Origin of the sequence: Paraburkholderia sp. J7 (assembly GCF_905220155.1) — a bacterium.
In the GTDB taxonomy this organism is placed as follows: Bacteria; Pseudomonadota; Gammaproteobacteria; order Burkholderiales; family Burkholderiaceae; genus Paraburkholderia.
Window position 1 is genome coordinate 1 of sequence record NZ_CAJMYZ010000004.1, and the last position, 115343, is coordinate 115343.

Sequence of the window (115343 nt, forward strand, 5' to 3'; positions counted from 1 at the left end):
ACCTCGGCGCATGACAAGGTGACGCTGGGCGGTGTAGGTTCGACTACGCCGGTGGCCCTGACGAACGTGGCGAATGGCGGGCTGACCGGTTCGAGCCTCGACGCGGTGAACGGCTCGCAGTTGTACGCACTGGGCGCAACGACGAACGCATCGGGCAACATCACGAACGCGTTTGTGGCGTACGACGACACGTCGAAGAACTCGGTCACGTTTGGTGGCTCGGATCATGCGGCGGTCCAGTTGCACAACGTTGCGGTTGGTGCGGTGAGCGCATCGAGCCTCGACGCGGTGAACGGCACGCAGCTTTACGGTCTGGCCAGTTCGACGGCCAAGGCATTGGGTGGCGAGACGCAAGTCAACGCGGATGGCTCGATCAGCTCGCCGGACTTTGTCCTTCAGGGTAACAACTACACGGACGTAGGCAGTGCGCTCAAGGCGGTCATGGCCGCAGCGGTGAGTGGTAACGTGGACGGCGTGATCTACGATTCCTCAGCGCACAATTCGGTGACACTGGGTGGTGCGGATCATGTGCCGGTGGCGCTGACGAACGTCGCCAATGGAGCGCTGACGGCATCGAGTTCCGACGCGGTGAACGGTTCGCAATTGTACGCACTGGGCGCGACGACCGACGCATCGGGCAACATCAACAACGCATTCGTGGCTTACGACGACAAGTCGAAGAGCAAGGTGACGCTGGGCGGCGCGGGATCGACCACGCCGGTGGCACTGACAAACGTGGCGAACGGCGCGCTGAGCGCGGCGAGCGTGGATGCGGTGAACGGTTCGCAACTGTATGCACTCGGCGCGAGAACGGACGCTTCGGGCAATCTGCTCAACGCGTTCGTCGCGTACGACGATACGTCGATGAACTCGGTGACGTTCGGCGGTTCGGGTCATGCGCCGGTCGTGCTGCACAACGTGGCGAACGGTGTCGCCTCGAACGACGCGGTGAACGTCGCGCAGCTCGAAGCGATGGGTGCGATCATCGATAACTCGGGCAATGTAACGAATGCGTTCGTTGCATACGACGACTCAACGAAGAGCTCAGTCACGCTTGGCGGTCTCGCTGCGAGCGCGCCGGTTCAACTGCACAACGTCGCGAACGGGGTTGTGTCTGCAAGCAGTCACGACGCCGTGAACGGCGGTCAGCTCTATGGCGTTGCTTCTAGCACGGCCAGCGCGCTGGGCGGCGGTTCGACGGTCAATGCGGATGGATCGATCTCGGCTCCGGCATACGTCCTCAATGGTGGGACCTTTAATGATGTGGGTAGCGCGATCTCGAACGTCGACGGCCGTGTGACGAACATCGAGAATACGGTGACCAACATCGCCGGCCAGGTGGCGAACGCTGTCCAGTATGACTCGTCGGCACATGACAAGATCACACTGGGCGGTACGAGCGCCACGACAGCCGTCGCGTTGACCAACGTAGCAAATGGCACGTTGAGCGCCGATAGCCTCGACGCGGTGAACGGTTCGCAGCTGTACGCGACGAACCAGGACGTCGCGAATCTGACCACGCAGATTCAGAACATCAACGTCAATGGTTCTGAGTATCTGTCGACCAACACGACGAACGGTGCAGCCTCGGCCACAGGCACGAACTCGATCGCGGCGGGCGGTGGTGCGATTGCTTCGGGTGCGAACTCGACGGCGATTGGCGACAAGGCTTCGGCCACGGGCAACAACTCGGTCGCGCTGGGTGCAAACTCGGTGGCGAGCGAGGACAACACCGTGTCCGTGGGCTCGGAAGGCAACGAGCGCCGTATCACCAACGTCGCGAACGGCGTCAACCCGACCGACGCTGCGAACATGGGTCAGCTCCAGAGCGGCTTGAACGCGCTCCAGAGCAACGTGAACTCCGTGGCGCGCACAGCCTACAGCGGTGTAGCGGCGGCAACCGCGCTGACCATGATTCCGGACGTCGATCAGGGCAAGACGATCGCAGTTGGTGTCGGTACGGCCAACTTCCAGGGCTATCAGGCCGTGGCGCTGGGTGCATCGGCGCGTATCACCCAGAACCTCAAGGTGAAGCTCGGCGGTGGTTACGGTTCGAGTGGCGGCGCCACCTTCGGCGGCGGTATGTCGTACCAGTGGTAAGCGTTTGAGGCTCAACCGGTTGCGGCGCAATATGGCCGCTTCCGGTAAGCCTCGCTTTTCGCGTTGGTTGGCCCCGTAGTTCGGGCCAAAACGCAAGGCGGACCCTTCGGGGTCCGCTTTTTTATTTTGCAGCGAGATCTGCTGCGAGCCGAGCCATGTGACGCGCGAATGCTCAGCCTTTCTCGTCCAGCCTTCTTCGCGCGATGATCTCTTTCGCGTCCGCGAGCTTTTCCGCAAGCTCTGGCCCGCGCTGCAGTGCCACGCCCACCGCGAGTATGTCGCCAATCGCAAGATGCGATGTCCGCGAAGTCATCGGCGAGAAGATGTCGGTGTCCTCGTCGACGTTTGCGTGCAGCCCCACGCTTGCGAGGCGCGCGAGCGGCGAAGTGCCGTGGGTGATGGCGATTACCTTCGCGCCGCGGTCGAGCGCCGTGCGTGCGGCGTCCACGATATCTCGCGTGCGCCCGGTGTTCGAGATCGTCACGACCACGTCGCCGGGACCGAGCAGCGCCGCCGACATGAGAAACGTGTGCGGATCGGAATACGCGACGCTCGGCATGCCAAGGCGAAAGAACTTATGCTGCATGTCCTGTGCGGCGATGCCCGAACCGCCCGCGCCATAGAACTCGATGCGCGACGCGCGCGCGAGCAGATTGATTGCGGCGGCAAGCGAGTCGCTCGAAAGGTTGTTGCGCACTTGCACGAGCGCGCCGATCGTGCGATCGAGCACCTTGGCCGCGACGCCCGGCACCGGCTCATCCGGACTCACGTCGCGATAGACGGCGGGATGCTCCGTCGGCAGATCCGCGGCAACGGCCTGTGCCAGCCGGATCTTGAACTCCCGGAATCCCGAAAATCCGAGTGCGTGACAGAACCGTGCGATGGTCGGCTGGCTCACGCCCGCGCGCTCGGCGACCTCGGTCATCGAAAGATCGAGCACTTCGCGCGGCGCCTCGACGACGTAATCGGCGAGCTTGCGCTCCGATGGGCGCAATTGCTCGCGCATGGCTTTCACCTGGGACAGCAGCATCAGAAAACTCGCACTATGCTGAAAGATCCGTGGACTATAGCGGATCGGAGGTTATGTACAAAAACTACAGGATCGCCGTTTGCTTCTTTCTGAACTGGGTGGTGTTGTTCAGGATGAGGCCCGTCCGTAATGAGATTAGGCGGTCGTTTAATGCTGCGCTCCCAGGGTCTTTCCGGGATTGTCGGCTTGTAGTTTTTCTACTAACATCGCGCCATCGCTGATCGGATCGTCGAAAACGCGTCTGATCCGGCCCCGAGCGTCCCCGCCGAGACAAGAAGGAAGGAGATTCGATGGTTTCCCCGCATTCTCAGTTGATGAAGGTCACGCAGCGCGTGATCGAACGCAGCAAGCCCACGCGCGAGGCCTATCTGGCGCGCATCGCGGCTGCTCAGGACCGGTTCCCGGCGCGTGGCGCGCTCTCGTGCGCGAATCTCGCGCACGGCTTCGCCGGCCTCGAAGGTCGCGACAAGATCGCGATCAAGTCGATTCGCGAACCGAACATCGGCATCGTCTCGGCGTATAACGAGATGCTCTCGGCACACGCGCCGTACAAGGATTTCCCCGACATCATCAAGAAGGCGGCGCGCGAAGGCGGCGGCGTCGCGCAGTTCGCGGGCGGCGTGCCGGCGATGTGCGACGGCGTCACGCAGGGCAACGCCGGCATGGAGCTCTCGCTCTTTTCGCGTGAAGTGATCGCGATGAGCACGGCCGTCGCGCTCACGCACAACATGTTCGATGCGGCGCTGTGTCTGGGCGTCTGCGACAAGATCGTGCCGGGCCTTCTGATCGGCGCGCTGCAATTCGGCCATTTGCCCACGATTTTCGTCCCCGCCGGTCCGATGACGAGCGGCATCACGAACGACGACAAGGCCAAGGTGCGCCAGCAGTTCGCCACGGGTCAGTGCGATCGCGCGGCGCTGCTCGAATCGGAGGCGGCCGCCTATCACGGCCACGGCACGTGCACGTTCTACGGCACGGCCAACAGCAACCAGATGCTCATGGAGATCATGGGCCTGCATCTGCCGGGCTCCGCCTTCATCCACCCGCACACGCCGCTGCGCGACGAACTCACCGCGGCCGCGGCGCGCCGCGTGCTCGAACTCACCGTCGAACGCGGCAACTACACGCCGATCGGCCATGTGGTCGACGAAAAGGCCGTGATCAACGGCATCGTTGCGCTCATGGCAACGGGCGGCTCGACCAATCACACGCTGCACCTCGTGGCGATGGCGCGCGCGGCGGGCATCATCATCGACTGGAACGACTTCGACGTGCTTTCGGACGCCGTGCCGCTGCTCGCGCGCGTGTATCCGAACGGCAAGGCCGACGTGAACCACTTCCACGCGGCGGGCGGCATTGCGTTCCTCGTGCGCGAACTGCTCGACGGCGGCCTGCTGCACGAGGACGTGAATACCGTCGCGGGCCGTGGCCTGCGTCACTACACCGAAGAGCCGAAGCTCATCGACGGCAAGCTCACGTGGGTGCCGGCTGTTGAGAAAAGCGCCGACGAGTCCGTTCTGCGTCCGCTTCCGGAGCCGTTCCAGCCGGACGGTGGCTTGCGCCTGATGCAGGGGCGTTTGGGTCGCGGCGTCATCAAGGTCTCCGCTGTTGCGCCCGAACGCCGCAAGGTGCGCGCCCCCGCCATCGTCTTCGATTCGCAGGAGGCCGTGCAGGAAGCGTTCGACCGTGGCGAACTCGAGCGCGATTTCGTGGCCGTCGTGCGCTTCCAGGGCGCGCGCGCCAACGGCATGCCGGAACTGCACCGCCTCACGCCGCTGCTCGGCGTGCTGCAGGACAAGGGCTTTCACGTGGCGCTCGTGACCGACGGGCGTATGTCGGGTGCGTCGGGCAAGGTGCCCGCCGTGATTCACGTTTCGCCGGAAACGCTGCTGCACGGCCCGATTGGCAAGGTGCGCGACGGCGATACGATCGTGATTGACGCGGTGGAAGGCGTGCTCGACATCGAAGTGGAGGATGCCGAGTGGGACGCGCGTCCGGTCGCGCAGCCCGCGCATCAGGAACTCAACGAAGTTGGCTTTGGCCGCGAGCTGTTCGGCGTGTTCCGCGCCACTGCCGCGCCGGCGGAACTGGGTGCAACGGTGTTCGGTCCGCTCGTGGGCGAGCAGGCCGCGCCTGCGTCCGCCGCAGCGGCCTCCCATGCGCCGGCACACGCCGCGAACTGAATTCATCATCAAGGAGCCTGAACATGGCAAATAACACCGTCGCCGATATCGTCCGCCTGGGTCCCGTCATCCCGGTGCTCGCATTCGACACGCCGGAGCAGGGCGAGCACGTTTCCCGCGCGCTTCACGCGGGCGGCGTGAAGGTGCTGGAAATCACGCTGCGCACGAAGGCCGGCCTCGAAGCCATCGAGCGCGCCGCGAAGATCGCGCCGGACATCGTCGTGGGCGTGGGCACGATCACGAAGCCGGAGCACTGCGCGCTTGCCAAGAAGGCCGGCGCACAGTTCGGCGTTTCGCCGGGCCTCACGCGCGAGATCCATCAGGCTTCGCTCGACGCGGGTCTGCCGCTGCTACCGGGCGTGATGACGCCGACCGACATCATCGTCGCGATGGAACTGGGCTACGAGATCGTCAAGTTCTTCCCGGCGGTTCCTGCCGGTGGCCTGAACATGCTGCAGGCCTTCCACGGCCCGTTCCCGACGCTCAAGTTCTGTCCGACGGGCGGCATCAGCGCCGAGTCGGCTCCGACTTTCCTCGCGCTGCCCAACGTGGTGTGCGTGGGCGGTTCGTGGCTCACGCCGAAGGCGGCGATCGCCGCGCAGAACTGGGACGAAGTCACGCGCCTTGCGCACGCCGCGAGCGAGCTTTCGCGCCCGGTGCGCTAAAAGCGCGCTTCTGCCTGACGCACGCGCCGTATGCTGCGGCGCAACGATGACTAGAACGCCGCGCCCCCCGCGTTTATGTGGGGTGCGCAACGAGCCGCGCAAACGGCGCCTTTCCGGCGCTCGCTTTGCGCGGCTCGCTCGTCTTTCAAGCACGCTGCACCAAAAGTCGTTATAAGCTCTACAATCCCCGGCCCGGCGACGGCCGGCCCTTTCGTACCCCATCAGTTCCACGTGTGCCGCAGCCGCTGCGCGCCACACGCGTCGCCGCTCAGGGCGAAAGGACATCGAACAACTACCTGGAGAAGAGCCTCATGGGAGTGGCCCACGGCAGTTCGCTGCTGATCTACGCGCTCGTCGCGATTGCCGCGCTGATCTTCATGATCACGCGGTTGAAGGTTTATCCGTTTCTCGTCCTGATCATCGTTTCGCTGCTGCTCGGTCTCGCCGTCGGCATGCCGATGGATCAAATCGTCAAGTCGTTCGAGACCGGCAACGGCAACACGCTTGGCCACATTGCCATCGTGGTGGGCCTTGGCACCATGCTGGGCAAGATGATGGCGGAATCGGGCGGCGCCGAGCGCATCGCCACGACGCTCATTCGCTGGTTTGGCGAGAAGAACATCCACTGGGCGATGATGTTCGTCGCGATCATCGTCGGCCTGCCGGTGTTCTTCGAAGTCGGCTTCGTGCTGCTCATTCCGATCGCGTTCAACGTCGCCAAGCGCACCGGCAAGTCGCTGCTGCTGATCGGCTTGCCGATGGTGGCGGGGCTCTCTGTCGTGCACGGCCTGATTCCGCCGCACCCGGCCGCGCTGCTGGCCGTGCAGGCGTATCACGCCGACATCGGCCGGACCATCGCTTACGGTCTGATCGTGGGCGTGCCCACGGCGATCATCGCCGGGCCGCTTTTCGCGCTCTTCATCCACCGCTTTATCAAGCTGCCGGAAAGCAATCCGCTCTCCGAGCAGTTCGTGAGCAAAGCCGACCCCAAGCCCGATAGCGAGCTGCCGGGCTTTGGCATCACGCTCTTCACGATCCTGCTGCCGGTGATCCTCATGCTGGTCGGCAGCTGGGCCGATCTCGTGTTCACGCCCAAGACGTTGCCGAACAATCTGTTGCACTTTGTCGGCACCTCGGACGTCGCGCTGCTGATCGCCGTGCTGGTAAGCTTCTGGACCTTCGGCGCGCAACGCGGCTTCACGCGCGAGCAGATCCAAAAGTTCTGCGGCGACTGCCTCGCCCCTATCGCGGGCATCACGCTGATCGTCGGCGCGGGCGGCGGCTTTGGCCGCGTGCTGATGGACAGCGGCGTGTCGAAGCAGATCGTCGAGCTGGCGCAGAACGAACATCTGTCGCCGCTTTTGCTCGGCTGGCTCGTCGCCGCGCTGATCCGTCTCGCAACGGGCTCGGCCACGGTCGCGATGACCACGGCCTGCGGCATCGTCGCGCCGATCGCATCGGCCAGCGCCATGACGGTGAAGCCGGAGCTGCTCGTGCTCGCCACGGGCTCGGGCTCGCTGATCTTCTCGCACGTGAACGACGGCGGATTCTGGCTGATCAAGGAATATTTCGGCATGACCGTGGGTCAGACGTTCAAGACCTGGTCGTTGCTCGAAACCATTATTTCGCTGCTGGGGCTTGGCCTCACGTTCGTCCTGGCGGCGGTGTTGTGAAACTGGAGCAGTAAATGATTCTGATAGCGATGGGCGTGTCGGGCGCGGGCAAGACACGCATCGGCGAAATGCTCGCCGAGCGCCTCAAGTGCACCTTCACGGATGGCGACGCCTTCCACAGCGAAGCCAACAAGAAGAAAATGCACGACGGCATTCCCCTCACCGACGAAGACCGCTGGCCGTGGCTGCGCACGATTCGCGCGGCGATCGAGGAGAAGCAGCGCGCCCACGAAACGGCCGTGTTCACGTGCTCGTCGCTCAAGCGCTCGTATCGCGACATCCTGCGCGGCAACGATCGCGACGTGTGCTTCGTCTACCTGAAGGGCTCGTTCGAAGTGCTGCACGAGCGCCTCGCCTCGCGCACCGGCCACTTTTTCGACCCGTCGCTGCTGCAAAGCCAGCTCGATACGCTCGAAGCGCCCAGCGCCGACGAGGCGATCGAGGTGAGCATCGAACTCACGCCGGAGCAGATCGTCGACGAAGTGATGAAGCAGATGGAAACGCGCCGCAATCAGGCCTCCTGAAATCGCGGCGGTAAACGAAAAAGCGCTCGATTCAATCGAGCGCTTTTTTTATGGCCTTGCGGGGTTGCGATTACGAAATCCGCTTCGCCAGTTCCACTGCCTTGCCGACGTACGACGCGGGCGTCATCTCCAGCAGGCGCTGCTTCGCGTCTTCAGGAATCGCGAGACCGCTGACGAACGTCTGCAGGGCTTCGCGCGTGATGCCCTTGCCACGCGTGAGTTCCTTCAGCTGCTCGTACGGATTCTCGATGCCGTAGCGGCGCATCACGGTTTGCACCGGCTCGGCCAGCACTTCCCACGTGGCGTCGAGGTCGTCGTTCAGGCGCTGCGGGTTCACTTCGAGCTTGTCGAGACCGCGGATCAGCGCGTCGTACGACAGCAGCGAGTAGCCGAACGCCACGCCGATATTGCGCAGCACCGTCGAGTCGGTGAGGTCGCGCTGCCAGCGCGAAACAGGCAGCTTGTCGGCGAGGTGGCGCAGCGTCGCGTTCGCGAGGCCGAGGTTGCCTTCCGAGTTTTCGAAGTCGATCGGGTTGACCTTGTGCGGCATGGTCGACGAGCCGATTTCGCCGGCTTTCGTCTTCTGCTTGAAGTAGCCGAGCGAGATGTAGCCCCACACGTCGCGGTCGAGGTCGAGCAGGATCGTGTTCGCGCGCGCGACGGCGTCGAACAGTTCCGCCATGTAGTCGTGCGGCTCGATCTGGATCGTGTACGGGTTGAACACGAGCTTGAGACGCTTTTCGACGACTTCCTTCGAGAACGCTTCCCAGTCGAATTCCGGATACGCCGAGAGGTGCGCGTTGAAGTTGCCGACCGCGCCGTTCATCTTGCCGAGCAGTTCGACCTTCTCGATGCGCTGGATCGCGCGAGCCAGACGTGCCGCGACGTTGGCGATTTCCTTGCCGAGCGTCGTGGGGCTGGCGGGCTGGCCGTGCGTGCGCGAGAGCATCGGCTGCTCGGCGTGCGTGTGCGCGAGCGCGACGAGCCGTTGATGCACCGAGCGCAGCGCCGGCAGGATCACGTGCTCGCGGGCGCCCGCGAGCATCAGGCCGTGCGACGTGTTGTTGATGTCTTCCGAGGTGCAGGCGAAGTGGATGAACTCGCTTGCGCGCTCCAGTTCCGGCTGGCCCTTCACCGACTCCTTGAGCCAGTACTCCACGGCCTTCACGTCGTGGTTCGTCACGCGCTCGATGTCCTTGATGCGCGCGGCGTCGTGCGCCGTGAAGTTCTCGGCGAGCTTGAGCAGGAACTGCTCCGACGCTTGCGAGAAGCGCGGCACTTCCGCGAAGCCGGCTTGCGACAGCGCGATCAGCCAGTGGATTTCCACCGTCACGCGGTTGCGCATGAACGCGGCTTCCGAGAGCCAGTCGCGCAGCGCTTCGGTTTTCGAGGCGTAGCGGCCGTCGAGCGGGGAGAGCGCGTTGAGCGCGAAGAGGGTATCGGGACGAGTGTCGGACATGATGGGGACGTAACGTGGCGCGTTACGCTCAGTTGGCAGTCGGTTGCAGTCAGATTCGAGACGGCGTGAACCCGAGATTTTATCACCTTGCCGACAGGGGCCGACGCCGGCGCTGTCAGCGGCGGCCAAGCGGTGGGTTGCGACGTTCCCCTGAGGCCTGATGTCGCGCCCGCCAGTTAACGGGATCTGGAGTTTTGAGACGGTTATAGAGTGCGATCACATCAAAAGTTTGCGCTTAATCAAATATTTGCCGCCATGACCACCGATGCCCCCACTCTCTCTTCCGACGAGGCCGCTGCGCTGATCGAAGCCGGTCTTGCTTGCCACCGCGCGGGCCGGATCGACGACGCCCACGCCCACTATCAGTCAGCGCTCGCGGCGCATCCCGAACACTCCGGTGCACTGCACTACCTGGGCGTGATTGCGCTCGGCCGCGATCAACTGAAGGAAGCCGTCGCCCTGATCGACCGCGCGCTCGCGAACGCGCCCGATAACGCCGAATATCTTGCCAACCGTGGCGTGGTCGCGGCCCGCCTCGGCGACCATGCGGGCGCCGCCGCCTGGCAGCGCAAGGCGCTCGCGCTCGCCCCCGAATTCGCGAACGCACACAACAATCTCGGCAATGCGTTGATGGAGCTCGGCGATATCGCGGGCGCCTCGCAGCACTATCGGCGCGCGCGTGCGCTGGCGCCGCAATCCGCACACTTCGCGTTCAATTTCGGCCGTGCACTGGAAGCCGACGGCGCAAAAGACGCCGCGCTAGCGGAGTTCCGCGCCGCTGCCGCGCTCGATCCCCGTGATCTGAAAGCGCCGATCCACATGGGCCGGCTGCTGCGCGCTAAAGAGAAGCACGCCGAAGCGGCCGCCTGCTTCGAAGCCGTGATCGCACGCGAGCCTGACAACGTGCTCGCGCTCTTCGAGCTCGGCTACGCCTACGACGCGATGCACCGGTATGAAGCGGCGATTCCGCTTTACCGGCGTGCTGCGCAGCTCAAGCCTGATGGCGCGGGCATCATCAACAATCTGGCATTCGCGCTGACCGCGCTCGCGCGCTACGACGAAGCGGAGATCGACTATCGGCGCGCACTCGAACTGAACCCGGACCTGCCCGAATCGGGTTTTCAGCTCGGCATGCTGATGCTGCGGCGCGAAGACTACGCCGGCGGCTGGCCGCTCTTCGAGAACCGCAAGCTCACTTCGACCGCCAAGGCCAACTACCGCAAGCTGCCGTGCCCCGAGTGGCAGGGCGAGCCGCTCGCCGGCAAGCGCTTGCTGATCTGCCGTGAGCAGGGTGTGGGCGATCAGATCCAGTTCGTGCGCTATGCGGGCCTGCTGGCGCAGATGGGAGCGCAGGTTCACGCGTGGGTCGCGCCGGAACTGGCGTCGCTCGCGGCGACGGTGCCGGGTGTCGCGCGCGTGCTCGACGCCGCGCCGAGCGACGAAGTCATCGCCTCGGAATACGACTTCTGGTGCGACGTGATGAGCCTGCCGCTGAAGTTTCCCGGCCGGCCGATTTACGCCGACACCCCCTATATGCACGCCGATGCCGTGCAGGCCGCCGCCTGGCGCGCACGCGTGAACGCGCTGGCCGGCGCCGCGCGTTGCCGCATCGGGCTCGTCTGGGCGGGCAACCCGCGCCACCATTTCGACGCATTCCGTTCTGTGCCGCTCAAGTCGCTTCTGCCGCTCTCCGCGCTCCCGGGCAACGCCTGGTTCGCAATCCAGAAGGGCCCGGGGGCCGCGCAGCTCGCACCGGTCGCGGGCCGCTGGCCGATGGACGCGCTCGGCGGCGAGCTGCACGACTTCGCGGCCACGGCGGCGCTCATCGAGGCGCTCGACCTCGTCATCACTGTCGATACGTCGGTTGCGCACCTCGCCGGCGCGCTTGGCAAGCCGGTGTGGGTGCTGCTCGCCGCGCAGCCCGACTGGCGCTGGGGCAAGGATCGCGCGGATTCGGTCTGGTATCCGTCGGCGCGCGTGTTTCGCCAGTCCACGCTCGGCGACTGGAGCGGCGTGGTCGCCGAACTGGAAACTGCGCTGTCCCAGGTGTCGCGCTAAGGGCATCCGCCCGGGGCGGCGCGATATTCGCCGCGCCGGCGCCCAGGCGAGCGCCCGCCGGCCTAGAATGCGGACTTCTCATCCGCTCGCTGGCCCCGCATGGAACTCAAATGGCTCGAAGACTTCGTTTCGCTCGCGGAGACGCATAGTTTCAGCCGCTCGGCCGAGCTGCGCCACGTGACACAGCCGGCTTTCTCGCGCCGTATCCAGGCGCTCGAAGCATGGCTGGGCACCGAGCTGATCGATCGTTCGGTTTACCCGACGCGCCTCACCGCAGCGGGCCAGGTCTTCTACGAGCAGGCGCTCGCGATGCTTTCCCAGTTTCACGAGGCGCGTACCCTGTTGCGCGGCCACACGGCCACGCCCGCCGCGACGATCGAGTTCGCGGTGCCGCATACGCTTTCGCTCACGTACTTTCCGCGCTGGCTGCAACGCATCGAAGCGAAGCTCGGCCGCATCCACACGCGGCTGCGTGCGCTGAACGTGCACGACGCCGTGCTGTCGCTCGTGGAGGGCGGCTGCGACCTCGTGATGGGCTATCACCACCCGAGCCATCCCGTGACGCTCGACCCCGCGCGGTACGACACGCTTACACTCGGCATCGAGTCGATCAGCCCGTACTCGGCGCCGCAACGCGCGGGGCGCGCGCGTTATACGCTGCCCGGCACGCCCGATGCGCCCGCACCGTATCTCTCCTACACGCCGAACGCGTATCTCGGCCGCATGACCGAGGTGATCGTTGCCAATGCCCCTGCGCGGCTGTATCTGGACCGCGTGTACGAAACCGACATGGCGGAAGGGCTCAAGGCGATGACGCTCGCGGGTCACGGCATCGCCTTTTTGCCGCACAGCGCGGTGGAAGACGCCGTAGCCCAGGGGGAACTGATCCGCCTCGACCGGGGCACGCGCGGCGTGCCGGAGGGCCAGTTCACGCTCGATATGGAGATCCGCCTCTATCGCGACAAGTTCGCGACGCAAGGCGACGATGCGCGCCAGGCGCTCGTGCGTGAATTGTGGGAGGCGGTGAGCGAGGAGCTAGCGCAGGGCAAGCGCTGACACAGCATCGGCCCGGCGCGCAAACAGTCAGGCTATTTCAACCTGTAAGGCTTGCAATACGAAGCCCGCGACACGTTTTTACGACTTCGGGGACGTTATGCACGAAAAGCATAACGGGATGATCAAACGGCATTGGATTTCACGTGGGCGTTTTCTGACAATGGCACCACTTGTTCGATCGGAGCGTTCATGTCATCCCAACTGCAGTCGGTTCCTTCCTATCTCCACGCCGATGATCTCGGCCCCTGGGGCAACTATCTTCGTCAGGTCGACCGCGTGGCGCCGTATCTCGGCTCGCTTTCGCGCTGGCTCGAAACGCTCAAGCGTCCGAAGCGTATCCTGATCGTCGATTGCCCGATCGAACTCGACAACGGCACCGTTGCGCACTTCGAAGGCTATCGTGTCCAGCACAACGTTTCGCGTGGTCCCGGCAAGGGCGGCGTGCGTTATCACCAGGACGTTACGCTCTCCGAAGTAATGGCGCTTTCCGCGTGGATGTCGGTGAAGAACGCTGCAGTGAACGTGCCGTACGGCGGCGCGAAGGGCGGTATTCGCGTCGACCCGCGCACGCTTTCGCGTGGTGAGCTCGAGCGCGTCACGCGCCGCTACACCAGCGAAATCGGCATCATCATCGGGCCGAACACCGATATTCCCGCGCCGGACGTCAACACGAACGAGCAGATCATGGCGTGGATGATGGACACCTACTCGATGAACCAGGGCCAGACGGCCACGGGCGTCGTGACGGGCAAGCCCATCTCGCTTGGCGGCTCGCTCGGCCGCCGCGAAGCCACGGGCCGCGGCGTGTTCGTCGTCGGTTGCGAGGCGGCGCGCCGCACGGGTCTGTCGATCGAAGGCGCACGCATTGCCGTGCAGGGCTTCGGCAACGTGGGCGGCATTGCTGCCCGCCTGTACCAGGAAGCCGGCGCGAAGATCGTCGCCGTGCAGGACCACACCGGGTCACTCTACAAGTCGAGCGGCATGAACGCGGAAGCCCTGCTCGAGCACGTCGCGAAGACGGGCGGCGTGGCGGGCTTCGCTGGCGCCGAAGTCATGCCGAACGACGAATTCTGGACCGTCGAAACCGACATCCTCATTCCGGCCGCGCTGGAAAACCAGATCACCGAGAAGAACGCCGGCAAAATCCGCACGAAGATCATCGTGGAAGGCGCGAACGGCCCGACCACGACGGCAGCCGACGACATCCTGCACGACAAGGGCGTGCTCGTGATCCCCGACGTGGTGGCGAACGCGGGCGGCGTGACCGTTTCGTACTTCGAGTGGGTGCAGGACTTCTCGAGCTTCTTCTGGACCGAGAACGAGATTAATGAACGTCTCGAACGCGTGATGCGCGAAGCATTCACGGCGGTCTGGCAGGTCTCGAGCGAGCAGAAGGTCTCGATGCGTACTGCGGCGTTCATCGTTGCATGTAAACGCATCCTGATGGCGCGCGAAATGCGCGGCCTGTATCCCTGATCGCACGCCCGGCGCGCTCGCGCCGCAAGGTGACGGAACCATGACGGCGCAGTGACCGGGCAGTGACACGTTTTTGCGCTGCACATCAAGGCGCATAGAAGGCGGATGTTCTCCACAAGGGAGCGTCCGCCTTCGCACATCCAGCGTTGCGCCAGGGTCACCCTTTATTCTTTCAGAATAATTACTTTGCTAAACTGACGGCGGTTCTTGTACCGGAGAAAACAATGCAAATCAAAAAGACCGCCTCTCTGCTCGCACTCCTTGGTTTCGTCGCCACCAGCGCTTTCGCGCAGGACGCGGGCACGCTCAAGAAGATCAAGGACACGGGCGTCATCTCGCTGGGGCACCGCGAATCGTCCATTCCTTTTTCGTACTACGATGACAAGCAGAATGTGATCGGCTACTCGCAAGACTACGCGATGAAAATCGTCGAGGCGGTCAAGCAGAAGCTGAACATGCCGAACCTGAAGGTCAAGATGGTGCCCATCACGTCGCAGAACCGTATTCCGCTCGTGCAGAACGGCACGGTGGACATCGAATGCGGCTCGACCACGAACAACGCCGAGCGTCAGCAGCAGGCCGCCTTCACGAACACGATCTTCGTGATCGGCACGCGCCTCATGACGAAGAAGGATTCGGGCATCAAGGATTTCGCCGACCTCAAGGGCAAGACCGTCGTGACGACGGCTGGCACGACGTCCGAGCGCCTTCTGCGCAAGATGAACCAGGACAAGAGCATGGGCATGAACATCATCAGCGCGAAGGACCACGGCGAGTCGTTCATGACGCTCTCCACGGGCCGCGCCGTGGCGTTCATGATGGACGATGCGCTGCTCGCGGGCGAGCGCGCCAAGTCGAACAATCCGGGCGACTTCGTGATCGTCGGTCAGCCGCAATCGCGTGAAGCGTACGGCTGCATGATGCGCAAGAACGATCCTGAGTTCAAGAAGGTCGCCGACGACGCCATCGCCAAGGTCCAGACTTCGGGCGAAGGCGACACGATCTACAAGAAGTGGTTCGAATCGCCGATTCCGCCGAAGGGTCTTAACCTGAACTTCCCGATGAGCGACGACATGAAAGCGCTGTTCAAGAATCCGAACGACAAGGCGATCGATTAATACGGCCTCGGCCGTTCGACCCGCATTTAGCGTTTAGCACGGAACGGAAGAAGCGCCGCTTCTTCCGTTCTTTTTCTTGGAGTCTCTTGATGTCCTATCACTGGAACTGGGGCATTCTGCTCAGCCCGGTCTCGACGGGCGAACCCACCACGTACCTTGGCTGGATCCTCTCCGGCTTCTGGGTGACGATTTCGGTGTCGCTGTGCGCGTGGGTGATCGCGCTCATCGTCGGATCGTTCTTCGGCGTGTTGCGCACGGTGCCGAACAAGTTTCTCGCGGGCGTCGGCACGGTGTACGTGGCGATCTTCCGCAATATTCCGCTCATCGCGCAGTTCTTCATCTGGTACTTCGTACTGCCGGAAATCGTGCCGCAATCGCTGGGCAATGCGTTCAAGCAGTCACCACCGGGCGTGCAGTTCTTCACGGCTTCGGTCGTGTGTCTCGGGCTCTTTACCGCGGCGCGCGTGTGCGAGCAGGTGCGCTCGGGCATCAACGCGCTGCCGCGCGGCCAGCGCGCGGCCGGCCTCGCGATGGGTTTCACGCAGTGGCAGACGTACCGCTATGTGCTGCTGCCGGTTGCGTACCGCATCATCGTGCCGCCGCTCACTTCCGAGTTCCTCAACATCTTCAAGAACTCTGCGGTCGCCTCGACGATCGGCCTGCTCGATCTGTCGGCCCAGGCGCGTCAGCTCGTCGATTACACGGCGCAGACCTATGAGTCGTTCATCGCAGTCACGCTCGCTTACGTGCTCATTAACCTCGTCGTCATGGCGCTCATGCGCTGGGTCGAGGCGAAGGCGCGTCTGCCCGGCTACATCGGAGGCAAGTAATGCATCACTTCGACTGGAGCGGCATTCCGGGCGCGCTGCCCACGCTGTGGACGGGCGCGATCATCACGTTCAAGATCACGCTGTGCGCGATCGTGGTCGGCATTCTGTGGGGCACGCTGCTCGCGCTCATGCGGCTTTCGAGCGTGAAGCCGCTCGAATGGTTCGCCAAGGGCTACGTCACGGTCTTCCGCTCGATCCCGCTCGTGATGGTCCTGCTGTGGTTCTTCCTGATCGTGCCGCAGGTGCTGCAAAATGTGCTGGGCCTCTCGCCCGACATCGACATTCGCCTTGCTTCCGCGATGATCGCGTTTTCGCTCTTCGAAGCCGCGTATTATTCGGAGATCATTCGCGCGGGCATTCAGGCGGTGCCGCGCGGGCAGGTGAACGCGTCGTTCGCGCTCGGCATGCGCTACGGCCAGGCCATGCAATACGTGGTGCTGCCGCAGGCGTTCCGCGCGATGGTGCCGCTGCTGCTCACGCAGGCCATCGTACTGTTTCAGGACACCTCGCTCGTGTACGTGATCAGCCTCGCCGACTTCTTCCGCACGGCCACCAATATCGGCGACCGTGACGGGACGATGGTCGAGATGGTACTGTTCGCGGGCGCGTGTTATTTCGTGATTTGCGTGATCGCGTCGAGCCTTGTGAAAGGTCTTCAGAAAAAGGTCGCAAGATGATTTCAATTAAGAACGTTTCGAAGTGGTACGGCCAGTTCCAGGTGCTGACCGACTGCACGACGGAAGTGAAGAAGGGTGAGGTGGTGGTGGTGTGCGGGCCCTCGGGCTCGGGCAAGTCCACGCTCATCAAGACCGTCAACGGGCTCGAACCGTTCCAGCAGGGCGAGATCCTCGTGAACGGCGAGTCGGTTGGCGACAAGCGCACCAATCTCTCGAAGCTGCGCTCGAAGGTGGGCATGGTGTTCCAGCACTTCGAGCTGTTCCCGCATCTGTCGATTACCGAGAATCTCACGCTCGCGCAGATCAAGGTGCTCGGCCGCGGCAAGGACGAGGCCACGCAAAAGGGCCTCAAACTGCTCGACCGTGTGGGCCTGCGCGCGCATGCCGACAAATTCCCGGGCCAGCTCTCGGGCGGTCAGCAGCAGCGTGTGGCGATTGCGCGTGCGTTGTCGATGGACCCCATCGCCATGCTGTTCGACGAGCCGACCTCGGCGCTCGACCCCGAGATGATCAACGAAGTGCTCGACGTGATGGTGGAGCTTGCCCAGGAAGGCATGACCATGATGTGCGTGACGCACGAAATGGGCTTCGCCAAGAAGGTCGCGCACCGCGTGATCTTCATGGACCAGGGCGCCATCGTCGAGGACGATCAGAAGGAAGCCTTCTTCGCGAGCCCGAAGTCGGACCGCGCGAAGGATTTTCTGGCCAAGATCCTGCACTGAGGCTGCGGGTTCGCCCGCTTTCCTCCCGCTTTGCAGAAAGCAAAAAGCCGCGCTCGATGCGCGGCTTTTTTCGTTTCGGGCGTCACCCGGCTTACTCGCCCCAGGTTTGCAGTGCGGCCACGGCTTCCGCGTCGATCTCGCCCGGCTGCGCGACGCACGGCGAACTGGCCGAGGCGTCGAGCGAAGGGTTGGCGAGCTTGTCGAGCACCCTCTGCGGCACCGGCACGCTCGTTTGGGCGATTACGTCGCCGTGCTGGAACATCAGCAGGTCGCCGGGGGCGAAGCGTGTCCAGACCTCGTTGTCGGTGAGCGGCGCGGTGGCGATCACGGCCACGCGGTCTTCTGGCGTCGTGTACTTGGCGAAGTCGATGGAGACGTCGGCATCGACGAGATGCGCGGTCGAAAACGGCCAGCGCCGCACGAGATAGTAGAGATGCGTCGAGCAATGCGCGAACAACGCCTGGCCGTTCGACATCAGAAAGTTGAAGACGCCGAACTGCGTAACCTCGCGCGTGAGCGACTCCAGCGCGGCGAACAGTTCGTCGAGCGGCGGCTGCGCGCCCGGGAACGCCTTGCGCAGGCCTTGTAGCAGCACGCAGAACGCGCGCTCGCTATCGGTCGTGCCCACTGGCTGATACACGCCCGACATCACCGGATTGAAGTCCTGCAGGTCGCCGTTGTGCGCGAAGATCCAGTGCCGGCCCCACAGCTCGCGCTGGAACGGATGACTGTTCTCGAGCGCGCAGCTGCCTTGTGTGGCCTTGCGGATATGGGCGATGGTGTTGCGCGACTTGATGGGGTAGTGCTTGACCATCTCGGCGATCGGTGAGCGCGCCGAAGCCTCGTTGTCGATGAAGAGGCGGCAGGCCTTGTCCTCGAAGAACGCGATACCCCAGCCGTCGGCGTGGTGATCGGTGGCGCCGCCGCGCGCCGCGAATCCTGTGAAGGAGAACGTGACGTCCGTCGGCGCGGCGCAATTCATTCCGAGAAGTTGGCACATGGTGCTGATGGTGCGTAATGCGGCTGAGACGGCCGAGACGACTTAGGCGGTGGCTGCAGTGCCAGGCGTGACCCGCCGTCGACCCGTTACAATATGATTTTCCAAGCATATCACCGGCCTGCGGGTCGCCAATACGAATTTTGTCGGATGCATTGCAGGCTTGCGTAGAAGGGCGCGTGCCGGTGTCGATGCAGCGCAATTTGTCGTGTGTACGCGACGGTGCGGGCCATGCGTGCGTTGGACTCGCATCGTTCGACGCCTCGCTTTTTTCCCCTGATATGCCCGGAATTTCCGGCAGCCTGAGCGCGTTCGAGCGAACGTGCCGGCGATTCCGCTTGACCTACTACAGCGCCTGACTCTAGCCATGAACGCCTCTTCCCTCACGACTCTCACGCTCGCCCGCCCCGACGACTGGCACCTGCACGTGCGCGACGGCGCGATGCTCGCGGCCGTGCTGCCGCACACGGCGCGCCAGTTCGGCCGCGCGATCATCATGCCGAATCTCAAGCCGCCGGTCACGACGACCGAGCAGGCCGCCGCCTACCGCGAGCGCATTCTCGCGGCCCTGCCGGCGGGCTCGACCTTCGAGCCGCTGATGACGCTCTATCTCACCGACAACACGCCGCCCGAGGAAATCCGCCGCGCGAAGGCGAGCGGCTTCGTGCACGGCGTGAAGCTGTATCCGGCGGGCGCGACGACGAACTCGGACGCCGGCGTGACGGACATCCTCAAATGCGCGAAGACGCTCGAAGCCATGCAGGAAGTGGGCATGCCACTGCTCGTGCACGGTGAAGTGACGAGCGCCGACATCGATCTGTTCGACCGCGAGAAGGTCTTCATCGACCGCGTGATGACGCCGCTGCGCCGCGATTTCCCGGCGCTCAAGGTGGTGTTCGAGCACATCACGACGAAGGACGCCGTCGACTACATCCGCGCCGATCACGCCGCGCCGGGTCTCCTCGGCGCGACGATCACCGCGCATCACCTGCTGTACAACCGCAACGCGATCTTCCAGGGCGGCATCCGTCCGCACTACTACTGCCTGCCGGTGCTCAAGCGCGAGACGCATCGCGTGGCGCTCGTGGAGGCGGCGACCTCGGGCGACCATCGCTTCTTCCTCGGCACCGACAGCGCCCCGCACCCGAAGGGCCTGAAGGAGCACGCGTGCGGCTGCGCGGGCTGCTACACGGCGCTGCACGCGCTCGAGCTGTACGCCGAAGCGTTCGACAATGCGGGCGCGCTCGACAAGCTCGAGGGCTTCGCGAGCTTTTATGGCGCGGACTTCTACGGCCTGCCGCGTGCGACCGAAACGGTCACGCTGCGCCGCGAGACCTGGACGCTGCCCGCCGAAGTCGAGGCCGGCGACACGCCCGTCGTGCCGCTGCGCGGCGGCGAGACAATCGGCTGGAAGCTCGCTTGAGCGAGGCGGGGCACGGTGTGGCTGCGGGCGCAACGATCGGGCTGAGTGGGGCAGTCGATGCGCATACACCGATGCCCGCGCGCGAACCGCGCCGGACCATGCCGTTGGGCAGTTTCACCGACATCGACTGGTCCCGTCCCTGGTTTGCGCAGCACAAAGCGCGGGGGCGGCGCTGGCAGCAGGCCGCGCTGGCGGGATACGCAGCGTACCTCGATGAACTGAACGTCGATGCGCTAGCCGCCGCCCAAAGCACGGGCCGCGGCCAGCCGCTGCGCTTTATCGCGCAGGACGACCTGCCCGAGGGCTCGGCCTACGAGGCGCATATCGCGGCGACGGGCTGCGTGCCGACGCGGCACAATCTCCACGACTTTTTCAACGCGCTGGCCTGGTTCGCGTTCCCGCGCATCAAGGCGACGCTCAACGCACGCCAGGCCGCGGCGATCGACGTGCTGGGCGTGGGCCCCACGCGCGGCGGCGTGCGTGACGCGCTCACGCTCTTCGACGAGAACGCGGTGCTTTACGCCTCATCGGACGCGGCGCTCGTCGCGGCGCTGCGCGGCTTCGACTGGCGCACGCTATTCGTGGCGCAGCGCTCGAGCTGGGAAGCCGCGTTCGAAGAGACGATTGGCCAGGCGCGCTGCGAAGTGCGCGTCTTCGGCCATGCGCTGCTCGAAAAGCTGATTTCGCCCTATGCGGCGTGCACGGCGCACGCATGGGTGGTCGAGGTGCCGCAAGCCTATTTCGCGTGGTCGCGCGCGCAACGCGACGCGTATCTGGACGAGACAGTGAGCGTCACGCTCGCCTCCGACACCGCACTCAACGGGCGCAGCTTCGCACCGCTGCCTGTACTCGGCATCCCGGGCTGGTGGGCGCATAACGAAAGCCCGTCGTTCTACGACGACGCCACCGTCTTTCGCGCCGGCCGCCGCGCTCGCTAAAAGGCCGGCGGGCAGCAATCGATCCGGCCCCCGGCGCGGCGCCTCTGGCCGTGCTAATATCGCGCCTCGCAAAGCAGGCCAGGCAGTCGCGGCCCCGAGATTTCGGTCGAGGGGGCGAGGAAAGTCCGGACTCCACAGGGCAGGGTGATGGCTAACGGCCATCCGTGGCGACACGCGGAACAGGGCAACAGAGAACAGACCGCCGATGGCCCGACTTCGGTCGGGATCAGGTAAGGGTGAAACGGTGCGGTAAGAGCGCACCGCGTCTGCGGTGACGTAGACGGCACGGTAACCTCCACCCGGAGCAATTCCAAGTAGGCAGGCGCGCATCTTCGGGATGCAGGATGGGGCCCCCATTCCGTCTGCGGGTAGGAAGCTTGAGCGCGTCAGCAATGGCGCGCCTAGAGGAATGGCTGCCACGCGCGGCGCGTCTTCGGACGCGGCGCGTGCACAGAATCCGGCTTATCGGCCTGCTTTGCAGCCCAAATCTGCCAATGCGCATGCAAAAAGCCGGCGCGGTTCTTCGATGAACCGCGCCGGCTTTTTCTTTGCCGCCAATCTTCTGCCGCAGATCTTAAGCCGCGACGATCTCGAACGTATGCGTGATCTCGGCGGTCTTGCCGATCATGATCGACGCCGAGCAGTACTTGTCGTGCGAGAGGTTGATTGCGCGCTCGACGGTGGCCGGGTTCAGATTCTTGCCGGTCACGGTGAAGTGGAAGTGGATCTTCGTGAAGACCTTCGGGTCCTCGCTCGCACGCTCGGCCTTGAGCGTCACGCTGCAGCCGCTCACTTCCTGGCGGCTCTTCTTGAGGATCAGCACCACGTCGTAGGCCGTGCAGCCGCCCGTGCCGAGCAGCACCATTTCCATCGGCCGCGGCGCGAGGTTGTGGCCGCCGCCTTCCGGCGCGCCGTCCATGTTGACGAGATGGCCGCTGCCCGTTTCGGCTGCGAACGCCATGCCGTCTTGTCCCATCCAGCTAACTTTGCATTCCATGTGCGTATGCCTCTGCGCGGTTTCTTGATTCAGACGGCATTGTAGCCCGCGTCTTACTGGTATGTCCGAGGGGACACGGCCGCGCGCGCCTTATGCCTTGTGCTTGAATGTTGCGGCGCGACATCCTGGCAACAAGGCGGATTTCCCCTAGGCAATTAGGGGTTTCGCTCTAGTGATCCTGCATGCTTTTCGCATGCTGGATTCCCAACAGACTGATTTTTATGAATTTTTCTCTCGGTGCGCTAGCGGCACGTAATTTCATATTGTGGTGTCGAATTTCGCAATGCAAATCCTCTTGCGTCGCACAAGGCCCATCCGTATAATTCGTCTCATTGGTTGTCGTGCTTCACGACACCTCAGCATGTCTCCTCCACCCTCCTCCAAAGAGTGGATTAAGCCCGAACAACGCGTTCGGGCTTTTTTTCGTTCATCGCCCTCGTTTCGCCCCGTCTCTGCCTCATTGCAAGTAATTTTTTGACTTGCAGCCAAATTTCCTTTTATAATCGTGGGTTTCCCGCATCCATGCCCGCGGGGAAAATGGGGAAACCCAGACAGGGAGAGCCTGCGCCGGCGCCAACGAGCGTCACCATACAAGCAGGACCAAAACAGGGCACAAGTTATTTTTTGGATCGATCATGAAGACTTTTTCCGCCAAGGCACATGAAGTGCAGCGCGAATGGTACGTGATTGACGCGACGGATAAGGTTCTCGGCCGTGTCGCCAGCGAAGTGGCACGCCGTCTTCGCGGCAAACACAAGCCTGAGTTCACCCCGCACGTCGACACTGGTGATTTCATCATCATCATCAACGCCGGCAAGCTGAAGGTCACGGGCAACAAGACCACCGACAAGAAGTACTACCGTCACTCGGGTTACCCGGGCGGTATCTACGAAACGACGTTCGGCAAGATGCAAGAACGCTTCCCGGGCCGCGCGCTCGAGAAGGCCGTGAAGGGCATGCTGCCGAAGGGCCCGCTCGGCTACGCGATGATCAAGAAGCTGAAGGTCTACGCTGACGCAACGCACCCGCACTCGGCACAACAGCCGAAGGCGCTCGAGATCTAAGGGGAGCCCACATGATCGGTAACTGGAATTACGGTACGGGCCGCCGCAAGAGCGCAGTCGCTCGTGTCTTCATCAAGTCGGGCAAGGGCGACATCATCGTCAACGGTAAGCCCATCGCTGACTACTTCTCGCGCGAAACGTCGCTGATGATCGTGCGTCAACCGCTGGAACTCACGAACCACGGCACGACGTTCGACATCAAGGTGAACGTGACGGGCGGCGGCGAAACCGGCCAGGCCGGCGCAGTTCGCCACGGCATCACGCGCGCGCTGATGGACTACGACGCAACGCTCAAGCCGGCACTGTCGCAAGCTGGCTTCGTCACCCGTGACGCACGTGAAGTGGAACGTAAGAAGGTCGGTTTCCACAAGGCACGTCGCCGCAAGCAGTTCTCGAAGCGTTAATTTCACATTGGCGCTTTGGCCTGTGCTCCTCGCGGAGCACAGCGCTGCTGCAAAAGCCGTCCGCGCTCACTGCGCCGGGCGGCTTTTTCGTTTTTTGTCGGCGCGTCGCACGCTCGGCGCGCAGGCTGCGAAAGTTTGGAGAAACCCTTGATTTTGTGGGCTTAAGCACGATCTCGGGAAGAGCCCTACAATAGCGGCTAGAAGCTTTTTTGGAGAGTTCGAATGAGCGCTGTCACCGAAACTACCGCGACCGAAATGCCCGGTCCCTTCGTATTCACCGAAGCAGCGGCTGACAAGGTCAAGCAACTGATCGACGAGGAAGGCAACCCGGAGCTGAAGCTGCGCGTATTCGTGCAAGGCGGCGGCTGCTCGGGCTTCCAGTACGGATTCACGTTCGACGAGACGGTCAACGAAGACGACACCGTGATGAACCGCAACGGCGTCCAGCTTCTGATCGACTCGATGAGCTATCAGTACCTCGTCGGCGCCGAGATCGACTACAAGGACGATCTCAATGGCGCGCAGTTCGTCATCAAGAACCCGAACGCGACCACCACGTGCGGTTGCGGCTCGTCGTTCTCGGTTTGATCGATCGACTGCAGTAAAAAAACGGGGCTTCGGCCCCGTTTTTTATTGGTGCGCGCCTGGTTCGCGCTCAGTCACCGTGTCTGGTCAGCGCGGATAAATCGCGCCGAGCACGCGCTCGCCGGCCGCGCCGGTGACGGCGGCAAGATTGCCGGGCTCCCGCGCTACGCAGCGCATGGCGAGCCACGCGAAGGCAAGCGGCTCCACCTGATGCGGCGGCACGCCTAGCGCCTCGGTGGTCATGACCGGCACGCCAGCCACACCGCCCGTTTCGAGCGCCTTCTGCAGCGCCGCCATCAACGCCGCGTTGCGCGCGCCGCCGCCGCAGACATATACGGCGCGGCAATCGCTCGCGTGACGCTCGATCTCGCGCGCCACGCTCACGGCGGTCAGTGCGACTAGCGTGGCTTGCACGTCGGCGGGCGTGAGCGACTCGAAGCCCTTGAGCTTGTCGTCGAGCCACTGGGCGTTGAAGAGATCGCGGCCTGTGCTCTTGGGCGGCTGCTGCTCGAAGAACGGTTCGTCCAGCAGGGCGTTCAAAAGCGGCTGATGCAGATGGCCGCTCGCGGCGAACTTGCCGTTCTCGTCGTAGGGCTTGCCCAGATGGCGTTCGGCCCAGAGGTCGAGCAGGGCGTTGGCCGGGCCACAATCGAACCCACGCACGGCACCCGTCGACGAAAGCACGGTGATGTTGCTGATGCCGCCCAGGTTGCAGACCACGCGCGTTTCTTCCTGCGAGCCGAACAGCGTCGCGTGGAACGCGGGCACGAGCGGCGCGCCCTGGCCGCCCGAGGCGACGTCGCGGCTGCGGAAGTCGGCGATCACGTCGATGTGGGTGAGTTCCGCAAGCAGCGCCGGGTTCTGTATCTGCACCGTGTAGCCCTTCTCCGGACGATGCCGCACGGTCTGCCCGTGAGCGCCGATTGCGCGCACATCGCCGGCGGAAACATTGCCCGCGCGCAGCAACTCGTGGCAGCACACCGCATAGCGGGCCGCAAGTGCGTTGCCGGCGAGCGCCTCGCGCTCGATCTCGTTCTCGCCTGGCTGTTGCAATGAAAAGAGCGCTTCGCGCAGCCCTTGTGCGAAGCCGACGAAGGCTTCGGCCAGCACCACTGGCCGCTGGCCAGCCTCGAAGCGCACGGCAATGCCGTCCACGCCATCCATGCTCGTGCCCGACATCAGGCCGAAATACACGCCGTCGGCGGCGTGTGCGCTCTCGTTTCGTGCGTCGCGTGGCGCCACGTTGTGCTCCTTGATTAAGGCAATTCAGTGTCCTGCGAAGGAATTATCGGCGCAATGCCGTTCGAGCGTAAGCCGAACGGCTGACTGTTGGCCGCCATCGCGACATGCGACGCTCATCTTCGCCGCTCTAACCCGGGCGGCACTGGAGCCCTGCGCGACATCAACTCCCACAAGTCGAAGTGTTGACTGCGCAATGTGTGATCCGTATAGTGAAACTATACGCTATACGGAAAATACGTACTGACCCGATCCTGGCTCCAGACCTATCCATGTTCGTTCTGCTGAGTCTGGAGAATCATGATCAAGTCGTGGAATCACAAAGGGCTGAAGGCGTTCTTCTTCACTGGCAGCAAAGCGGGCATCCGGCCCGATCACATCGCGTCAGTTGGCGCGGCTCGACGAGGCCGAGTCGCCGCGGGACATGAACGTGCCGGGCTGGCGCTGCCATGCGCTGGAAGGCCGTCTCGGGGGGCACCATGCGATTCTCGTCAATGGCAACTGGCGCCTGACCTTCGCGTTCGAAGGCCGTCACGCGGTCCTTGTCGACTATCACGACTACCACTGAGGCACGAGCAAGATGAACGACACGATACGCATGCATAACCCGCCGCACCCCGGTGAAACGCTGCGCGAGGACATTCTCCCCGAACTGGGGCTCACCGTGACCGAAGCGGCTGCGCAACTCGGTGTCACGCGAGCCGCGCTCTCGCGCGTGCTGAACGGCCGCGCCGGTATTTCGCCGGAAATGGCGCTGCGCCTCGAGGCGTGGCTTGGCGAGGAAAACGGGGGCCGCGCCGATCTGTGGCTCGCCATGCAGGTCGCCTACGACCTTTGGCAGGCGCGCGCGAAAGGCGTGCCGCGCGTCGAGCGCGCTGCCGCCCGTTCCTGAGCACGCGGCTTGGGGCGCGCTGCGAGTCGCCGCCGCGCAGGCGACCCGCTACGAGCCGCAAAGACCTGCGAAGACCTGCAACGCGCCGCAAACCTCAGCCTGGCGAGTCGAATCACGTAAAATTGCGGTCTAGACCCAGACCTAACGACAGAACCGATCGAAGCATGAGCACCGAGTCCACTCCCAATAGCGGCGCAAAAGACGCCTTTCCGGTCACCGACGAAGTCCGTCACGCGCTTGCCGTCACGAAGCGCGGCGTGGACGAACTGCTGATCGAAGAAGAATTCGAGCAGAAGCTCGCTCGCAGCGCGGCCACGGGCAAGCCGCTGCGCATCAAGCTCGGCCTCGACCCGACCGCCCCTGACATCCACATCGGCCATACGGTCGTGCTCAACAAGATGCGCCAGCTGCAGGATCTCGGCCACACCGTGATCTTCCTGATCGGCGACTTCACTTCGCTGATCGGCGACCCGTCGGGCCGCAATGCCACGCGCCCGCCGCTCACGCGCGAGCAGATCGAATCGAACGCGAAAACGTACTTCGAGCAGGCCGCGCTCGTTCTCAACCGCGAAAAGACCGAAATCCGCTACAACAGCGAATGGTCGATGCCGCTCGGCGCCGACGGCATGATCAAGCTCGCGTCGCGCTACACGGTCGCGCGCATTCTCGAGCGCGAGGACTTCACCAAGCGCTTCCAGGGCGGCGTGCCCATCTCGATCCACGAGTTCCTGTATCCGCTCATGCAGGGCTACGACTCGGTCGCGCTCAATGCGGACCTCGAGCTCGGCGGCACGGACCAGAAGTTCAACCTGCTCGTTGGCCGTGAACTGCAAAAGCAGTACGGCCAGGAACAGCAGTGCATTCTCACGATGCCGCTGCTCGAAGGCCTCGACGGCGTCGAGAAGATGTCGAAGTCGAAGAACAACTACGTTGGCATCAGCGAAAAGCCCAACGACATGTTCGGCAAGCTCATGTCCATTTCGGACACGATGATGTGGCGTTACTTCACGCTGCTCTCGTTCCGTCCCATGGACGAAATCGAGGGCTTCAAGCGCGAAATCGAAGCGGGCCGCAACCCACGCGACTTCAAGGTGCTGCTCGCGCAGGAAATCGTCGCACGCTTTCATTCGCAGGCCGACGCCGAGCGCGCGCTCGAAGACTTCAACCACCGCGCCAAGGGCGGCGTGCCCGACGACATTCCGTCGATCACGCTCGCGGGCGCGCCGCTTGCCATCGGCCAGTTGCTCAAGCAGGCGGGGCTCGTGCCCTCCACGAGCGAAGCGCTGCGCAACATCGAGCAGGGCGGCGTGAAGATCGACGGCGCGACCGTGTCCGACAAGGGCCTCAAGGTCGAGGCGGGCGAGTTCGTCGTGCAAGTGGGCAAGCGGCGCTTTGCGCGCGTGACGCTCACCGCATGATTGCCTTGATCCAGCGCGTGCGCCGAGCGGAAGTACGCGTGGCGCAAGGTGGCAGCGAACGCGTGACCGGTGCGATCGGCCAGGGGCTGCTCGCGCTGGTGTGTGCCGAGCGTGGCGACACCGAAGCCAACGCCGACAAGCTGCTCGCGAAGTTGCTCGGCTATCGCGTGTTCAGCGACGCGGCGGGCAAGATGAACCTGAGCGTGCAGAACATCGACGGCAATGGCGCTCCCGGCGGCTTGCTGCTCGTCTCGCAGTTCACGCTCGCCGCCGATACGAACAGTGGCTTGCGCCCGAGCTTCACGCCGGCCGCACCGCCCGAAGAGGGGCGGCGTCTGTTCGATTATTTCGTCGCCGCCGCGCGCGAGAAGCATCCGACCGTCGAGACCGGCGAGTTCGGCGCCGACATGCAGGTGTCGCTCGTCAACGACGGCCCCGTCACGTTCTGGCTGCAAGTGCGCAACTGAACCATGAACACGCAGATCCTCTTTATCCGCCACGGCGAAACGGACTGGAATCGCATCAAGCGCATCCAGGGGCATATCGACATTCCGCTCGCGCAAAGTGGGGTGGTGCAGGCGCAGCAGCTCGGCGCACGGCTCGCGAAGGAAGTGCAGTCGGGCGCGCGGATCGATGCAATCTGGTCGAGCGACCTGTTGCGCGCGCAACAGACGGCACAGCCCGTTGCGGAAGCCCTGGGTTTGCCGGTGCAGCTCACCGCAGGGCTGCGCGAACGCAACTATGGCGCGTTCCAGGGCCACGACAGCGACGAAATCTCCGAGCGCTTCCCGGACGAGTACGCGCACTGGCAAACGCGCGACCCCGGCTTCGCGCCGCCCGAAGGCGAGTCGCAGCGCGAGTTGTATCACCGCGTGCTGCACGCGCTCGAGCCGATCCTGGCCATGCATCCGGGCGGGCGCATTGCGTGTGTCGCGCACGGCGGCGTGCTCGACTGCGTCTACCGCTTCGCGAACGGCCTCTCGCTCGACGCGCCGCGCGCGTGGCCGCTCCTCAACACGAGCGTGAACGTCGTCGATTTCGAACGCGGCGACTACGTCACGCAGGCGCGCGTCGTCGCATGGGGCGACGTGGCGCATCTGGGCGGCGTTAGCGCCGACGATGGCTTCAAGCGTACGCCCGAGCCGGGCCGCTAATCTGTCTTCCTCACACAGCGCGGTGGGCCGCCGCGCTGTCCTGTTTCTCCAGCCTTTCCCATCCCCGCGTTGATCCCAGCCCCGTCTGACTCCAGGCTAAGGCACCAGCTATCTCCTTTCCGCTTGCTTGCGGATTCCTTCCAAAGCCCAACCACAAAGTTAAGCGTCCTGCTAACATTTGTCCGACCTTTGGGTGCGCTGGCCACCGGGCTCCTGGCCCGGCTCCGCGTTGTAGAGGGACGCGCGCGCATGACAGGCGTGAAGCCGCGTGCCCAAGGTTGTTATACGAACGGGTATTCCCAGAAAAAAACGCAGGAGAAAGTTCAATGACGTTCAAGCTTCACAAGCTGCTGCCGGTGAGCGCAGCGGTCATGGCGCTCGCAGCGCTGTCGGGCAACGCGGCGGCCGACCAGGTCGTCAAGATCGGCCACGTCGGGCCGCTCACGGGCGGTTCGGCCCACCTCGGCAAGGACAACGAGAACGGCGCGCGCCTCGCCATCGAGGAAATCAACGCCAAGGGTCTCACGATCGACGGCCAAAAAATTACGCTCTCGCTCGACGCCCAGGACGACGCCGCCGACCCGCGCCAGGCCACCCAGGTCGCGCAGAAACTCGTCGACGACAAGGTCGTTGCCGTGATTGGCCATCTGAATTCGGGCGCATCGATCCCGGCTTCGAAGATTTACAGCGACGCGGGCATCGTGCAGATCTCGCCGTCGTCGACCAATCCTTCGTACACGCAGCAGGGTTTCAAGACGACGTACCGCGTGGTCGCGACCGATGCCCAGCAAGGCCCCGCACTTGCCGACTACGCAGCGAAAAGCCTGAACGTGAAGACCGTGGCGGTGGTCGACGACTCGACCGCGTATGGCCAAGGCCTCGCCAACGAGTTCGAGAAGACGGCGAAGTCGCTTGGCATGAAGGTGCTTTCGCACGACGCGACCAACGACAAGGCCGTGGATTTCCGCGCGATCCTCACGAAGATCAAGGGCGAGAATCCCGACGCGATCATGTACGGCGGCATGGACGCCACCGGCGGTCCGTTTGCGAAGCAGGCGAAGCAACTGGGTCTGCGCGCGAAGGTGTTGTCGGGCGACGGCGTGTGCACGGAAAGCCTCGCGGAGCTGGCGGGCGCGGCGACCGACAATATCGTTTGCTCGCAGGCGGGCATGGCGGTCGAGCGCATGAATGGCGGTGCGGCGTTCGCGGCGAAGTACCAGAAGCGCTTCGGTCATCCGATCGAATTCGATGCGCCCTTCACGTATGACGCGGTGTACATCGTCGTCGATGCGATGAAGCGCGCGAACTCGACTGATCCCGCGAAGGTCCTCGCGCAGATCCCGGGCACGGACTACAAGGGCGTGATTGGCGAGACCACGTTTGACGCAAAGGGCGACCTCAAGCACGGCGTGATCTCGCTCTACAACTACAAGGCAGGCAAGAAAACGCTGCTCGACGTGGTGAAGATGTAAGCACGCAGGCGCCTGGATTCGGAGGCGCGCCTGCAAACGGAACGGCCAACCGGCGCGAGCGGGTTGGCCGTTTTGCTATTGCGCAGTGCTTATTGCGCGGGTTTTGCCGCAGCCCGCCGCCGCGCGCGTTTGGACACGCCATTGACGAGCGCCCAGCGCAATACCGGTGCGATCGCTCGCATGCCAGGCTGCACGAGCGCGCGGCGCGCAAAGGAGAAGGAATCGAAGCCGAGCATCTGCTGCGCGAAAGGCGGCAACAAGTCGATGCCCGCATTCCTGATCAGCGCGCCAGCAGGGCGCATTCCCGGTCGCGGCGCCGGTGCATCCATGAGCACGCGCACGACCTCGAAGGTGCGCTCGCTCGCGACGAGTTCGGGCTGCATCGACTGCAAATACGCATCGACTTCGGCGCGCGAACGCGGCACGTTCGCAGCGCCCAGCAGTTCGGCAATGCGCGCGACTTCGGCGTAGTACTGATCCTGCATCTCACCGGGCAGTGCGGGATTCACGAAGCGCAAATAGGCGCCGAGAAAGCTCGACACTTCGGCCACATGCACCCACGTGAGCAACGCGGGATCACTCGCGCGATAGGGGCGGCCATCGAGCGCGGTGCCCGTCACGGCGAGGTGGATCGTCTTGACGCGTTCGATCAAGGCCAGCGCGTCGGCGCGGCTGCCGTATGTCGTGCCCGCGATGAAAGTCGCGGTGCGCCGCAGCCGCCCGAGTATGTCGATGCGAAACGTCGAATGGTCCCACACGCCGGCGAGCGCATGCGGATGCAGCGCCTGGAGCAACAGCGCGCTCACGCCGCCCGCCATCATCGCGGCGAAATCGGCGTGGACTTTCCAGCAGACGGCGTCGGGGCCGAAGAGGCCGGGGTCGCCCGGCGGATTCGAGTAATCGAGTCTTGGGCCGCTGCCTGTGGTGAGGTGCGTGATGCTTTCGGCGAGCGTCATGCGCAGACGGCGCACGAGTTGACCGGCAAGGCCGGTCGGCTCGGGAGCGTTCGGAGGCAGGCCGGCGTGATCGGACATCGTGCTCTCGCTCGCGCTGCGTTGAAGTGTGTTGAAGGTGTGCCGCGCAAATGTACTGCGGCTTACGACGCGTCCGGTTCCCAGTCGCCACCCGCCGACGCGTCGTCCGGCACCGTGAGGCCAAAGTGGCGATAGCTCAGTTGCGTGGCCACGCGGCCGCGCGGCGTGCGCTGCAGATAGCCCTGCTGGATCAGATACGGTTCGAGCACGTCCTCGATCGTGTCGCGTTCCTCGCCGATTGCGGCGGCGAGATTGTCCACGCCCACCGGGCCGCCGTCGAACTTGTGCAGGATGGCTTCGAGCAGCTTGCGGTCCATCAGGTCGAAGCCCACGGGGTCGACGTCGAGCATGCGCAGCGCGGCGTCTGCGACCTTGGCGGTGATCGCGCCGTCGGCTTTCACCTCGGCGTAGTCGCGCACGCGGCGCAGCAGGCGGTTCGCAATACGCGGCGTGCCGCGCGAGCGGCGCGCGATTTCGAGCGCGCCGTCAGGGTGAATCTGCGCGCCGAGCAGCGAAGCGGAGCGTTGCACGATGCGCGAGAGTTCACTCGCGTTGTAGAACTCGAGGCGCGAGACGATGCCGAAGCGGTCGCGCAGCGGATTCGTGAGCATGCCCGCGCGCGTGGTCGCGCCCACGAGCGTGAACGGCTGGAGGTCGAGCTTCACGCTGCGCGCGGCCGGCCCTTCGCCAATCATGATGTCGATCTGGTAGTCCTCGAGCGCCGGATACAGGATTTCCTCGACGACCGGCGAGAGCCGGTGAATTTCGTCGATGAAGAGTACGTCGTTGGCTTCGAGATTGGTGAGCAGCGCTGCGAGATCGCCCGCGCGCTCGAGCACGGGGCCCGACGTCTGCCGCAAATTGACCCCCATTTCGCGCGCGATGATGTGCGCAAGCGTGGTCTTGCCCAGGCCCGGCGGCCCGAACAGCAGCACGTGGTCGAGCGGTTCGGAACGGCGCTTCGCGGCCTCGATGAAAATCTCGAGCTGGCCGCGCACCTTTTCCTGGCCGACATATTCGTCGAGCTGGCGGGGGCGTAACGCGCGTTCGAACGCTTCCTCGTGGGTCGAGGCGGGCGTGGCGGCGATCACGCGGTCGGCGCCGGCGTGGTTGGCGGCGAGTTTGTCGGTTTCGATCATCCAGCGATTGTACCGCGCAGACTATGCGGCGGCGGCCCGTCCCGAGCCCCGAGATCGTGCCGCAACTAACAGCCCGGCACGAGCCTGCACGACGGCGATCAGGCCTTCGAAAGCGCCTTGAGCGCGAGCTTGATGCCTTCGGAAACGCCAGTGCCGGCGGGCACGTTCTTGATCGCGGCGAGCGCTTCCTTTTCCGAATAGCCGAGCGCGAGCAGCGCGTTGAGGATGTCGTTTGCGTGGTCGGAGGGCGAAGCGGCGGCGGCCATCGCGCCGAGGTCCGCGCCGAGCTTGCCCTTGAGTTCGAGCAGCAGACGCTCGGCCGTTTTCTTGCCGATGCCGGGCACGCGCGTGAGGCGCGCCGCATCTTGCTGTGTGACCGCTTGCGAGAGGTCGTGCACGCTCATGCCCGAGAGCACGGCGAGCGCCATGCGCGCGCCGATGCCGCTGATCTTGAGCAGTTCGCGAAACGTCGAGCGTTCCTCTTGCGTGCCGAAGCCGAAGAGCAGATGCGCGTCTTCGCGCACGATCATCTGCGTGAGCAACACGATTTTTTCGCCGTTGCCGGGCAGGTTGTAGAACGTGCTCATCGGCACGTCGACTTCGTAGCCGACGCCGTTGCAGTCGATGAGCAGGTGCGGCGGGTTCTTTTCCAGCAATACGCCGGCAATGCGACCGATCATGGCGGTTTCTGTGATGAGGGAAAGCTCAAGAGTGTAGCGGAGGGCAGGGCAGTACGGAGCGCGCGGCTCGAACGTTGGCCGTTCGGGCGAGGCGCATTAGTCGCGCATTCAACCGCGCATTTAGCCTATCAACCGTCCACGCCGCACCCGCATGCCCTTCTTCGCGAGCGCAGGCGCAAGCCCGCCGAGCGTGGCAAGCGCATCCCCGCCGTGCGCGTGACAGATCGCCATGCCAAGCGCGTCGGCGGCGTCGGTGCCGGGCGTGCCCGTGAGGGCGAGCAGGCGCACGACCATCTGCTGCATCTGCTCCTTGGTCGCGCGTCCGTAGCCCACCACGGCTTGCTTGAGTTGCAGCGCGGTGTATTCGGCCACCGGCACGCCGCCTGAAACCAGCCCGCAAATGGCCGCGCCGCGCGCCTGCCCGAGCAGGAGCGTCGACTGCGGATTGACGTTGACGAACACTTTTTCGATCGCCGCCTGGTCGGGCGCGTGCTGGCGGATCAGCGTGGAGACGCCCTCGAAGATCGTGCCGAGGCGCGTGGGCAGATCGGCATCGGCGGTGCGGATGACGCCGCTTGCGACATACGTGAGCTGATGGCCGTGTCGCTCGATCACGCCGAAGCCGGTGACGCGCAAGCCGGGGTCGATGCCGAGAATTCTCATGAAATGCGGGAAAAACGGATGTGCTGCGATGGTACAACGAACGGCCTACCTGCCGCGAGCCTTGAGGGCGCGAGCGAAGGCGGCGCGCCATGCAAAGAAAAAGCCCGCGGGACGCAAGTCCGGCGGGCTTTGCTCAAGCGGCGCGTCACGTGCAGGTCACGCGCCGCACGCAAGGATCAGTGACGGAAGTGGCGAATGCCCGTCATCACCATGGCGATGTTGTGCTCGTCGGCGGCGGCGATCACTTCGTCGTCGCGCATCGAGCCGCCCGGCTGGATCACGCAGGTCGCGCCCGCGTTGACCACCACGTCGAGACCGTCACGGAACGGGAAGAACGCGTCCGACGCGACTGCCGTGCCCGCGAGCTTGAGGCCCGCGTTCTCGGCCTTGATGCTGGCGATGCGCGCCGAGTCCACGCGGCTCATCTGGCCTGCGCCCACGCCCATCGTCATGCCGTTCGCGCAGAACACGATGGCGTTCGACTTCACGAACTTCGCGACTCGCCATGCGAACAGCAGATCGTCCATTTCCTTCGGCGTCGGGTGGCGCTTCGTCACGACGCGCAGTTCGTGCGGCTGCACGTTCTTCGCATCGAGCGATTGCACGAGCAGACCGCCGCCCACGCGCTTCAGATCGAACGCGTTGTGGCCATCGCCCAGCGCGATTTCCAGCAGACGCACGTTCTGCTTCGCGGCGAACACGGCCTTCGCGGCTGCCGAGAACGACGGCGCGATCAGCACTTCGACGAACTGCTTCGCCACGGCTTGGGCAGCCGCTTCGTCGACTTCGCGATTGAACGCGATGATGCCGCCGAACGCCGAGGTCGGGTCGGTCTGGAACGCCTTCGAGTACGCTTCGAGCGCGTTCGCGCCGATTGCCACGCCGCACGGATTCGCGTGCTTGATGATCACGCAGGCCGGGGCGTCGAAGGTCTTCACGCATTCCCACGCCGCGTCCGAGTCGGCGATGTTGTTGTACGAGAGTTCCTTGCCCTGGAGCTGCGTGTAGTTCGCGAGCGCGCCGGCGGGCGTCGTGAGGTCGCGGTAGAACGCGGCGCTCTGGTGCGGGTTTTCGCCGTAGCGCAGGTCCTGGACCTTGTCGAACGCGAGGTTCAGCACGGCCGGGTAGGTGTTGCGCGACTTGTGCTCGAGTGCTTCGGTCAGGCTCGTGAGGTAGTTCGTGATCGCGCCGTCGTACTGCGCCGTGTGCGAAAACACCTTCGTTGCGAGGCGGAAGTTCGTGGCGTAGCTCACGGTGTTGCCGTTCGCGCGCATTTCCTCCAGCACCTTCGCGTAGTCGGCCGGGTCGACCACCACGGTCACGTCGCGATGGTTCTTCGCCGCCGAGCGCAGCATGGTCGGGCCGCCGATATCGATGTTCTCGATCGCGTCTTCGAGCGTGCACTCTTCCTTCGACACCGTCTGGACGAACGGGTAGAGGTTCACGACGAGCAGGTCGATCGTCGGGATATCGTGCTTTTCGAGCGCGGCCATGTGCTCGGGCAGGTCGCGGCGCGCGAGAATGCCGCCGTGCACCTTCGGGTGCAGCGTTTTCACGCGCCCATCGAGCATTTCCGGAAAGCCGGTGTAGTCGGCCACTTCGGTGACGGGAAGGCCCGCGTCCGCGAGCAGTTTCGCGGTGCCGCCGGTCGACAGGATCTTGACGCCGAGATCCGACAGGGATTTCGCGAAGTCGACAATGCCTGCCTTGTCGGAAACGGAGATGAGCGCTTGCTTGATCATGATGTGGGAGAGTTGCCGATAGATCGAGGAGTCCGCGCCGAAGGTCCAGTAAAACGCAGCGGCGTTACAGCAGGCCGTGCTGCTGGAGCTTCTTGCGCAGCGTGTTGCGGTTGATGCCGAGATACTCGGCGGCCAGCGACTGATTGCCGCCTGCCTGCTCGAGCACCACCTCGAGCATCGGTTTTTCGACGCACGCCATTACCATTTCGTAGACGTCGTGCGGATTGCTGCCGTCGAGGTCCTGGAAGTAGATGCCAAGGCTCTCGCGGACGGATTGTTCGATGTTGTGCTTGCTCATGCTGCCAGTCGATCGGTTGATTCGTCGCTGCCGTCGCTGTCGTTGTTCTCGTCGTCGACGTAGACGAGGCGCTCGGAGCGCGCCTTCTGTTCGTCGAAGAACTGGTTGACGGCGACAAGCTGCTCGCGCGTGGTGTCCAGCGTATTCATGCGATGCCGGAACGTATTGGCGCCGCAAAGGCCGCGAGTGTACCAGCCGATATGCTTGCGCGCAGTACGCACGCCCGTAAATTCGCCATAAAACGCGTAGTGGTCCTCCAGATGCTCATTCATGATCGACTGGATTTCGTCCACGCGCGGCGGCGGCAACAGTTCGCCCGTCGCGAGGAAATGCTCGATTTCGCGGAACAGCCACGGGCGCCCCTGCGCCGCGCGGCCGATCATGATGGCGTCGGCGCCCGTGAGCGCGAGGACCTCGCGCGCCTTTTGCGGCGACGTAATGTCGCCGTTCGCGACCACCGGAATCCGTGCCGCGGCTTTCACCGCGGCGATCGTTTCGTACTCCGCTTCACCGTGGTAGAGGTCGGCGCGCGTGCGGCCGTGCACGGTGAGCATGGAAATGCCGCTTTCCTCGGCAATGCGCGCGATGGTGAGCGCGTTGCGGTTGTCGCGGTCCCAGCCCGTGCGGATCTTCAGCGTGACGGGCACGGCGTCGGGGCCCACGCCCACGGCGTCGACCACGGCCTTGACGATGCGCGCGACGAGCGGCTCGTTTTGCAGCAGCGCCGAGCCGGCCGCGACGTTGCAGACCTTCTTGGCCGGGCAGCCCATGTTGATGTCGATGATCTGCGCGCCGTTCGCCACGTTGTAGCGCGCGGCTTCGGCCATCATTTCGGGATCGGCGCCGGCAATCTGCACGGAGATGGGTTCCACTTCGCCCGCGTGATTGGCGCGGCGCATGGTCTTTTCGCTCTTCCAGAGCTGCGCGTTGGACGCGACCATTTCGGACACCGCATAGCCCGCGCCGAGGCGCTTGCACAGCTGGCGGAACGGCCGGTCCGTGACACCCGCCATGGGGGCGACGAACAGGTTATTACGCAAGGTGTGACGGCCGATAGTGAACATGACGCGCGGGCGAGGCCGGTGCCGCGACCCGGATGGCATTCCGGCTGGCGCGGCGAACGGCGTGTATTTGCAAAAGGGGAAACGTCTATTTTAGCGTTAACAGGATGCGAGGTCGCGGTGCGCGGACCCTGGTCCTGATGCTGGGCAGCACTTCAACACGCAAACCAGCATGCAAAAAAAGCGATGCGACCCTTAGCTAATCACATCAACTCCGCTGCCCGAACATCATTTGCCGCGCGAGCGCCGTCTTCACGGGCGGGGCGAATTCGAGGGCCGTGAGCGCGAGCCCGCGCAGCGTGGCGAGCGGACCGAAATCGACGGTGAACAGGCGTGCGAGCGTATCGGTTGCGCCGATCGTCATGCGCCGGTCGAACGCGCGGCGGCCTGCGAACTCGGCGAGCGCGCGCGGCGTGGCGCCGTGCTGCGCGAGGGAGTCGGCAAGCGCGTGGGCGTCGCGCAGGCCGAGATTGAGGCCCTGGCCCGCCACGGGATGCAGCGTCTGCGCCGCGTTGCCGACCGCCGCGATACGGCCGTTACCGGAAACGAGGGCGTCGAGGGCGTTCAGGCCGAGCGGGAACGCCGCGCGACCGTGGATCTGCGTGAAGCGGCCCATGCGCGCGCCGAACGCCACGCCGAGCTCGGCGAGGAAATCGGCGTCGGAAAGCTGCGCGCGGCGCTCGGCTTGCGCGGGCGAGCAGCACCACACGAGCGCGTAGTCCGCGCCGCGCACGCCGCCCATCGGCAGGAGCGCGATTGGGCCTTCGCTCGTGAAACGCTCCCACGCCACGTGTGGCTGCGGGGCCGCGAGCGTCACCACGCCGACCAGCGCCGTTTGGCCGTAGTCGCGCGAGCGTTTGGTTTCGGCGGCCGGCACGACGGCTTTTGCGTCGGCTTCGTCGGAATCGTTTTGCGTATCGCGCTGGGGCAGCGGGCGATACAGGCCGCCTTCGGCGTTCACGAGGATGCGCGTGCGCAACTGCCGCTCAACGCCCGCGCTCACGACCGGCAGCGTCACGCCGTCGTGCTCCACGACGGGATCGTGCGCCTGCGTGTGATGCAGCCAGTGCACCGGCGTGCCGCGCACGGCACGCGCGAGCGCCTGAACGATCGCGCCGTAGCGCGCCACGTAGCCAAGCGCGGGCAAGTCGTAGTCGTGCCGGTCGATCAGCGTGCGCCCGAAATGGCCGCGCTGCGAGACATGAATACGCTCGATAGACGTCGCGTCGTGCGGCCACGCGAGCGCCTCGAGCAGCGTGCGGCTACCCTGCGAAACGGCAATGGCGCGCGGGTCGCCGGCGCTGTCCTCGGGTTCGCGCGCGTCGATTAGCGCGATCGAGAGCCCTTGCGTGGCGCTGCGCCGCGTGAGCCACCCCGCGAGCGCGAGACCCACCGGCCCGGCGCCGACGATCGCCACGTCGTGATCGAAATGAGCGGGCGTGTTCGCGCCGGTGGAAGTGTCGTTCGCGCTGCCGGAAACTGCGTTCATGTCGTTTGCTTCGTTTCGTGTGGGATCTTCGCGTGGTTGTGTCTGCGCTTGCGTCAGGCGCCGCGCTGCGCGTCCTGCATCAGCGCTTCGATTTCATCGGCCGCAACGGGCACGCCGCGCGTGATCAGCTCGCAGCCCGTTTCGGTGACGATCGCGTCGTCCTCGATACGAATGCCGATGTCCCAGTAGCGCTCGGGCACGTCCTCGGCCGCGCGGATGTAGAGGCCAGGCTCGATCGTGAGCGTCATGCCGGGGCGCAGCGTGCGCCAGGGCGGCGGGGCGGCGGGTTTTCCGGCGCTCGGCGCAATATCGCGCTCACGATAATCGCCCGCGTCGTGCACATCCATGCCGAGCCAGTGCCCGGTGCGATGCATATAGAAGCGCGCATAGGCGCGCTCGGCGATCACGTCGTCGACGCTTGCAAAGCGCTGGCGGTCGATGATGCCGGTATCGAGCAGCCCCTGCGCGAGCACGCGCACCGCGGCGTCGTGCGGCGCCTCGAAGTTCACGCCGGCGCGCGTGGCGTCGACGGCGGCCTGCTGCGCGGCGAGCACGATGTCGTAGAGCTCGCGTTGCGCGCTGGTGAAGCGGCCGCTCGCGGGGAACGTGCGCGTGATGTCCGAGGCGTAGCCGTTCAACTCGCACGCGGCGTCGATAAGCACGAGGTCGCCCGCGCGCGCCACCGCGTTGCCCGCGGGGTAGTGCAGCACGCATGCATTCGCGCCTGCCGCGACGATCGAACCGTAGGCAGGGGCCTGCGCGCCGTGCTTGCGAAACGTGTAAAGCAGCTCCGCCTCGATCTCGTATTCGCGCATGCCGGGCCGGCATGTCTGCATCGCGCGCACGTGCGCGAGCGCCGAGATTTTCGCGGCGCGGCGCATCGTGTCGAGCTCGTGCGCGTCCTTGATCACGCGCATGTCGTCGAGCAGCGGCAGCAGGTCGTATGCGGCGGCGGGCGCGGTGATGCCGCTGCGCCCCTGTGCGCGCACCGCATCGATCCAGCGCTTCACCTGAGCGTCGAAGCGCTCGGAAGCCGCGAGCGCGTAGTGCAGCGCGGGACGGTTCGCAATGAGCTGCGGGATGCGTGCGTCGAGTTCGTCGAAGGGGAATGCGGCGTCGAAGCCGAACGCCTCGCGCGCGGCGTCGGGACCGAAGCGAAAGCCTTCCCACGTTTCGCGCTCGACGTTCTTCGCGCGGCAGAACAGGATGGCGGCGGGCTGGTTTTCCCCCGCGTTCGCGTCGAGCACGAGCAGTGCCTCGGGCTCCGTGAAGCCGGTGAGGTAGTAGAAGTAGCTGTCGTGCCGGTACGGATAGTCGGCGTCGCGATTGCGCAGTGCCTCGGGCGCTGTCGGTACGAGCGCGACACCGCCGCCCTGCGCACGCAGTGCCGCAAGCACGCGCTCGCGGCGCGCGCGATAGAGCGCCGCGCTGCCGTCGGGGCCGCGCTGCATGTCGGCTGCGTCGGCCACGTTGGCGGCTGGGTGGGCTTCGCTCGAGGCGGCCGGGGCGCTGTGCTTGAGGGTCGAGTCCATCGTGAGATTGTAGCGCTGGCTACAAACGGACGCGCGTGGTCGCGGTCACCCGCCGGGAGCGCCGATGGCGCCGAGGTTGTCTCCTACCTACATCATTTGTAGGAAAAATCCTGCACTGCAACAGACGGCACGTCAGAAAAATGCGAATCCAACGTATACTTCGGCCGGATTCCAGAAAAGGCAGGTGGTATGAAACTTATCGGTTCGCTCGGCAGCCCGTATGTCCGCAAGGCGCGGATCACGCTCGCTGAAAAGAAAATCGACTACAAGCTGGTGCTCGAGAACGTGTGGGGCGAGGAAACGGAGATTCACGATTTCAACCCGCTCGGCAAGGTGCCGTGTCTCGTGATGGACGACGGCGAGGCCGTATTCGACTCGCGCGTGATCTGCGAGTACGTCGACATGCTTTCGCCCGTGGCCAAGCTCATTCCGCCCGCAGGCCGCGAGCGTATTGAAGTGCGTTGCTGGGAAGCGCTCGCCGACGGCATGCTCGACGCGACCGTGCTGATCCGCCTCGAAGGCACGCAACGCACGCCGGAGCAGCGCAACGAGGCGTGGGTCAAGCGCCAGGAGCGCAAGATCCACGAAGGTCTCGCCGCGATGGCCAAGGGACTCGACGGCAACCCGTGGTGCGCGGGCAACCGCTACACGATTGCGGATATTTCCGTGGGCTGCGCGCTCGGCTATCTCGACTTCCGCATGCCGGAGCTGAACTGGCGCGAAGCGCATCCGAATCTCGCGCGTCACTACGAAAAGCTCTCGCAGCGCCAGTCGTTCATCGACACGGTGCCGCAAGGCTAATTGGCAGTTCTCAGGCAATCGATGTGAAAACGCCCGACGGCATTGCGTGCCGCCGGGCGTTTTCGCGTCAGTCGTACCTCGCCTTCCTCAGGCGATCTTTTCCTCCGCCGGCGCGAACGAATCGCTGCGCGCGACCGGCCACCACTTCTCATACAGCTGATAGCGATAGCGGCCTTCGAGCAGATCGCCGGGCTTCAGGTACTTGAGCAGTTCCGACATCAGCTTCACCTCGTACGACGACACGCGCCGCACGATGTGATGCGCACGCAGATCCGACGGGCTCGAAAGGCCCGCGGCCTGAATCAGCTCTTGCAGCGCGTGCAGCGTGTTGTGATGGAAGTTGAAGACGCGCTCGCCCTTGTCCGGCACGTTCAGCGCGCGCTGGCGCACAGGATCTTGCGTGGCGACGCCCGTGGGGCAGCGGTCCGAGTGGCACTTCTGCGCCTGGATGCAGCCCACCGCGAACATGAAGCCGCGCGCCGAGTTCACCCAGTCCGCGCCGATCGCGAGCGTGCGTGCGATATCGAACGCGGTGATGATCTTGCCGCTCGCGCCGATCCTGATCTTGTTGCGCAGGCCAATGCCCACGAGCGTGTTGTGCACGAGGAGCAGCCCTTCCTGCAGCGGCGTGCCGATATGGTCGGTGAATTCAAGCGGCGCCGCGCCCGTGCCGCCTTCCGCGCCGTCCACGACGATGAAGTCGGGCAGGATGCCGGTTTCGAGCATCGCCTTGGCGATGCCGAAAAACTCCCACGGATGCCCAATGCACAGCTTGAAGCCCGTGGGCTTGCCGCCCGAGAGCTTGCGCAGACGCTCGACGAATTCGAGCAGCCCGCGCGGCGTGGAGAATTCCGAGTGGCGCGCGGGCGAGACACAATCCTTGCCAATAGGAATGCCGCGCGTTTCGGCGATCTCGGGCGTGACCTTCGCGGCGAGCAGCATGCCGCCATGGCCGGGCTTCGCGCCTTGCGAAAGCTTCACCTCGATCATCTTCACCTGCGGTTCGTTCGCGAGGCGCTGGAACTTGTCGGCGCTGAAGGTGCCGTCGTCGTTGCGGCAGCCGAAGTAGCCCGAGGCGATCTCCCAGATGATATCGCCGCCATTCTCGCGGTGATACTTCGACATCGAGCCTTCGCCCGTGTCGTGCGCGAACCCGCCTTTCTTCGCGCCCATGTTGAGCGCGCGGATCGCGTTGGCCGAGAGCGCGCCGAAGCTCATCGCCGAAATGTTGAAGATCGACATCGAGTACGGTTGCGCGCGGTTCGCGCCTACGAGCACGCGAAAGTCGCTGCCAGCGAGCTTCGTGGGCGCGAGCGAGTGGCTGATCCATTCGTGGCCCACGGCCTTCACGTCGAGTTCGGTGCCGTACGGGCGGCTGTCCACCGCGTTCTTCGCGCGCTGGTAGACGAGGCTGCGCTGAGCGAGCGAGAACGGTTTTTCGTCGGTGTCGTCCTCGACGAAGTACTGGCGGATCTCGGGCCGCACGAACTCGAACAGAAAGCGCAGATGGCCCCAGATCGGGTAGTTGCGCAGGATCGCGTGGCGCTCCTGGAACATGTCGTAGACGCCGAGCGCGACGAGCAGCACCGGCACGATCACGCAGTACCACGACAGGTGATGGAGGGCAGCCGCGGCGACGCAGGCTGCAAGCAGCAGCACCGCGCCCCACATGGCGAGATAACGTCGGGAAAACATTGGGGGGACTCCTCGAACTTGATGTAATGCGCGCCCTTGTGCGCTCCTCTCGTGAAGGTGCGGTGCGCGTGAGCCGCGCGGTTGCCGGGCGCGGCTTGCGGGAATGATGCCGCAAGTTCGTGAATCTGGCTGGGAGGCGGGCAAGAAACGGGCAAGAAGCGGGCAAGAAGCGGGCACGCCGTTTGAGCAGTGTCTGGCAGGCGTCGAAAGACGCCAAAAAAAACGCGGCGCCCAAGGCGCCGCGCGGTGTTCTCTTACGTTTTGCTTGACGGTGCTTGCGTCACGCCGTCGTGGCTGCAGCGGGCTTCTTGCGCGCTACACGCTTCTTTTTCTTCGGTGCTTCGGGCGGCAGTACCGCGGGCACGTGTGGCGCGAGCGTCGTCACCGCTTCGATGATGCCACCGCCCAGGCACACGTCGCCGTCATAGAGCACCGCCGACTGGCCGGGCGTCACGGCCCATTGCGCATCGGGAAAACGCAGCGTGAACTGGCCCGCGCCGAATTCGTCTGCGGTGTGGAACGAGCAGGGCGCATCGGCCTGGCGATAGCGCGTTTTCGCGCCGCACGCGTGGTCCTGCGCAGGCGGCTCGCCCGCCACCCAGCTCACATTGCCCGCACGCAGTTCGTGCGCGAGCAGCCACGGATGATCGTGGCCTTGCACGACGTAGAGCGTATTCGAGGCCATGTCCTTGCCCGCCACGAACCACGGGTCGCCGCTGCCGTCCTTGCTGCCGCCAAGACCAATGCCCTTGCGCTGCCCGAACGTGTAGAACGCCAGGCCAATGTGCTCGCCCACGACCTTGCCATCGGGCGTCATCATCGGGCCGGGTTTCGTCGGCAGATAGCGGTTGAGGAAGTCGCGGAATGGCCGCTCGCCGATGAAGCAGATTCCTGTGGAATCCTTCTTTTTCGCGTTCGGCAGGCCGATTTTCTCGGCGATCTCGCGCACCTTCGTCTTCGGAATCTCGCCGAGCGGGAACATCGTCTTCGAAAGCTGCGCCTGGTTCAGGCGATGCAGGAAGTACGACTGATCTTTCGTATGGTCGAGCGCCTTCAGCAGTTCGAAACGACCGTCACGCTCATTGTTCTGACGTACGCGCGCATAGTGGCCCGTGGCGATCGTTTCCGCGCCGAGCGACATGGCGTGGTCCAGAAAGGCCTTGAACTTGATCTCGGCGTTGCAGAGCACGTCCGGGTTTGGCGTGCGGCCCGCGGAATATTCGCGCAGGAATTCCGCGAACACGCGGTCCTTGTATTCGGCGGCGAAGTTCACGGCTTCCACGTCGATGCCGATCAGGTCCGCGACCGACACTACATCGATCCAGTCCTGGCGCGTCGAGCAGTATTCGCCGTCGTCGTCGTCTTCCCAGTTCTTCATGAAGAGACCGACGACGTCGAACCCCTGCTCCTTGAGCAGCCATGCGGTCACCGACGAATCGACGCCGCCCGACATGCCTACCACGACCTTACGTTTGCTCATTTCGTTGCTGCCTTAACTCAACTTGGGTGCGACCTGGGGTGCCGCTTTCGGTGCTGTCGCGTGCGTCTGGATGAAATCCAGCGGCACGCGCTTGCCTGCGAGGTAATCGTCGACACAGCGCATGACGAGCGGCGTGCGATGGCGCTCGCTCGCCGCGCGCAACTCGTCGGCGCTCATCCACACCGTGCGCACGATGTCAGGATCGAGCGCGCGGTTTTCCGGCTCGACTGCAACACTGCCGCAGTACGTGAAGCGTACATACGTCGCGCCGCTTTCGCCCGGCTTGCCGAAGTGCGTCATATACACGCCGACCAGCGCCTCAGGCGTGAACGCATGCGCGGTTTCCTCGAGCGTTTCGCGCACCACAGCCTCGTGCAGCGTCTCGCCCGCTTCCAGATGGCCGGCGGGCTGGTTCAGGCGCAGGCCGGCTGGCGTGTGCTCTTCGACGAGCAGAAAACGCCCGTCGCGCTCGACGATCGCGGCCACGGTGACGTGGGGTGCCCAGGTTTCCTCATTCATGGGCCGGTATTTTACCGGGACGCCGCAAACGCTGCCCGGGGCCGGATCGGGCCCCCGGGCAGCGCAACGGGGGCGTATGCCCGGCTCGCCTGGCACTGCCGACCGTCCGGTCGGACGACAGAGCATATTGTGTGCATCGCACAAAAGCGGGCAATTCCCGCTACAAAGCCGCCGCCGCTTTCGGTTAAAGTGGTGCCGTCGTTTGCCGTTGCAATGGATGCCGGCGCCTGAACGCCGTCGGTCTCCCTTCGCTCGATTCGAGCCAGAACAGCTAGAACAAGAAGGTCGAGGAGGAAACAACGATGCATATCGGAGTGCCTGCAGAGACGCGGGCGAACGAAACCCGCGTGGCCGCGACGCCGGAGACAGTCAAGAAGTACGTCGCCCAGGGCCACACGGTCACGATCCAGGCCGGCGCGGGCGCCGGCGCGAGCTATCTCGACGAGGCGTACACGGCGGTAGGCGCACAGGTCGCCGACGCGGCCACGGCCTTCGGCGCGGACCTCGTGCTCAAGGTCCAGTCACCCACTGTCAGCGAATTGCCGTTCATGAAGCGCGGCGCGGTGCTGGTGGGCATGCTCGATCCCTTTAATGCGGAAAACGCCGCGAAACTCGCCGAGGCAGGCGTGACGGCCTTCGCGCTCGAAGCCGCGCCGCGCACCACGCGCGCGCAAAGCCTCGACGTGCTGTCGTCGCAGGCCAACATCGCCGGGTACAAGGCGGTGCTCGTGGCCTCGAACCTTTATCCGCGCTTCATGCCGATGCTCATGACGGCCGCCGGGACGGTGAAAGCCGCGCGCGTGCTGATTCTCGGCGCGGGCGTGGCGGGCCTGCAGGCCATTGCCACGGCGCGGCGTTTGGGCGCGGTGATCGAAGCTTCGGACGTGCGCCCGGCGGTGAAGGAGCAGATCGAGTCGCTCGGCGGGAAATTCCTCGACGTGCCCTACGAAACCGATGAGGAGCGGGAAGCCGCCGTCGGCGTGGGCGGCTACGCGCGGCCCATGCCGCCATCGTGGCTCGCGCGCCAGTCGGCGCTGGTGCACGAGCGCGCCAGGCAGGCCGACATCGTCATTTCGACCGCGCTGATCCCGGGCCGCGACGCGCCCACGCTGCTGCCTTCGGAAACCGTGCAGGCAATGAAGCCGGGCTCGGTGGTGATCGACCTTGCGGCCGGACGCGGCCCCGTCGCCGATCAGGCGACGGGCAGGCGTGGCGGGAACTGCCCGCTGACCGAGGCCGACAAGGTGGTGACACACCACGGCGTGCAGATCTGCGGCTACACGAACCTCGCTTCGATGGTCGCCGCCGACGCCTCCGCGCTCTACGCGCGCAACCTGCTCGACTTCCTGAAGCTGATCGTCACGAAGGAAGGCACGCTCAACATCGATCTCGCGGACGACATCGTCGCGGCCACGCTTTTGGCTCGCGACGGCCAGGTCACGCGCAAGACATAAGGGGAGAACAGGAATGGAAGTTATCAACCATACCGTCATCAACCTGATCATCTTCGTGCTGGCCGTGTACGTGGGCTATCACGTGGTCTGGAACGTCACGCCCGCGCTGCATACGCCGCTCATGGCCGTGACCAATGCGATCTCGGCGATCGTGATCGTGGGCGCGATGCTCGCCACCGGGCTCACTGTCGGCGGCCCAGGCAAGTTTTTCGGCACGTTTGCCGTGCTGCTCGCGGCCGTGAATGTGTTCGGCGGGTTCCTCGTCACGAGGCGAATGCTGGAGATGTTCCGCAAGAAGGAACCGAAAAAGCTATCCTCTCCTGCCAGCAAGGAGGGCGCGTAAATGAGCATGAACGTCGTTACGCTGCTTTACCTGGTGGCGTCGGTCTGCTTCATCCAGGCGCTCAAGGGGCTGTCCAACCCGAAGAGCGCACGCGCCGGCAACGTGTTCGGCATGGTCGGCATGGCCATCGCCATTCTTACTACCCTTGCGCTGATCGTGAAGGAGTCCGCACAGTTCGGCTCGAATCTCGGGCTCGGCCTCATGCTGCTGTTCGCGGCGCTCGTGGTGGGCGGCGGCCTTGGGGCTTATGTCGCCGCACGCGTCGAGATGACGAAGATGCCCGAACTCGTCGCGGCCATGCACTCGCTGATCGGTCTCGCGGCGGTGTGCATCGCGTATGCGGTCGTTTCTGAGCCGGCCGCGTTCGGCCTGGTCGCAGAAGACGCGCCGTATCCGGGCTTCCTGCCGTACGGCAACCGCATCGAGCTGTTCATCGGCACGTTCGTGGGCGCGATTACCTTCAGCGGTTCGGTCATCGCGTTCGGCAAGCTCTCGGGCAAGTACAAGTTCCGGCTGTTTCAGGGCGCGCCGGTGGTCTATCCGGGCCAGCATCTGATCAACCTGATGCTCGCGATCGGCATGATCGGCTTCGGCATTCTGTTCTTCCTCACGCAGTCGTGGCTGCCGTTCATCATCATGACGCTGATCGCGTTCGCGCTGGGCGTGCTCATCATCATCCCGATCGGCGGCGCGGACATGCCGGTGGTCGTCTCGATGCTGAACTCGTACTCGGGCTGGGCGGCGGCGGGCATTGGCTTCTCGCTGAACAACGCCATGCTGATCATTGCGGGGTCGCTCGTGGGTTCTTCAGGCGCGATCCTCTCGTACATCATGTGCCACGCGATGAACCGCTCGTTCTTCAACGTGCTGCTGGGCGGCTTCGGCGGCGAGGCAGGCGCGGCGGCGGCGGGCGGGGCGCAGGAGCAGCGGCCGGTGAAGTCGGGTTCGGCCGATGATGCCGCGTTCATGCTCGGCAATGCGGAAAGCGTCGTCATCGTGCCGGGCTACGGCCTCGCGGTGGCGCGCGCGCAGCATGCGTTGAAGGAACTCACCGACAAGCTCGTCGAAAAGGGTGTGGACGTGCGTTATGCGATCCACCCGGTGGCGGGCCGCATGCCGGGCCACATGAACGTGCTGCTCGCGGAAGCCGAAGTGCCCTACGACCTCGTGTTCGAGATGGAGGACATCAACAACGAGTTCGGCCAGACCGACGTCGTGCTCGTGCTCGGTGCGAACGACGTGGTGAATCCGGCGGCGAAGAACGATCCGAAGTCGCCGATCGCAGGCATGCCGATCATCGAGGCGTACAAGGCGCGCACGATCATCGTGAACAAGCGTTCGATGGCCGCCGGTTATGCGGGCCTCGACAACGAACTGTTCTACATGGACAAGACGATGATGGTGTTCGGCGACGCGAAGAAGGTGATCGAGGAGATGGTGAAAGCGGTGGAATAAGCGCCGCTTGCTTCAAACCCACCCGAAAGGCGCGCAGCGATGCGCGCCTTTTTCATAAGCGGCCGCATTCTGGCGACCGCTCACAGCGAAGGCGCATTCACGCGGCGCAAATAGTCGGCGAGCCGCCGCCCGCTCACGTCGGGAAATTGTTCGAGCACTTCCACGTTTTCCATGCGCGCGATGTTGAAGTTGCGAAAGTCCTCGCGCATTTCGCACCACGCGCCCACGGTCCACTGCGCGCCCCAGTACACGAGCCCAAGCGGCCAGATGCGCCGCTCAGTATGCGCGCCAATGCGGTCGCAGTACGCGAAGCGCACGACGAGCCGCGTGTCGACGGCGCGATGCAGCGCGTCGAGCTTGTCGGAGAACGCGTGATCCATGTGATAGGCCGGCGCGAACACGGCAAGCCGTTCCAGCACGGCGCGCTTTTCCGCGGGCATGGCTGCGGCAATCTTCGCGAGCGCGCCGCGTGCGCCGCTCGCGAGCGCCGCGCCGCCCCACGACTCGGCCATGCGTGCGCCCACGGCGAGCGCGGTGAGTTCGTCGGCGGTGAAGGTGAGCGGCGGCAGGCTCGCCGTGCGCGCGAGCCGGTAGCCAATGCCCGCCTCGCCTTCGATCGGCACGCCCGAGAGCTGCAGGTCGCGCACGTCGCGATAGACCGTGCGCGGCGACACTTCGAGCCAGTCGGCCAGCTGCTGGGCGGTAGTGAGACGCCGGCCGCGCAGCAGTTCGGCGATGCGAAAAAGGCGGTCGGCGCGGCGGGTCATGGCTGGGCGGTTGCGAAGGCGGGCGCGGTGATCGGCGCGGTGTTCTGGATAACTACAGATGATAGCGCCGGGCGCGCGCGCGGCGCCCGGCAGCGATCAACCGAGCTTCGGCGCGTGCAGGCCGACGCGGTTGCCTTCGGTATCGATGAAGAAGCCGATATAGCCGTAGTTGTTCGGCAACTCGACAGCGGGCCCCTGCTGCTTGCCACCGGCTTTTTCCACTCGGTCGAGCACGGCCGTGACCGAAGGCTGGGCGTTCAGATACACGAGTACGCCCTTCGGATCGGGCTTCGCGTCGTGCGGATTGAACACGATGCACCCGCCCGTTTCAGTATCGGTGTGAGCGAACAGCGCCATCGGGACGCCGCCGACCACTTCGCGCTGCAGCGCAGTGTCGAAGGCGGTTTCGTAAAAGCGGGCGGCACGCTCCAGGTCGTGCGCGGGAATTTCGAACCACGAGATCACACGGGACAGATCGGTAGACACGGTGCACTCCTCGAAGGCAACGGCGGACGGTGAATGGCGGCAGCCGGGCGGCGGCAGCCTCGCCGGATGGCGTAAAAGCAGTGTGCCAGGGGGCTGCTGACAGCGTGTTGTCAGTAGGTTTGTCGTGCTGCGCCGGTCGAGTCTCCGGGGCTGTTTCGAATGTTTTCGAGAGAGACTTCGGCGCGGCTCTGCTGTAATCGAAGGGTTCGATATCCCCGCACCCGCATGTCTCCCACCGTCTCGATCATTACGCCCACGGGCAACCGCGAAGCTTTTCTGCCGGCCATCTGGCGCTGCATCCAGCGACAGCGCGTGGCGTGGGAATGGCTCATCCTCGACGACAGCCCGCAACCCAGCGCCTTCCTGAGCGCGCTCTCGAAGCGTGACGCGCGTGTGCGCTACTACTGGTCGAAAACGCGCATGTCGATCGGCGGCAAACGCAACTTTCTTGTGAACGAGGCGCGCGGCGCGCTGATTGCCCACTTCGACGACGACGACCACTATGCCTCGCACTATCTCGCGGGCATGGTGCGCATGCTGGAGGAGAACGGTGCGGACCTCATGAAGCTCGCGACGTTCTGGATGTTCGCGCCGCATACGCGGTTCTTTGGCTACATGGACCTGAACGCACGCGTGGGGCTGCACTATGTGCTGACTGGCAATAGCGTCGCGACGGTCGAGTTCCACGACAAGATGAAGATCGGCGCGGACTTCATCCTTTTCTACGGGTTCTCGTACGTGTATCGCAAGGCGCTTTTCGAACAGGCGCGCTTCGACGATATCGACCTGAGCGAAGACGAGAGCTTTATCCGCCGCATTGTCGAAGCGGGCCGCAAGGTGCTCGCGGCGGACGACACGCAGGCGAGCTGCCTGCACCTGATCCATCCGGCTTCGACCTCGCGCTGCTTTTCGCGCTATTCAATGCCGGCGTTCACGGTGCAGAAGATGTTTCCGGAGTACGAAGGGTATCCGTTGGCGCTGAACGCGCAGGACGCGCCTGCGGTGGCGCAGGGCTGAGCCACGCGCGGCGCGGCGGCGGGTGAAATCCTCACCCGCCGTGCGCGCCGTGCGCCAGTGTCAGCTGGCGTTGTCGTTGCCGGCAGCGGAGTTCGTGCCGCCGCTGGCCGGACGTTGACGCACGCTGCCCGCGATCAGGTCGAAGCGGAACAGGCGGCATTCGAGCGCGCCATTGAAGAGCGGCGTCTTGGCGGCTTCGCGCAGGCGCAACAGGCCCGGCAGCTTGCGGTCCGAGGTGAGGACGAAGGCGCGCCAGCCCGTGAAGCGCTGTTTGAGCGCGTCGCCGAGCGCCTGGAAGAACTCGGCGTCGGGCGCGTCGTCCTTGGCGCGGCGGAATCCCTCGTCTTCGTCACCGCGCAGTTCGCGCGCCGTCGGGCGCGCCTCGCCGCGCGCATTGCGGCCCCGCACTTCGATACGCTCGCCGTACGGCGGATTGGCCACGAGAATGCCGGGCGCAGCCGCGGGCGGCGTCATATTGCGCGCATCGAGCTGCTTGAGCGCCACGTTGCCGAAGCCCGCGCGCTTGAAGTTCGCGCGCGCCTTTTCCAGCATGACGTCGGAAATGTCGCTGCCATAGATCAGCAGATCGCTGGTCTTGCTTTGCGCGAGATTGCGCGCGGTGTTCGCCTCGCTCTTGAGGTGCCGCCACGCGGCCATGTCGGCCTGCTTGAGCGACTCGAAGCCGAAGCGGCGATCGAGTCCAGGCGCGATGTCGAGCGCGACTTGCGCCGCTTCCGCGAGGAAGGTGCCGCTGCCGCACATCGGGTCGTAGAGCGGCGTGCCGGGCGTCCAGCCCGTGAGGCGCAGGATGCCCGCAGCGAGGTTCTCGCGCAGCGGGGCAGCGCCCTTGTCCAGACGCCAGCCGCGCTTGAAGAGCGGCTCGCCCGACGTGTCGAGATAGAGCGTGCACTCGTTCGCGGTGAGGAAGGCGAAGATGCGCACATCAGGGTAGGCGGTATCGACGCTCGGACGCGCACCGGCCTTTTCGCGCATGCGGTCGCAGATCGCGTCTTTCACGCGCAGCGTGGCGAATTCGAGGCTGCGCAGCGGCGACTTGATCGCGGTGATGTCGATGCGGATCGTCTCGTTCGCCGAGAACCACTTCTCCCACTGCTGCTCGCGCGCGAGCGCGTAGATGTCCTGTTCGCTGCGGTAGGGGCGCTGGGCGATCTTCAGCAGCACGCGGCTCGCAATGCGCGAATGCAGGTTGGCGGCGATGCCGCCGGCCCAGTTGCCGCGGAAATGCACGCCGCCGGGCACCTCGGCGCCGACCTGGAGTGCGCCGGGCGGCAGGCGCCGTTGTGCGGTTTCGGCCAGTTCGGCGGCGAGCGCGGCTTCGAGGCCGCGCGGGCAGGGGGCAAAGAAATCGAAAGACATGAACGAGGATGGGACGCTGCGGGGAAGGCGCTATTGTACGCGGGTTGCGGGGCCGGCCAGGCCTGCATGCCGCCTCCGCTGCGGGAGATCGCTCAATGCCCGCATGTGGCCGCCATTTGCCTCGTCACTTGCCCTGCGCCGGACGCAATGCGTGCGGCCTCTTTTTATTGGCTCCCGATCACTATCGGAGCCTACGGATCAGGCACGCCCTAGGTCCCCGTCAGCAAGCCGCCAACTCAGCCAACGACGGCCGCCATCTGCGGGCAGGCGACGCTCGGCGCCGGTTTCGCGCGCGCGCCGGCCTTCGCGCCATTCGCTGGCGTGCTCACGCGCGGTGCGGCCGCGAGTGCGCGCACGCCACTCGCGATCGACTGCGAGAGCGCCTCGACCGCCTGCCGGTGTCCGATTACAAGCGCGTCGTAGCCGTCGCCCACCTTCTCGTTGAGCACGCTTCGGCAGGTCAGGACCGTTTCCGTGTTGAGTGCGCGCACGCTCCACACGGCGTCGATCAGCGCATGCGAGCCCGGCCACGATTCGAAGCGCTGCACATTCACGCTTACGCGGTACACGGGCACGCCCTCGGGATGCGGCGAGCCGTACACGTCGATGGTGCCGAGCTGCTGCGTGAGGTCGCCCGAGAGTGCGCGGCGGATCTCGTCGCCGGGCATCGAAGCCCAGCGCTCCTGCTCGAGTACGCGCACCTGGTTGGCGTCGGTTTGCACGACCATCTGCGCTTTGGCGACCTGCGGCGGAACATCCACGGGCGCCAGCTCGATCAGCCACTGCGCGTTGCCCGCGGTTGGTGCGGCAGCGGTGCGGGCGGTGTCGTCGGTCGGGCTGAGTGTATAGAACCGGCTGGCGGGCGAGCTGCAGCCTGCCAGCGCGGCTGCGATGACCAGCGCGCCGAGCGCGGCAAGAGAGGGGACGCGTCGGAACGTCATGGCTTGTCTCCAGATTTGCCGCGCAGCAGCGATTCGGGATGGCGCTCCAGGTAATCGGCGAGCGCGTTGAGCGATTGCAGCGTACGCGTGAGTTCCTGCATCGCCTGGTGCACGTCGGACTGCAGCGGCGAATCCTGCTGCAGTGTGGACTGCGCGGCGTTGAAGGTCTTCTGCGCTTCGTCGAGCGTGCCTTGCAGCTGCGGCAGGATCTGCTCGTTCACCTTGCCGAACAGCTGGTTGGCGTTCTTGAGCGACTCGTTCAGGTTGTTGCCGATCTTGTCGAACGGAATCTGGTTGAGCTTCTTCGTGATGTCCGCCACCTGCTGCTGCAGCTCTTCGAGCGAATTCGGCACCGTCGGCAGTTCGAGCGGATCGTGGTTGAAGTCGATCGTCGCCGGTCCCGCCTTCGGGAAGATGTCGAGCGCAATGTAAAGCTGCCCCGTGATCAGGTTGCCGGTGCGCAACTGGCCGCGCAGGCCGCGCGCGACGAGCCGCTTGATCAGCTCCTGGCTTTGCGGCGTATGCGGCGCTGGCGCTTCGCCGCGGATGCGGCGCGACAGGCGCAGCGGGTAGAGGTCGATCGTCACGGGCATCGTGAAGTTGTGCTGTTTCGGGTCGTACTCGATGCCGATGTCGGTCACCTGGCCGAGCACGATGCCGCGGAAATCGACCGTCGCGCCAACCGAAAGGCCGCGCAACGACTGGTTGAAGTACATGACCACGCGTTGTGGCGCGCCGTCCGGCTCGCGCATTGCCTCGGTTTCGTCGGAGGCAAGCGCGAAGGTGGCGTTGTCGGGCGCCTGCGGGCCCATGGACTGGCCGGCCGGCGCCTGGAACGCGAGGCCGCCCACCACGATCGTGGCAAGCGACTGCGTGTTGACCTTGATGCCGTTCGAATCGAGCTGCACGTTCACGCCGCTCGCGTGCCACCAGCGCGTGTTGGTGCCCACGTACTGATCGAAGGGCGCGCTCACGAACACCTGCACCGTGACGCCGGTGCCGTCCTTGTCGAGCGAATAGCCTGTGACCTGACCAACCTGAATGCGCCGGAAGAAGATCGGCGTGCCGATGTCGAGCGAGCCGAGTGTCCCGCTGTGCAACGTATAGCGATGGCCTTTTTCGTCGATGGTCACCGCTGGCGGCGCTTCGAGCCCGACGAAATCGCTTTGCGAATCCTGCGAGCGGCCGGCGTCCGCGCCGATATACGAGCCCGAGAGCAGCGTGGTGAGGCCCGAAACGCCGCTTGCGCCCACGCGCGGGCGCACGACCCAGAAGCGGCTGTCCTTCACGGCGAATCGTTCGGCGTCCTTGGTCAGCTCGACCGTGACGATCACATGCGAAAGGTTGGGCGAGAGCTTGATCGCGCGCACCGAGCCAATGTCCACGTCCTTGTACTTGACCTTGGTCTTGCCGGGCTCGAGCCCTTCGGCGCTCACGAAGCTGATCGTGATGGTCGGCCCGCGCGTGGCGACCGACTTCACGACGAGCGCCACGCCGATCAGCGCCGCGACGATCGGCACGATCCAGACGAGCGAGGGGAGCCAGCGCCGCGGCTTGACGATCTCCGGCTCCGGCAGATTGGGCGGGGTCGGTCCTTTCGGACTATTCATGGGGTTGATCCTGAGAGTGTTGCGCAGGTTTGTGTTTGTCTTCGTCCACCGGATCCCAGATCAGGCGCGGATCGAACTGCATGGAGGCGATCATCGTCAGGATCACGACCGAGCCGAACGCGATCGCGCCGGGGCCCGCCGTGATGACCGCAAGCGACTGGAAGCGTACCAGCGCGACGGTTAGCGTGACAACGAACACGTCGAGCATCGACCAGCGCCCGATGAATTCGACGAGCCGGTAGAGCTTCGTGCGTTCGACCGGCCGCCATTTCGAGCCCCGCTGCGAGGTGAACGCGAGCAGCGCCAGCACCGAGAGCTTGAGCATGGGAACGAGAATGCTCGCGATGAAAACGATCACGGCGAGCGGCCAGTCCCCGGAGGTCCAGAAGTAGACCACGCCGCTCATAATGGTGTCGTCCTCGTCGCCGACGAGCGAGGACGTATGCATCACGGGCAGCAGGTTCGCGGGAATGTAGAGCAGCGCCGCGGCAATGAGGAGCGCCCACGTGCGCATGATGCTGTCCGGGTTGCGCTCGTGCACGGGCGAGCCGCAGCGTGCGCAGCGAACGTGCTGGCGCGCGCGCTCGTGTGGCTGCACGTGCCCGCAGGCGTGGCAGGCGATGTAGCCGGCGTCGGTGGCGGTCTGGTATTTCATCGGGGCCCCTTGGGGAGCGGGCCGCCGCGCGGCGGCGCCGGGTCTTGCGCGCCTGCGCCTGGCGCGCGGATCTCGGGCTCGGCGAGCGGGTGGGGCGCGGCCGGCGACGGCGTTTGCGGCGATTGTGGCGATTGCGGACCGTCGGCGCCGCCCGCCTGCGCGCCCGGACCCGCGCCGCCCTCGCGCGCCGCGCGTGCGGCGTCGCGCAGGCTGTCGGCGATGTCCCAGAGCGTGCGCGCGTCGAACGTGACGACCACGGTGAACATCAGCGTGAGCGTGCCGAAGGCGAAGAGCGCGGTTTCGGGAATGACCCGCGCGAGGCTCACCATTTTCACGATGGTGATGAGCACGCCCAGCATGAACACCTCGAGCATGCCCCAGGGCCGCACGAACTGGATGGCGCGCAGCACGAGGTTGAAGCCTGGCGGAATGAAGCCGCGCCGTATCGGCAGCAGGACGTAGAGCAGCGCCACCATCTCCGTGAGCGGAAAGAGGATGGTTGCGCAGAACACGATTACCGCGATGATCTCCATGTCCTCGTGCCAGAGCACCACGAGGGCGCCGAACAGGCTCGACTCCGTAGTGATACCGTTCGCATCGAGCTCGATGATCGGGAACGACTGGGCGATGATGAAGGTGACGAGCGCCGCGATCGTCATGGCGCAGATGCGGTCGATCTGGGACGCGGCGCTGCTGTAGAGCGTGGCGCCGCAGCGCGAGCAGCGCGCTGTCTGGCGGCCGAGCAGCCGCGGTTTGCGGTAGAGCGCGTCGCAATCGTGACACGCGATCAGTTTGTCCTGGGCCATGCGGGCAGGTGACGCAAAACGACGTGAACGAAAGACGCGCGACGGCGGCGCGCATGCCGGAAGGTGCTGACAGCGCCTCGCGCCATGTTACCAAACGCGCCCGGCGGCGTGCCGCAACGAGCCGCGGGCCCGGACAGGTCCGCCGCGCAGCAGGCGGCCGGGTGCGACAGCCGGGCGGCGCTCGCCCGCGCGACGAGCGGGCTGCGAGTGTGCCACGTTTGCGCCGTTCTCGCGTGCGAGGATCGCAGTGACCGGGCGCTTATCTGCAGATGTTTGCTGTCACTCAATCTGGACTATCTTTCGGGCATGGGACAGGATGGCTGCGGAACGTGGCCGAAGCCAGTTCACGAAGCGAACGACTACGCAATCAAGGCGAGACGATCATGGACGCATTGTCGAGGTGGATTCGTTCTTATCGATGGCAGCCGGCCGTCCGGGCCGCGACGCTGTGTGCCGGGGCCGCTGCGGCGCTGCTCGCCGGCGGGGCCGCCCACGCGCAGCTCGACGCGGCGAAGAGCACGATCGTTGCCGTGTCGCGCCAGATGAACGTGCCTGTGCAGGGCAGCTTCACGAAGTTCGACGCGCAGATCGACTTCGACCCGGGCAAGCCCGCCGGCGGCACCGCGAAGATCACGGTCGACACGGCGAGCTATGATCTGGGCGATCAGACCTACAACGATTCGGTGCGCGGGCCCGAATGGTTCGACGCGAAGACGTTCCCGCAGGCAACCTTCGTCTCGACCGCCGTCACGTCGACCGGAACGAACCAGTACAGCGTGAGCGGCAAACTCACGATCAAGGGGCATACGCAGAACGTGGCCGTGCCCGTCGTGCTCACGCAGCAGGGCGGGACGCAGACGTTCGACGGCACGCTGCCTGTCCATCGGCTCGCCTTCGAAATCGGCACCGGCGAGTGGAAAGACACCTCGATCGTCGCCGACGCAGTGCTGATCAAATTTCATATCGTCGTCGCGCACAAGTAGAACGACGGCTTCAAGGAGATGCCTTTGAACAAGGTCGTCATGATGGCCGCTGGGGCCGCCGTGGTATCGCTGGCCGCCTTGGTGACGCAAGCCGCACGCGCCGCCGACACTTACCAGCTTGACCCGAACCACACGTTTCCGAGCTTCGAGGCCGACCACTTCGGCGGCCTTTCCACGTGGCGCGGCAAGTTCACGAAGACCACAGGCACGGTCACGCTGGACCGAGCGGCGAAAACGGGCACCGTGGACGTGGCAATCGATCCGGCATCGATCCAGACCGGCAATCCGCAGCTCGACCAGCATCTGGTGGGCGACGACTTTTTCGATGTCGCGAAGTACCCCACGGCCACCTACAAGGGCACGCGCATCGTCTTCAACGGCGATACGCCCAAAGAGGTGATCGGGGAGTTGACGCTGCACGGCGTGACGCGGCCGCTCAAGCTCGAGATCGCGTCGTTCAAATGCATGCCGCACCCGGTGCTCAAACGCGAGGTGTGCGGCGTGGAGGCCGAAGCCGCATTCAACCGCGACGACTTCGGCATGGACTCGGGCAAGAAGTACGGCTTCAAGATGAAGACCACGCTCCATATCCAGGCCGAAGGCATCAAGCAGTAGGCGGAAACGACGGAGCGGCGAAGGCCGTTGCGTATGCACGAAAAAAAAGCCGGTTCGTGAGAACCGGCTTTTTTGCTGGTGCGCCGCTTAAACCTGCGCGCCCGCGTTCGGATCGTTCGGATCGAACTTTTCCTTCTTGTCCTTCACGAGGTCTTCGCGCTTCACGCCGAGCCACATCGCGAGCGCCGCCGCGACGAACACCGACGAGTAAATGCCGAAGAGAATACCCACCGTCAGGGCCAGCGCGAAGTAGTGCAGCGTCGGGCCGCCGAAGAAGAACATCGAGAGCACCATCATTTCCGTACAGCCGTGGGTGATGATGGTTCGCGACATCGTGCTCGTGATCGCGTGGTTGATGACTTCGGTGACGCTCATCTTGCGCTCGCGCCGGAAGGTCTCGCGAATCCGGTCGAAGATAACGACCGATTCGTTCACCGAGTAGCCGAGCACGGCGAGCACCGCCGCGAGCACCGAGAGCGAGAACTCCCACTGGAAGAACGCGAAGAAGCCCAGAATGATCACGACGTCGTGCAAGTTCGCGATCACGCCGGCCACGGCGTACTTCCATTCGAAGCGGAACGACAGGTAGATGATGATGCCCGCCACCACGCAGGCGAGCGCGAGCAGGCCGTCGGTGGCGAGTTCCTTGCCGACCTGCGGCCCGACGAACTCCACGCGCTGCAACTGCACTTGCGGGTCCGCCGCCTTGAGCGTGGCCATCACCTGGTCGCTTTGTTGCGCCGAGCTCAGGCCCGTCTTGAGCGGCAGGCGGATCAGCACGTCGCGCGAGGTGCCGAAGTTCTGCACCTGGGCGTCGCCGTAGCCGATCTTCGTGAGCGAGTCGCGCAGCGGCTCGAGCTGCACGGCCTGCGGGTACTGCACTTCGATGACCGTGCCGCCCGTGAACTCGATCGACAGATGCAGGCCACGGTGGAAGAGGAAGAACACCGCCGCAATGAAGGTAATCAGCGAGATCGCGTTGAAGATCAACGCGTGCTTCATGAACGGGATGTCTTTGCGGATGCGGAAAAATTCCATGTTCTTGACTCCGTATCAGCGGGACGAGCCGGTGTTGTTGCCCGAACCGCCGGTGCCGCCCTGGGCGTCGCGGCGGCGCACAACCGGCTTGGCGCGCGTGGCGCCCTTCACACCGGCCTTGGCCGGTTCGCGCTTCGCGGCGTTTGCAGCGACCGCGCGGCCCGTGTCCGTGCCGGCGTCGGCGCCTGCGAGCGCGGGCGTGCCTTCATCGGGTTCCGGACGCCACACCTGACCTACCGCGAGCGACTTGAGCTTCTTCTTGCCGCCGTACCAGAGGTTCACGAGACCGCGCGAGAAGAACACGGCCGAGAACATCGACGTGAGAATGCCGATACAGTGCACGATCGCGAAGCCGCGCACCGGGCCCGAACCGAACGCGAGCAGCGCGAGACCGGCGATGAGCGTGGTCACGTTCGAGTCGAGAATCGTCGCCCAGGCGTGCGCGTAGCCGTTCTGGATGGCCAGTTGCGGCGGCGCGCCGTGACGCAGTTCTTCACGCACGCGCTCGTTGATGAGCACGTTCGCGTCGATGGCCATACCGAGCGCGAGCGCGATAGCCGCGATACCCGGCAGCGTGAGCGTGGCCTGCAGCATGGAGAGCACCGCCACGAGCAGCAGCAGGTTCACCGAAAGGCCGATCATCGAGATCGCGCCGAACAGCATGTAGTACGCGATCATGAACACGGCGATGGCGGCGAAGCCGTAGATCACCGAGTCGAAACCCTTGCGAATGTTGTCCGCGCCAAGGCTCGGGCCAACCGTGCGTTCCTCGATGATGTCCATCGGCGCGGCAAGCGAGCCTGCGCGCAGCAGCAGCGCGAGGTCGGCGGCGGCCTGCGGCGTGGGCTGGCCCGTGATCTGGAAGCGGTCGCCCAGTTCCGACTGGATGGTCGCCACCGTCAGCACTTCGCCCTTGCCCTTTTCGAACAGCACCATCGCCATCGGCTTGCCGATGTTGTCGCGCGAGACGGCGCGCACCGCGCGGCCGCCCGCCGAGTCGAGGCGGATGTTGACCGACGGACGCTGATGCTCGTCAAAGCCCGCCGAAGCGTCGATGATGCGGTCGCCGGTGAAGATCACCTGCTTGCGCAGCAGCACCGGTGCGGCGTTGCCTTGCGTGAAGAGCTCGTCGCCCGGCGGCACCGGCGCGTTCACGTCCGGATGCAGGCCCATCGGGTCGGCGAGGCGCGCTTCGAGCGTCGCCGTGCGGCCGATGATGTCCTTCGCCTTCGCGGTGTCCTGCACGCCCGGCAGCTCGACCACAATACGGTCGTCGCCTTGCTGCTGGATCACGGGCTCGGCCACGCCAAGCTCGTTCACGCGGTTATGGAGCGTCTGGATGTTCTGCTTGAGCGCGGCCTGCTGAACCGCCGTCTTCACGGCCGGCGTGAACGTGCCGACGAGCTGCACGCCGCCTTCAGGGTTGTTCTGCGTGGCCCACTGCAGCTCGGTAATGCCGCCCGAGCCCGCGAGGACCTTGCGCGCCTGCTCGGCCACGTCGGCGTCGGCGAAATTGACGACCACCGACTGGTTCACGCGGTTCACGCCGCCGTCGCGGATGTTCTTGTCACGCAGGAGCGTGCGCACGTCGGAAGCGTCGGAGTCGAGCTTCTTGTTGAGCGCGCCGTTCATGTCGACCTGGAGCAGGAAGTGCACGCCGCCGCGCAGGTCGAGGCCGAGATACATCGGCAACGCGTGCAGCGAGCTGAGCCAGCGCGGCGAGGCGCTCTGCAGGTTCAGCGCGACGATGTACTGCGGGTCGCTCGGGTCGGCGTTCAGCGCGTGGTTGAGCGCGTCTTTCAGGCGCAGCTGCGTGTCCGTGTCGGCGACGCGCACGCGGATGTTCGCGTTCATCGACGAGTTGTCGAACGTGAGGTCGGTCGCCTTGATATTGTTCGCGGCGAGTGCGGCTTCGACCTGGGCAAGCGTGCCCGAGTCGAGCTTGACCGTGGCCTTGCCGCTCGACACCTGGACCGCGGGCGCTTCGCCGAAGAAATTGGGCAATGTGTACACGAAGCCGATGACGAGCGCCACCAGCATCACGACATATTTCCAGAGGGGATAACGGTTCATTGGTTGACCCAACGGGGGAGGGGAATGGCCTTAAGCGCTGCGTGCGCGTCCGGCGTTGCCTTCGGGGCGTTCCTGCATTGACGTTTTCTGGTCAGTGGCTGCGAGGGCGGGCCGGGCGCGCGAGGCCGTTCTTTCGGAGGCAACGGCCTCGATGATGCAATGAAGCTTTACAGCGACTTGATCGTGCCCTTCGGCAGGATGGTCGAGACCGACGACTTTTGCACGGTGATTTCCGTGCCATCAGCGATTTCGACGCCCACGTAAGCTTCGCTGACCTTGGTCACCTTGCCGACGATGCCGCCGCTCGTGATCACTTCGTCGCCCTTGGCCATGGCCGAGAGCATGTTGCGATGTTCCTTCTGACGCTTCATCTGCGGACGGATCATGATGAAGTACAGCACGGCGAACATCAGAATGAGCGGCAGGAAGCTCATGAGGCTCGATTCGGCACCACCTGCTGCACTGCCTTGCGCGAAGGCATTGGAAATGAACGACACGTTGGTCTCTCCGTTTTTTACGATCAAAAAGCGAGCCGGTTATTCTACCACCGGCATTCATCGCGACGATGACGCAAAATAGGCTTTGCGATCAAGTGCTTATCTCGAATCCCGCCCCGGCGCGGCATGCTTGTGCGTGAAACCGGGGTGGGTCGAGCGCAGCGATTGCCTTCTCTGCGCCAATGTTGCGAAAGGTTATTGTAATGTCTGGCGACTGGCCTCAGTCCACGCCGCGTGCGCGCTGCTCGGCGAAACGCTGGCGGAACGCCGCGAACGTCTTCGTTTCGATGGCCGCGCGCATCTCGCTCATCAGTTCCAGGTAGTAATGCAGATTGTGGATCGTGTTGAGCTGCGCGCCGAGGATCTCGCCCACGCGGTGCAGATGGTGCAGGTAGCCGCGCGTGAAGTTGCGGCAGGTGTAGCAGCCGCATTGCTCGTCGAGCGGGCGCAGCGAGTTGCGGTGCACGGCGTTGCGGATCTTGATGTCGCCAAAGCGCGTGAAGATCCAGCCGTTGCGGGCATTGCGCGTGGGCATCACGCAGTCGAACATGTCGACGCCCGCGGCCACGCCCGCCACCAGGTCTTCCGGCGTGCCCACGCCCATCAGGTAGTGCGGTTTGTCGGCGGGCAGCTTCGGCGCGATGTGTTCGAGCACGCGCATCATGTCTTCCTTCGGCTCGCCCACCGAAAGACCGCCGATCGCGTAGCCGTGGAACGGCATCTGCGCGAGGCCGGCAAGCGATTCGTCGCGCAGGTCCTCGAACATGCCGCCTTGCACGATGCCAAACAAGGCATTCGGGTTGCCGAGACGGTTGAATTCGTCGATCGAGCGCTGCGCCCAGCGCATCGACATGCGCATGGAGTCGGCGGCTTCCTTGTGCGTGGTCGGCACGCCGTTGGTCGCGTAGGGCGTGCACTCGTCGAACTGCATGACGATGTCCGAGTTCAGCACCTTCTGGATCTGCATCGACACTTCGGGCGAGAGGAACAGCTTGTCGCCGTTCACGGGCGACGCGAAGCGCACGCCGTCTTCCGAGATCTTGCGCAGGTCGCCGAGCGAGAACACCTGGAAACCGCCCGAATCGGTGAGGATGGGCCGGTTCCAGCCCATGAAGCGGTGCAGGCCGCCGTGCGCCTCGATCGTTTCCAGGCCCGGGCGCAGCCACAGGTGGAAAGTGTTGCCGAGGATGATCTGCGCCTTCATTTCCTCGAGCTCGCGCGGCTGCGTGGCCTTCACGGTGCCGTAGGTGCCCACGGGCATGAAGATCGGCGTTTCGACCACGCCGTGATTGAGCGTCACGCGGCCGCGGCGCGCGAGGCCGTCGGTGCCGAGCAGCTCGAATTTCAGGCCGTTTTGCGGGCGTTCGCCCAGATATGCGCCGTGTTCGGCGCGTGCGTTGTTTTGATGACCGTCGGTCATGCGTGGACTCCTGTGCAACCGGCGCTCTGCGTGGGACTGGCGTAAGCGCTAAAGCGCTAACGCCAGTCGACAAGTCCGGCGCAGATGATGAAACGCCGCCGCGCATTTGTCTGTCGCGTGACGGCCTGGAAAGCGTGGGCGTTACTTGTTCAGCGCGTCGTCTGTTCTGGTGAGCAGCATCGCGTCGCCGTAACTAAAGAACCGATACCGCTCGGCAATCGCATGACGATACGCCGCGCGGATCGTTTCGATGCCCGCGAATGCCGATACGAGCATCAGGAGCGTCGATTTCGGCAGGTGGAAGTTCGTGACGAGCCGGTCGACCACGCGGAACTGATACCCGGGCGTGATGAAGATATCGGTTTCCGCCTGCGTGGCCGCGAGTGCGCGGCCTTCGCGGTCGGCGTCGCGCGCGGCGGCTTCGAGCGCGCGCATCGAGGTCGTGCCCACCGCGATCACGCGGCCGCCGCGTGCGCGCGTGGCGGCGATCTTGTCGACGAGCGACTGCGGCAGCTCATACCACTCGCTATGCATCTTGTGCTCGGCGATGTTCTCCACGCGCACCGGCTGGAATGTGCCCGCGCCCACGTGCAGCGTGAGCGTGGCGCGCTCCACGCCTTGCGCGTCGAGTTGCGCGAGCAGGGCGTCGTCGAAGTGCAGGCCCGCCGTGGGCGCGGCCACCGCGCCCGGATTTTGCGCGAACACCGTTTGATAGCGCGTTTCATCGCTCGCGTCGGCGTCGTGCGTGATATAGGGCGGCAGCGGCAGACGGCCGTGTTGCTCGATCAGCGTGAGGCAGTCGTCGGGAAAGTGCAGCGTGTAGAACTGATCGACGCGCTCGCCAACCGTCACTTCGAACGCATCGGCGAGGCGCAGCACCGTGCCGGGGCCCGGGCTCTTGCTCGCGCGGATTTGCGCGAGTGCCGAGCGCGCGCCGGTCAGGCGCTCCACGAGGACCTCGATCTTGCCGCCGCTGGCCTTCTGGCCGAAGAAACGCGCCTTCAGCACCTTGGTATCGTTGAAGACAAGCAGGTCGCCCGGCGCGATGCACGCGGGCAGCTCGGAGAAGCGGCGGTCGGTAAATCGCGCAGGTTGGGTGGTGTTGTCGACCTCCAGCAGACGGCTTGCGCTGCGCTCGGGCAGGGCGGTCTGCGCGATCAGTTCCTCGGGGAGGTCGAAATCGAAATCGGAAAGCTTGAACATGCGGCCTGAAGTAACGGAAATGCGCCGGAGGCCCGGCGCGCGGCGGCTTTACTGGGCCGAACCGTCAAACGGTTGCGCCCCCAAAAGCGGCTGCAATGGCCGCCCACGTTCACTGGGCAACCAGGTTGCATGGGACCGGAGTAAGGGCTAAAGCCCTAACTCCGGATCGACACAGCTATGATTGCGGGGCATGCGCTTGTGCGACATGCGCCCGATGGCAAAGGCCGTCGCGCTGCACGCGCCGCGCCATGCCGGAAAGCCGATATTGTACTTGCAAGCTGCCCATGCCCTCATCCGTTAGCCGATTGATGTCCGAACCCGATGCCGCGAGCGACGCGCCCGACGACGCGCGTACGCCCGAGAGCGGCGCGCGGGCGCGGCAACCGGAGGCGGCGCAAGGGGCCGCATCGCCCGCGCGCAAACGCGCTGCAAAGAAGTCCGCGGAAAAGGGCGCAGATGCGGCCGCAGAAAAAGCCGCAGCCAAAGACAAGCCCAAGCTCACCAAAACCGCCGACCGCCTCGCCAAGCTCGGCCTGCGCAGCGACATCGACCTCGTGCTGCATCTGCCGATGCGCTACGAGGACGAGACCACGCTCACGCCTATTGGCGAACTGCTGCCGGGCGGCGTCGCGCAAACCGAAGGCGTGGTGTTCGATAACGAGATCGCCTACCGTCCGCGCCGCCAACTGCTCGTGAAACTGCAGGACCACAACGGCGACGAGTTGCATCTGCGCTTCCTGAACTTCTACGGTTCGCAGGTCGCGCAGATGGCGATCGGCAAGCGTCTGCGCGTGCGCGGCGACGTGCGCGGCGGTTTCTTCGGCATGGAGATGGTGCATCCGGCGGTGAAGGTCGTGGAAGGCGACGCGCCGCTGCCGCAAGCGCTCACACCGGTGTATCCGTCCACGGCGGGCGTGAGTCAGGCGTATCTGCGCAAGGCGATCGACAACGCGCTGTCGCGCGCACATTTGCCCGAACTCCTGCCCGAAACCGTGGCGCACGAGTTCATGGCGCCGCTGGACGTGCCGCCGCTCATGGACGCGGTCAAGACCCTGCACCACCCGCCCGTGAACGCCGACGAGCACGCGCTCATCGAAGGCACGCATCCCGCGTGGACCCGCATCAAGTTCGAGGAACTGCTCGCGCAGCAACTGTCGCTCAAGCGCGCGCACGAAGAGCGCCGCACGCGCGCTGCGCCCGCGATGGCGCGGCATGTCGCGGGGCGCAAGAGCGAGGAAACGCTGCTCGCGCGTCTGCGCGGCGCGCTGCCGTTCACGCTCACCGGCGCGCAGGAGCGCGTGGTGGCCGAAATCGCTCACGATCTCGAGCAGCCGCACCCGATGCAGCGCCTGCTGCAAGGCGACGTCGGCAGCGGCAAGACCGTGGTCGCGGCGCTCGCGGCCGCGCAGGCCATCGACGCGGGCTATCAGGCCGCGCTCATGGCGCCGACCGAAATTCTCGCGGAACAGCACGCGCGCAAGCTGCGCGGCTGGCTCGAGCCGCTCGGCGTGCAGGTGGCGTGGCTCGCGGGCAGCCTGAAGGCGAAGGAAAAGCGCGCGGCGCTCGAAGCCGCGGCGCTCGGCACGGCGCAGCTCGTGATCGGCACGCACGCGATCATTCAGGAGGCCGTGGAATTCGCGCGCCTCGGCCTCGTGATCGTCGACGAGCAGCATCGCTTCGGCGTCGAGCAGCGGCTCGCGTTGCGCGCCAAGGCACAGAACGCGAAGTCTCCGGATCAGGCGCATCGCGAGTTCCAGCCGCATCAGCTGATGATGTCGGCCACGCCCATTCCGCGCACGCTCGCCATGACTTACTACGCGGACCTCGACGTCTCGACCATCGACGAGCTGCCGCCCGGCCGCACGCCGATCCTCACGAAGCTCATCTCCGACGCGCGCCGCGAGGAAGTGATCGCGCGCGTGCGCGCGGCGGCGCTCACGGGTCGTCAGGTGTACTGGGTATGTCCACTGATCGAGGAAAGCGAGACGTTGCAGCTGCAAACGGCCGTCGAGACTTACGAAACACTCGTGGCCGCGCTGCCGGAACTCACCGTGGGCCTCGTGCACGGGCGCCTCGCTTCCACGGATAAGGCCGCCGTCATGGATGCGTTTTCACGCAACGAAGTGCAACTGCTCGTGGCGACGACGGTGATCGAGGTGGGCGTGGACGTGCCCAACGCCTCGCTGATGGTGATCGAGCACGCCGAGCGCTTCGGCCTCGCGCAGCTTCACCAGTTGCGCGGGCGCGTGGGGCGGGGCAGCGCCGCTTCGGTGTGCGTGCTGCTCTACACGGGGCCGTTGTCGCTCACGGGCCGCGCACGTCTGCAAACCATGCGCGAAACGACCGACGGCTTCGAGATCGCGCGCAAGGACCTCGAGATCCGCGGCCCCGGCGAATTCCTCGGCGCGCGTCAATCCGGCGCGGCGATGCTGCGCTTTGCGAACCTCGAAAACGACGCATGGCTCATCGAGCCCGCGCGCGGCGCCGCCGATCGCCTGCTGCACGAGTTTCCGCACGTCGTCACGCAGCATCTGAACCGCTGGCTCGGCGCGCGCGAGCAATATCTGAAAGCGTAAATAGTCCATTTAGCGCATTGCGCGGAACCTGCGCGCGACAACGCCGTCTGACCCTTTTGCTTTGATCACGCCCCGCATAGGGGTGTTGATTATTGGCGAATCGCCGCCATAGGTGTATAAGTACAAGCTATTGAATCACCCTTTTTGATTGGTCCCCGAATGACGCTCACTGAATTGAAATACATTGTCGCGGTAGCTCGAGAGCGCCACTTCGGACGGGCCGCGGAAGCCTGCTTCGTGAGCCAGCCGACCCTTTCGGTCGCCATCAAGAAGCTCGAAGACGAACTGAATGTGCAGATCTTCGAGCGCGGCACGAGCGAAGTGAGCGTGACGCCCATCGGCGAGCAGATCGTGACGCAAGCGCAGCGTGTGCTCGAGCAGACGCTCGCGATCAAGGAAATCGCCAAGCAGGGCAAGGACCCGCTCGTGGGGCCGCTGCGCCTCGGCGTGATCTACACGATCGGGCCGTACCTGCTGCCCACGCTCGTCAAGCAGATGATCAAGCGCGTGCCGCAAATGCCGCTCATGCTGCAGGAGAACTACACGCTCAAGCTCATCGAACTGCTCAAGCAGGGCGAGATCGACGTGGCGATCATGGCGCTGCCGTTCCCCGAAACCGGCCTCACGCTGCGGCCGCTCTACGACGAGCCGTTCGTTGTGGCGCTGCCTTCGGGCCATGCTTGGGAACAGCGTCCGAAGATCGACCCGGACGACCTCAAGCAGGAAACGATGCTGCTGCTCGGCAGCGGCCATTGCTTCCGCGACCACGTGCTGGGCGTGTGCCCGGAACTGATGCGCTTTTCGCAAAACGCCGACGGCATCCAGAAGACCTTCGAAGGCTCGTCGCTGGAAACCATCCGGCATATGGTCGCGAGTGGTGTCGGCATTACCGTGCTGCCGCGCATGTCGGTGACCGAGGTGAAGCCGCACGCGGGCGGCGTCGATTCCGGGCTGCTGTCGTACGTGCCGTTCGACGAGCCGGTGCCGGACCGCCGCGTGGTGCTCGCATGGCGCAAGAGCTTTACGCGCATGCCGGCGATCGAGGCGATCGTCGACGCCATTCACGCCTGCGAGTTGCCCGGCGTGAAGAAGATCGAGGCGCCCGCCGAGGCGGCCTGACTGTCATCGCGCCCTGCGCTTTCGGGCTGCGCGGCGCGTTTTCCTCTCTGGCGCGGCATTCGCCCGCGCCACAGTTCCCTCTCCTTACGTTTCTTGCGACCCCAATAATCAACGTCTATTCGATAGATTAAATAAATCAAATTATCGATATCGATAGTATTTGATACAGTTTCCTCCAACCGACACCAACCGGCAACCCAACTGGAGGAAGCGATGCAAACCACCCACTCGAACACGCCCGCACCCAGCACCTCGGCACGCGCCGATTCCGGCCTTCGCACCGTGTGGTTCTCGCTGCTTGTTGACCGCGCGTTGTCCGCCTGACGCTCTCGCGCCAGCGCGCCGCAGCATTCACCGCATTCCAGAACACACCCGCAAGCAAGAAAGGAATCCAGCATGACCGACCGTACTCTCACCTCGGCAGCCGGCGCACCCGTCGTCGATAACCAGAACTCCCTCACCGCGGGCCCGCGTGGCCCCGTGATGCTGCAAGACGTGTGGCTGCTCGAAAAGCTCGCACACTTCGATCGCGAAGTAATTCCCGAGCGCCGCGTGCACGCGAAGGGCTCGGGCGCGTTCGGCACGCTCAAGGTCACGCACGACATCTCGCGCTATACGAAGGCCAAGGTGTTCGGCGAAGTCGGCAAGGAAACGCCGCTCTTCATCCGTTTCTCGACCGTGGCGGGTGAGCGCGGCGCGGCCGATGCGGAGCGCGACGTGCGCGGCTTCTCGATCAAGTTCTATACGGAAGAGGGCAACTGGGACATCGTCGGCAACAACACGCCGGTGTTTTTCATTCGCGATCCGCTCAAGTTTCCGGACTTCATCCACACGCAAAAGCGCGATCCGCGCACCAACATGCGCAGCAACGTGGCCGCGTGGGACTTCTGGTCGCGTCACCCGGAGTCGTTGCATCAGGTGACGATCCTCATGAGCGATCGCGGCATTCCGAAGAACTATCGCCAGCAGCACGGTTTCGGCTCGCACACGTTCTCGTTCATCAACGCGAATAACGAGCGCTTTTACGTGAAGTTCCACTTCAAGTCGGCGCAGGGCGTCGAGAACTACAGCGATGCCGAAGCGGCGCAGGTGGTTGCTCATGACCGCGAATCGGCGCAGCGCGATCTGTTCAACGAGATCGAGAAGGGTAATTTCCCGAAGTGGCACTTCCGTATTCAGGTGATGCCCGAGGCCGATGCGGCGAACGTGCCGTACAACCCGTTCGACATCACGAAGGTCTGGCCGCACAAGGACTATCCGTTGATCGACGTCGGCACGATCGAGTTGAACCGCAATCCGCAGAACTATTTCGCCGATGTCGAGCAGGCCGCTTTCACGCCGGCGAACGTGGTGCCGGGCATCGGCTTCTCGCCGGATCGCTTGTTGCAGGGGCGGTTGTTCTCGTATGGCGACACGCAGCGCTATCGGCTTGGTGTGAACCATCACCAGATTCCGGTGAATGCGCCGCGTTGCCCGTTCCTCTCGTTCCACCGCGACGGCGCCATGCGCACCGACGGCAACCTGGGCGGCAACGTGAACTATGAGCCGAGCCGATTCGGCGACTTCGCCCAGCGTCCGCAGGCCGGTGAGCCGCCGCTCGCCGCGGGTGCGGTCGATCACTACGATCACCGCGAAGACGACGACTACTACAGCCAGCCGGGCGCGCTGTTCCGGCTCTTCGACGCGGGACAGCGCGAACGGCTTTTCGCGAACATCGCGCGACACATCAGCGGTGTGCCCGCGGAGATCGTGGCGCGCCAGATCGAGCACTTCCGCCGCGCCGATCTGGCGTATGCGCAAGGCGTGACCGACGCGATCGCGAAGCTGGCTAAATAAGGTGGAAGGCGCGGTTTGTTGTCACAACGCCGGGACAACGAGCCGCGCCCGAAGCAGGACTTCCAGGAAGCACCGAAGCACCAAAGGAGCACGATCATGACCCGAACGATGACGATGACCCTCAGGACCGTGGGACGAGGCGAGGCCGCCACGATGGCGCGCACGCGCGCGGAAGGCACGCAGATCGTGCGCCGCGTGGTGGGTTTCGCGATTGTGGCGAGCGGCTTCGTGGCGATCGCCATGCAAGCCCTTGCGCACTTCACGGGGCACTAAACGTGCTGCGCACGTTGCTCGGCAGTAGGGCCGGATGAACCGGGTTTCCGATATTTCCAGGCTACACTGACGGCCGATCGAGCGTTCGCGCGCCATTATCGAGAGGCGCCAGGCGACGCAACCGGATCGCAACACGCACGCGTAGTCTCACTGCTACACAAGGAGTCGTCATGGCCAAAAAAGCAACCGTACAGCACGTGAACATCGGCATCAGCGACAAGGATCGCAAGAAGATTGCGGATGGTCTCTCGCGCCTGCTCGCAGACACCTACACGCTGTATCTGAAGACGCACAACTTCCACTGGAACGTGACGGGGCCGATGTTCAACACGCTCCATCTGATGTTCGAGGGGCAGTACAACGAACTCGCACTGGCCGTGGACGCAATCGCCGAACGCATTCGTGCGCTGGGCGTGCATGCGCCGGGCAGCTACAAGGAATTCGCGAAGCTCTCGTCGATTCCCGAGGCGGACGGCGTGCCGAACGCGGAAGACATGATCCGCCAACTGGTGGAAGGCCAGGAAGCCGTGGTGCGCACCGCGCGCGCGATCTTCCCGTCGACGGAAGCGGCCAACGACGAACCGACCGCCGACCTGCTCACGCAACGCATGCAGACGCACGAAAAGACCGCGTGGATGCTGCGCTCGCTGCTGGCTTGATGCGCAGCGGCGCAGCGGCATAGCGGCGCCGCACGGGAAGGGCAGTGAAAGGCCCGCCGGACGTCCGGCGGGCCTTTGTATTTTGCGCGGGTGAGGCACGCGGCAAGGGCGCGGGCGGCAAGGCGGCGCCCTGGCCTACAATAGCGGCATCGCTTTTCCCGCCCCGATCATGTTCGCCCGACTCCCGCTCTATTTGCGGCTCGTCCGCATGGACAAGCCGATCGGCAGCCTGCTGCTGCTGTGGCCGACGCTCAACGCGCTCTGGATCGCCTCCGACGGCCGTCCGCCGCTTTCGCTGCTGATCATCTTCACGATCGGCACGGTGCTCATGCGCTCGGCGGGCTGCGCGATCAACGACTACGCCGACCGCGACTTCGACCGCCACGTGAAGCGCACCGCCGAGCGCCCCATCACGTCGGGCCGCATTCGCGCCTGGGAGGCGGTAGCGATTGCCGCGGGTCTCGCGCTCGTGTCGTTCCTGTTGATCCTGCCGCTCAATGCGCTCACGAAGCAGCTTTCGGTCGTGGCGCTGTTCGTGGCGGCGTCGTATCCGTTCACCAAGCGCTTCTTTGCGATTCCGCAGGCGTACCTGGGTATCGCGTTCGGCTTCGGCATTCCGATGGCGTTCGCCGCCGTACAAGATCACGTGCCTGCGCTCGCATGGATCATGCTGATCGCGAACGTGTTCTGGTCCGTCGCCTACGACACCGAGTACGCCATGGTCGATCGCGACGACGACATCAAGATCGGCATTCGCACCTCGGCGCTCACGTTCGGCCGGTTCGACGTGCTCGCGATCATGCTCTGCTACGCGGTGACGCTTGGCATTTACGTGTGGGTGGGTTTGACGCTGGGCTTCGGCTGGCTTTACTGGCTCGGCTGGGCGGCAGCGGCGGGTTGCGCGATTTACCACTACACGCTGATCAAGGGCCGCGAGCGCATGCCGTGCTTCGCCGCCTTCCGCCACAACAACTGGTTGGGCGGCGTGCTGTTCGTGGGGATCGCGGCCCATTACGCCATCGCGGGACTCTAGGGCCCGATCGGCTCCAGACAAAAAGCGCCGGGTGCACGACACACCCGGCGCTTTTTTTTAGGACGCTGCGGCAAGCTTACTGCTTGCCGAATTCCTCGCCCATTTCCTTCGCGCGCGCATCGGCCGCGAGCGCGCCCTTGACGATGGCGGCCTTCACGCCCGATGCGTCGAACGACGCGAGCGCGGCGGCCGTCGTGCCGCCCTTGGAGGTCACGCGCTCGCGCAGCACGGCGGGCGGCTCGTCCGATTGCAGCGCGAGCTGCGCCGCGCCCGCGAACGTGGCGATGGCGAGCGCGCGGCCTTGCTGCTCGTCCATGCCGAGCTGACGCGCCGCTTCTTCGAGCGCTTCGATGAAATAGAACACGTAGGCCGGGCCGCTGCCCGAGATGCCCGTGACCGCGTCGATCTTCGCTTCGTCGTCGAACCAGACCGTTTGGCCCACGGCGCCGAGCACGTCGGACGCGAGCTGGCGGCCCGCCGCGTCCACGCCGCTGCTCGCGACGAGACCGGTTGCGCCCATGCCGATCAGCGCGGGCGTGTTCGGCATCGTGCGCACGACGCGCGCATGGCCGTTCAGCCAGCGCGACAGGTCGTCGATGCGAATGCCGGCCATGATGCTGATGACGACCTGATGCGCGCCGAGGTGCGGGGCGATGCCTTCGGCCACGGCTTTGGCGATTTGCGGCTTCACAGCGATCAGCACCGCGTCATACGACGCGAGCGCGGCGTCCGCTGCGGCGCCGGTGCGCACGCCGAACTGCTCGGCGCTGCGCTTGCGGGCGTCCTCGTTCGGATCGATCGCGTACAGATTGTCGGCGGGAACGCCCTTGCGGATCAGACCGCCGATGAGCGCGGCGGCCATGTTGCCGCCGCCGATGAAGGCAATTTTCATGGTGATGGAATCGTTCAATGAATCAGTGAGAGTAGTCGCGCGCGCCGAAGATCGCGGTGCCGACGCGCACGATCGTCGCGCCTTCGAGCACCGCGGCTTCGAGGTCGGCCGACATGCCCATGGAGAGCGTGTCGAGCGCGAGGCCTTCTGCGCATAGCGCTTCGAACAGCTCGCGCAGTTGGCGGTGCGGCGCGCGTTGCGCCTCGAGCGAGGTTTCCGGCTCGGGAATCGACATGAGCCCGCGCAGGCGCAGGTTGGGCAGGGCGGCGATTTGCTTGGCGACCTGCTGCGCTTCTTGCGGGGTGACGCCGCTCTTGCTGGCCTCGCCGCTCACGTTGACCTGGAGGCAGACGTTGAGCGGCGCCATGCCGGCGGGACGTTGCGCCGAAAGGCGTTCGGCAATCTTCAGACGATCGACCGAATGGACCCAGTCGAAACGCTCGGCCACGGGGCGTGTCTTGTTCGATTGGAGCGGCCCGATGAAATGCCATTCGATGCTCGCGCGCAGGTCGGCGAGCGCCTCGATCTTGTCCACGGATTCCTGCACGTAGTTCTCGCCGAACGCGCGCTGGCCGGCAGCGTGAGCGGCACGTACGTCCTGCGCGGGAAACGTTTTCGAAACCGCGAGCAACTCCACGCTTTGCGGGTCGCGGCCGGCGTTGCGGGCGGCGGCGGCGATGCGCTCGCGGACAGCTTCGAGATTGTGGGAAAGATCGGTCATCGGGCTTGAAGGCTGGCGCGTAACGTGGCTCACGCCGCTTTTGGATCCAAAACGAACAGAACGACGGCCATTATACGGACTGCGCACGGCGCGAAACACTGGCCAGAAAGGCTATACCGAATGGCCGACTGTTGGCGTGCCGTGCGCTTCGTTACGCTGGTTCCGTTCCCGATAGCTCAATTCGTCGCCAGCATATGTTCGACCAGTTCAATCCAGTGCGTGACCGGAATCGCCGTGCCGCTTTGCAGGTGCGTGATGCAGCCTATGTTGGCGGAAACGATCAGTTGCGGCTCCAGCGCCTGCAGCCGGTCCACTTTCTGGTTGCGCAGCGTATAGGAAAGGCGCGGCTGCATGATCGAATAGGTGCCTGCGGAGCCGCAGCAAAGATGGCTGTCGGCGGGCAGCCGCACGTCGAGTCCGAGCGCGGTGAGCAGTTTTTCCACCCCGCCGCGCAACTGCTGGCCATGCTGCAGCGTGCAGGGAGGATGCCAGGCCACCGTTTTGATGCCGCGCCGTCTCGTCGCGGCCACGAGTTGTTCCTCGAACGCGGGCAGCAGCTCCGAAAGATCGCGCGTGAGTTCGACCACGCGGCGCGCTTTCTCCGCATAGGCCGGGTCGTCGCGCAACAGGTGCGCGTATTCCTTCACCGTCGCGCCGCAGCCCGAGGCGTTCATCACGATCGCCTCCACGCCTTGCTCGATGTACGGCCACCAGGCGTCGATGTTCGCGCGCACGTCGTCGAGCGCATCGTCGGCGTAGCCCATATGCAGGCGGATCGCGCCGCAGCAGCCCGATTGCGGCGAGACGATCGTCTCGATATCCAGCGCATCCAGCACGCGTGCGGTGGCGATATTGATGTTCGGCATCATCGAGGGCTGCACGCAGCCTTGCAGCATCAGCATCTTGCGCGCGTGTTTTGCCGTGGGCCACGCAAGCGAGCGCTGGCGCACGGGCACCTTGTCGCGCAGGCGCTTGGGCAGAAGCGGGCGCACCTGCTGGCCAAGGCGCATGGCCGGCGTGAAAAGCGCGCGGCGCGGCAGCAGGCCCGCGAGCAGGCGGCGCATGAGGCGCTGGCGCAACGGCCTTTGCACCATCTGTTCGGCGTGCTTGCGGCCCACTTCCACGAGGCGCCCGTACTGCACGCCCGAAGGGCAGGTCGTCTCGCAACTGCGGCACGTGAGGCAGCGGTCGAGGTGCGTGAGCGTGCTCTTCGTTACGGGCGCGCCTTCCACCATCTGCTTCATCAGATAGATGCGCCCGCGCGGGCCGTCCAGTTCGTCGCCGAGCAACTGATAGGTCGGGCAGGTCGCGGTGCAGAAGCCGCAATGCACGCACTTGCGCAGGATCGCGTCGGCTTCGTCGCCGTCGGGGGTGTTGCGTATGAAGTCCGCGAGGTTCGTCTGCATCGCCGCGTGTGGTTGTCGTCAGAAGTCGGAATACAGCCGGCCGCGATTGAAGATGCGGGCCGGGTCGAAGGCGGCCTTCAGACCGCGATGGATCTTCATGAGCGGCGCGGGCAAGGGCGTGAAGACGCCCGCACTGCGGTCGTAGTCGCGCCCCGTGCGGAACATCGTGGCATGACCGCCGGCTTGCTTCGCGCTGATGCGTACTGTTTGCGCGTCGGTTTCCGTGATCCACCAGCGCTGCGCGCCGCCCCACTCCATGAGTTGCGCGCCGGGCAGTTGCAAGGGCTCCGCAATCGAGGGCAGCGCGAGCCGCCACAACGCCGCATTCGGTGCGATCGAGGCAAAGAACGGATCGGTCTGCTCGCGCAGGCCCGCCCAGAAGCGCTCGGCCTCCACGGCGTCCACCACCTCACCGCCCAGGCTCGCGCGCGCGGTTTTCACGGCCGCTTCCGCGCCGGCGAGGCGTACCGCGAGCGTTCCGTTGCGCCAGGCGCTCGCCGTCATCGGCAGCGGGCGGCCGCCCCATTCGTTGAGCTTGCGCACGGCGTCGGTGCCGTTCATGTCGAACTTGAGCGTGGTTTCCGCTTGCGCAACCGGCAGCACCTTCACCGAAAGCTCCAGCAGCAGGCCGAGCGTGCCGAGCGACCCCGCCATGAGCCGCGAGACGTCGTAGCCCGCCACGTTTTTCACTACCTGGCCGCCGAAATGCAGCACCTCGCCGTGGCCGTTCATGAGCACCGCGCCCAGCACGAAGTCGCGCGGTGCGCCCGCGCTCGCCCGCCGGGGCCCGGCAATGCCTGCGGCGATGCAGCCGCCGAGGGTGGCCTGGGCGCCGAAGTGCGGCGGCTCGAACGCGAGCATCTGGCCGTGGGCCGCAAGCGCCGTTTCGATTTCGACAAGCGGTGTGCCGGCGCGGGCCGTGATCACCAGTTCGGCCGGGTCGTACGCGATGATGCCGCGGTGTGCGCGCGTGTCGAGAATCTCGCCCTCGAGCGACTGGCCGTACCAGTCCTTGGTGCCCCCTCCGCGAATGCGCAACGCCCGCCCATCGGCGCTCGCTGCCCGGATGCGTTCGGACCAGTCCGAGACGATGTCGTCCTCTTCCATGTCGTGATGGTCGCGCTCGTTCGTTATATGGTTCGCTCGATTGTACTGAGCGAACCTCGCCTGACAACCCGGAGCGGACCCTCATGCGGGTCACGCGAAACGCATAAATGGCGCGATGCTTTGCGCGTGTTTGTGGGTCTATCTGTGCGTCTGTCAGAAGCGCGGCAATTCAGGGTGCGGCAGCAGATTCCCTCGCACGTGCATGCGCCCGTATTCGGCGCAGCGCGCTCGCGTGGGGATCCCCTTGTCGGGGTTCAGCAGTCTGGCCGGGTCGAACGCGTGTTTCACCGCGTGAAACGCATCGCGCTCCTGCGGCGAGAATTGCACGCACATCGAATTGATCTTTTCGATGCCCACACCGTGCTCGCCCGTCACCGTGCCGCCCAGTTCTACGCAGGTTTCGAGAATGTCCGAGCCAAAGGCCTCTGCGCGGTGCCATTCGTCGAGGTCATTACCGTTGAAGAGAATGAGCGGGTGCATGTTGCCGTCGCCCGCATGGAATACGTTGATGCAGCGCAGCCCATACTGCTTTTCCATCTCGTGGATGCGCGCGAGCAGCGGCCCGATCGCGCGGCGCGGTACCGTGCCGTCCATGCAGTAATAGTCGGGCGAAATGCGGCCCGCCGCCGGAAACGCGTTCTTGCGGCCCGACCAGAAGCGCAGGCGTTCTTCCTCGGTGCGCGAGATCTGGATGCGCGTGGCGCCATGCTCGCGCAGCACCGTGGTCGTGCGCGCGATTTCGTCGGCGACTTCCTCGGGCGTGCCGTCGGCTTCGCACAGCAGGATCGCGGCGGCGTCGAGGTCGTAGCCGGCGTTCACGAACTCCTCCACGGCGCGCGTGGCTGGCTTGTCCATCATCTCCAGGCCCGCCGGAATGATGCCCGAGGCAATGATGCCCGCTACGGCGTCGCCACCCTTCACGACATCGTCAAAGCTCGCCATGATGACCTGCGCCGTTTGCGGGCGCGGAATCAGCTTGACGGTCACTTCGGTAACGATCGCGAACATGCCTTCGCTGCCGATCATCACCGCGAGCAGATCGAGGCCCGGCGCATCGGGCGCAAGCGAGCCGAATTCGACGATCTCGCCATCCATCGTCACGGCGCGCACGCGCAGCACGTTGTGCACGGTGAGACCGTACTTGAGGCAGTGCACGCCGCCCGAATTCTCCGAAACGTTGCCGCCTATCGTGCAGGCGATCTGCGAGGAGGGATCCGGCGCGTAGTAGAGGCCGAAAGGCGCCGCCGCTTCGGAAACGGCCAGATTGCGCACGCCAGGCTGTACGGTAGCCGTGCGCGCGTAGGGATCGACTTCGAGAATGCGCTTGAAGCGCGCGAGCGAGAGCACGATGCCGTGCCGGATCGGCATGGCGCCGCCCGACAGGCCGGTGCCCGCGCCGCGCGGCACGACCGGCACGTCGAGCCGCCGGCAGATCTGCACGATGCGCTGCACCTGCGACTCGGTTTCCGGCAGCGCCACTGCGAGCGGCAGCCGCCGGTAGGCGGCAAGGCCGTCGCACTCGTAGGCAACGGTGTCCTCCTCGCGATGCAGCAGGCAATGTGCCGGCAGCACGGCCATCAACGCCTGGACCACCTCGCGCTGACGCTGCGCGAGCGCCTCCGGGCTCAGCTCGGGCAAGTTCGCGTCTGGTGCGTTCATGTCTCCTCCCGTCTGTTGCGGTTGTTTGCGCTCGCTAAGCGCTTTTGCGCGCGTGTCGCGCTTGCTCGTCGGTTACGCCGCCCAGCTGAAGATCTTGCCCGGATTCATCAGGTTGTGCGGATCGAGTGCGTGCTTGATCGCGCGCATCGTGTCGATCGTGTCCGCGCCGTGCTCCTCTACGAGAAAGCCCATCTTGTGCAGACCCACGCCGTGCTCGCCCGTGCAGGTGCCGTCCATTGCGATCGCGCGCTGCACGATGCGGTGGTTCAGGCGCTCGGCCTCGTCGATCTCCTCGGGCTTGTCAGGATCGATCAGGATCGCCACGTGAAAGTTGCCGTCGCCCACGTGGCCGACGATCGGGCAGGGCAGCGGCGAGGCTTTGAGGTCGGTCTCGGTCTCGATCACGCATTCGGCGAGGCGCGAGATCGGCACGCACACGTCGGTCGTCACGGCGCGGCAGCCGGGCTTGAGCTGAAGCATCGCGAAGTAGGCGTTGTGGCGTGCGTTCCACAGGCGGCTGCGGTCCTCGGGGCGCGTGGCCCATTCGAAGCCTTCGCCGCCATGCTGTGCGGCAAGCTCCTGCACGAGCTGTGCTTGCTCCGCGACGCCCGCTTCGGTGCCGTGAAATTCGAAGAAGAGCGTGTGCTTCTCGCGCAGCGTGAGATTCGAATGCTTGTTGATCGCGCGCACCGCGAGCGAGTCGATGAATTCCACGCGCGCGATCGGCACGCCGATCTGAATCGTTTCGATCACCGTGCGCACGGCCTCGGCCATCGAAGGGAACGCGCACACCGCTGCCGAGACCGCCTCGGGCTGCGGGTAGAGCCGCACCGTAATTTCGGTGATCACGCCGAGCGTGCCTTCCGAACCCACGAAAAGGCGCGTGAGGTCGTAGCCTGCCGAGGACTTGCGTGCGCGCGTGCCGGTTTTGACCACGCGGCCGTCGGCGAGCACGGCGGTCAGGCCGAGCACGTTCTCGCGCATCGTGCCGTAGCGCACGGCATTGGTGCCCGAGGCGCGCGTGGCCGTCATGCCGCCGATGCTCGCATCGGCGCCCGGGTCGATCGGGAAGAAAAGACCCGTGTCGCGCAGCGCTTCATTGAGCTGCTTGCGCGAGATGCCGGGCTCGACCGTCACGGTGAGGTCTTCGGCGTTGATCGAGAGCACGCGGTTCATCTGCGAGAGGTCGATCGACACGCCGCCCTGCACGGCCAGCAAGTGACCTTCCAGCGACGAACCGTTGCCGTAGGGAATGATCGGCACGCCATGACGGGCGCACAGCTTGACGACGGTCTGAATGTCCTCGGTGCTCTGCGCGAACACCACGGCGTCGGGCAGTTGCGGATCGAAGGGAGACTCGTCGCGGCCGTGGTGGGCGCGCACGGCTTCCGAGGTGGAGACGCGTTCGCCGAACGCGCTACGCAGTTGATCGAGGAGTTCGGCGGGGAACGGGCGGCGTGCGAGGGCCGGCGGCGCGGGGTGATTCACGCGGGTGTCTCCTTCGTATGGGTATGACTTCTGGCGTGGACCATTTTACGCTGAACGTCCGGGGCGCAAAGCCGCGCTCCCTTTGCTGCGACGCATCAAACCTATAATGGCCGCCGGATGTGCGCGCTTTCTGTGGCGCTGGGCGCGCGTCATGCGCGAACTGCGCGAATTTTTCGCCTCGGAGGGCACAACATGGGCAATCGCCTGAGCAAGATCGCAACGCGCACCGGTGACGACGGCTCAACGGGTCTCGGCGACGGCAGCCGCGTGCGCAAGGACGACGCGCGCATCGCCGCGATCGGCGACGTCGACGAACTGAACTCGCAGATCGGCGTGTTGCTATGCGAGACGCTTCCCGACGACGTACGCGAGGCGCTCGTCGCCATCCAGCACGACTTGTTCGATCTGGGCGGCGAACTGTGCATTCCGGGTCACACGCTCGTGACTGACGAACACCTCGCGCGGCTCGACGCCTGGCTCGCGCATTACAACGGCACGCTGCCGCCGCTCAAGGAATTCATTCTCCCTGGCGGCTCACGCGCTGCCGCGCTCGCCCATGTGTGCCGCACGGTGTGCCGGCGCGCCGAGCGCGCTGTCGTCGCACTGGGCGCGGCGCCGAACTCAGGCCCGCCGCTCGCCGATACGCCGCGCCGCTACGTCAACCGGCTCTCCGATCTGCTGTTCGTGCTCGCGCGCGTGCTTAACCGGGCTGGGGGAGGCAGCGACGTGCTTTGGCGGCACGACCGCGGCGCAGGCAAGGGCGAGTAGGGAATAAAAGGGCGCAAGCAGCGCGTCATCGCCGAAAGGGACTGTCTCACGCACCGCAAAAGCCCTGCCGAATTCCGCCCCCACGGCCATCCGCCGCGAATTCACACCTCGCGCAATCCGCAGATTGCCGGGGTGCGACAAAATGCCCGGATCTGGCTGCCTCGTTAAAGATGTATCTTATGTGCATCTTTAACGAGGAGAAGCTGCAAATGACTGCGCTCACCGCCGACCAGATGGCCCGCGTGAAGGCCACTGCACCCGTTTTCGCCGAACACGGCGCCACGATCACCAAGCATTTCTACAAGCGGATGTTCGCCGCGCACCCCGAGCTCAAGAACATCTTCAACCAGACGCACCAGCAAAGCGGCAGTCAGCCCGAAACGCTCGCACGCGCGGTCTATGCCTACGCGGCGAACATCGACAATCTGGGCGCGCTCGGTGGCGCGGTCACGCATATCGCGCACAAGCACGCGAGCCTGAACATCCGTCCGGAGCACTATCCGATCGTCGGCCGCCATCTGCTCGGCGCGGTCGTGGACGTGCTCGGCGACGCCGTGGACCAGCCCACGCTCGACGCCTGGGCCGTGGCCTACGAGCAACTCGCGAACATCATGATCGGCACCGAGGCGAAGCTGTACGAGGGCGCCTCGTGGAGCGGCTTCCGACCGTTCAAGGTGATGCGCAAGCAAGTCGAAAGCGACGAAATCACCTCGTTCTATCTCGCGCCGGCCGACGGCGCATCCGCAGGCGGCTTCGAGCCGGGGCAGTATGTGAGCGTGACGCGTTTCGTCGACAAGCTTGGCGTGGACCAGCCGCGTCAGTACAGCCTTTCGGACGCGCCTCACGGCAAGTGGCTGCGCATTTCGGTGAAGCGCGAAGCCGGCCGAGGCGAGGCACAGCCGGGCCACGTGTCGAACCTCATGCATGACGGCGTGGAAGAGGGCGCGGTGGTGCACGTGAGCGCGCCGATGGGCGAGTTCACGCTCGATCGCAAGAAGACGACGCCGGTCGTGCTGATGAGCGGCGGCGTGGGCATCACGCCGATGAAGTCGATGCTCTCCACGTTGATCGCGGAGCGCAGCGAGCGCAAGGTGACCTTCGTGCACGCATGCCGCAACGCAAAGGTGCACGCATTCCGCGACTTCCTGCGTCACGCTGTTTCCGAGTACCCGAACGTCAAGCGCGCGGTGTTCTACGAAGAAGTCGGCGCAAACGACCGCCGCGGCGTGGACTACGACTTCGAAGGGCGCATCGATATCGGCCGCATCGAAGCCGACGTGCTGCTGCCCGACGCCGACTACTACCTGTGCGGCCCCGTGGCGTTCATGCGCGAGCAGCGCGAGGCGCTCGTTGCCCGCGGCGTCGACGCCTCGCGCATTCACACGGAGATTTTCGGCTCCGGCATGCTGTAACGGCGCGCACTGGTGTTAACCATTAGTAGACCGAATGAAAAGACGCCGCGTGAAAACGCAGCGTCTTGCGTGTGAAGCAGTCAATCGTGTATCGATTTGCAACGGAATTCATTCGGTCGAAGCCCGCCTGTTGACCGCGCGATACCCCGATGGCGAAATCGAGAGCCTGCGCCGGAAGATGCGCGCAAGGCGCTCGCCGCGCGGCACGCCGCAGCGTTGCGCGATCTCGTCGATCGGAAGATTGGTTTGCGCGAGCAACAGGCAACTCGCATCGAGCCGGGTACGCAGCAGGTATTCGGACGGCGTGAGTCCCGTTTGCGTCTTGAAGTGGCGCAGGAAGTTGCGCATGCTCATCTGCGCGACACGCGCCGCATCGGCGACCGAGATCGGCTGATGGTAGTTCTCGCGCAGCCAGTGAGCAGCCGAGTTGATCTTGCCGTTTGCGCTGTCCGCTTCGCCATCGTCGAGCATAGGGCCGAGCCGCTCCCACGAGCCCGGCATCGAGTCCTCGGAAACGCGCTGCGCAAGCGCCACGCCGTGATTGCGCTTGACCACCTTCAGCGCCGCGACGAGTGCTTCGGAAGGCGTCACGACCGAAGCGCCGGCGTTGCGCGCTTCCAGCGCGCGGCGCAGCCGCTGCGCCGAGTTCGCCGTATTGCCGCCCGTGCGCAGGAAGGGCACGTCGGCGGCGGCGAGCACGGCGCGTCCCTCGCCGAGTGCGCGGATGATGCGCACTTTCGGTGCGAGCATCTGAAGCCGTGTGATGAGCCGCGGATTGTCGCGCGCCATCATCGCACCGGGGCCGCCGGCGATGAACAGTGTGTCGAAGCCGCTGCGCAGCGGGCCATGCAGGCTCTCGGACCAGATCCGCAGACCGCAGCCGCTGGCCACGTTGCCACCAGGCTCGGACAGCATCACGACCGAATAAGCAGGAAGCGTGTCGGCGCAGGCATCGTTCGCGAGACGAAACACGTCGGCGAGCAAGGTCACATCCCCGAGCGGGAAGCCCTCGAAAACCAGGATGCCTATGCGTTTGGCCACGTGTCCGAACTTCAAGTGAGCGCCGCGCGGCTGGAAAGCGGCTTGCCGGCAGACCACCCTGTCGATGTACATGGCCGGTTCCTCGCGCAGAAAGGATTCGCAGGAGTACGTTGCGCTTTTGCGCCGCGCGCCCTGATCCGGCTGTGTGGGGCTGTTACATGCGGTCACATCACGCTCTCGGGATTCATGATAGGCCGGTGCGCCCCTGACGCACGGCGCAGTCTGAAAATGCCGAGAAGTTGGCAGAATGGCTCGATATGCGCTGGGAGGCGGGGCCCGGCCCTGGACGGGCGTTGCGCCTGGGCGCCGCCAGTACTTACAAGGGAGCACAAGGGCGAACGCACCCCACGCGTGAGGTATTCGAAAGCCGCGAGGGGAACGCAGAGGGTGGGTGCGTGGCGCTTGCGGGTCCTCAGCAAAAATACTGTTTCGTATTCTTGTGCACGTCGTCGCGCTTGAGTAGCTCCTCGGGCCAGAGCCACGCGTACTGGCTATGCTGGTCGAAGCGCCCGACGGGCACCGTGCTGTCCAGCATGAATGCATAGGCGAGCACCACATAGTGCGTGCCGATACCGTTCTCCGCCGCGAAGTTGTCGGGATAGTGATGTTCGTATACGCCGACGAAGCGCGCCGATGAGCGCTGCATGCTCGCAATGCCCAGTTCTGTTTCGACGATGCGCGTGAACGCAGCGTCCAGCCGTTCGTCCTTGCGAATGCGTCCGCCCGGAACGAACCAGGTGCCGCGTGCGGGGCGATTGCGCCGCTGGCCCACGAGCACACGGCCTTCGGCGTCGGCGACGATCAGGTCGATCGCCACGAGCGGTGCGAGCCGCACCACCTCCAGGAATTCTGTCGGTGAGAGCATGGACGAGCGTATCCGCCGGGTGTCGGTCGTGTCGATTAGATAATCCGAAGCGCACTCGCTGCGCACACGGCGCGTGCGAGGCACACGGCACGTTCAAGACCAGTCTAGGCGGGCCAATATCGCGTTGCACTGTCCGCAACCGCCGAAGTCTCGCTATCGTGGGCCAAGATGCGAGTAGCCGACCAGGCGCTCAAGGCTTCGGCGCGACGTAGCCCGCGGGTGTGACAGCGTTCGATCTGGCGATATCGGCGTTGTCCGACACCACATAAACGGGCGATTCGGTCAGGCGCAGCGGGAGCATGCCGTCGTTGTAAGTCATCGTGGTCGGATTGCCCATCATGTCGAAGACGCTCACCTGGCCCGAGCGCCCGCGCGCGTCCACCTGAAGCGTGTAGTTCGTTGCACGCGTGGCATCGAAGCCCGTCTTCGCGCTCCAGCGCGCGTTGTCGTGGCTCCACAGCGCGGTGATCACCTTGCCGCCGCCTTTGCTGTCTTTACTGCCGCCACCGCCCGGACGCGCGAACGCGTACGCATAGACGCCCGCCGGCGTGCCGCGCAGCGGCCCGAGCGTATACGTACCGTCGATCAGCCGCGTCATGGTCGCGACCGCGAGCGCGGCCGGCTTCGGACTGATGTTCGACGCGCCGTACATGCCCTTCGGATGCTCGAGTTCAAAGAACACGCCATAGCCGGGCGTCGTTTCCGGCATGTCCGCGCCATAGAAAATGAACGTGGTGTCCGCGCCTTCGCCAAGCAGGATCAGATGCGCGCGCGCGACCACCGCACCTTGTGCGTAGAGCGTTTGCGCGTCGGGATAGTTGGCCGCGTAGTTCGTACCAATATCGTAACTAATACCTGTTTCGGTGACAAAGAGCGGCGCGCCGGGCTTGAGCATGTCGCGCATTGTCGCGCGCAGCTCGCGCATGGCCTCGGGCAGCGAAAGCGTGCCCTTTTCGGGCGCGCCGTACAAACGCTCCGGTGGATGCGAAGGGCTCGTGCCGAAATCGTAGTAGCCGTGGATCGTCACGCCGTCGATATATTTAGCAATGCCAAACGGTGCGAACTTCTTGAGCCACTCGGTGTTGCCCTGCACGCCTGCATAGGTTGGGCCCATCACGATCGCCGACGTGTCGGTGGAGTGTAAGCCCTCGTAGACGGTCTTGTAGAGATCGACGAAATGCGCGTCAGTGTCTTTCCACGGCAGCCCGCCGTCCTTGTCGGGCTCCCATGTGACCTGATAGTAATTGTGCGCCTGGCGCGGGAAGACGCGCGCGCGGATGCGTGCGGACTCGGTGCCTACGCGCGCCATGTAATCGCGCAACTGGGCCAGCGAAGCAGGCAGGTAGCTGTGGGTCTCCTGGCCGTTCGGGCTCGCCCACGCGGGAAAGCCGTCGACCGTGATCAAGCGCATGATGTCGCCGGGCTTGAACTGCAGATCGAGTTCTGAGGCGGCAGGATCGAATGTATTGGGACCTTTCGGTTCCATGACGTACCAGCCGCGCTTGTCGTTGGCCCATGCAAGGCCGAGGTTCGTGTAGAGCGGACGCAAGCCGTCGCCGCCGCAGCAGTGCTGGCCGGGCGCGATATATGCTGAGCCTTGGCCGCCGAAGCGGTGCAGGTCCTGGCGTGTAAAGGCGGGTGCGGGAAGTGCTGCGCTCACGTCGGGCAGCACACCGAACGTCGTGATGCCGGCCGGCCGCGTGCCGCGTTGGGGCAAACCGGTCGAGGGCTGCGAAGCCAGCGACGCCGAAAACGCGAAGTAGCCCGCCTGCGGCAGCGTGCAGGTGAGCGACGTGACGCGCGGGCCGGCTGCCACCGTGAAGTTGCCGCTCGCCTGCGGGCGGCTCCACGTATCCGCGATCTGCCATTGCACCTTGTCGTCGCGCGTCGCGCGCGTGGTCACGTCGATACGCACGCTCTTGCCGCGCGGAAAAAGCCGCGTGCCGTCGCTGCCGGGCGTGTCGGCCGAGATGGGATCGTCGCTTGCGTCTGTCGCCGCGCGGCTGTCGGCGCTCCTGCAAACGGGCGCGTCGGCGGCGCGGCAATTCATGGCCGGCAGAAGGATGCCGAGCGCGAGCGCTGCAGTCGGCAACCATGAACAGGCGGGCGAGCGGCGCGCGAAACGAGGCGTCACGAGTGCGGATGCAAGGGCTAGGCGCGATGTCATGGGCAGGTTCCTCACTGCATGAAAGGGTAAGCCTAGTTGTTCGAGCCAGTCATCTGACGCCAGCGTCCAGGCTTTTCGCGCAATTTTCCCTCGAAGCTCCGCGTGCAAGTTGTGCAGTGCTCTCGGAGTCCAATCATATAAGGCGGGATTTTGTGAATTTTTTTATTGTGCGGCGCAAACAGGATTTAACAGGTTTAAAATTCGCATCGCATGCTCGAAATCCGGGCGCAAAGCTTCTTAAACATCATTTAATCAGACGAATAGAGGCGCAGTCTTTTATTGCTCGTTTCTCTTCCATCCCATGCGCACGCATCGATCGGAAGGCATCGAACGATTTTGTCGTAACAAAGGCGAAAATACCGGCCTGTAACGGTTATCCGGCACTTTTGCCCAAACCGATGTAATCGAACAAATTGCCTTTCACGCAGTTTGCGTTTTGTCATTTGACTTGGCGACCAAGCTTCTAAACGGTCCTCGACCGGACTAAATGCGCCAATGTCTCGCCAGTTTCGGTCAGTCGTCGTTGCAGGAATTTTTCTCTGCATATGATGCACTGCACATGGAATGCTATCGAAATGCTATTACCGGGACTTTTCGCTTGATACGGGGGATTGTTTAGGGGAAAAGCATGGCGTACGCAAGTCTGGATTTACCGTCGTTCAGTCGCCCGCATCTAGTGACCGCGGGCATCAGTCGAGAGGTGCGTCATATCGCAATTCTGCTGTTCGATGGTTGTTCGCTCCTCGGCGCCGGCATTGTGGCTGAAGTGTTTCATGTGGCGAACGAACTCTCGACAGACACCGCTCGCAGCTCACCATACGATGTCAGCATCCTTTCGGCCGATGGCGGCAACGTGACGTGCTCGTCGTCGGTACGGGTCTGGACAGACGGACTCGATGCTCGCCACTACGTCGGTTTCGACGCGCTGTTCGTGGCGGGTGGCAAGGGCGCCTTCGCGGCCGCCAACGACGAGCGTCTCGTCGCATGGCTGCGTCGCGTGCATGCGAATACCGGCACCATTCGTCCGATTGGTGAAGGTCGTTCACTGCTCGAGGCGGCGAGTCTGTGCGGCCAGCGCACCCAGCACGAGTTCGGCTCGTATGCGGTGCAAACAGGCCGCGAGGAAGCAAGCGGCGACGCCGGCGACCGGCTCGAGTCGATGAAGAGCGCACTCACGCTCGTCAAGCGCGATCTCGGTGTGGATGTGGCGCGTGCCGTGACTGAGCGGCTCATGCCCGATTCGGGCGGCAACCTGTTGCCGTTTCTCGGCGATGCGCTCGGCAGCGCACCGGCTGACAAAGTCCGTGCAGCCGCGCGTTGGCTGCAGGAAAACTGTCAGCGCGCCATTTCGATAGCCGACGCGGCACAGGTCGCAGCGATGAGCGAGCGAAACTTCCTGCGCCGCTTCAAGCTGGAGATGGGCATCACGCCATCCGATTACCTCTTGCATGCGCGCCTTGCAATCACCTGCAGCCTGCTCACCGATTCGGAATTGCCGGTCGACAAGATCGCGCGCCGCACGGGCATGGGCAATGGCGACCGCCTCGCCAAGATCTTTCGCAAGCGCATGATGATTTCGCCCACCGAATACCGCGAGCAAAGCCGCCGCGAGGCCGGCGTAGCCGTCTCGTAACGCCGCGGTAACAACGGTCGCACTTCGTTACAAACGGGGTCGCTTTTCGCGAGCCGAGGTGATCCTGCCCGATATGAAGGAGTCCGAAGATGAATGAGAGGTCATCGATTCAGGAGGGCCAGAGTCAGGCTCGCGTCGAAGCCGCGGCGTGCACGCGTATCGTGCCTGTCGTGCTGGCGGGAGGTTCCGGTACGCGTTTGTGGCCGATGTCGCGCGAACATTTCCCTAAGCAGCTAATTGGCGTGGTGGGCAGCGATACGTTACTGCAGGCAACCGTGCATCGGTTAGACGGCTTTTCATCGGAGTGGCAGGTCGCGAGCGCGCCAATCGTCGTATGTGGTGAAGAACACCGCTTCGTGATCGTCGAGCAGTTGCATGCGTGCGGTATCGACGCGCGGCTCGTGGTCGAGCCCGCGCGGCGCGACACGGCGCCGGCGCTCACGCTCGGTGCAGCGCTTGCGTGCGCGAACGGTGACGACGCGATTCTCATCGTCATGCCTTCTGACCATGCGATTGCCGATACGGATGCACTGCAGAGCGCGCTCGAATGCGCCGCGCGCCACGCGCAGCGCGGCGCGATCGTGACGCTCGGCGTGCCACCGCGCTCGCCCGAAACGGGGTTTGGTTACATCCGTGTGGGCGAGGCGATTGCCGACGGCGCGCACCATATCGACGGCTTCGTCGAAAAGCCCGCGCCGGAACTCGCCACGCAATACATCGCACAGGGCGGCTACTGGTGGAACAGCGGCATCTTCGTGATGCGCGCGAGCGTCTGGCTCGACTCGCTGCGCGCACTGCAGCCCGACATGCATGCAGCGTGCCTTGCTGCATTCGTCGATGGAAAGCAGGACGGCGCCGTATTCCGTCCGGCCACGGAGGCCTTCAAGGGCGCGCCCGCTGACTCGATCGACTACGCGGTCATGGAGCGGCTATCGGGCAGCAACGGCTGGACGCCCGAGGGCGTGGTGGTCGCGCTCGATGCGGGCTGGTCCGACCTCGGCTCGTGGGACGCTGTGTGGGCCGCGATGGAAAAAGACGAGGACGGCAACGTGGGGCGCGGGCGCGTGGTGTTCGAGGGGGCAGTTGCGACCTACGCGCATTCCGACGGCAGGCTCGTGGCTTGCGTGGGGACGTCGAACCTCGTGGTGGTCGAGACCGCCGATGCGGTTCTCGTCGCGGACCGCTCGAAGGTGCAGGACGTAAAGGGGCTCGTTGCGCGTATCAAGGCCGAGCGCGCGCCTGAGGCGGCTTCGCATCGGAAGGTGCAACGTCCGTGGGGCTTCTACGATTCCATCGATTCCGGCGAGCGCTTTCAGGTCAAGCGCATCGTCGTCACGCCGGGCGCGCGGCTCTCGTTGCAACTGCATCACCATCGCGCCGAGCACTGGACGGTCGTACGCGGCACCGCGCTCGTCACGCGTGGTGAGGAATCCTTTCTTATGACGGAAAACGAGTCCACGTACATTCCGCTCGGCGTGCGTCACCGGCTGGAGAATCCGGGCAAGGTGCCGCTCGAGATCATCGAGGTGCAGTCGGGTGCGTATCTGGGAGAGGACGACATCGTCCGTTTCGACGATACGTATGGCCGCTGCGGTTGAGCGCAGCAGCACGGCCTGCAGGGAGAAAAAAGGAGAAAGCATGCGCGAGCTGCAAAATCTGATGGCGAGAGTGCTCGACGTATCTGCCGTGATGATCGGCGCGAGCGTGGCTTCGGAGATCCGCTTCGACGATGTCGTGCCGCGCGGCGTGAACGAAGCCTTCGTGCTGCTCGCCGCCGCATTCGCGCTCGTCATCTTTCCGGCGTTCGAGCTTTACCAGTCGTGGCGCGGCCGCTCCAAAGCGCTGCTCGCGGGCCAGGTGTCGCTTGCGTGGCTCGTCGTGCAGGGCTGCGCGCTGATCTCGATGTACTCCACGATGCATCATGTCGACGTCGTTTCGCGCCTGTGGTTCGCTTACTGGACCGCGCTTGCGGGCGGCTTGCTCATTGCGTGGCGCTTCCTCGCGCACGGCGTGCTTGCGCACATGCGGCGCGCGGGCATGAATCTCCATCAGGTCGCCATTGCAGGTTCCGCTTCGCAGTGCGACGAGATCGTGCGGCGCATCGGTGCGGAGCCAGGCTCAGGCTTTCGCGCGAGCGCTCTCTACAACACGATGCCGCAATCTGCGCGACCCGCCAGCGAGAAAGACACGCCGGTGTGCGACACGATCGAGGCGTTCGCGCAGTACATCCGCGAGCATGACGTGCACGAGTTGTGGCTCGCCCTTTCGCTTGCCGAGGAGCGCACGGTGGTGCGGCTCGTGAGCGAATTTCGCAACGACCTCGTGAACATCCGTTTCATTCCGGACGTGCGCTCACTGGCGCTGTTCGACACCAGTACGGTGATCGAGCTGCTCGGTGTGCCCGCGATCAACCTTGTCGCTTCGCCGCTGCCCGCGAGCGCGCAGTTCAAGAAGGCGGTGTTCGATCGCGTGTTCGCGGCGCTTGCGCTCGTGAGCCTCATGCCGCTGCTCATCGGTATCGCCATTGCGGTGAAGTTTTCCTCGCCGGGGCCAGTGCTGTTCAGGCAGCGCCGCAAGGGCGCCGACGGCCGCGTGTTCACGATCTACAAGTTCCGCACGATGCGCGAGCATAAGGAAGCGCCCGGCACCGTGAGCCAGGCGACGCGCCACGATCCGCGGGTGACGCGTATCGGCGCGTTCCTGCGCCGCACGAGTCTCGATGAATTGCCGCAGTTCTACAACGTGCTGCGCGGCGACATGTCGGTGGTCGGTCCGCGCCCGCATGCGCTCGAGCACGACGATCTTTATCAGAGCGTGGTGAAAGGCTATATCCACCGCTATCGCATCAAGCCCGGCATTACCGGCTGGGCGCAGGTCAACGGATTTCGCGGCGAAACCGATCGCCTCGAAAAGATGGAAATGCGCGTAGCGCACGATCTGTATTACCTCGGGCATTGGTCGTTCTGGCTCGACATGCGCATCATCGCGGCCACCGTCGTTCACGGGCTGGTCGGCCGCAACGCGTACTGAGCGCGGCGGCGCATTCGGGCAAGCATCACCAGCAAGCATCACGAGCAAGCAACACCAGGTTTCGGGAGAAGCAAGATGGCGATGAATTACGACGGCGCTTACTATGGCGCAGCAGCCGCCGACGAGCGATACCTTGGCGACTATCTGCAAACGATGGTGGCGAACTGGCGCGCTATCGCGATCGTGACGCTCGCCGTCACGTTGCTGGGCACGGCCTATGCCTTCCTCGCCACGCCGACCTATCGTGCCGACGTGCTGTTCCACCTCGTCGACAAGGGCGACGCCAGCAAGAAGGACAGCAGCCTGCCGCCGCTCACGGGCATGTTCGACGAGAAGTCGACCGCGAACGGCGTGATCGAAATGCTGAAGTCGCGCAACGTGACCGAGGAAACGGTGCGCAAGCTGCACCTCGACATTTCTGCGCGGCCGCGCGAAATGCCCGTGATTGGCGGCATGCTCTCCGGCATCATGGGCTCGCCCTGGGCGCAGAAGCTGCCCGGCTTCATGCGCCCGGCCGGCTATGCATGGGGGGGCGGCGCGATCACGGTGTCGCGCTTCGATACGCCCGAAGCGATGTATGAGCGCGATTTCACGCTCGTCGCGGGCGATGAGCCCGGCACGTTCACGCTGCGCGACCCCGACGGCATTCCGCTCCTGGAGGGGCGAGTGGGCGAGGACGTGAGCGCCAACACGTCGGTCGGCCCGATCGCGCTGCATGTGGACAGCCTGAGCGGGGCGCCCGGCACGCCGTTCCTGCTCATGCGCGCCTCGACGCTCACCACCGTCGATCGGCTCGAGCGCGCACTCGAAATCCAGGAAGTCGGGCTGCAGTCCGGCGTGATCCGCGCGAGTCTCGAAGGCCACAACAGCAAGATGACGGCCGCGATTCTCAACAACGTGGCGCATGAGTTCATCAAGCAGGACATCGCGAGCCGTTCGGCCGAAGCGGAACACATGCTCGCGTTCCTCGACGACCAGTTGCCGCAACTGCGCGCGCAGGTCGATTCGGCCGAGCAGAAGTACAACAAGTTCCGCAACGAGCACGGCACCGTCGATCTCGGCGAAGAAAGCCGGCTGCTGCTTCAGCAGGTGAGCGACAACAAGATTCGTCTCGAAGACCTGCGCCAGCAACGCGCGGAACTCGCGCAGCGTTTCACCGAGCATCACCCGGCCGTTCAGTCGCTCGACGCGCAGATCGGCACGTTGCAGGCCGCGCAGTCGCAGCTCACGCGGAGTGTGGCGCAACTGCCCGATACGGAGCAGTCCGCTGTGCGCCTGCTGCGCGACGTGCATGTGAGCACGGAGCTTTATACGAGCCTCTTGAACAGCGCGCAGCAATTGCGTGTGGCGCGCGCGGGGCAGGTGGGCGACGTGCGCGTAGTCGACTTCGCCGAAGCGCCCGACGATCCCGTGCGTCCGAAGAAGCTGCTCGTGATCGCGCTCGCGATCGGCGCCGGTCTCGTGCTGGGCGTGCTCGTCGCGTTCGTGCGCAAGTCGCTGTACGGCGGCGTGGAGCGCCCGGACGAACTCGAAGCTGCGCTCGGCGTGCCGGTTTTCGCCGTGGTGCCACGCAGCCCGCAGCAACTGCGGCTGCAGCATCACGTGGCGTCGCGCCGGCGCGGGTTGCACGTGCTCGCGCAGCAGAACCCGCAGGACGTGGCGGTGGAAGGCGTGCGCAGCCTGCGCACCTCGCTGCAGCTCACGCTCAACGACGCGCGCAACAACATCGTCATGCTCACGGGCTCGCGGCCCGACATCGGCAAATCGTTCCTCTCGGTCAATCTCGCCGCGCTGGTCGCCTCGGTGAACAAGCGCGTGCTGATCGTCGACGGCGACATGCGGCGCGGCGACGTGCACTCGCACTTCGGCATTGCGCACCAGCCGGGGCTCTCCGACGTGCTGCTCGGCGCGGAGCTGGAGCGCGCGATCCAGCGCGAGGTGCTGCCGGGCCTCGACGTGCTCGCCAAGGGCTCGCTGCACTCGCATCCGTCTGAGCTCCTGATGAGTCCGCGTTTCGAGTCGCTGCTGCAGGAGCTGGGCGCGAAGTACGACCTCGTGATCGTCGATACGCCGCCGGTGCTCGCGGTGACCGACTCGACGGTGATCGGCCGCTACGCGGGTACGACGCTTCTCGCGATCCGCCATGGCCGCCACCCGATTTCGGAGCTCGAGGAAACGGTCAAGCGCCTGCGCATAGGCGGCGTGAATCTGCGCGGCGTGCTGCTCACCGACGTGCCGAAGACCGGCGCATTCATCGGCGGCGGGTATCGCGGCGGTTACTACGGTTATGAAAGCGTTTCAGGGTAGCAGGCAGGCAGCAGGTGCGCGGCCGGCCGGGGGGCCGCCGCGGATAGTGGAACCACCGAATCCCATTTCGCTCACGCGAGGAGAGAACGATGGCGATGGCTCGCAAGGTTGCGTTGATCACCGGTATCACCGGTCAGGACGGTTCGTATCTGGCAGAACTGCTGTTGAACAAGGGCTACGAAGTGCACGGCATCAAGCGGCGCTCGTCACTCTTCAACACGGACCGCATCGATCACCTGTATCGCGACGTGCACGACCCGGAACCCGGCATCCAGCTGCATCACGGCGAGCTGACCGATTCCACGGCTCTGCTGCGCGTGATCCAGCGCGTGGCACCCGACGAAATCTACAACCTCGCCGCGCAAAGCCATGTGGCGGTGTCGTTCGAGGAACCCGAGTACACGGCGAACGCGGACGGCCTCGGCACGCTGCGCATTCTGGAGGCGATCCGCATTCTCGGCCTTACGCAGAAAACGCGCTTTTATCAGGCGTCGACTTCCGAACTGTACGGGCTCGTGCAGGAAGTGCCCCAGCGCGAAACCACGCCGTTCTATCCGCGCAGTCCCTATGCGGTGGCGAAGCTGTTCGCCTACTGGACCACTGTCAATTACCGCGAAGCGCATGGCATCTACGCGTGCAACGGTATTCTCTTCAACCACGAGTCGCCGCAGCGCGGCGAGACGTTCGTCACGCGCAAGATCACGCGCGCGCTGGCACGCATCGCGGTCGGCCTGCAGAAAATGCTCTATCTCGGCAACCTCTCCGCCTTGCGCGACTGGGGCCATGCGCGCGATTACGTCGACATGCAGTGGCGCATGCTCCAGCAAGAGAAGCCCGAAGACTTCGTGATCGCAACTGGCGTGCAGTACAGCGTGCGCGATTTCGTGCGCGCGGCCGCTGAGGAACTGGGCATCACCGTGCGGTTCGAAGGCAGCGGCGTGGACGAAATCGGCATTGTCGATCATGTGCAGGCGCGCGATATGCGCATTGAACCGGGCGACGTGATCGTGCGCGTGGACCCGCGGTACTTCCGCCCGACCGAGGTCGAGACGTTGCTCGGCGACGCCTCGAAGGCCCAGGAGAAGCTGGGCTGGAAACCGGTGACGACGTTCCAGGCGCTCGTCAAGGAAATGGTGCGTGCCGACTATCAGGCTGCCCGGCGCGACGCGCTCGTCAAGCTGGCCGGATTCAGGGCTCTCGAACATCACGAGTGAACGCATGGACAAGAACTCCCGAATCTTCGTGGCCGGCCACCGGGGCATGGTGGGCTCGGCGCTCGTGCGCGCGTTGCAGGCGAATGGCTACTGGAACCTCGTCATGCGCACCCATGCGGAACTGGACCTCACCGACCAGGCCGCGGTCGATCGCTTTTTCGAAGGTGAGAGCATCGATGCGGTGCTGCTCGCGGCCGCCCGCGTGGGTGGCATCCTCGCGAATTCGACACAGCCTGCACAATTCGCCTGGGATAACCTGGCCATTGAGACCAACGTGATCCGGGCGTCGTATAACGCGGGCGTGCAGCGCCTCGTGTTCTTCGGCTCGTCGTGCATCTATCCGCGCGAATGCCCGCAGCCGATTCGCGAAACCTATTTGCTCACCTCGCCGCTCGAGCCGACCAACGAGGCCTACGCGATTGCGAAGATCGCCGGCCTGAAGCTCTGCGAAGCGTACAACCGCCAGTACGGCACGCATTTCGTCTCGCTCATGCCGACCAACCTGTACGGCCCCAACGACAACTACGACCTCGGCAGCAGTCACGTGTTGCCCGCGTTGCTGCGCAAGGCGCACGAGGCGCGCACGAACGGCCTGCGCACGCTGACTGTCTGGGGCTCGGGCAAGCCGCGCCGCGAATTCCTGCACGTGGACGATCTCGCCGATGCGACGATCTTCGTGCTGGAGCACGAGACCGGCGACGGCGTGTACAACGTTGGCGTGGGCGAGGACCTGTCGATCCACGATCTCGCGCAGCGCGTGTGCGACGTGGTGGGCTTCGACGGCGAACTGGTATTCGATTCGACCAAGCCCGATGGCACGCCGCGCAAGCTGCTCGACGTGTCGCGCCTGGGCGATCTGGGCTGGCATGCGCACATTGGCCTCCAGGAGGGGCTCGCCCGCACCTACGACGACTTTCTTCACACCTACGCCGCACCGGCATACGAGGCAGGCATGCGGGTCTGATGTTGCCTGACGGGACCGATGGCATTCAGGCACTCGGCTCCGCAGACGCAGGGGAAGAGACGTTTGTTTGGTGGTGGGCGTCGTGCGCGGACCGGATGCACGGCGCCCGCTTTTTTTCGCTCGGCGCGCGAGTCGAAGGAAAGCGGTAGACCAGCAGTTCAAAAAGCAGTTCAGGGACGGAAGCAACGCAATGAGAATCCTGATTTACGGACTGAATTACGCGCCCGAAGTGACAGGTGTCGGCAAATACACCGCCGAAATGGCGGAGTTGCTCGCGGCGCACGGCCATGAGGTGCGCGTGATCTGTGCACCGCCTTATTACCCGCAATGGCGTGTGCATGACGGCTATCGCGCGGGGCGCTACACACGCGAAACCTTGCGCGGCGTGAGCGTTTGGCGTGCGCCGCTGTGGGTGCCTTCGCAGCAGGGCGGTTTCAAGCGCATCGTGCATCTGGCGAGCTTCGCGCTTTCGTCGCTGCCGCTTCTCGCGCGGCTCGCGGCGTGGCGGCCAGAGGCTGTCATGCTGATCGTGCCGACACTCTTTTGCGCGCCCGGCGCGCTCATGCTCGCGCGCGCCGTCGGGGCGAGCAGCTGGCTGCATATTCAGGACTTCGAAGTCGATGCGGCATTCGATCTGGGCCTGCTCAAGGGCGGCCAGGGCTCACGTCTCGGGCGCGCAGCGCTCGCCTGCGAGCGCTGGCTGTTGCGGCGCTTCGACTCCGTCTCGTCGATTTCGCCGCGCATGGTCGAGCGCGCCATCGACAAGGGCGTGAACGCCTCGCGCGCGGTGTGCCTGCCGAACTGGGTCGATACCCAGGCGATCTTTCCGCTGCCGTATCCGAGCGCGTTCCGGCGGCGCCTTGGCATCCCGCAGGACAACACTGTCGTGCTGTACTCGGGGAACATGGGGGCGAAGCAGGGCATCGAAATTCTCGCGGATGTCGCAACGGCGCTCGCCACGCGCACGGATATCAGCTTCGTGTTCTGCGGCGACGGCGCGGCCAGGCGAGACCTGATCGCGCGTTGCGAGCCGCTTTCGAACTGTCATGTGCTGCCGCTGCAGCCTGCGTCGATGTTCAATGAGTTGCTGAACGTGGCCGATATCCACGTGCTGCCGCAGCGCAACGACGCCGCCGACCTCGTCATGCCCTCGAAGCTCACCGGCATGCTCGCGAGCGGCCGCGCGGTGATCGCCATGGCGCGGCCCGGCACGAGTCTCTTCGACGTGGTCTCGGATCACGGGATCGTCGTGTCGCCCGAGGATGGCGAGGCGCTGGCGGCGGCGATCGTCGAACTGGCCGGGGACCCGGCGCGCCGCGCCGCGCTGGGCCATGCCGCACGGCGCTATGCGAAGCGCATGCTCTCGCCGCAAGCGATCTTCGACGTGCTCGAAGCGAGGCTTGCCGGGCTCGCGGGTGTGGCTGCCGAGCCGGCGAGTCAGACGCGAGTGGGGCCGCAGCCGGCGGCAAGTAGCGCTGCTTCGACGCATCGAGGCGCGGATCAATCTGCCAATGAACCCGCGCATCAAGCAGGCAAAGGCGGATCGACGTTGCCCGAGGTCGAGCAGTCCGATGTCTGATCGACCGGGGCCTTGGGCCGCTAGCAGAGCTTACCAGGGCGACTTGTAGAGTTCGGAGTTGGCCTGGTCCGGCGACCCGTACGGGTTGCTGTACGGATTGCCATAGACCTGGGCGGTCGGCGAGGTTTCGCGGGCGCCGTAGTCGTATCCGGCGCTCGCCCGATGGCTACCGGCAGGGTTGCCTGCCGGGCTTCTCGCTGCCGCGTTGCCGGCGCGAGACCGGCCGTTCGATCCGATCCTGCTGCTCGCGCCGCCTCTGCCGCTTCTGCCGCCCGAGGCACTCGCTTCGCTTGCCGCGTAATCCCCAGGCGTGACGACGTGCATGTGCTTTTCGTTCGTGAGCGCGTCTTGCGCGTCGTCTGGCGAAGCGCCGTTGCTGCTGTACGGGGTCGCGCTGTAGGGGTTGTCCGAAGTGCCCGGGCCGCCGAGCAGGCGCTGCTCGTCGAGTTTCTGGCGCTGCACGGCGTTGGTGAGGGTGTCGCCCTGGCTGCTCTGGTATTTCGCATTAGCGGACGAGCCGCCGGAAGGGGCGTTTTGCGCGACCAACGCGCCCGGCCATGCAGCGCACGCGGCTTGCAGCGCAGCGGCGAGCACATAGGGCGCAAACTGATGTCGATTAAGGCTGGGCATGGCATGGACCCCGCGCGCCGCGAATCATGCGGCGTCAAGCCTTCATGTTGCCCACGCAGCGTCGCCGCGCTGCGCCAAAACCCCTGCCGTGTCGGCCACGCGCGGGAGGCGATGCGCAGGCCGCCGGATAATGAATTCGTGGCTAGACGCCGCCCGTTGTCCCGTTGCCCCGTTGTCCATTCGGCACGGGCTCGCGACGAGCCGGGAAGCACGCAAGCCACATAGAACCGACCCGGGTGGGCAAGGAGCGTTCATGACGGAAGCGGTCGAAGGTTTAGGAACCCTCAAAGGGAACGTCGGCGCGGCCGGCCGCAGGGATGGCGCTGGCGAGGCACCGTCTGCAGGCGTCGCGCCGCCGCAAGCCGCCGCGCAGTCTGCAAGCGCGGAAATTCGCGTGATCGATTTGAGCCGTGCGGGCAAGGGCAACTTCGTTGCGCGCCGCGGCAAGCTCGTGCAGGCCGCGTGGTATCTGATCGAGACCTGCGTGCTCGACAACCGTCTGCTGCCGCTCTCCGCGCTGCGCGTGAGCTTGCTGCGCCTGTTCGGCGCGAAGGTCGGCGAGGGTTGCCGCCTCGTGCACCCCATGCGCGTGAAGGCGCCGTGGAATCTGGAGATGGGCGAGAACTGCTGGATCGGCGTGGACGTGTGGATCTACAACCAGGCGCCCATCCGCATCGGCTCGAACGTCTGCATTTCGCAGGGCGCGTTTCTCAGCGCCGGCTCGCACGACATGCGCACGAACATGGACCTGCACGTCGCGCCTATCGTGATCGAGGACGGCGCGTGGGTCTCGTCGAAATGCGTGGTGCAAATGGGCGTGACGATCGGGCGCTCGGCGGTCGTCACTCCGCTTTCGGTCGTGCATCGCTCGCTGGAAGCCGGCGGCGTGTATGGCGGCAATCCGTGCCGTTTTATCCGCTGGCGTTTTGAGGAAAGCAAGCCGCCCAAGGCATGAGGCGGCTCCCAAGCCGCGGGATGAGCAGGCCCGCAGGCCTGCTCATGCCGCACACGAACTCCACCCGCTAGTAACCGCCGTAACCCACCGCCCGGCCCGCGGCGGCTGCCTGCGTACTCGGCAGGATCAGGTTGATGACGCGGCTCCACTTCACGAGCGCCGAGGCATCGACGAACACCACGTCGTTCGGCTTCAGGTCGAACTCGTCGGCCGTGGCCATGGCTTCCGGCGTCGACGCGTCGAGGTGGTAGACCGTGCGGTGTCCTTCCTTCTGCCCGCGCACCACGTACACCTGCGAGGCGTCGCCCGATCCCTGGCTGATGCCGCCCGCGTTGCCTAGCGCGTCGTTCAGCGAGAGGTGGCCGTTATCGAACGGAAGCGGCCCCGGGTGCCCGACTTCGCCGAGCACGAACACGCGGCTTTCGTTCGCCGAATACACGCGCACGAGGTCGCCGTTTTGCAGCAGGATTTTGTCCGGGTTCACGCCTTCCTTGATCATGTCGGGAATGTTCACCATGATCGTCTTGTCGCCGCGCGTCACGCTAACCCGCGAGCGGTCGCCCGACGCCGTGAAGCCGCCCGCGCGGTTGATCGCCTCGGGCAGCGACATCGTCATGTCGTTGAGCACCATGAGACCGGGCGTGCGCACTTCGCCGTCCACATACACACGCCGGCTGCGGTACGACTCGATGCGCAGCGTCACCTGTGGCTTGTTCAGGTAGTAGGCCAGCTTGCTCGCCACGAGATTGCGCGCCTCCATCTCGGTGAGCCCCGCTACGTGGATCGGCCCCACGTAGGCCACCTGGATCGCGCCAGTCGAGTCCACGGTATAGCCCGACTGCACCTGGCTCGCGCTCTGGTCCTGCGACCCGTTGCCGCCGCCACCGCCGCCCGTCGGCAGGTTCATCTCGGGGTGATCCCACACGACAATGCTCAGCACGTCGCCGGGCCCGAGCGTGTAGGGCTTGGGCGTGCCGAACAGCGACGAGACGTTGGTCGGGACCGCCGTCGGTCGCTCTGCCGCCTGTTTCGCGACCAACGCGTTGTTGATCTCAACGAGCGCCCCGGGCGGCGGTTGATCCCCGTTGCCGCCCGAGCGCGCGGAGTCGGTGGCGGCTTTCGCCTGCGTGACGCTCGACGGCGCCGTCATGCCAGGCGAGAGCGCGCAGCCCGAAATCACGGCTGCGGCCGCCACGATGGCCGTTACCGCCGACAGGGCCGCCCGTGCGCGGCCGGCCGATAACTTGCGCAAACTGCGCGCGGGCTGCGTCGCGGTTGCTGCCGTTGCTGCAGTTGCATCCATGGCTTCGCCGCCAGAACAATCAGGTGTGCTGTCTAACATAGTGTTGCCCCCTTACTCACAGGATTCGCACATCGCCACGAAGGTGCAACGCGCTCTCATCGTTCGATTCGTTATGACGCTTGAGCGGCGTTGCTTCGTCACCCCTGCCAATCCCTACCATGACCGCTATCTGATGCTGTTATTTCTGCTTTTTCGTTTATTCGGTTTGCTCCGCCGGCTCGCCCTGCGCCATGGCGCTCATCGCGCGCCCTCGGTGAAATCGAGCGCCCGCATGCGACGGATGTTCCTGCAACAAGCCGAGCAGCGAGCGCACCATGCCATCCATCGCGAAGCGTGCATCGAACGTGCGCCGGGCCTGCGCGCGCATCGCGTCGCGCGCGGGTTCGTCGAGCGCGCGCCATGACGCGAAGTTGCGCTGCGTGCCGGCGACCGTGTCGGGTGCGACGAAACCGGCGCCATCCTCATCGATCTCGCGCCATACGCCCACCTTGTCCGAGACCAGCGCGGGCAGCCCGCACGCCAGCGCCTCCGCTACGGACACGCCGAAATTCTCCTGGTGCGACGGCAGCACGAACACGTCGCTGGCAAAGAACGCGCCCCACTTGAGGTTGCCCTGCAGCATGCCCGGCCAGCTGATGCGGTGCGTGATGCCGTGCGTCTGCGCCATCGCCTGCAGCGCGGGCTGCCAGTTGCCCTTGTCGGGGCCGGCCATCAGCAGATGCGCATCCGGCGTTTCGCGCGCATGATCGGCGAATGCCTGAACCAGCACGTCGCAGCCCTTCTTCGGGTGCAGGCGCCCGAGGAACAGCACGATGCGCTTGTTGCGCAGATGCGGCGACTCTTGCAGGAAGGCTTCACGCAACGTGTCCGGGTCCTCGCGCGGCGCATTGGTGCCGAACGGCACGACGCGCTCGTTGGCGCGGTACAGCCAGAACGAATCGCGCGCGAGCAGGCGTTCTTCTTCGGTTGTGAAGATCACGGCGGCGGCATCGCGCAGCACGCGAAAATCGGCCCACGGCCAGTAAGCCCATTTCTTCAGATGCTTGAGCGGATAAGTTGCCTTGAACCACGGGTCGAGCATGCCGTGCGTGTACACGTAGTACGGCAGCTGGGCGTGGCGCAGCGCGCGCCACGCGCCGAAGCCGTGGTATTGCCAGAGCCCGTGCACGATCGCCGCGTCGAAGCGCCTTGCGTTCGCGCGCAGCCACGGCACGTAGCCGGCGCTGTATCCGTAGTGACCGCGCCCCGGGCCCAGGGCGTGCAGCGGCAGCGGGAATTCGCGCACGTAAGGCGCGTCGATCGGGTCGAGCGAGGCCACTTCGATCTGGTGATCGAGCGCCGTCATCGCGAGGCCGCTCTGGCGCACGCCTTCAATCGGGCCGCCCGAACGGGGGTCGACCGTGGACACGAGGTGCAGGATTTTCATCGGGGCTCCGGAGTCGCGTACGTGTTGAGCGGCACCGGCGCCGCCGCGGGCGCCGTGGGTCGGAAGGCAGGCTCGCGCCCATAGGACGGGTGCAGGCGCTGGCGCTGGCGTTGCAGGTCGATGCGGTAATGAAGCTGCGAATACAGCGAGACGATGAGCCCGAGCGCGAGGCCATACACGAGGCCCGAAAAACGCGTGCCGAGCGGATTGCCGCCAATCGAAGCGCCGGGCAGCGCGGCGAGCACGAGCAGCGCCATGCTGAGCGGCATGAGCATCGGGTGACGCGGCGCAATGCGGCGCCAGCGCCTGAATGCGCGTCCGGCGACGATGAGCGCGACGATCACCGCGAGCGGCATGCAGCCGCCGAACACGATACCTTCGGCGTAGAGCTGGTACACCCAGAAGTTGTGGCCCGCCACCCAGTCGCTGGTGTTGAAGTAATCGTCCTTGCTGAACGTCTGGTTCACGTACTGGTAGTAAATGGGCGAGTAGCGGTAGAGGTGGCCATACCCCTTGCCGAACAGCACCGACTCCACCGATTCGGTGACCTGGTCGTACTGGTCGCGCATCTCCGCAATACGTGTGACCGTGGTCGGGTCGCGGTCGGAGTCCGAGTTTTGCGCGGCCGTCACGCGCTGCGTCCAGTGTTCGGTGATGGACGGGAAGAGCCACGCGGTTCCCACGCCCAGCGCCACGATGAATGAAAGTGCGATGCCGGTGCGGAAGAACGATTTGATCAGATGGCTCACCGAAGGCGAGGCGAGCCACGCCGCGAACATGGCGAGCAGGACGGTCGCGATCAGCAGGCTGCGCGTGACGCTCAGCAACTCGACGATCAGCGTGGCAAGGAACACGATCACCATTGTCATGTTGAAGCGCCGGGCGACGATGAACTGGTGCAGCAGCATGCCCTGCAGCGCGAGCATGGTCGGCGAGACGATGCGAAAGCGGATGTCCGCGAGCGGCCCGCCTACAGCCAGCAAGCCGAAGAAGAACGTAAACACGAGACACAGCACGTTCGCGTAGTAAAGCGCGCGCTGCAACTGCATGACGCGAATGGGGTGCCAAGGGCGGCACATGGCCCAGTAGCCGAGCACAAAGAGCAGGAACGGCAGGATCACGCGCAGGTACTGGCCGACCGGATTGTGCTGCAGCACTTGAGCAATGAGGCTGCCGATGAGGCTCGCGACGAGTGCGCCCGTCACGAACGAGCGCAGCCGGATCGGACGCGCGAAGCGCGGGCCGATCATCGCAAGAATCAGCGCGCCCGCCAGGGCCGGAATGACGGCCAGCCATTGCGCGCCGTGGCCGAACTGGGAGTCCGGGGCCTTGTAGTCGAAAGCGAGAGGCACGAGGCACACCCAGAGCCACAGAACAGCATGTTTGTTTCGCATCCGCGTTTCTCCCGGTGCGGTGCATACGGTTGCAAACGCTGCGCAAGAAATATGCGCACCAAACGCGTTGGCTCGACTCAATATAAAACGCCGCAAGCGCCTTGCGCATGCGCGTGGCGGGAAGCGGCAGGGTTGTGGCGGCAAGAAAAAAATTCTGATTTGGCGTGTGGTTTGGCCCACACACCTGGCCGAGAACGGCGGGAACTTGGCGCACGCTGCACGGCGCCTGTGTTCATCATGGGGTCGGCAGGAGTAAGTTTTCCATCGTCTGCCTTGCGCAAGAATCCGGCATGGACGAAAGCGAGGGAAAGGTCATGAAGCTGCTACACGGAGTGAGTCAATCGACGAAAGGGCGCTCCGTCGAACTCGACTTCGTGCGTGGCATCGCGATCTTCGTGGTGATGGGCTTTCACTTCCACACGGTGCGCACGGGCCATCCGTGGGTGAGCGTGATCGAGTACCCGCTGAAAAGCTTCGGCCACGAAGGCGTGAATCTTTTCTTCACACTAAGCGGTTTTCTCGTGGGCGGCCTGCTGCTGCGCCAATACGCGCAAACGGGCCATATCGGCGCGCGCCGCTTCATCGTGCGGCGGATCTTCAAGATCTGGCCTGCCTACTACGTGCTCATTCTCTTTCACCTGCTGGCGGGCCGCCATCGGCCCGATACGTTTCTCTGGCAGAACCTCACGCACATGCAGAACTACTTCGGCACCTCCATTGCGCAAACGTGGAGCCTCGCGGTCGAAGAGCACTTCTATCTGTTCCTGCCCGCACTGCTGATCCTGCTCGCGCACTTCCGGTTGCGCGCGAACGCACTGATCGCCGTGATGGCCGGCCTCTGCGCGATCGTTTTGACCGCGCGTTGCATTGCGGTATCGCATGGCGATCTCGTCGGGGCGTTCAACTACACGCAGTACCGCATGGACAGCCTCCTTATCGGCGTGATACTCGCGACGATTTACTGGATGAAGCCCGACGTCTGGCGCATGCTCGTTGCGAAGAAGCGCTGGCTGTTCGCGGTGGTGGGGCTGCTCCTCGCCTGGCTCATCTTCGCGACGCCCGATGTCGCGCTGGACGAGAGCGTTGGCTACACGATTCAGGCGATCGGCTTTTGCGCGCTCATCATGCTCGTGCTCGAACATTCGGGCAGATTGCGCACGACGTGGCTGTATCGCGGGCTTGCGTGGCTCGGCGTGTATTCGTACGGCATCTACCTGTGGCATTCGCTCGCGCTCGCGCCCGGCGACTATCTGATCCACAAGGCGAGCGCGCTCGGCGTGCCGCCGCTCGCCGCCTGGCCGGTCGTGATCTTCGCGCAGTTCTTTATCGCTGCAGCGCTCGGCTATCTCACCACGCGCGCTGTCGAGTTTCCGTTCCTGCGTCTGCGCGAGGCGATGTTCCCCGACTCGCGCGGGGCCGTGCCCGCCGAGCGCCCCAACACGGGCGCGGCGGATCACAAGATCGAAGGCGTTGCGTGAGCGGGTCGAACTGATTCGGGTTGCTGACTAGTTGCGGGCGTTTGCCCAGGTTCATGCCATTGCGGCCTGCAGCGTGTGCTTGAACTGCGCGAGCGTGTTGCTCGACAGGAGGTGTTCGCCCGCGGGTTGCGCGGCGCCCGGGCCTGCGCGCCAGCGCTGCGCGAGCGCGTCGAGCGCGTGGGCGATCGTGGCGGGCTCGAGGTCGTCGAGGAGCGGGCCGAGCGCGCCGTCGCGGCAATACCAGCCAATCAGGCCATCGGCGCTGGCCACCACGGGCTTGCCGAAGCGGTATGCCTGCACGAGCACGCCGCTCATGCCGTAGTGCTGCTTGTAGCCGAGCCACACGGCGTCGCAGGCAGAGAAGAGTTCGCGTTCCATCTCATCGGAGATGAACTGGTTGAAGATCACCGGCGCGTTCGCGAGTCGCGGTGCGTGTGCGTCGATGAACGCGCGCGTTTCGTCATCCTGCTGGCCGGCGATCACGAGGCGCGGCGCGTCGGGTTTGCGCTCGAGTGCGAGCATCAGTTCGCGAATGCCCTTGCGTTCGCCAATCGCGCCGTACACGAGCAGATAGTGCGTATGCGCATCGAGCTTCAGTTGCGTGCGCGCAAGCAGCGGGTCCATGCGCTCGATTTCGGGAAACGGGTCGGCCAGATAGCTGAGCGGCGCGGCGCCCTGGGGCTTCGTGGCCGCGAACCAGTCGGGCAGCGTCGGGTCGATCGTGAAGAGTTCGCGCAGCCCGCGCGAGCGCATGGCGCGGCGAAACAGCGCCGACTTGGCCATGTCGACGAAGCGCCGGCGCGGCGTGCGCAAGCCGATGCCCGCGTGATGAAACGTCATGCCCATGACGATGGCGATCCACGGTGTGTTGCCGAATGGCGAGTCGAACCCCGCGAGCGTGTAGAAGAAGTAATCGGCATAGGGCGCCACGACGAGCCGCACATGCATCGTTTTGCTGATCTGGCGGAAGGCGCGCGCATAGAAGTTGCGAAAGCGCATATACACGCTCACGGCGAAATGCGGGCCGGGCGGAACGGTGTGCAGGTCGAGCAGCACGAGGCGCAGATCGGGCCGCGCTTCGCGCACGATGCGTTGCGCGAGCGGATGGTCCGCGTACTCCGTGTCGGTGACGACGAGGCAGCGGTGTCCGGCTTCCACGCACGCCTGCGCGATCCACTCGACGTAGCGCCAGCGGTGGCCCGTGAAGTTCGGCTCGATGATGGCGATCCAGTCGCCGCTCGCCGATGCGCGCACGCCGGCTGGCTCGGACACCTCGGCGTCGGACAGCGCGGCGGCGTCCGCGGTGTTGGGGTCGGCATTGCGGTATCTGGCGATCGACACGTTTTCCATGCGGCAGGCCCGATGAGCATTATTACGAACAAAATAGCAGTGGTGCGCAAGCGGTATGCGCCAGATTGCAGGGCAGCGTGGCTGAAAATGCCTGGGCATATGCCGATTGATTGAGTGAGTGTGCGTGGGTGTTCCGCGCGCGGTGTCGACGTGACGGATGGCCGCCCCACAGATGGTCGTCCCACGGAAGGCCACCCCGTCCGAATCCGCCTGGTTGATGGCGCGTCGTGGCAACTGCGGCGCGGTAAGGTCCAGAACGGGTCACGAAAACGCGTTCTCAAACATGCCTGAAGGGAACTCGGAAAAAGGGCAAAAACCCGCACTCAGTGATCGAAAACAGGAGAGGTATTTTGCGCGTCATGCGGCTGCCAGCAATACCGATCAAGGCGGGCTTCGGACCCGGCGCGGCGACCTGGGTGCTGTTGCAGCAGGTCGTCGTGCGCGGCCTCGTGGCCGTCAAGTTCCTCGTGATCGGGCGCATTCTCGGGCCGTCCGCAATCGGTCTCGCGAGCGTCGCGCTGCTCGCGGTCGCGATTGCCGAAGCGCTCTCCGACACGGGGCTCGCGCAAGCCGTGATCCAGGGCCAGTCGCCTCCCACGCGCCAGGAGGCCGGCGCAGTCTGGACCACGCTCGCCACGCGCGGCCTGCTGATCGGCGTGCTGCTCGTCGCGAGCGCGCCGCTCATGGACGCGCAGTTCCACCTGGGCGGCGCCATCGGGCTCGTGCAGCTTGCCGCGCTGCTGCCGCTCTTGCGCGGACTCGCCTCGCCCGCGTATTTCATCACGCAGCGCGAGCGTCACTTCCAGCATATCGCGGCGATCGAAATCTCGTCGGCGGTTCTCGACTGCGGCTTCGGTATCGCGCTCGCACTTATGGGTGCGGGGCCGTATTCGCTGCTGCTCGGCATGATGATCGGCGAGGCCTTCAAGAGCGTCGTGACATGGATCGCGCTCTCACCGCGTCCGCCGATCCGGCTGCGCTGGTCGGGCATCGGCCACTACGTGGGCTTTAGCCGCTGGATCTGGGCGAGCAGCGTAATCATCCTCATCACCAACCAGTTCGACAAGGTCGTGGTGGGCAAGCTGCTCGGGCCGACACAACTGGGCGCCTGGCAGATGTCCTCGAAGCTCGCGCAGATGCTGCTCGCCGACGCCGCGCTTGCCCTCTCGCAGTATCTGTTTCCCACCTTCGCCGCGCATCATCGCGGCGGGCCGCAATCGGCCGCGCGCCTGTTCCGGCTGTATCTCGTGGCGGCGGTGGCGGGGCTCGCATGCGTGGTGATCGTGCTGCGCTTCGCCGCCGAACCGATCTTCTCGCTCGTGCTCGGCGCCGCGTGGCTGTCGGCCGTGCCGCTCTTTCGCATCTTCGTCGTCAACATGGCGATCAGCGCCCTGAACTCGGTGCTCGCCTCGTATCTGCGCGCCGTTGGCGACGCGCGTGCCGTCACGGTCGCGTCGCTGCTGCAGGTCGTGACGCTCATCGTGTCCGTGCCGCCTTCGTTGCACATGTGGGGCGTGACGGGCGTGGCATGGTCGATGACCTTCGGGCTGGCCTCGTGCGCAGCGTGGATGCTGTATCGCGTTTCGCGGCAGAAATAAGCGGGAATTCAAGCGAGGATTTCAGGCAACGACTCAGGCGCGCAGCGCCGCTTCGACGATCTCGGCAAGCTGATGGCCCAGCGTTGGCGAGTTGAGCTGGCAGTACACCGCATGCGCGGCGGCGGCCGCCGCGCGCATTTCATCGGGCGGTATGGACCAGATGCGCCGCAGCGTGGCGGCAAGCGCTTCCTTGCCGCCGTCGCGCCCGAAGAAGAATCCTGTGCGGCCATCCTCGACGTAGCCCGGCTCCGGGCCCATATGCAGCGGCAGCCGGTCGTGCACGATGGGCGGCAGGCTCAATGCGAACATGTGCACGACGCTCAAGCCCGCCGAGCCCGGGTAGCAGCCCACGCGGCAGCGCCGGCTGATGGTCGCGATCGCGTCGTCGTCGAACACCGCGCCATACCAGACCACATAGCGGCGATCGCTGTACTTGCGCTTCAGGCGCTCGCCGTGTTCGCCGTCGCCGATCACGTGCAGCGTGATGTCGTTGCCTTCGCCGTGGAGCTGGCCGACCACATCGATGAGCGGCTCGATCTCCGAACCTTCGCGCAGCCTGCCAATGAAGAGGACGCCGCTCTCCGCGCCTGTTTTGGTGGCGGGCTCCACGCCGCACGAGACCGTGAGCGCGTTGTTCGCGACGACGAGTTTCGCGGGCGGGCAGCCGATGCCAATGAGCGAGCGCCGCGAAGCCTCGGTATAGCAAACGTAACGTACGGCGAGCGCGACCGCGAGGCGGTAGCAGATCGTGCGCATGATTCCCGCGGACTCGTGCCGATAGAGCCCCTGGCCGTGAATCAACACGGGCACGCGCATCAGGCGCCCGGCGATCAGCGCGAGCCACAGCGAGAGATACCGAACGTCTGCGAAGATCAGGACGGCGTCGGGACGTTCGAAAACGATACGGCTCAGCACGCGGCTTTGCATGCGGATACGCCGCGAAGGCAGGCCCGCAATACTCGCGATATGCGTTTCGACGAATTCGTCGCAGGCGGGTTTCTCGCGCGAAAAGCCGCTGGCTTCCACGCCCTCGGAGCACGCGAATACCTTGACGGAGAAAAGACGGTTGAGCGACTCGATGACTTCGATGCGATAGCGCGCGATCAACGGCTGCACGTAGAAGACCACTGGACGTTTGAGCTGCGCGCCGGATTCGGTTTCGCGAACGGGTGTGCCCGGAGAGAGGATCTCGTGTTCCTCAGGCTGGCTCCGACGTGTCGACGCAGTCATGTTGAGAGGATCTTTCCGGGGGAAGGGTTAGTCGGTCATATTTGCGCAAATCTCTTCTAGCAGTTGTAGATGAGTCTTATCAAAAGAGGAATCCGAAAATTGCTATTGAACGAATTTCACCTGCGAGGCTGCGCTATGGGCGATGCGTAATCGATAAAAGCACAAGGAAAGTGCAATCAATGCGAAATTAATTAACGAAAGGAAAAGCGGTAAAAGCGATGCAAATGCGCGAGCGGCGGACAACGCTCGCACAGCGAGCGCATGCATGCTCGTTCACAAACAGGTGGAATCAGTCGTTGAATAGATCGTTTCGGACAACTTGAATCCGGCCCGACTGGCAGCGCGGGGGCCTCGTGCTAACCTCGATCCGAGTCGAAACGACCACCGGAATGCGGAGAAACCGATGCCAGCGCTCGCAGCCGATGATCTCGCGCTATCCCCGGCCCAGAACGTCACGAAGGACACGATGGGCGCGAAGGTGCGCATGCGCGTCGCGGTGGTGATCGCGACCAAGGGGCGGCCAACCGCTACCGCATGGGCCGTGCGTCTGCTCGCGCGGCAAACGGTGCGCCCCGATCAGATCATCCTCTCGGCGAGCAGCGCAGACGACATCGGACCTTACGATGCTAACGGTTTGCGCGTGAACGAAATCGTCGGCACGGCAGGTTCGAGCGTGCAGCGCAATCGCGCGCTCGATGCACTCGCACCGGACATCGACGTCGTGATCTTCCTCGACGACGACTTCGCGCCCGAGCGGCACTGGATCGAGCTGTGTATCGCGCTGTTCGAAAGCGACGCGAATCTCGTGGGTTTTTCGGGGCGCACCTTGCGCGACGGCGCGAACACGCAGCCCATCGCGTGGGAAGAAGCCGTCGAGCTCGTGGACGGTGCGCAAGCCGAGACGATGCGGCGTCCGCCGCTGCGGCCCTGCGTGGAACTGTATGGATGCAACATGGCGTGCCGCGCGCAGGCTATCGCCGATTTGCGCTTCGACGAGCGTCTCGTGCTGTACGGCTGGCTGGAAGATAAAGACTTCTCGCGGCGCCTCGCGCGCCGTGGCGGGATCGTGTACTGCGACTATCTGCTGGGCGTCCACCTCGGGCTGCGAGGCGGCCGCGTGTCGGGCCGGCGCTTCGGCTATTCGCAGGTGGTCAACGCCATGTACCTGTGCAACAAGGGCGTGATGTCGCGCAAGGAAGCGACCAGCAACATCCTGCGCGCGCTGAGCATGAACTGCGTGAAGTCGGTGCGCCCGGAGGCGCATCTCGACCGGCGCGGCAGGCTCATCGGCAACGTGATCGGGATTGCCGATCTGTGCATCGGCGCAGTGCGGCCCGAGCGCGCAGCGCGGTTGTGAACTCACGCACAGCGCGGCTTTGAGCGTCCGCACCGCGCGCTTCACACGCTATCGCGCTCAGTTGCCCGAGCCGCGCGCGATGCGGCGCTGCTTCACCGCTTGCGCGAGCCCTTCGAGCACGCCCACGCTTTCGTCCCAGCCAATGCACGCATCGGTGATGCTCTGGCCATAGGTCAGCTCGCAGCCTTCCTTGAGGTCCTGGCGGCCTGCCACGAGGTGCGACTCCACCATCACACCGACGATGCGCTCGTCGCCCGACGCCACCTGGCGGCCAATATCGGCGCACACGGGAATCTGGTTCTCGTGCTTCTTCGAGCTGTTGGCGTGGCTCGCGTCGATCATGAGGCGCGCGGCGAGACCCGCCTTGCCGATGTCGCTGCAGGCGGCGTTCACGCTTTCCGCGTCGTAGTTCGGCGTCTTGCCGCCGCGCAGAATCACATGGCAGTCCTCATTGCCTGCGGTCGAAACGATCGCCGAGTGGCCACCCTTCGTGACCGACAGGAAATGGTGCGGCTGCGAAGCGGCCTTGATCGCGTCCACGGCGATCTTCACGTTGCCGTCCGTGCCGTTCTTGAAGCCCACCGGGCACGACAGCCCCGAAGCCAGCTCGCGGTGCACCTGCGATTCCGTTGTGCGCGCACCGATCGCGCCCCACGAGATCAGGTCGGCGATGTACTGCGGGCTGATCATGTCGAGGTATTCGGTGCCGGCGGGCAGGCCGAGTTCGTTGATCGAGACGAGCAGCTCGCGCGCGGTGCGCAGACCGTCGTTGATCTTGAAGCTGTTGTCGAGGAACGGGTCGTTGATGAGGCCCTTCCAGCCCACCGTCGTGCGCGGCTTCTCGAAGTACACGCGCATCACGATTTCGAGCTCGTTGGAAAAGCGCTTGCGTTGCTCGACGAGTTTCTTCGCGTAGTCGACCGCGGCCTTGGTGTCGTGAATCGAGCACGGCCCGATGATGACGATCAGGCGGTCGTCCATGCCGTGCAGGATGCGGTGCATGGCGCGGCGCGATTCGAAGATCAGCGTGGAGGCGGCTTCCGAGCACGGGAATTCGCGGATCAGGTGAGCGGGCGGCGTGAGTTCCTTGAGTTCGCGAATGCGGACATCGTCGGTGTTGTGCGGGGGCATGTCGTTTTCTCCTGATCCTGTACGTAGCGTGCGTCGCGTGGACGGTGCTTCAAAAAATCGGTTAGATGAAGTTGAGGCTCTGGGCTAAGGGCGAAAAAAAACCGCCAGGCTTGGCTGGCGGTTTCTCGTGTGTTCGGGGTCCTGCGCGTACTATCAACCCTCTCGATCCGCCAGCGGTCTGAGATACCAAAAGAAGTAAAAGTAAAACTTCGTGGCGAACATGGCGGTGGGTGTCTGAACGTTCGTGACTTCGGTTCGTTACGTCGAAAGGTTGATTGCCTTTATAACCCGCGCTTCTCGTGGCTGGCAAGCGGGGTGCGGCAAAAAAGCGGACTATCTGCGAAAAAAATGGCTCATGCGCAGGAAATCCGCACGGCGATGCGGAAATTCCGCATCGCCGTGCATGGAGCGCGCGCGGGTGAAGGCCTTAAACCGTGCCGCCCACCGTCATGCGGTCGATACGCAGCGTCGGCTGGCCCACGCCCACCGGCACGCTCTGACCCTCCTTGCCACACACGCCCACGCCCGAGTCCAGACGCATATCGTTGCCGATCATGCTCACGTACTTGAGCGATTCCGGACCGCTGCCAATGAGCGTCGCGCCCTTCACGGGGTAGGTGATCTTGCCGTTCTCGATCATGTAGGCCTCGGAGGCCGAGAACACGAACTTGCCGTTCGTGATGTCGACCTGGCCGCCGCCGAAGTTCACGGCATAGAGGCCGTTCTTCACCGAGCCGATGATTTCCTGCGGGTCCTTGTCGCCGTTGAGCATGTACGTGTTGGTCATGCGCGGCATGGGCAGCGCCGCGTACGACTCGCGGCGCGCATTGCCCGTGACGGGCATCTTCATGAGGCGCGCGTTGAGCGAGTCCTGAATGTAGCCCTTGAGAATGCCGTCTTCGATCAGCGTCGTGCACTGCGTGGGGTTGCCTTCGTCGTCGATGTTCAGCGAGCCGCGGCGGTTGGGCAGCGTGCCGTCGTCCACCACCGTCACGCCCTTGGCGGCCACGCGCTCGCCAATCCGCCCCGCGAACGCCGACGAGCCCTTGCGGTTGAAGTCGCCTTCGAGACCGTGGCCGATCGCCTCGTGCAGCAGCACACCGGGCCAGCCCGGGCCGAGCACGACGGTCATCGCGCCGGCCGGCGCCGGGCGCGCTTCGAGGTTCACGAGCGCCGCGTGCACGGCGTCGTCCACGTACTTCGACAGGATATCGTCGGTGAAATAGGCATAGTCGTAACGGCCGCCGCCGCCGCCGTTGCCGATCTCGCGACGGCCGTTCTGCTCGGCGATCACCGTGACCGAAACGCGCACGAGCGGGCGGATGTCGGCGGCGAGCGCGCCGTCGCTGCGCGCAACGAGCACCACGTCGTACTCGCCCGCGAGTGCGGCCATGACCTGGGTGATGCGCGGGTCGCGCCCGCGCGCCATCTCTTCGATGCGCTCGAGCAGCTTCACCTTTTCGGTGGCGTCGAGCGAGGTGAGCGGGTCGGACGGCAGGTACAGATCGCGGCCGGCGATGCCGGTGAGCGACTTCGCCACCTGGATCTTCTGTTTGCCGCCGCCGGCCTTGGCGATCGAGCGCGTGGCGATGGCCGCCTGCCGGATCGCTTCGGGCGAGAGGTCGTCGGAGTAGGCGAAAGCGGTGCGCTCGCCGGACACGGCGCGCACGCCGACGCCCTGGTCGATGCTGAAGCTGCCCGACTTGACGATGCCTTCCTCGAGGCTCCATGCCTCGCTGCGCGTGGTCTGGAAGTAGAGGTCGGCGTAGTCGATGCGGTGCGTGAAGATCTCGCCGAGCGTGCGCGTGAGCACTGCTTCGTCGAGGCCGTAAGGCGTAAGGAGCAGGTCCTTCGCGGTCGCCAGATTGCGGATGCCGGGTTCGATGATGTTCATGCGCTCTTTGGGATCAATCGATGAGTCTGTCAATGGAGATTCGGGCGCGGTGCTGCGAAATCAAGCGCCTGAATGGAGAATTCGTGTGCAATGCGCGTGGGGTTCATTCGCGTGGTGCGCGTCACGCGCAGTCGAGCACGCGGTGCCGCCATGCGGGCAGGCTCGCCCGCACGCTGGCGATGCGTTCGAGGTCGATGTCGCCGGCCACCACCCCCGCGCCTTCGTCGCGTACCGCAACGATCTCGCCCCACGGGTCGATCAGCACGCTGTGGCCCCAGGTGCGCCGGCCGTTCTCGTGCTTGCCGCCTTGCGCCGCGGCGAGCACGTAGCACTGGTTCTCGATCGCACGGGCGCGCAGCAGGATTTCCCAGTGCGCGCGGCCGGTGGTGTAAGTGAACGCAGAAGGCACGACCATCAGTGCGCAGTCGCCCATGCGCCGGTACAGCTCGGGAAAGCGCAGATCGTAGCAGACCGAAAGGCCGACACGGCCGAACGGCGCCTCGAACGTGCGCACCTCGGCGCCGGGCCGGATCGTGCGCGCTTCGTCGAATGATTCGGCGCCTTTTTCGAAGTTGAAGAGGTGGATCTTGTCGTAGCGCGCACGTTCCTCGCCGCTCGGGTCGAACACGAGCGTGGTGTTGAGCACACGCGTGTCTTCGGGCGCTTTCAGCGGCAAGGTGCCGCCGATCACCCACACGCCATGGCGCTTCGCCGCATCGGCGAGAAAGCGCTGAATGGGCCCGTCGCCGTGCGGCTCGCGGATGGCGAGCTTGTCGCTGTCCTTGTGACCCATGAAGCAAAAATATTCGGGCAGCAACACGAGGCGCGCGCCTGCGACGGCGGCCTCGGCGATCAGCTTGTCGGCTTCGGCGAGATTGCGCTCACGATCGGGCGTGCTGACCATCTGCAGCGCGGCGACGCGAAACGGGTCGAGAGGGGGAGCGCTCATCGGCAAGTCTTGAATGGGTTCGGGGTGCATGGGGCGCATGCTGCGCGCCCGCGGCGCGGCCCGGTAGTGCGCAATTCGGTGCTCAATTCAATGCGCAATTCAGTGCACTGTGGCCGGCGTCTGCGCGTCCATCTTACCCTGATCGCCATGCAGCCGCTCGACGTGCGGTTTGGCCCACGGGCCCGTGATCGCGAAGTCCATCGCGAATGCGTGCTCGAGCGTATGCGAGAGCACGACGTCGCCGATCAGCGCGCCGAGGCCGAAGAGCGGATTGATGATGGTCGCCGCGACCACGCCCGCGCCCGCGCTGACCGTCGGCACCACGTGTACGCGCAGGTCCTGGGTTTCGTGCGCCAGGTCCACGCTGCCCATCATCGTCGCGCGCCCGGGGGCGGTCACGAGCTTGAAGTCGTTGGTGCTGCCAATGCCGTTATGGATTTGCGCGGTGGCCGTCGCGCTCGTGAACGGCAAGCCTTCGCCGATGATGTCGCGGAAGTCCATCGTCGCGAAGCGCGCGAGGCTTTGCAGGCTCAGCACGCCAAGCAGTCTCGCCACGCCCGGATCGACCTTGAGGATCTGGCCGTGGCGCAGGTCGAGCGTGAGGTTGCCGTTGAGCGACGGGAAGTCGATTTTCGTGGGGCCGCCTTGCCACGCCAGGTTGCCCGAGAGCGTGCCCGAGCCGTTCTTGAGCACGTGCGGCTTGCCGGCGCGCACGAGCAGTGCACCGGCGTCCTTGATGTCGAGATGGAAGTCGAGCGCGGTGCGGCGCGGCGTTTGCATGCCGGCGGCGGCCGAGTCGTCGCCGGCGGCCGTGTCGCCCACCGCGCGCCAGTTTTCCGTGGCGGTGAGGTGCGCGTCCGGGTTGCTGATGTCGAGCTGGTCGAGCTGCCAGACCGGCACGCCGTTGTCGTCGAAGTTGTGCGCGTTCACCTGCAGGCGGCCGAGATCGCGCTCGCGCACGATGAGCTGGTTCACGACGAGGTCGATCGACGGCATGTTCAGCGCCGGCTGCGACATCGCCTGGCCGAGCAGGTCGTTTTCGGTGGCGGCGGGCACGGTGAGCCGCGCGAGCCGCGCTTCGAGCGTGCCGGGCGCGCCCGGCACGGCGCCCGGCTTCCACGAGACATGGCCGGAGACCTGGTTGGAGGCGACGTTCGCCTGCCATTCGTTGCCGCGCTCGCCGGTGCGCGACGCGCCGAGCACGACGTTCTCCCAGTGGCGCTTGAGCAGCGTGAGCGTGCCGACGTGGACGGCGAAGCGCGACGGCAGGAACTGGCCGACCGCGCTATTGGGGGCGAGCGGGGACGAGGCGGCGGTGGGTGCGGCCGCCGCTGCCGCCGTGGCCGATGCCGGGTTTTGCGGCGCGGCAGCGGGGTTGACCGCCGCCGCTTCGGCGCCTGCGGAAGCTGCTGAGGCTGCGGAGGCAGCCTCAGCAGCGGCGTTTTGAGCTTGCCGTTCTGCCGCCCGCTCAGCCGCGGTTCGCGGCGGAGGCACCGGCGTGGCCGCTGCGCGCGCAGGCGTCGAGCCCTGGGCTTGTGCTGCCGCCGTGCCGCGCATCTGCTGCACCACGGCGCGCCAGGCGTCGGCGTCGAAGGTGGGCAGATCGACGGCGGCGGTCACGCCTTCCGAGGGCAGATCGGCCGGCCGGTTCATACCGATCGCACCGCGCACCACTTCGGGCATGCGGCCCGGATGGCGGCGCATCACGTAACGCGCGGCAAGCGGCCCGAGCGTGAGCTCTGCATGTTCGAACGCGGCGTCGTCGGCCTTGGCGTCGGCGCTGCTGGCGGATTCGGCGCTCGCGCCCGTGCCCGGCTGCAGTTCGAAGTCCAGCGGCATCGGCGTGCCGGCCGCCTTGCCGAACGGCGCGGGCAGGTCGAGCGCAAGGCCGGTGAGATCGGCGTTGGCCTTTACGTCGGGCAGGCGGCCGCGCTGGCCGGCCACCGAGAGCGAGTAGGGCGCCGCGCCCGAAAGGCGCCCGACCGCCGCCGCCGCCATGCCGTGCAGGTTCAGGCCGCGCGCCGCGTCGACTGCCACGTCGCCCGCCACGTTCACCGCATAGTGCCCGTCGTCGCGCATTGCGCCGCTTGCGCGCAGGTCGCCGCCGAGGAAGCGCGCCGTGAGCCGGTCGACGTTGGCAGTGTGAGTCGTGAAGCGCACCCGGCCGGTGAGGTTCGAGACCGGCGGCACGTTCTTCGCCGTAAGCGTGTTGTTCTCGAAGCCGATGGCACCTTCGACCAGCACCTTCGGCATTGGATGGCGCGGGATCGTGAGCTTGAGCGCGAGCGTGGACTGCCCTTGCGCTTGCACCTTCGCGGTGGCGTGCTTCGCCATGTAGCCGATCGAGCTGTTGTCCGCGTAGTCGAGCAGGTCCGCGAGCGGACCGCGCCCGCTGCCCTCGATCACGATATCCGAGCCCTTGATGCCCAGCTCCTCGATGCGCCCGCTCACGTTGCGCAGCACGAAGTTGCGGTAATGGCCGCGATCGACGTCGAAGCGCAGCTTGTTCTCGTGCAGCTTGAATATGCCGTTGATGCCGTCGAAGGCTGGCCAGACGTTCGGCGCGCCGTTGCGCATCTTGCGCGGCGGGAACGGCGACGGGTCGAAGCGCCCGCCCGTGAACGGCGCGACGATGCGGAACTGGCCTGCCTCGGGGTCGCGCGAATAGGGGAATTTGGTGAGGTCGCCGTGGATCTCGATCGTGCCGCCCTTCGACATGCCTGCTTGCAGCCCGTGGCCGAGATAGATGCGCGTCTTCTCGCTGATGGCGGTCGGCAGGTAGCGCGGGATGGCCTTGACCTTGGCCTCATCGAAGTGCGCGACGAGGTCGAGCGAACCGCGCCCCTTGCCGGGATTCGTGTAGTGCGCGGTCATTTTCGCGCGTGCGTCGGCGTTCTCCACGCCGAGGTTCGCGACGTCGACGGTGAACGACTTCAGCCGGTTGCCGGGCTCGCGCTCGGCGGCCACGGTCCATTTGGCCGCGCCGTAGAGCCGGTCGAACGTGAGGCGCGGATTGTCGAACACGCCGGGCAGCGTGATGGCCACCTGGTTCGTGTCGAGGTCAATGGTGCCGTGCGACTCGTCGGCGTCGATGTGCCCCCAGAGGTTCTCGACCCCCGGCAGGCCCGCGCGCGGGTGGCCGCGCGGCGTGAGGCCCGGCCCCGGCTCCTGCGCGTTCACGCTGATGCCTTGCAGGTCGCCCTTGAAGCGGTAGTGCGTGACCGGCTCGACGCTCGTGGAGCGCTGCTCGGCGGCCGCTTCGCCCGACTCGGGTTTCGCACGCTCGAGGGAGAGGTCGTAGTTCGCCACCAGCCCGCGCGGGTCGAAGCGCACGAGCGCGCCCTGCACCCGCCCGGGCAGCGGCAGCGCGCGCATGAACTCCGCGAGGATGCCGAGATCGATGCGGTCGCCTCGCACGCTCATCAGCTGGCCGTGCTGGAGCGTTTGCTGGCGAAAGCGCGCGTCGAGCGTGGTGAGCGCGAGCGAGCGCGTGAGCGGCGTGCCGTCGTCGAGGGGCGGCTGGCCGAGTTCGGCGTGGAAGTCGCGCAGCTTGAGCACGTAGTCGCCGGGCTCAATGCCGATGCTCCAGTGAAAACTCGCGACCGGCAGGTCGAGCAGCGGCTGAGTGGGCCGCGTGCGCAGCGAAACATTCGTGCCTTCGAGCGCGCCGCTCGCTTCGAGAATGCGCCCGTTCGAGAAGTGCGCCCAGATCGCGTTGTCGATGCGCCCGCCGTAGGTGGCGATCGGGATGTTGATGTAGCGCGAGAGCGTGGGCAAATCGACGGGGCCGGTCGAGAGATAGGTGTCGCCGGTCCAGCTGATCGGTTTGCCGGCCTGCGCGTTGCGCGCGTGCCTGAAGTGCGCGCGGAAGT

96 protein-coding genes, 1 other RNA gene and 2 pseudogenes (1 of these 99 running past the window's edge) are annotated in these 115343 nt (G+C 65.1%); 50 read left to right on the top strand and 49 right to left on the bottom strand.

What is annotated here, in order from left to right; translation table 11 throughout:
* On the top strand, nt 1-2100 hold a 2100-nt coding region (locus U5A58_RS07545; RefSeq protein WP_321960972.1), incomplete at its 5' end, for a YadA family autotransporter adhesin.
* 172 nt (nt 2101-2272) lie between these two features.
* On the opposite strand, the gene U5A58_RS07550 is transcribed toward U5A58_RS07545, so the two are convergent.
* The gene (locus tag U5A58_RS07550; RefSeq protein ID WP_321960973.1) at nt 2273-3130 is read right to left on the bottom strand and encodes a MurR/RpiR family transcriptional regulator; all 858 of its coding nucleotides are present in this window, start codon (nt 3128-3130) and stop codon (nt 2273-2275) included.
* A gap of 290 nt (nt 3131-3420) precedes the next feature.
* Between U5A58_RS07550 and edd the strand changes: the two genes are divergently transcribed.
* From edd to U5A58_RS07570, 4 genes are all read left to right on the top strand, one after another.
* A complete protein-coding gene (gene edd, locus U5A58_RS07555) occupies nt 3421-5313 on the top strand; it encodes a phosphogluconate dehydratase (protein ID WP_321960974.1) in 1893 nt (630 codons plus the stop codon).
* Between the two features lie 23 nt (nt 5314-5336).
* Nucleotides 5337-5978: a bifunctional 4-hydroxy-2-oxoglutarate aldolase/2-dehydro-3-deoxy-phosphogluconate aldolase gene (gene eda, locus U5A58_RS07560; RefSeq protein ID WP_321960975.1), complete on the top strand. Its 642-nt coding sequence runs from the start codon at nt 5337-5339 to the stop codon at nt 5976-5978.
* A gap of 311 nt (nt 5979-6289) precedes the next feature.
* On the top strand, nt 6290-7651 hold the full coding sequence (locus U5A58_RS07565) for a GntP family permease (RefSeq protein ID WP_321960976.1): 1362 nt from the start codon (nt 6290-6292) through the stop codon (nt 7649-7651).
* A gap of 14 nt (nt 7652-7665) precedes the next feature.
* Complete coding sequence (locus U5A58_RS07570) at nt 7666-8175, top strand: gluconokinase (RefSeq protein ID WP_321960977.1); 510 nt, start codon at nt 7666-7668, stop codon at nt 8173-8175.
* Between the two features lie 70 nt (nt 8176-8245).
* Here the strand turns inward: U5A58_RS07570 and purB are convergent, their stop codons facing one another.
* The gene (gene purB, locus U5A58_RS07575) at nt 8246-9634 is read right to left on the bottom strand and encodes an adenylosuccinate lyase (RefSeq protein ID WP_321960978.1); all 1389 of its coding nucleotides are present in this window, start codon (nt 9632-9634) and stop codon (nt 8246-8248) included.
* Between the two features lie 255 nt (nt 9635-9889).
* Here purB and U5A58_RS07580 point away from each other — a divergent pair, with 255 nt between their 5' ends.
* The 7 genes from U5A58_RS07580 (at nt 9890) to U5A58_RS07610 (ending at nt 17571) form a co-directional block, all read left to right on the top strand.
* Nucleotides 9890-11692, top strand: a complete 1803-nt coding sequence (locus U5A58_RS07580; protein WP_321960979.1) for a tetratricopeptide repeat protein — start codon at nt 9890-9892, stop codon at nt 11690-11692.
* A gap of 99 nt (nt 11693-11791) precedes the next feature.
* Entirely contained in the window at nt 11792-12748 is a 957-nt protein-coding gene (locus tag U5A58_RS07585) for a LysR family transcriptional regulator (protein WP_321960980.1), read from the top strand.
* A gap of 189 nt (nt 12749-12937) precedes the next feature.
* A complete protein-coding gene (locus U5A58_RS07590) occupies nt 12938-14224 on the top strand; it encodes a Glu/Leu/Phe/Val dehydrogenase (protein ID WP_321913185.1) in 1287 nt (428 codons plus the stop codon).
* 224 nt (nt 14225-14448) lie between these two features.
* On the top strand, nt 14449-15342 hold the full coding sequence (locus tag U5A58_RS07595; protein WP_158756957.1) for a glutamate/aspartate ABC transporter substrate-binding protein: 894 nt from the start codon (nt 14449-14451) through the stop codon (nt 15340-15342).
* Between the two features lie 89 nt (nt 15343-15431).
* The gene (locus U5A58_RS07600) at nt 15432-16172 is read left to right on the top strand and encodes an amino acid ABC transporter permease (protein WP_321913184.1); all 741 of its coding nucleotides are present in this window, start codon (nt 15432-15434) and stop codon (nt 16170-16172) included.
* Nucleotides 16172-16849 (top strand): glutamate/aspartate ABC transporter permease GltK, encoded by a 678-nt coding sequence (gltK, locus tag U5A58_RS07605; RefSeq protein ID WP_321960981.1) that lies wholly within the window; start codon nt 16172-16174, stop codon nt 16847-16849. The genes U5A58_RS07600 and gltK overlap by 1 nt, the downstream gene beginning before the upstream one ends.
* Entirely contained in the window at nt 16846-17571 is a 726-nt protein-coding gene (locus U5A58_RS07610; protein ID WP_254314498.1) for an amino acid ABC transporter ATP-binding protein, read from the top strand. The genes gltK and U5A58_RS07610 overlap by 4 nt, the downstream gene beginning before the upstream one ends.
* A gap of 91 nt (nt 17572-17662) precedes the next feature.
* Here U5A58_RS07610 and U5A58_RS07615 read toward each other — a convergent pair whose 3' ends face one another.
* Nucleotides 17663-18571 (bottom strand): class II glutamine amidotransferase, encoded by a 909-nt coding sequence (locus U5A58_RS07615; RefSeq protein WP_321913183.1) that lies wholly within the window; start codon nt 18569-18571, stop codon nt 17663-17665.
* A 364-nt stretch (nt 18572-18935) separates the two neighbouring features.
* Between U5A58_RS07615 and pyrC the strand changes: the two genes are divergently transcribed.
* From pyrC to rnpB, 3 genes are all read left to right on the top strand, one after another.
* Nucleotides 18936-19991 (top strand): dihydroorotase, encoded by a 1056-nt coding sequence (gene pyrC / locus U5A58_RS07620; protein ID WP_321934282.1) that lies wholly within the window; start codon nt 18936-18938, stop codon nt 19989-19991.
* Nucleotides 19988-20929 (top strand): DUF3025 domain-containing protein, encoded by a 942-nt coding sequence (locus tag U5A58_RS07625; protein WP_415774189.1) that lies wholly within the window; start codon nt 19988-19990, stop codon nt 20927-20929. The genes pyrC and U5A58_RS07625 overlap by 4 nt, the downstream gene beginning before the upstream one ends.
* Nucleotides 20930-20999: 70 nt before the next feature.
* Nucleotides 21000-21410: RNase P RNA component class A (rnpB, locus tag U5A58_RS07630), an RNA gene on the top strand.
* Nucleotides 21411-21503: 93 nt separating this feature from the next.
* Here rnpB and U5A58_RS07635 read toward each other — a convergent pair.
* Entirely contained in the window at nt 21504-21926 is a 423-nt protein-coding gene (locus tag U5A58_RS07635; RefSeq protein WP_027795839.1) for an OsmC family protein, read from the bottom strand.
* A 635-nt stretch (nt 21927-22561) separates the two neighbouring features.
* On the opposite strand from U5A58_RS07635, the gene rplM reads away from it, so the two are divergent.
* From rplM to erpA, 3 genes are all read left to right on the top strand, one after another.
* On the top strand, nt 22562-22990 hold the full coding sequence (gene rplM, locus U5A58_RS07640) for a 50S ribosomal protein L13 (RefSeq protein ID WP_027795838.1): 429 nt from the start codon (nt 22562-22564) through the stop codon (nt 22988-22990).
* Nucleotides 22991-23001: 11 nt separating this feature from the next.
* The gene (gene rpsI, locus U5A58_RS07645) at nt 23002-23394 is read left to right on the top strand and encodes a 30S ribosomal protein S9 (RefSeq protein WP_133196235.1); all 393 of its coding nucleotides are present in this window, start codon (nt 23002-23004) and stop codon (nt 23392-23394) included.
* Nucleotides 23395-23616: 222 nt separating this feature from the next.
* The gene (gene erpA / locus U5A58_RS07650) at nt 23617-23982 is read left to right on the top strand and encodes an iron-sulfur cluster insertion protein ErpA (protein WP_042262553.1); all 366 of its coding nucleotides are present in this window, start codon (nt 23617-23619) and stop codon (nt 23980-23982) included.
* Nucleotides 23983-24066: 84 nt separating this feature from the next.
* Here erpA and U5A58_RS07655 read toward each other — a convergent pair whose 3' ends face one another.
* Nucleotides 24067-25221, bottom strand: a complete 1155-nt coding sequence (locus U5A58_RS07655) for an anhydro-N-acetylmuramic acid kinase (protein WP_321960982.1) — start codon at nt 25219-25221, stop codon at nt 24067-24069.
* Nucleotides 25222-25518: 297 nt separating this feature from the next.
* Between U5A58_RS07655 and U5A58_RS07660 the strand changes: the two are divergent.
* The 6 genes and pseudogenes from U5A58_RS07660 (at nt 25519) to U5A58_RS07685 (ending at nt 30154) form a co-directional block, all read left to right on the top strand.
* Nucleotides 25519-25786: pseudogene (locus U5A58_RS07660) on the top strand (type II toxin-antitoxin system RelE/ParE family toxin).
* A 12-nt stretch (nt 25787-25798) separates the two neighbouring features.
* On the top strand, nt 25799-26110 hold the full coding sequence (locus tag U5A58_RS07665) for a HigA family addiction module antitoxin (RefSeq protein WP_321960983.1): 312 nt from the start codon (nt 25799-25801) through the stop codon (nt 26108-26110).
* Between the two features lie 164 nt (nt 26111-26274).
* Nucleotides 26275-27528 (top strand): tyrosine--tRNA ligase, encoded by a 1254-nt coding sequence (gene tyrS, locus U5A58_RS07670; protein WP_321960984.1) that lies wholly within the window; start codon nt 26275-26277, stop codon nt 27526-27528.
* Nucleotides 27525-27995, top strand: coding sequence for a D-aminoacyl-tRNA deacylase (gene dtd / locus U5A58_RS07675; protein ID WP_321913176.1), 471 nt, complete (start codon nt 27525-27527; stop codon nt 27993-27995). The genes tyrS and dtd overlap by 4 nt, the downstream gene beginning before the upstream one ends.
* Nucleotides 27996-27998: 3 nt before the next feature.
* Complete coding sequence (locus tag U5A58_RS07680) at nt 27999-28682, top strand: histidine phosphatase family protein (RefSeq protein ID WP_321960985.1); 684 nt, start codon at nt 27999-28001, stop codon at nt 28680-28682.
* Between the two features lie 326 nt (nt 28683-29008).
* Nucleotides 29009-30154, top strand: a complete 1146-nt coding sequence (locus U5A58_RS07685) for a branched-chain amino acid ABC transporter substrate-binding protein (protein WP_321913174.1) — start codon at nt 29009-29011, stop codon at nt 30152-30154.
* Between the two features lie 89 nt (nt 30155-30243).
* On the opposite strand, the gene U5A58_RS07690 is transcribed toward U5A58_RS07685, so the two are convergent.
* From U5A58_RS07690 to U5A58_RS07730, 9 genes are all read right to left on the bottom strand, one after another.
* A complete protein-coding gene (locus U5A58_RS07690; RefSeq protein ID WP_321961235.1) occupies nt 30244-31110 on the bottom strand; it encodes an oxygenase MpaB family protein in 867 nt (288 codons plus the stop codon).
* A 140-nt stretch (nt 31111-31250) separates the two neighbouring features.
* Complete coding sequence (gene ruvB, locus U5A58_RS07695; protein WP_069268446.1) at nt 31251-32327, bottom strand: Holliday junction branch migration DNA helicase RuvB; 1077 nt, start codon at nt 32325-32327, stop codon at nt 31251-31253.
* 98 nt (nt 32328-32425) lie between these two features.
* The gene (ruvA, locus tag U5A58_RS07700) at nt 32426-33007 is read right to left on the bottom strand and encodes a Holliday junction branch migration protein RuvA (protein ID WP_321913171.1); all 582 of its coding nucleotides are present in this window, start codon (nt 33005-33007) and stop codon (nt 32426-32428) included.
* 120 nt (nt 33008-33127) lie between these two features.
* Nucleotides 33128-33670 carry a crossover junction endodeoxyribonuclease RuvC gene (ruvC, locus tag U5A58_RS07705; protein WP_028201962.1) on the bottom strand — a complete coding sequence of 181 codons (543 nt, stop codon included), beginning with the start codon at nt 33668-33670 and terminating at the stop codon, nt 33128-33130.
* Nucleotides 33671-33846: 176 nt separating this feature from the next.
* Entirely contained in the window at nt 33847-35412 is a 1566-nt protein-coding gene (gene purH / locus U5A58_RS07710) for a bifunctional phosphoribosylaminoimidazolecarboxamide formyltransferase/IMP cyclohydrolase (RefSeq protein ID WP_321960986.1), read from the bottom strand.
* Nucleotides 35413-35476: 64 nt separating this feature from the next.
* Nucleotides 35477-35710: a Fis family transcriptional regulator gene (locus tag U5A58_RS07715; RefSeq protein WP_028216158.1), complete on the bottom strand. Its 234-nt coding sequence runs from the start codon at nt 35708-35710 to the stop codon at nt 35477-35479.
* Complete coding sequence (gene dusB, locus U5A58_RS07720) at nt 35707-36774, bottom strand: tRNA dihydrouridine synthase DusB (protein WP_321960987.1); 1068 nt, start codon at nt 36772-36774, stop codon at nt 35707-35709. The genes U5A58_RS07715 and dusB overlap by 4 nt, the downstream gene beginning before the upstream one ends.
* A gap of 205 nt (nt 36775-36979) precedes the next feature.
* Complete coding sequence (locus U5A58_RS07725) at nt 36980-38260, bottom strand: UbiH/UbiF/VisC/COQ6 family ubiquinone biosynthesis hydroxylase (RefSeq protein ID WP_321960988.1); 1281 nt, start codon at nt 38258-38260, stop codon at nt 36980-36982.
* 53 nt (nt 38261-38313) lie between these two features.
* Nucleotides 38314-39711, bottom strand: coding sequence for an aminopeptidase P N-terminal domain-containing protein (locus tag U5A58_RS07730; RefSeq protein ID WP_321961236.1), 1398 nt, complete (start codon nt 39709-39711; stop codon nt 38314-38316).
* 270 nt (nt 39712-39981) lie between these two features.
* Between U5A58_RS07730 and U5A58_RS07735 the strand changes: the two genes are divergently transcribed.
* Nucleotides 39982-40593 (top strand): glutathione S-transferase family protein, encoded by a 612-nt coding sequence (locus U5A58_RS07735; protein ID WP_321960989.1) that lies wholly within the window; start codon nt 39982-39984, stop codon nt 40591-40593.
* An 87-nt stretch (nt 40594-40680) separates the two neighbouring features.
* On the opposite strand, the gene U5A58_RS07740 is transcribed toward U5A58_RS07735, so the two are convergent.
* The 3 genes from U5A58_RS07740 to U5A58_RS07750 all read right to left on the bottom strand — a co-directional run bounded on the left by U5A58_RS07740 (nt 40681) and on the right by U5A58_RS07750 (nt 44287).
* Nucleotides 40681-42288 (bottom strand): FMN-binding glutamate synthase family protein, encoded by a 1608-nt coding sequence (locus U5A58_RS07740; protein WP_321960990.1) that lies wholly within the window; start codon nt 42286-42288, stop codon nt 40681-40683.
* Nucleotides 42289-42568: 280 nt separating this feature from the next.
* A complete protein-coding gene (gene mnmA / locus U5A58_RS07745) occupies nt 42569-43768 on the bottom strand; it encodes a tRNA 2-thiouridine(34) synthase MnmA (RefSeq protein WP_321960991.1) in 1200 nt (399 codons plus the stop codon).
* 12 nt (nt 43769-43780) lie between these two features.
* Nucleotides 43781-44287 (bottom strand): NUDIX hydrolase, encoded by a 507-nt coding sequence (locus U5A58_RS07750; RefSeq protein WP_321960992.1) that lies wholly within the window; start codon nt 44285-44287, stop codon nt 43781-43783.
* A 302-nt stretch (nt 44288-44589) separates the two neighbouring features.
* Between U5A58_RS07750 and U5A58_RS07755 the strand changes: the two genes are divergently transcribed.
* From U5A58_RS07755 to U5A58_RS07765, 3 genes are read left to right on the top strand one after another with little or no spacing between them, the layout of a single operon-like run.
* On the top strand, nt 44590-45741 hold the full coding sequence (locus U5A58_RS07755) for a Re/Si-specific NAD(P)(+) transhydrogenase subunit alpha (RefSeq protein WP_321960993.1): 1152 nt from the start codon (nt 44590-44592) through the stop codon (nt 45739-45741).
* A 13-nt stretch (nt 45742-45754) separates the two neighbouring features.
* A complete protein-coding gene (locus tag U5A58_RS07760) occupies nt 45755-46084 on the top strand; it encodes an NAD(P) transhydrogenase subunit alpha (protein ID WP_158756979.1) in 330 nt (109 codons plus the stop codon).
* Nucleotides 46085-47539, top strand: coding sequence for an NAD(P)(+) transhydrogenase (Re/Si-specific) subunit beta (locus tag U5A58_RS07765; protein WP_321960994.1), 1455 nt, complete (start codon nt 46085-46087; stop codon nt 47537-47539).
* A gap of 80 nt (nt 47540-47619) precedes the next feature.
* Here the strand turns inward: U5A58_RS07765 and U5A58_RS07770 are convergent.
* Together U5A58_RS07770 and U5A58_RS07775 are read right to left on the bottom strand one after the other, a co-directional pair.
* Nucleotides 47620-48312: pseudogene (locus tag U5A58_RS07770) on the bottom strand (helix-turn-helix transcriptional regulator); the annotation flags it as partial.
* Nucleotides 48313-48402: 90 nt separating this feature from the next.
* The gene (locus tag U5A58_RS07775) at nt 48403-48792 is read right to left on the bottom strand and encodes a VOC family protein (RefSeq protein WP_042262509.1); all 390 of its coding nucleotides are present in this window, start codon (nt 48790-48792) and stop codon (nt 48403-48405) included.
* Between the two features lie 225 nt (nt 48793-49017).
* On the opposite strand from U5A58_RS07775, the gene U5A58_RS07780 reads away from it, so the two are divergent.
* Nucleotides 49018-49809 carry a glycosyltransferase family 2 protein gene (locus U5A58_RS07780; RefSeq protein ID WP_321960995.1) on the top strand — a complete coding sequence of 264 codons (792 nt, stop codon included), beginning with the start codon at nt 49018-49020 and terminating at the stop codon, nt 49807-49809.
* A gap of 60 nt (nt 49810-49869) precedes the next feature.
* Here the strand turns inward: U5A58_RS07780 and U5A58_RS07785 are convergent, their stop codons facing one another.
* The 5 genes from U5A58_RS07785 to U5A58_RS07805 form a co-directional block, all read right to left on the bottom strand.
* Nucleotides 49870-51186 (bottom strand): class I SAM-dependent RNA methyltransferase, encoded by a 1317-nt coding sequence (locus U5A58_RS07785; RefSeq protein ID WP_321960996.1) that lies wholly within the window; start codon nt 51184-51186, stop codon nt 49870-49872.
* 236 nt (nt 51187-51422) lie between these two features.
* Entirely contained in the window at nt 51423-52127 is a 705-nt protein-coding gene (locus U5A58_RS07790) for a PqiC family protein (protein ID WP_321960997.1), read from the bottom strand.
* Nucleotides 52124-53737, bottom strand: coding sequence for an intermembrane transport protein PqiB (locus U5A58_RS07795; protein WP_321960998.1), 1614 nt, complete (start codon nt 53735-53737; stop codon nt 52124-52126). The genes U5A58_RS07790 and U5A58_RS07795 overlap by 4 nt, the downstream gene beginning before the upstream one ends.
* Nucleotides 53730-54392: a paraquat-inducible protein A gene (locus U5A58_RS07800; RefSeq protein ID WP_321960999.1), complete on the bottom strand. Its 663-nt coding sequence runs from the start codon at nt 54390-54392 to the stop codon at nt 53730-53732. The genes U5A58_RS07795 and U5A58_RS07800 overlap by 8 nt, the downstream gene beginning before the upstream one ends.
* Nucleotides 54389-55198, bottom strand: a complete 810-nt coding sequence (locus U5A58_RS07805) for a paraquat-inducible protein A (RefSeq protein ID WP_321961000.1) — start codon at nt 55196-55198, stop codon at nt 54389-54391. Before U5A58_RS07805 ends, U5A58_RS07800 begins: the two co-directional genes overlap by 4 nt.
* Before the next feature lie 383 nt (nt 55199-55581).
* On the opposite strand from U5A58_RS07805, the gene U5A58_RS07810 reads away from it, so the two are divergent.
* Both U5A58_RS07810 and U5A58_RS07815 read left to right on the top strand, forming a co-directional pair.
* On the top strand, nt 55582-56181 hold the full coding sequence (locus U5A58_RS07810) for a YceI family protein (protein WP_321961001.1): 600 nt from the start codon (nt 55582-55584) through the stop codon (nt 56179-56181).
* Between the two features lie 39 nt (nt 56182-56220).
* Nucleotides 56221-56796, top strand: a complete 576-nt coding sequence (locus U5A58_RS07815; RefSeq protein WP_321961237.1) for a YceI family protein — start codon at nt 56221-56223, stop codon at nt 56794-56796.
* An 87-nt stretch (nt 56797-56883) separates the two neighbouring features.
* On the opposite strand, the gene secF is transcribed toward U5A58_RS07815, so the two are convergent.
* The 5 genes from secF to queA all read right to left on the bottom strand — a co-directional run bounded on the left by secF (nt 56884) and on the right by queA (nt 63027).
* Nucleotides 56884-57834, bottom strand: coding sequence for a protein translocase subunit SecF (secF, locus tag U5A58_RS07820; RefSeq protein WP_321913156.1), 951 nt, complete (start codon nt 57832-57834; stop codon nt 56884-56886).
* Between the two features lie 15 nt (nt 57835-57849).
* Nucleotides 57850-59907 carry a protein translocase subunit SecD gene (gene secD / locus U5A58_RS07825; RefSeq protein ID WP_321961002.1) on the bottom strand — a complete coding sequence of 686 codons (2058 nt, stop codon included), beginning with the start codon at nt 59905-59907 and terminating at the stop codon, nt 57850-57852.
* Nucleotides 59908-60074: 167 nt separating this feature from the next.
* On the bottom strand, nt 60075-60404 hold the full coding sequence (gene yajC, locus U5A58_RS07830) for a preprotein translocase subunit YajC (RefSeq protein WP_028201984.1): 330 nt from the start codon (nt 60402-60404) through the stop codon (nt 60075-60077).
* A 220-nt stretch (nt 60405-60624) separates the two neighbouring features.
* A complete protein-coding gene (gene tgt / locus U5A58_RS07835) occupies nt 60625-61824 on the bottom strand; it encodes a tRNA guanosine(34) transglycosylase Tgt (RefSeq protein WP_321961003.1) in 1200 nt (399 codons plus the stop codon).
* A 141-nt stretch (nt 61825-61965) separates the two neighbouring features.
* Nucleotides 61966-63027 carry a tRNA preQ1(34) S-adenosylmethionine ribosyltransferase-isomerase QueA gene (gene queA, locus U5A58_RS07840; RefSeq protein ID WP_321961004.1) on the bottom strand — a complete coding sequence of 354 codons (1062 nt, stop codon included), beginning with the start codon at nt 63025-63027 and terminating at the stop codon, nt 61966-61968.
* 284 nt (nt 63028-63311) lie between these two features.
* On the opposite strand from queA, the gene recG reads away from it, so the two are divergent.
* On the top strand, nt 63312-65603 hold the full coding sequence (recG, locus tag U5A58_RS07845; protein ID WP_415774190.1) for an ATP-dependent DNA helicase RecG: 2292 nt from the start codon (nt 63312-63314) through the stop codon (nt 65601-65603).
* A gap of 159 nt (nt 65604-65762) precedes the next feature.
* Complete coding sequence (locus U5A58_RS07850; RefSeq protein ID WP_069268466.1) at nt 65763-66722, top strand: hydrogen peroxide-inducible genes activator; 960 nt, start codon at nt 65763-65765, stop codon at nt 66720-66722.
* Here the strand turns inward: U5A58_RS07850 and U5A58_RS07855 are convergent.
* The gene (locus U5A58_RS07855) at nt 66665-67120 is read right to left on the bottom strand and encodes a hypothetical protein (protein ID WP_321961006.1); all 456 of its coding nucleotides are present in this window, start codon (nt 67118-67120) and stop codon (nt 66665-66667) included. The genes U5A58_RS07850 and U5A58_RS07855 overlap by 58 nt on opposite strands.
* Between U5A58_RS07855 and U5A58_RS07860 the strand changes: the two genes are divergently transcribed.
* The 4 genes from U5A58_RS07860 (at nt 67119) to ubiA (ending at nt 70523) form a co-directional block, all read left to right on the top strand.
* The gene (locus tag U5A58_RS07860) at nt 67119-68558 is read left to right on the top strand and encodes a catalase (RefSeq protein ID WP_321961007.1); all 1440 of its coding nucleotides are present in this window, start codon (nt 67119-67121) and stop codon (nt 68556-68558) included. The genes U5A58_RS07855 and U5A58_RS07860 overlap by 2 nt on opposite strands.
* Nucleotides 68559-68654: 96 nt before the next feature.
* Nucleotides 68655-68831, top strand: a complete 177-nt coding sequence (locus U5A58_RS07865) for a hypothetical protein (RefSeq protein ID WP_321961008.1) — start codon at nt 68655-68657, stop codon at nt 68829-68831.
* A gap of 170 nt (nt 68832-69001) precedes the next feature.
* Nucleotides 69002-69490, top strand: a complete 489-nt coding sequence (locus U5A58_RS07870) for a Dps family protein (protein WP_158756997.1) — start codon at nt 69002-69004, stop codon at nt 69488-69490.
* Between the two features lie 169 nt (nt 69491-69659).
* Entirely contained in the window at nt 69660-70523 is an 864-nt protein-coding gene (gene ubiA / locus U5A58_RS07875; RefSeq protein ID WP_321961009.1) for a 4-hydroxybenzoate octaprenyltransferase, read from the top strand.
* A gap of 76 nt (nt 70524-70599) precedes the next feature.
* Here the strand turns inward: ubiA and proC are convergent, their stop codons facing one another.
* From proC to U5A58_RS07905, 6 genes are all read right to left on the bottom strand, one after another.
* Complete coding sequence (proC, locus tag U5A58_RS07880) at nt 70600-71415, bottom strand: pyrroline-5-carboxylate reductase (RefSeq protein ID WP_321961010.1); 816 nt, start codon at nt 71413-71415, stop codon at nt 70600-70602.
* Between the two features lie 22 nt (nt 71416-71437).
* Nucleotides 71438-72136, bottom strand: a complete 699-nt coding sequence (locus U5A58_RS07885) for a YggS family pyridoxal phosphate-dependent enzyme (RefSeq protein WP_321961011.1) — start codon at nt 72134-72136, stop codon at nt 71438-71440.
* A 176-nt stretch (nt 72137-72312) separates the two neighbouring features.
* Entirely contained in the window at nt 72313-73542 is a 1230-nt protein-coding gene (gene glcF / locus U5A58_RS07890; protein WP_321913145.1) for a glycolate oxidase subunit GlcF, read from the bottom strand.
* Between the two features lie 18 nt (nt 73543-73560).
* Nucleotides 73561-74649 carry a glycolate oxidase subunit GlcE gene (glcE, locus tag U5A58_RS07895; protein WP_321913144.1) on the bottom strand — a complete coding sequence of 363 codons (1089 nt, stop codon included), beginning with the start codon at nt 74647-74649 and terminating at the stop codon, nt 73561-73563.
* Nucleotides 74650-74802: 153 nt separating this feature from the next.
* Nucleotides 74803-76308, bottom strand: coding sequence for an FAD-linked oxidase C-terminal domain-containing protein (locus U5A58_RS07900; protein WP_321913143.1), 1506 nt, complete (start codon nt 76306-76308; stop codon nt 74803-74805).
* Nucleotides 76309-76380: 72 nt separating this feature from the next.
* Entirely contained in the window at nt 76381-77796 is a 1416-nt protein-coding gene (locus U5A58_RS07905; RefSeq protein ID WP_321961012.1) for an FAD-binding oxidoreductase, read from the bottom strand.
* 192 nt (nt 77797-77988) lie between these two features.
* Between U5A58_RS07905 and U5A58_RS07910 the strand changes: the two genes are divergently transcribed.
* Together U5A58_RS07910 and hmpA are read left to right on the top strand one after the other, a co-directional pair.
* Complete coding sequence (locus U5A58_RS07910; RefSeq protein WP_321961013.1) at nt 77989-78564, top strand: cob(I)yrinic acid a,c-diamide adenosyltransferase; 576 nt, start codon at nt 77989-77991, stop codon at nt 78562-78564.
* Between the two features lie 209 nt (nt 78565-78773).
* Complete coding sequence (hmpA, locus tag U5A58_RS07915) at nt 78774-79976, top strand: NO-inducible flavohemoprotein (RefSeq protein ID WP_321913140.1); 1203 nt, start codon at nt 78774-78776, stop codon at nt 79974-79976.
* 108 nt (nt 79977-80084) lie between these two features.
* On the opposite strand, the gene U5A58_RS07920 is transcribed toward hmpA, so the two are convergent.
* From U5A58_RS07920 to U5A58_RS07930, 3 genes are all read right to left on the bottom strand, one after another.
* The gene (locus U5A58_RS07920; RefSeq protein WP_321913139.1) at nt 80085-81089 is read right to left on the bottom strand and encodes a GlxA family transcriptional regulator; all 1005 of its coding nucleotides are present in this window, start codon (nt 81087-81089) and stop codon (nt 80085-80087) included.
* Between the two features lie 340 nt (nt 81090-81429).
* On the bottom strand, nt 81430-81882 hold the full coding sequence (locus U5A58_RS07925) for a GDP-mannose mannosyl hydrolase (RefSeq protein WP_321961014.1): 453 nt from the start codon (nt 81880-81882) through the stop codon (nt 81430-81432).
* Nucleotides 81883-82072: 190 nt separating this feature from the next.
* Nucleotides 82073-84049 (bottom strand): hypothetical protein, encoded by a 1977-nt coding sequence (locus U5A58_RS07930; protein ID WP_321961015.1) that lies wholly within the window; start codon nt 84047-84049, stop codon nt 82073-82075.
* 628 nt (nt 84050-84677) lie between these two features.
* Between U5A58_RS07930 and U5A58_RS07935 the strand changes: the two genes are divergently transcribed.
* The 7 genes from U5A58_RS07935 (at nt 84678) to U5A58_RS07965 (ending at nt 94776) form a co-directional block, all read left to right on the top strand.
* Complete coding sequence (locus U5A58_RS07935; protein ID WP_321913136.1) at nt 84678-85682, top strand: GlxA family transcriptional regulator; 1005 nt, start codon at nt 84678-84680, stop codon at nt 85680-85682.
* Between the two features lie 89 nt (nt 85683-85771).
* Nucleotides 85772-87280 (top strand): mannose-1-phosphate guanylyltransferase/mannose-6-phosphate isomerase, encoded by a 1509-nt coding sequence (locus tag U5A58_RS07940; protein ID WP_321961016.1) that lies wholly within the window; start codon nt 85772-85774, stop codon nt 87278-87280.
* Nucleotides 87281-87320: 40 nt separating this feature from the next.
* Nucleotides 87321-88712 (top strand): undecaprenyl-phosphate glucose phosphotransferase, encoded by a 1392-nt coding sequence (locus U5A58_RS07945; RefSeq protein WP_321961017.1) that lies wholly within the window; start codon nt 87321-87323, stop codon nt 88710-88712.
* A 75-nt stretch (nt 88713-88787) separates the two neighbouring features.
* Nucleotides 88788-91019: a polysaccharide biosynthesis tyrosine autokinase gene (locus U5A58_RS07950; RefSeq protein ID WP_321961018.1), complete on the top strand. Its 2232-nt coding sequence runs from the start codon at nt 88788-88790 to the stop codon at nt 91017-91019.
* Nucleotides 91020-91114: 95 nt separating this feature from the next.
* The gene (gene gmd / locus U5A58_RS07955; RefSeq protein WP_321961238.1) at nt 91115-92233 is read left to right on the top strand and encodes a GDP-mannose 4,6-dehydratase; all 1119 of its coding nucleotides are present in this window, start codon (nt 91115-91117) and stop codon (nt 92231-92233) included.
* Between the two features lie 4 nt (nt 92234-92237).
* Nucleotides 92238-93197: a GDP-L-fucose synthase gene (locus U5A58_RS07960; protein WP_321961019.1), complete on the top strand. Its 960-nt coding sequence runs from the start codon at nt 92238-92240 to the stop codon at nt 93195-93197.
* Nucleotides 93198-93387: 190 nt separating this feature from the next.
* Nucleotides 93388-94776 carry a glycosyltransferase WbuB gene (locus U5A58_RS07965; protein ID WP_321961020.1) on the top strand — a complete coding sequence of 463 codons (1389 nt, stop codon included), beginning with the start codon at nt 93388-93390 and terminating at the stop codon, nt 94774-94776.
* Between the two features lie 30 nt (nt 94777-94806).
* On the opposite strand, the gene U5A58_RS07970 is transcribed toward U5A58_RS07965, so the two are convergent.
* A complete protein-coding gene (locus U5A58_RS07970) occupies nt 94807-95406 on the bottom strand; it encodes a hypothetical protein (RefSeq protein ID WP_321961021.1) in 600 nt (199 codons plus the stop codon).
* A 253-nt stretch (nt 95407-95659) separates the two neighbouring features.
* Between U5A58_RS07970 and U5A58_RS07975 the strand changes: the two genes are divergently transcribed.
* On the top strand, nt 95660-96361 hold the full coding sequence (locus U5A58_RS07975; RefSeq protein WP_321961022.1) for a DapH/DapD/GlmU-related protein: 702 nt from the start codon (nt 95660-95662) through the stop codon (nt 96359-96361).
* Between the two features lie 67 nt (nt 96362-96428).
* On the opposite strand, the gene U5A58_RS07980 is transcribed toward U5A58_RS07975, so the two are convergent.
* From U5A58_RS07980 to U5A58_RS07990, 3 genes are all read right to left on the bottom strand, one after another.
* A complete protein-coding gene (locus U5A58_RS07980) occupies nt 96429-97664 on the bottom strand; it encodes a polysaccharide biosynthesis/export family protein (RefSeq protein ID WP_321961023.1) in 1236 nt (411 codons plus the stop codon).
* Nucleotides 97665-97860: 196 nt separating this feature from the next.
* Nucleotides 97861-99090 carry a glycosyltransferase gene (locus U5A58_RS07985; protein WP_321961024.1) on the bottom strand — a complete coding sequence of 410 codons (1230 nt, stop codon included), beginning with the start codon at nt 99088-99090 and terminating at the stop codon, nt 97861-97863.
* Complete coding sequence (locus tag U5A58_RS07990; RefSeq protein ID WP_321961025.1) at nt 99087-100484, bottom strand: sulfite exporter TauE/SafE family protein; 1398 nt, start codon at nt 100482-100484, stop codon at nt 99087-99089. The genes U5A58_RS07985 and U5A58_RS07990 overlap by 4 nt, the downstream gene beginning before the upstream one ends.
* 314 nt (nt 100485-100798) lie before the next feature.
* Between U5A58_RS07990 and U5A58_RS07995 the strand changes: the two genes are divergently transcribed.
* Nucleotides 100799-101962 (top strand): acyltransferase, encoded by a 1164-nt coding sequence (locus tag U5A58_RS07995; protein ID WP_321961026.1) that lies wholly within the window; start codon nt 100799-100801, stop codon nt 101960-101962.
* A 51-nt stretch (nt 101963-102013) separates the two neighbouring features.
* On the opposite strand, the gene U5A58_RS08000 is transcribed toward U5A58_RS07995, so the two are convergent.
* A complete protein-coding gene (locus tag U5A58_RS08000; protein ID WP_321961027.1) occupies nt 102014-103303 on the bottom strand; it encodes a glycosyltransferase in 1290 nt (429 codons plus the stop codon).
* Between the two features lie 359 nt (nt 103304-103662).
* On the opposite strand from U5A58_RS08000, the gene U5A58_RS08005 reads away from it, so the two are divergent.
* Nucleotides 103663-104910: an oligosaccharide flippase family protein gene (locus U5A58_RS08005; protein WP_321961028.1), complete on the top strand. Its 1248-nt coding sequence runs from the start codon at nt 103663-103665 to the stop codon at nt 104908-104910.
* 33 nt (nt 104911-104943) lie between these two features.
* Here the strand turns inward: U5A58_RS08005 and U5A58_RS08010 are convergent, their stop codons facing one another.
* Nucleotides 104944-106140, bottom strand: coding sequence for a glycosyltransferase (locus tag U5A58_RS08010; protein WP_321961029.1), 1197 nt, complete (start codon nt 106138-106140; stop codon nt 104944-104946).
* A gap of 403 nt (nt 106141-106543) precedes the next feature.
* Between U5A58_RS08010 and U5A58_RS08015 the strand changes: the two genes are divergently transcribed.
* Complete coding sequence (locus U5A58_RS08015) at nt 106544-107497, top strand: glycosyltransferase family 2 protein (RefSeq protein WP_321961030.1); 954 nt, start codon at nt 106544-106546, stop codon at nt 107495-107497.
* Nucleotides 107498-107554: 57 nt separating this feature from the next.
* Here U5A58_RS08015 and aroG read toward each other — a convergent pair whose 3' ends face one another.
* From aroG to U5A58_RS08035, 4 genes are all read right to left on the bottom strand, one after another.
* Entirely contained in the window at nt 107555-108628 is a 1074-nt protein-coding gene (gene aroG, locus U5A58_RS08020; protein WP_321913120.1) for a 3-deoxy-7-phosphoheptulonate synthase AroG, read from the bottom strand.
* A gap of 427 nt (nt 108629-109055) precedes the next feature.
* Entirely contained in the window at nt 109056-110522 is a 1467-nt protein-coding gene (tldD, locus tag U5A58_RS08025) for a metalloprotease TldD (protein ID WP_158757023.1), read from the bottom strand.
* A gap of 121 nt (nt 110523-110643) precedes the next feature.
* On the bottom strand, nt 110644-111471 hold the full coding sequence (locus U5A58_RS08030; RefSeq protein ID WP_321961031.1) for a carbon-nitrogen hydrolase family protein: 828 nt from the start codon (nt 111469-111471) through the stop codon (nt 110644-110646).
* Nucleotides 111472-111570: 99 nt separating this feature from the next.
* Nucleotides 111571-115343, bottom strand: partial view of a YhdP family protein gene (locus U5A58_RS08035; RefSeq protein WP_321961032.1) — the 3' portion only. The gene runs 709 nt beyond the window's last position; only the last 3773 of its 4482 coding nucleotides appear in the window; its start codon lies beyond the right edge, outside the window; it ends in the stop codon at nt 111571-111573.

Bases quoted from the DNA above. Each gene is read 5' to 3' on its own strand.
- U5A58_RS07600 (WP_321913184.1), top strand. From the start codon at position 15,432: ATGTCCTATCACTGGAACTGGGGCATTCTGCTCAGCCCGGTCTCGACG.
- proC (WP_321961010.1), bottom strand. From the start codon at position 71,415: ATGAAAATTGCCTTCATCGGCGGCGGCAACATGGCCGCCGCGCTCATC.
- U5A58_RS07755 (WP_321960993.1), top strand. From the start codon at position 44,590: ATGCATATCGGAGTGCCTGCAGAGACGCGGGCGAACGAAACCCGCGTG.
- U5A58_RS07985 (WP_321961024.1), bottom strand. From the start codon at position 99,090: ATGAAAATCCTGCACCTCGTGTCCACGGTCGACCCCCGTTCGGGCGGC.
- secD (WP_321961002.1), bottom strand. From the start codon at position 59,907: ATGAACCGTTATCCCCTCTGGAAATATGTCGTGATGCTGGTGGCGCTC.
- U5A58_RS07975 (WP_321961022.1), top strand. From the start codon at position 95,660: ATGACGGAAGCGGTCGAAGGTTTAGGAACCCTCAAAGGGAACGTCGGC.
- tldD (WP_158757023.1), bottom strand. From the start codon at position 110,522: ATGAACATCATCGAACCCGGCATCCGCAATCTGGCGACCGCGAAGGAC.
- U5A58_RS07925 (WP_321961014.1), bottom strand. From the start codon at position 81,882: ATGCTCTCACCGACAGAATTCCTGGAGGTGGTGCGGCTCGCACCGCTC.
- ruvA (WP_321913171.1), bottom strand. From the start codon at position 33,007: ATGATCGGTCGCATTGCCGGCGTATTGCTGGAAAAGAACCCGCCGCAC.
- dusB (WP_321960987.1), bottom strand. From the start codon at position 36,774: ATGTTCACTATCGGCCGTCACACCTTGCGTAATAACCTGTTCGTCGCC.
- U5A58_RS07635 (WP_027795839.1), bottom strand. From the start codon at position 21,926: ATGGAATGCAAAGTTAGCTGGATGGGACAAGACGGCATGGCGTTCGCA.
- U5A58_RS07685 (WP_321913174.1), top strand. From the start codon at position 29,009: ATGACGTTCAAGCTTCACAAGCTGCTGCCGGTGAGCGCAGCGGTCATG.
- U5A58_RS07740 (WP_321960990.1), bottom strand. From the start codon at position 42,288: ATGTTTTCCCGACGTTATCTCGCCATGTGGGGCGCGGTGCTGCTGCTT.
- edd (WP_321960974.1), top strand. From the start codon at position 3,421: ATGGTTTCCCCGCATTCTCAGTTGATGAAGGTCACGCAGCGCGTGATC.
- aroG (WP_321913120.1), bottom strand. From the start codon at position 108,628: ATGCCCCCGCACAACACCGACGATGTCCGCATTCGCGAACTCAAGGAA.
- purH (WP_321960986.1), bottom strand. From the start codon at position 35,412: ATGATCAAGCAAGCGCTCATCTCCGTTTCCGACAAGGCAGGCATTGTC.
- U5A58_RS07935 (WP_321913136.1), top strand. From the start codon at position 84,678: ATGGCGTACGCAAGTCTGGATTTACCGTCGTTCAGTCGCCCGCATCTA.
- gltK (WP_321960981.1), top strand. From the start codon at position 16,172: ATGCATCACTTCGACTGGAGCGGCATTCCGGGCGCGCTGCCCACGCTG.
- U5A58_RS07885 (WP_321961011.1), bottom strand. From the start codon at position 72,136: ATGACCGATCTTTCCCACAATCTCGAAGCTGTCCGCGAGCGCATCGCC.
- U5A58_RS07585 (WP_321960980.1), top strand. From the start codon at position 11,792: ATGGAACTCAAATGGCTCGAAGACTTCGTTTCGCTCGCGGAGACGCAT.
- U5A58_RS07865 (WP_321961008.1), top strand. From the start codon at position 68,655: ATGACCCGAACGATGACGATGACCCTCAGGACCGTGGGACGAGGCGAG.
- glcF (WP_321913145.1), bottom strand. From the start codon at position 73,542: ATGCAGACGAACCTCGCGGACTTCATACGCAACACCCCCGACGGCGAC.
- U5A58_RS07680 (WP_321960985.1), top strand. From the start codon at position 27,999: ATGAACACGCAGATCCTCTTTATCCGCCACGGCGAAACGGACTGGAAT.
- U5A58_RS07900 (WP_321913143.1), bottom strand. From the start codon at position 76,308: ATGAACGCACCAGACGCGAACTTGCCCGAGCTGAGCCCGGAGGCGCTC.
- U5A58_RS07760 (WP_158756979.1), top strand. From the start codon at position 45,755: ATGGAAGTTATCAACCATACCGTCATCAACCTGATCATCTTCGTGCTG.
- U5A58_RS07570 (WP_321960977.1), top strand. From the start codon at position 7,666: ATGATTCTGATAGCGATGGGCGTGTCGGGCGCGGGCAAGACACGCATC.
- dtd (WP_321913176.1), top strand. From the start codon at position 27,525: ATGATTGCCTTGATCCAGCGCGTGCGCCGAGCGGAAGTACGCGTGGCG.
- U5A58_RS07730 (WP_321961236.1), bottom strand. From the start codon at position 39,711: ATGCAGCGCGGCCCCGACGGCAGCGCGGCGCTCTATCGCGCGCGCCGC.
- U5A58_RS07590 (WP_321913185.1), top strand. From the start codon at position 12,938: ATGTCATCCCAACTGCAGTCGGTTCCTTCCTATCTCCACGCCGATGAT.
- U5A58_RS07725 (WP_321960988.1), bottom strand. From the start codon at position 38,260: ATGAACGCAGTTTCCGGCAGCGCGAACGACACTTCCACCGGCGCGAAC.
- U5A58_RS07920 (WP_321913139.1), bottom strand. From the start codon at position 81,089: ATGTACATCGACAGGGTGGTCTGCCGGCAAGCCGCTTTCCAGCCGCGC.
- rplM (WP_027795838.1), top strand. From the start codon at position 22,562: ATGAAGACTTTTTCCGCCAAGGCACATGAAGTGCAGCGCGAATGGTAC.
- U5A58_RS07580 (WP_321960979.1), top strand. From the start codon at position 9,890: ATGACCACCGATGCCCCCACTCTCTCTTCCGACGAGGCCGCTGCGCTG.
- purB (WP_321960978.1), bottom strand. From the start codon at position 9,634: ATGTCCGACACTCGTCCCGATACCCTCTTCGCGCTCAACGCGCTCTCC.
- U5A58_RS07945 (WP_321961017.1), top strand. From the start codon at position 87,321: ATGCGCGAGCTGCAAAATCTGATGGCGAGAGTGCTCGACGTATCTGCC.
- pyrC (WP_321934282.1), top strand. From the start codon at position 18,936: ATGAACGCCTCTTCCCTCACGACTCTCACGCTCGCCCGCCCCGACGAC.
- hmpA (WP_321913140.1), top strand. From the start codon at position 78,774: ATGACTGCGCTCACCGCCGACCAGATGGCCCGCGTGAAGGCCACTGCA.
- U5A58_RS07790 (WP_321960997.1), bottom strand. From the start codon at position 52,127: ATGACGTTCCGACGCGTCCCCTCTCTTGCCGCGCTCGGCGCGCTGGTC.
- U5A58_RS07950 (WP_321961018.1), top strand. From the start codon at position 88,788: ATGGCGATGAATTACGACGGCGCTTACTATGGCGCAGCAGCCGCCGAC.
- U5A58_RS07565 (WP_321960976.1), top strand. From the start codon at position 6,290: ATGGGAGTGGCCCACGGCAGTTCGCTGCTGATCTACGCGCTCGTCGCG.
- U5A58_RS07870 (WP_158756997.1), top strand. From the start codon at position 69,002: ATGGCCAAAAAAGCAACCGTACAGCACGTGAACATCGGCATCAGCGAC.
- glcE (WP_321913144.1), bottom strand. From the start codon at position 74,649: ATGGAAGAGGACGACATCGTCTCGGACTGGTCCGAACGCATCCGGGCA.
- eda (WP_321960975.1), top strand. From the start codon at position 5,337: ATGGCAAATAACACCGTCGCCGATATCGTCCGCCTGGGTCCCGTCATC.
- ruvC (WP_028201962.1), bottom strand. From the start codon at position 33,670: ATGAGAATTCTCGGCATCGACCCCGGCTTGCGCGTCACCGGCTTCGGC.
- U5A58_RS07780 (WP_321960995.1), top strand. From the start codon at position 49,018: ATGTCTCCCACCGTCTCGATCATTACGCCCACGGGCAACCGCGAAGCT.
- tyrS (WP_321960984.1), top strand. From the start codon at position 26,275: ATGAGCACCGAGTCCACTCCCAATAGCGGCGCAAAAGACGCCTTTCCG.
- U5A58_RS07610 (WP_254314498.1), top strand. From the start codon at position 16,846: ATGATTTCAATTAAGAACGTTTCGAAGTGGTACGGCCAGTTCCAGGTG.
- gmd (WP_321961238.1), top strand. From the start codon at position 91,115: ATGGCTCGCAAGGTTGCGTTGATCACCGGTATCACCGGTCAGGACGGT.
- U5A58_RS07750 (WP_321960992.1), bottom strand. From the start codon at position 44,287: ATGAATGAGGAAACCTGGGCACCCCACGTCACCGTGGCCGCGATCGTC.
- U5A58_RS07850 (WP_069268466.1), top strand. From the start codon at position 65,763: ATGACGCTCACTGAATTGAAATACATTGTCGCGGTAGCTCGAGAGCGC.
- ubiA (WP_321961009.1), top strand. From the start codon at position 69,660: ATGTTCGCCCGACTCCCGCTCTATTTGCGGCTCGTCCGCATGGACAAG.
- ruvB (WP_069268446.1), bottom strand. From the start codon at position 32,327: ATGATCGAAACCGACAAACTCGCCGCCAACCACGCCGGCGCCGACCGC.
- U5A58_RS07810 (WP_321961001.1), top strand. From the start codon at position 55,582: ATGGACGCATTGTCGAGGTGGATTCGTTCTTATCGATGGCAGCCGGCC.
- U5A58_RS08030 (WP_321961031.1), bottom strand. From the start codon at position 111,471: ATGAGCGCTCCCCCTCTCGACCCGTTTCGCGTCGCCGCGCTGCAGATG.
- secF (WP_321913156.1), bottom strand. From the start codon at position 57,834: ATGGAATTTTTCCGCATCCGCAAAGACATCCCGTTCATGAAGCACGCG.
- U5A58_RS07800 (WP_321960999.1), bottom strand. From the start codon at position 54,392: ATGAAATACCAGACCGCCACCGACGCCGGCTACATCGCCTGCCACGCC.
- U5A58_RS07995 (WP_321961026.1), top strand. From the start codon at position 100,799: ATGAAGCTGCTACACGGAGTGAGTCAATCGACGAAAGGGCGCTCCGTC.
- U5A58_RS07795 (WP_321960998.1), bottom strand. From the start codon at position 53,737: ATGAATAGTCCGAAAGGACCGACCCCGCCCAATCTGCCGGAGCCGGAG.
- U5A58_RS08015 (WP_321961030.1), top strand. From the start codon at position 106,544: ATGCCAGCGCTCGCAGCCGATGATCTCGCGCTATCCCCGGCCCAGAAC.
- U5A58_RS07960 (WP_321961019.1), top strand. From the start codon at position 92,238: ATGGACAAGAACTCCCGAATCTTCGTGGCCGGCCACCGGGGCATGGTG.
- U5A58_RS07970 (WP_321961021.1), bottom strand. From the start codon at position 95,406: ATGCCCAGCCTTAATCGACATCAGTTTGCGCCCTATGTGCTCGCCGCT.
- U5A58_RS07990 (WP_321961025.1), bottom strand. From the start codon at position 100,484: ATGCGAAACAAACATGCTGTTCTGTGGCTCTGGGTGTGCCTCGTGCCT.
- U5A58_RS07615 (WP_321913183.1), bottom strand. From the start codon at position 18,571: ATGTGCCAACTTCTCGGAATGAATTGCGCCGCGCCGACGGACGTCACG.
- U5A58_RS07735 (WP_321960989.1), top strand. From the start codon at position 39,982: ATGAAACTTATCGGTTCGCTCGGCAGCCCGTATGTCCGCAAGGCGCGG.
- U5A58_RS07785 (WP_321960996.1), bottom strand. From the start codon at position 51,186: ATGTCTTTCGATTTCTTTGCCCCCTGCCCGCGCGGCCTCGAAGCCGCG.
- mnmA (WP_321960991.1), bottom strand. From the start codon at position 43,768: ATGAGCAAACGTAAGGTCGTGGTAGGCATGTCGGGCGGCGTCGATTCG.
- U5A58_RS07855 (WP_321961006.1), bottom strand. From the start codon at position 67,120: ATGCTGGATTCCTTTCTTGCTTGCGGGTGTGTTCTGGAATGCGGTGAA.
- U5A58_RS07690 (WP_321961235.1), bottom strand. From the start codon at position 31,110: ATGACGCTCGCCGAAAGCATCACGCACCTCACCACAGGCAGCGGCCCA.
- rpsI (WP_133196235.1), top strand. From the start codon at position 23,002: ATGATCGGTAACTGGAATTACGGTACGGGCCGCCGCAAGAGCGCAGTC.
- U5A58_RS07765 (WP_321960994.1), top strand. From the start codon at position 46,085: ATGAGCATGAACGTCGTTACGCTGCTTTACCTGGTGGCGTCGGTCTGC.
- U5A58_RS07860 (WP_321961007.1), top strand. From the start codon at position 67,119: ATGACCGACCGTACTCTCACCTCGGCAGCCGGCGCACCCGTCGTCGAT.
- U5A58_RS07715 (WP_028216158.1), bottom strand. From the start codon at position 35,710: ATGAGCAAGCACAACATCGAACAATCCGTCCGCGAGAGCCTTGGCATC.
- recG (WP_415774190.1), top strand. From the start codon at position 63,312: ATGCCCTCATCCGTTAGCCGATTGATGTCCGAACCCGATGCCGCGAGC.
- queA (WP_321961004.1), bottom strand. From the start codon at position 63,027: ATGTTCAAGCTTTCCGATTTCGATTTCGACCTCCCCGAGGAACTGATC.
- erpA (WP_042262553.1), top strand. From the start codon at position 23,617: ATGAGCGCTGTCACCGAAACTACCGCGACCGAAATGCCCGGTCCCTTC.
- U5A58_RS07940 (WP_321961016.1), top strand. From the start codon at position 85,772: ATGAATGAGAGGTCATCGATTCAGGAGGGCCAGAGTCAGGCTCGCGTC.
- U5A58_RS07815 (WP_321961237.1), top strand. From the start codon at position 56,221: ATGATGGCCGCTGGGGCCGCCGTGGTATCGCTGGCCGCCTTGGTGACG.
- U5A58_RS07550 (WP_321960973.1), bottom strand. From the start codon at position 3,130: ATGCTGCTGTCCCAGGTGAAAGCCATGCGCGAGCAATTGCGCCCATCG.
- U5A58_RS07965 (WP_321961020.1), top strand. From the start codon at position 93,388: ATGAGAATCCTGATTTACGGACTGAATTACGCGCCCGAAGTGACAGGT.
- U5A58_RS07805 (WP_321961000.1), bottom strand. From the start codon at position 55,198: ATGGCCCAGGACAAACTGATCGCGTGTCACGATTGCGACGCGCTCTAC.
- U5A58_RS07665 (WP_321960983.1), top strand. From the start codon at position 25,799: ATGAACGACACGATACGCATGCATAACCCGCCGCACCCCGGTGAAACG.
- U5A58_RS08010 (WP_321961029.1), bottom strand. From the start codon at position 106,140: ATGACTGCGTCGACACGTCGGAGCCAGCCTGAGGAACACGAGATCCTC.
- U5A58_RS07910 (WP_321961013.1), top strand. From the start codon at position 77,989: ATGGGCAATCGCCTGAGCAAGATCGCAACGCGCACCGGTGACGACGGC.
- tgt (WP_321961003.1), bottom strand. From the start codon at position 61,824: ATGACCGACGGTCATCAAAACAACGCACGCGCCGAACACGGCGCATAT.
- U5A58_RS07595 (WP_158756957.1), top strand. From the start codon at position 14,449: ATGCAAATCAAAAAGACCGCCTCTCTGCTCGCACTCCTTGGTTTCGTC.
- U5A58_RS07930 (WP_321961015.1), bottom strand. From the start codon at position 84,049: ATGACATCGCGCCTAGCCCTTGCATCCGCACTCGTGACGCCTCGTTTC.
- U5A58_RS07980 (WP_321961023.1), bottom strand. From the start codon at position 97,664: ATGGATGCAACTGCAGCAACGGCAGCAACCGCGACGCAGCCCGCGCGC.